The organism is Neorhizobium sp. T7_12 (assembly GCF_002968535.1).
Lineage (GTDB): Bacteria > Pseudomonadota > Alphaproteobacteria > Rhizobiales > Rhizobiaceae > Neorhizobium > Neorhizobium tomejilense.
Genome location: NZ_PVBK01000011.1, coordinates 1 through 115,343 on the forward strand (window position 1 = coordinate 1; position 115,343 = coordinate 115,343).

At 58.9% G+C, this 115,343-nt stretch carries 100 protein-coding genes and 9 pseudogenes (1 of these 109 running past the window's edge); 58 read left to right on the forward strand and 51 right to left on the reverse strand.

Going from position 1 to position 115,343, the window contains the following annotated elements:
- A pseudogene (locus tag C5J26_RS33290) lies at positions 1 to 116 on the forward strand (IS630 family transposase); the annotation flags it as partial.
- A 178-nt stretch (positions 117 to 294) separates the two neighbouring features.
- Here the strand turns inward: C5J26_RS33290 and C5J26_RS21290 are convergent.
- Positions 295 to 1,212 (reverse strand): hypothetical protein, encoded by a 918-nt coding sequence (locus tag C5J26_RS21290; RefSeq protein WP_105403605.1) that lies wholly within the window; start codon positions 1,210 to 1,212, stop codon positions 295 to 297.
- Between the two features lie 829 nt (positions 1,213 to 2,041).
- On the opposite strand from C5J26_RS21290, the gene C5J26_RS21295 reads away from it, so the two are divergent.
- Together C5J26_RS21295 and C5J26_RS21300 are read left to right on the forward strand one after the other, a co-directional pair.
- Entirely contained in the window at positions 2,042 to 2,830 is a 789-nt protein-coding gene (locus C5J26_RS21295) for a DUF2243 domain-containing protein (protein ID WP_172723926.1), read from the forward strand.
- Positions 2,831 to 3,286: 456 nt separating this feature from the next.
- Entirely contained in the window at positions 3,287 to 3,907 is a 621-nt protein-coding gene (locus C5J26_RS21300; protein ID WP_105403607.1) for a cyclodeaminase/cyclohydrolase family protein, read from the forward strand.
- 93 nt (positions 3,908 to 4,000) lie between these two features.
- On the opposite strand, the gene C5J26_RS21305 is transcribed toward C5J26_RS21300, so the two are convergent.
- The 3 genes from C5J26_RS21305 to C5J26_RS21315 are packed head-to-tail and all read right to left on the reverse strand — an operon-like array spanning position 4,001 to position 5,932.
- Positions 4,001 to 4,978: a DUF3618 domain-containing protein gene (locus C5J26_RS21305; protein WP_105403608.1), complete on the reverse strand. Its 978-nt coding sequence runs from the start codon at positions 4,976 to 4,978 to the stop codon at positions 4,001 to 4,003.
- A complete protein-coding gene (locus C5J26_RS21310) occupies positions 4,978 to 5,394 on the reverse strand; it encodes a phage holin family protein (protein WP_105403609.1) in 417 nt (138 codons plus the stop codon). The genes C5J26_RS21305 and C5J26_RS21310 overlap by 1 nt, the downstream gene beginning before the upstream one ends.
- Positions 5,387 to 5,932 carry a nutrient deprivation-induced protein gene (locus tag C5J26_RS21315; RefSeq protein ID WP_172723927.1) on the reverse strand — a complete coding sequence of 182 codons (546 nt, stop codon included), beginning with the start codon at positions 5,930 to 5,932 and terminating at the stop codon, positions 5,387 to 5,389. Before C5J26_RS21315 ends, C5J26_RS21310 begins: the two co-directional genes overlap by 8 nt.
- 537 nt (positions 5,933 to 6,469) lie before the next feature.
- Between C5J26_RS21315 and C5J26_RS21320 the strand changes: the two genes are divergently transcribed.
- A complete protein-coding gene (locus C5J26_RS21320; protein ID WP_105403611.1) occupies positions 6,470 to 7,411 on the forward strand; it encodes an alpha/beta hydrolase in 942 nt (313 codons plus the stop codon).
- A 160-nt stretch (positions 7,412 to 7,571) separates the two neighbouring features.
- Here C5J26_RS21320 and C5J26_RS21325 read toward each other — a convergent pair.
- Positions 7,572 to 7,824 (reverse strand): annotated as a pseudogene (locus C5J26_RS21325) (DNA polymerase ligase N-terminal domain-containing protein); the annotation flags it as partial.
- A 2-nt stretch (positions 7,825 to 7,826) separates the two neighbouring features.
- Entirely contained in the window at positions 7,827 to 8,135 is a 309-nt protein-coding gene (locus C5J26_RS21330) for a hypothetical protein (protein WP_105403612.1), read from the reverse strand.
- A 175-nt stretch (positions 8,136 to 8,310) separates the two neighbouring features.
- On the opposite strand from C5J26_RS21330, the gene dinB reads away from it, so the two are divergent.
- On the forward strand, positions 8,311 to 9,399 hold the full coding sequence (gene dinB / locus C5J26_RS21335; RefSeq protein WP_105403613.1) for a DNA polymerase IV: 1,089 nt from the start codon (positions 8,311 to 8,313) through the stop codon (positions 9,397 to 9,399).
- 282 nt (positions 9,400 to 9,681) lie between these two features.
- Here dinB and C5J26_RS21340 read toward each other — a convergent pair whose 3' ends face one another.
- Entirely contained in the window at positions 9,682 to 10,245 is a 564-nt protein-coding gene (locus C5J26_RS21340; RefSeq protein WP_105403743.1) for an alpha-ketoglutarate-dependent dioxygenase AlkB, read from the reverse strand.
- A gap of 220 nt (positions 10,246 to 10,465) precedes the next feature.
- Complete coding sequence (locus tag C5J26_RS21345; protein ID WP_245437544.1) at positions 10,466 to 10,804, reverse strand: hypothetical protein; 339 nt, start codon at positions 10,802 to 10,804, stop codon at positions 10,466 to 10,468.
- A 296-nt stretch (positions 10,805 to 11,100) separates the two neighbouring features.
- Between C5J26_RS21345 and C5J26_RS21350 the strand changes: the two genes are divergently transcribed.
- Positions 11,101 to 11,442 carry a hypothetical protein gene (locus C5J26_RS21350; RefSeq protein WP_342588859.1) on the forward strand — a complete coding sequence of 114 codons (342 nt, stop codon included), beginning with the start codon at positions 11,101 to 11,103 and terminating at the stop codon, positions 11,440 to 11,442.
- 486 nt (positions 11,443 to 11,928) lie between these two features.
- On the opposite strand, the gene C5J26_RS21355 is transcribed toward C5J26_RS21350, so the two are convergent.
- A complete protein-coding gene (locus C5J26_RS21355) occupies positions 11,929 to 12,864 on the reverse strand; it encodes an AraC family transcriptional regulator (RefSeq protein WP_105403614.1) in 936 nt (311 codons plus the stop codon).
- 138 nt (positions 12,865 to 13,002) lie between these two features.
- On the opposite strand from C5J26_RS21355, the gene C5J26_RS21360 reads away from it, so the two are divergent.
- From C5J26_RS21360 to C5J26_RS21380, 5 genes are all read left to right on the forward strand, one after another.
- On the forward strand, positions 13,003 to 14,253 hold the full coding sequence (locus C5J26_RS21360) for a sugar ABC transporter substrate-binding protein (protein ID WP_105403615.1): 1,251 nt from the start codon (positions 13,003 to 13,005) through the stop codon (positions 14,251 to 14,253).
- 65 nt (positions 14,254 to 14,318) lie between these two features.
- Positions 14,319 to 15,182: a carbohydrate ABC transporter permease gene (locus C5J26_RS21365; RefSeq protein WP_105403616.1), complete on the forward strand. Its 864-nt coding sequence runs from the start codon at positions 14,319 to 14,321 to the stop codon at positions 15,180 to 15,182.
- Positions 15,179 to 15,997: a carbohydrate ABC transporter permease gene (locus C5J26_RS21370; protein ID WP_105403617.1), complete on the forward strand. Its 819-nt coding sequence runs from the start codon at positions 15,179 to 15,181 to the stop codon at positions 15,995 to 15,997. Before C5J26_RS21365 ends, C5J26_RS21370 begins: the two co-directional genes overlap by 4 nt.
- Positions 15,998 to 16,002: 5 nt before the next feature.
- Positions 16,003 to 17,049 carry an NAD(P)-dependent alcohol dehydrogenase gene (locus tag C5J26_RS21375; protein WP_105403746.1) on the forward strand — a complete coding sequence of 349 codons (1,047 nt, stop codon included), beginning with the start codon at positions 16,003 to 16,005 and terminating at the stop codon, positions 17,047 to 17,049.
- Positions 17,049 to 18,098 carry an ABC transporter ATP-binding protein gene (locus C5J26_RS21380; protein ID WP_105403618.1) on the forward strand — a complete coding sequence of 350 codons (1,050 nt, stop codon included), beginning with the start codon at positions 17,049 to 17,051 and terminating at the stop codon, positions 18,096 to 18,098. The genes C5J26_RS21375 and C5J26_RS21380 overlap by 1 nt, the downstream gene beginning before the upstream one ends.
- Before the next feature lie 201 nt (positions 18,099 to 18,299).
- On the opposite strand, the gene C5J26_RS21385 is transcribed toward C5J26_RS21380, so the two are convergent.
- Positions 18,300 to 19,259, reverse strand: a complete 960-nt coding sequence (locus C5J26_RS21385; protein WP_105403619.1) for an MBL fold metallo-hydrolase — start codon at positions 19,257 to 19,259, stop codon at positions 18,300 to 18,302.
- A gap of 93 nt (positions 19,260 to 19,352) precedes the next feature.
- Between C5J26_RS21385 and C5J26_RS21390 the strand changes: the two genes are divergently transcribed.
- Positions 19,353 to 20,306: a LysR family transcriptional regulator gene (locus C5J26_RS21390; protein ID WP_105403620.1), complete on the forward strand. Its 954-nt coding sequence runs from the start codon at positions 19,353 to 19,355 to the stop codon at positions 20,304 to 20,306.
- 370 nt (positions 20,307 to 20,676) lie between these two features.
- Here the strand turns inward: C5J26_RS21390 and C5J26_RS33680 are convergent, their stop codons facing one another.
- From C5J26_RS33680 to C5J26_RS21400, 3 genes and pseudogenes are all read right to left on the reverse strand, one after another.
- Positions 20,677 to 20,895: a hypothetical protein gene (locus C5J26_RS33680; protein ID WP_342588858.1), complete on the reverse strand. Its 219-nt coding sequence runs from the start codon at positions 20,893 to 20,895 to the stop codon at positions 20,677 to 20,679.
- Positions 20,889 to 21,077: an ATP-binding cassette domain-containing protein gene (locus C5J26_RS33685; RefSeq protein WP_371674167.1), complete on the reverse strand. Its 189-nt coding sequence runs from the start codon at positions 21,075 to 21,077 to the stop codon at positions 20,889 to 20,891. Before C5J26_RS33685 ends, C5J26_RS33680 begins: the two co-directional genes overlap by 7 nt.
- Positions 21,078 to 21,187: 110 nt before the next feature.
- Positions 21,188 to 21,483 (reverse strand): annotated as a pseudogene (locus tag C5J26_RS21400) (IS3 family transposase); the annotation flags it as partial.
- Between the two features lie 194 nt (positions 21,484 to 21,677).
- Here C5J26_RS21400 and C5J26_RS21405 point away from each other — a divergent pair.
- Positions 21,678 to 22,705: pseudogene (locus C5J26_RS21405) on the forward strand (IS110 family transposase).
- A 595-nt stretch (positions 22,706 to 23,300) separates the two neighbouring features.
- Here C5J26_RS21405 and C5J26_RS21410 read toward each other — a convergent pair.
- On the reverse strand, positions 23,301 to 24,188 hold the full coding sequence (locus C5J26_RS21410) for an alpha/beta fold hydrolase (protein ID WP_105403621.1): 888 nt from the start codon (positions 24,186 to 24,188) through the stop codon (positions 23,301 to 23,303).
- A 217-nt stretch (positions 24,189 to 24,405) separates the two neighbouring features.
- Between C5J26_RS21410 and C5J26_RS21415 the strand changes: the two genes are divergently transcribed.
- The 7 genes and pseudogenes from C5J26_RS21415 to C5J26_RS21445 all read left to right on the forward strand — a co-directional run.
- Positions 24,406 to 24,960 (forward strand): isoprenylcysteine carboxylmethyltransferase family protein, encoded by a 555-nt coding sequence (locus tag C5J26_RS21415; RefSeq protein ID WP_105403747.1) that lies wholly within the window; start codon positions 24,406 to 24,408, stop codon positions 24,958 to 24,960.
- Between the two features lie 327 nt (positions 24,961 to 25,287).
- Positions 25,288 to 26,385: a LuxR C-terminal-related transcriptional regulator gene (locus C5J26_RS21420; RefSeq protein ID WP_172746009.1), complete on the forward strand. Its 1,098-nt coding sequence runs from the start codon at positions 25,288 to 25,290 to the stop codon at positions 26,383 to 26,385.
- A 132-nt stretch (positions 26,386 to 26,517) separates the two neighbouring features.
- The gene (locus C5J26_RS21425) at positions 26,518 to 27,702 is read left to right on the forward strand and encodes a helix-turn-helix transcriptional regulator (RefSeq protein WP_105403623.1); all 1,185 of its coding nucleotides are present in this window, start codon (positions 26,518 to 26,520) and stop codon (positions 27,700 to 27,702) included.
- Positions 27,703 to 27,815: 113 nt separating this feature from the next.
- Entirely contained in the window at positions 27,816 to 28,433 is a 618-nt protein-coding gene (locus tag C5J26_RS21430; RefSeq protein WP_245437542.1) for a LysE family transporter, read from the forward strand.
- Between the two features lie 182 nt (positions 28,434 to 28,615).
- Positions 28,616 to 28,949 (forward strand): annotated as a pseudogene (locus tag C5J26_RS21435) (transposase); the annotation flags it as partial.
- Positions 28,950 to 29,212: 263 nt separating this feature from the next.
- Positions 29,213 to 29,488 (forward strand): hypothetical protein, encoded by a 276-nt coding sequence (locus C5J26_RS32830; RefSeq protein ID WP_172723929.1) that lies wholly within the window; start codon positions 29,213 to 29,215, stop codon positions 29,486 to 29,488.
- Positions 29,489 to 29,571: 83 nt separating this feature from the next.
- Positions 29,572 to 29,796: pseudogene (locus C5J26_RS21445) on the forward strand (transposase); the annotation flags it as partial.
- 241 nt (positions 29,797 to 30,037) lie between these two features.
- Here C5J26_RS21445 and C5J26_RS21450 read toward each other — a convergent pair.
- Positions 30,038 to 31,047 (reverse strand): annotated as a pseudogene (locus tag C5J26_RS21450) (IS110 family transposase).
- A 463-nt stretch (positions 31,048 to 31,510) separates the two neighbouring features.
- Entirely contained in the window at positions 31,511 to 32,446 is a 936-nt protein-coding gene (locus C5J26_RS21455) for an AP2 domain-containing protein (RefSeq protein ID WP_105403626.1), read from the reverse strand.
- 355 nt (positions 32,447 to 32,801) lie between these two features.
- Here C5J26_RS21455 and tssI point away from each other — a divergent pair, with 355 nt between their 5' ends.
- The 10 genes from tssI (at position 32,802) to C5J26_RS33095 (ending at position 47,637) form a co-directional block, all read left to right on the forward strand.
- Positions 32,802 to 35,213 carry a type VI secretion system tip protein TssI/VgrG gene (gene tssI, locus C5J26_RS21460; RefSeq protein WP_105403749.1) on the forward strand — a complete coding sequence of 804 codons (2,412 nt, stop codon included), beginning with the start codon at positions 32,802 to 32,804 and terminating at the stop codon, positions 35,211 to 35,213.
- 10 nt (positions 35,214 to 35,223) lie between these two features.
- Positions 35,224 to 36,384 (forward strand): DUF2169 domain-containing protein, encoded by a 1,161-nt coding sequence (locus tag C5J26_RS21465; RefSeq protein WP_105403627.1) that lies wholly within the window; start codon positions 35,224 to 35,226, stop codon positions 36,382 to 36,384.
- Positions 36,381 to 36,824 (forward strand): PAAR-like domain-containing protein, encoded by a 444-nt coding sequence (locus tag C5J26_RS21470; RefSeq protein ID WP_105403628.1) that lies wholly within the window; start codon positions 36,381 to 36,383, stop codon positions 36,822 to 36,824. The genes C5J26_RS21465 and C5J26_RS21470 overlap by 4 nt, the downstream gene beginning before the upstream one ends.
- Positions 36,825 to 36,903: 79 nt before the next feature.
- Positions 36,904 to 41,364, forward strand: coding sequence for an RHS repeat protein (locus C5J26_RS21475; protein ID WP_105403629.1), 4,461 nt, complete (start codon positions 36,904 to 36,906; stop codon positions 41,362 to 41,364).
- A 14-nt stretch (positions 41,365 to 41,378) separates the two neighbouring features.
- Positions 41,379 to 41,975, forward strand: a complete 597-nt coding sequence (locus tag C5J26_RS21480; RefSeq protein WP_105403630.1) for a hypothetical protein — start codon at positions 41,379 to 41,381, stop codon at positions 41,973 to 41,975.
- A 75-nt stretch (positions 41,976 to 42,050) separates the two neighbouring features.
- Complete coding sequence (locus C5J26_RS33295) at positions 42,051 to 43,124, forward strand: hypothetical protein (RefSeq protein ID WP_245437541.1); 1,074 nt, start codon at positions 42,051 to 42,053, stop codon at positions 43,122 to 43,124.
- The gene (locus tag C5J26_RS21490; RefSeq protein ID WP_105403631.1) at positions 43,121 to 43,555 is read left to right on the forward strand and encodes a hypothetical protein; all 435 of its coding nucleotides are present in this window, start codon (positions 43,121 to 43,123) and stop codon (positions 43,553 to 43,555) included. Before C5J26_RS33295 ends, C5J26_RS21490 begins: the two co-directional genes overlap by 4 nt.
- A gap of 180 nt (positions 43,556 to 43,735) precedes the next feature.
- Positions 43,736 to 44,338: a hypothetical protein gene (locus tag C5J26_RS21495; protein WP_105403632.1), complete on the forward strand. Its 603-nt coding sequence runs from the start codon at positions 43,736 to 43,738 to the stop codon at positions 44,336 to 44,338.
- Positions 44,339 to 44,499: 161 nt separating this feature from the next.
- On the forward strand, positions 44,500 to 46,668 hold the full coding sequence (locus tag C5J26_RS21500) for a M48 family metallopeptidase (RefSeq protein WP_245437540.1): 2,169 nt from the start codon (positions 44,500 to 44,502) through the stop codon (positions 46,666 to 46,668).
- A 102-nt stretch (positions 46,669 to 46,770) separates the two neighbouring features.
- Positions 46,771 to 47,637, forward strand: a complete 867-nt coding sequence (locus C5J26_RS33095; protein ID WP_205836938.1) for a hypothetical protein — start codon at positions 46,771 to 46,773, stop codon at positions 47,635 to 47,637.
- Positions 47,638 to 48,192: 555 nt separating this feature from the next.
- On the opposite strand, the gene C5J26_RS33300 is transcribed toward C5J26_RS33095, so the two are convergent.
- A complete protein-coding gene (locus C5J26_RS33300; RefSeq protein ID WP_105403633.1) occupies positions 48,193 to 48,468 on the reverse strand; it encodes a hypothetical protein in 276 nt (91 codons plus the stop codon).
- Between the two features lie 370 nt (positions 48,469 to 48,838).
- Here C5J26_RS33300 and C5J26_RS21520 point away from each other — a divergent pair, with 370 nt between their 5' ends.
- From C5J26_RS21520 to C5J26_RS21540, 5 genes are all read left to right on the forward strand, one after another.
- Positions 48,839 to 49,042, forward strand: coding sequence for a hypothetical protein (locus tag C5J26_RS21520; RefSeq protein ID WP_046627768.1), 204 nt, complete (start codon positions 48,839 to 48,841; stop codon positions 49,040 to 49,042).
- A gap of 650 nt (positions 49,043 to 49,692) precedes the next feature.
- On the forward strand, positions 49,693 to 50,529 hold the full coding sequence (locus tag C5J26_RS21525) for an alpha/beta fold hydrolase (RefSeq protein ID WP_105403752.1): 837 nt from the start codon (positions 49,693 to 49,695) through the stop codon (positions 50,527 to 50,529).
- A gap of 275 nt (positions 50,530 to 50,804) precedes the next feature.
- Entirely contained in the window at positions 50,805 to 51,740 is a 936-nt protein-coding gene (locus C5J26_RS21530; protein ID WP_105403634.1) for an AraC family transcriptional regulator, read from the forward strand.
- Between the two features lie 273 nt (positions 51,741 to 52,013).
- Entirely contained in the window at positions 52,014 to 52,229 is a 216-nt protein-coding gene (locus C5J26_RS21535) for a hypothetical protein (protein ID WP_105403635.1), read from the forward strand.
- 89 nt (positions 52,230 to 52,318) lie between these two features.
- Complete coding sequence (locus tag C5J26_RS21540) at positions 52,319 to 52,567, forward strand: hypothetical protein (RefSeq protein WP_105403636.1); 249 nt, start codon at positions 52,319 to 52,321, stop codon at positions 52,565 to 52,567.
- Between the two features lie 52 nt (positions 52,568 to 52,619).
- Here the strand turns inward: C5J26_RS21540 and C5J26_RS21545 are convergent, their stop codons facing one another.
- Positions 52,620 to 53,369: an SDR family NAD(P)-dependent oxidoreductase gene (locus tag C5J26_RS21545; protein WP_105403637.1), complete on the reverse strand. Its 750-nt coding sequence runs from the start codon at positions 53,367 to 53,369 to the stop codon at positions 52,620 to 52,622.
- 97 nt (positions 53,370 to 53,466) lie between these two features.
- On the opposite strand from C5J26_RS21545, the gene C5J26_RS21550 reads away from it, so the two are divergent.
- Entirely contained in the window at positions 53,467 to 54,357 is an 891-nt protein-coding gene (locus C5J26_RS21550; protein WP_105403638.1) for a LysR family transcriptional regulator, read from the forward strand.
- Between the two features lie 93 nt (positions 54,358 to 54,450).
- Here C5J26_RS21550 and C5J26_RS21555 read toward each other — a convergent pair whose 3' ends face one another.
- From C5J26_RS21555 to C5J26_RS21635, 15 genes are all read right to left on the reverse strand, one after another.
- Positions 54,451 to 55,188 carry a hypothetical protein gene (locus C5J26_RS21555; RefSeq protein WP_342588857.1) on the reverse strand — a complete coding sequence of 246 codons (738 nt, stop codon included), beginning with the start codon at positions 55,186 to 55,188 and terminating at the stop codon, positions 54,451 to 54,453.
- Between the two features lie 44 nt (positions 55,189 to 55,232).
- Entirely contained in the window at positions 55,233 to 56,201 is a 969-nt protein-coding gene (locus tag C5J26_RS21560) for an MBL fold metallo-hydrolase (protein ID WP_105403640.1), read from the reverse strand.
- Between the two features lie 343 nt (positions 56,202 to 56,544).
- Positions 56,545 to 56,910 carry a response regulator transcription factor gene (locus C5J26_RS21565; RefSeq protein WP_105403641.1) on the reverse strand — a complete coding sequence of 122 codons (366 nt, stop codon included), beginning with the start codon at positions 56,908 to 56,910 and terminating at the stop codon, positions 56,545 to 56,547.
- A 30-nt stretch (positions 56,911 to 56,940) separates the two neighbouring features.
- Complete coding sequence (locus C5J26_RS21570; RefSeq protein ID WP_105403642.1) at positions 56,941 to 59,580, reverse strand: PAS domain-containing protein; 2,640 nt, start codon at positions 59,578 to 59,580, stop codon at positions 56,941 to 56,943.
- A gap of 251 nt (positions 59,581 to 59,831) precedes the next feature.
- Complete coding sequence (locus C5J26_RS21580; RefSeq protein ID WP_105403644.1) at positions 59,832 to 61,322, reverse strand: mechanosensitive ion channel family protein; 1,491 nt, start codon at positions 61,320 to 61,322, stop codon at positions 59,832 to 59,834.
- A gap of 23 nt (positions 61,323 to 61,345) precedes the next feature.
- Entirely contained in the window at positions 61,346 to 61,777 is a 432-nt protein-coding gene (locus C5J26_RS21585) for a CBS domain-containing protein (protein WP_046627836.1), read from the reverse strand.
- A 132-nt stretch (positions 61,778 to 61,909) separates the two neighbouring features.
- A complete protein-coding gene (locus tag C5J26_RS21590; RefSeq protein ID WP_046627748.1) occupies positions 61,910 to 62,323 on the reverse strand; it encodes a cupin domain-containing protein in 414 nt (137 codons plus the stop codon).
- A 75-nt stretch (positions 62,324 to 62,398) separates the two neighbouring features.
- A complete protein-coding gene (locus C5J26_RS21595; protein ID WP_105403645.1) occupies positions 62,399 to 63,157 on the reverse strand; it encodes an SDR family oxidoreductase in 759 nt (252 codons plus the stop codon).
- 53 nt (positions 63,158 to 63,210) lie between these two features.
- Positions 63,211 to 63,996, reverse strand: a complete 786-nt coding sequence (locus C5J26_RS21600; protein ID WP_105403646.1) for an alpha/beta fold hydrolase — start codon at positions 63,994 to 63,996, stop codon at positions 63,211 to 63,213.
- A gap of 329 nt (positions 63,997 to 64,325) precedes the next feature.
- Complete coding sequence (locus C5J26_RS21605) at positions 64,326 to 64,976, reverse strand: response regulator transcription factor (protein ID WP_046627744.1); 651 nt, start codon at positions 64,974 to 64,976, stop codon at positions 64,326 to 64,328.
- A gap of 209 nt (positions 64,977 to 65,185) precedes the next feature.
- A complete protein-coding gene (locus C5J26_RS21610) occupies positions 65,186 to 65,902 on the reverse strand; it encodes an Rrf2 family transcriptional regulator (protein ID WP_371681938.1) in 717 nt (238 codons plus the stop codon).
- The gene (locus C5J26_RS21615) at positions 65,853 to 66,602 is read right to left on the reverse strand and encodes a sensor histidine kinase (RefSeq protein WP_172724467.1); all 750 of its coding nucleotides are present in this window, start codon (positions 66,600 to 66,602) and stop codon (positions 65,853 to 65,855) included. The genes C5J26_RS21610 and C5J26_RS21615 overlap by 50 nt, the downstream gene beginning before the upstream one ends.
- A 783-nt stretch (positions 66,603 to 67,385) precedes the next feature.
- Entirely contained in the window at positions 67,386 to 67,634 is a 249-nt protein-coding gene (locus C5J26_RS21620) for a hypothetical protein (protein WP_105403649.1), read from the reverse strand.
- 450 nt (positions 67,635 to 68,084) lie between these two features.
- The gene (locus C5J26_RS21630) at positions 68,085 to 68,744 is read right to left on the reverse strand and encodes an RraA family protein (protein WP_105403650.1); all 660 of its coding nucleotides are present in this window, start codon (positions 68,742 to 68,744) and stop codon (positions 68,085 to 68,087) included.
- Complete coding sequence (locus C5J26_RS21635) at positions 68,744 to 69,493, reverse strand: FadR/GntR family transcriptional regulator (protein WP_105403651.1); 750 nt, start codon at positions 69,491 to 69,493, stop codon at positions 68,744 to 68,746. Before C5J26_RS21635 ends, C5J26_RS21630 begins: the two co-directional genes overlap by 1 nt.
- A gap of 173 nt (positions 69,494 to 69,666) precedes the next feature.
- Between C5J26_RS21635 and C5J26_RS21640 the strand changes: the two genes are divergently transcribed.
- The 5 genes and pseudogenes from C5J26_RS21640 to C5J26_RS21660 all read left to right on the forward strand — a co-directional run.
- Complete coding sequence (locus C5J26_RS21640; protein WP_245437539.1) at positions 69,667 to 70,650, forward strand: tripartite tricarboxylate transporter substrate binding protein; 984 nt, start codon at positions 69,667 to 69,669, stop codon at positions 70,648 to 70,650.
- Positions 70,651 to 70,673: 23 nt separating this feature from the next.
- Complete coding sequence (locus tag C5J26_RS21645; RefSeq protein WP_105403653.1) at positions 70,674 to 71,144, forward strand: tripartite tricarboxylate transporter TctB family protein; 471 nt, start codon at positions 70,674 to 70,676, stop codon at positions 71,142 to 71,144.
- Entirely contained in the window at positions 71,141 to 72,703 is a 1,563-nt protein-coding gene (locus C5J26_RS21650; RefSeq protein WP_245437538.1) for a tripartite tricarboxylate transporter permease, read from the forward strand. The genes C5J26_RS21645 and C5J26_RS21650 overlap by 4 nt, the downstream gene beginning before the upstream one ends.
- Positions 72,700 to 73,518 (forward strand): SDR family oxidoreductase, encoded by an 819-nt coding sequence (locus C5J26_RS21655; protein ID WP_105403654.1) that lies wholly within the window; start codon positions 72,700 to 72,702, stop codon positions 73,516 to 73,518. The genes C5J26_RS21650 and C5J26_RS21655 overlap by 4 nt, the downstream gene beginning before the upstream one ends.
- A 590-nt stretch (positions 73,519 to 74,108) precedes the next feature.
- Positions 74,109 to 74,446, forward strand: a pseudogene (locus C5J26_RS21660) (IS1595 family transposase); the annotation flags it as partial.
- A gap of 203 nt (positions 74,447 to 74,649) precedes the next feature.
- Here C5J26_RS21660 and C5J26_RS21665 read toward each other — a convergent pair.
- The 3 genes from C5J26_RS21665 to C5J26_RS21675 form a co-directional block, all read right to left on the reverse strand.
- A complete protein-coding gene (locus tag C5J26_RS21665; protein WP_105403655.1) occupies positions 74,650 to 76,155 on the reverse strand; it encodes a tripartite tricarboxylate transporter permease in 1,506 nt (501 codons plus the stop codon).
- A 3-nt stretch (positions 76,156 to 76,158) separates the two neighbouring features.
- Entirely contained in the window at positions 76,159 to 76,623 is a 465-nt protein-coding gene (locus tag C5J26_RS21670) for a tripartite tricarboxylate transporter TctB family protein (protein WP_105403656.1), read from the reverse strand.
- Positions 76,624 to 76,693: 70 nt separating this feature from the next.
- Positions 76,694 to 77,668: a tripartite tricarboxylate transporter substrate binding protein gene (locus C5J26_RS21675; RefSeq protein WP_172724466.1), complete on the reverse strand. Its 975-nt coding sequence runs from the start codon at positions 77,666 to 77,668 to the stop codon at positions 76,694 to 76,696.
- Between the two features lie 265 nt (positions 77,669 to 77,933).
- Between C5J26_RS21675 and C5J26_RS21680 the strand changes: the two genes are divergently transcribed.
- The 4 genes from C5J26_RS21680 (at position 77,934) to C5J26_RS21695 (ending at position 82,128) form a co-directional block, all read left to right on the forward strand.
- The gene (locus C5J26_RS21680; protein WP_105403658.1) at positions 77,934 to 78,389 is read left to right on the forward strand and encodes a carbon monoxide dehydrogenase subunit G; all 456 of its coding nucleotides are present in this window, start codon (positions 77,934 to 77,936) and stop codon (positions 78,387 to 78,389) included.
- Between the two features lie 17 nt (positions 78,390 to 78,406).
- Positions 78,407 to 78,898 (forward strand): (2Fe-2S)-binding protein, encoded by a 492-nt coding sequence (locus tag C5J26_RS21685; protein WP_105403659.1) that lies wholly within the window; start codon positions 78,407 to 78,409, stop codon positions 78,896 to 78,898.
- A gap of 19 nt (positions 78,899 to 78,917) precedes the next feature.
- A complete protein-coding gene (locus C5J26_RS21690; RefSeq protein WP_105403660.1) occupies positions 78,918 to 79,718 on the forward strand; it encodes a xanthine dehydrogenase family protein subunit M in 801 nt (266 codons plus the stop codon).
- Between the two features lie 67 nt (positions 79,719 to 79,785).
- Positions 79,786 to 82,128 carry a xanthine dehydrogenase family protein molybdopterin-binding subunit gene (locus tag C5J26_RS21695; RefSeq protein ID WP_172746011.1) on the forward strand — a complete coding sequence of 781 codons (2,343 nt, stop codon included), beginning with the start codon at positions 79,786 to 79,788 and terminating at the stop codon, positions 82,126 to 82,128.
- Between the two features lie 47 nt (positions 82,129 to 82,175).
- On the opposite strand, the gene C5J26_RS21700 is transcribed toward C5J26_RS21695, so the two are convergent.
- On the reverse strand, positions 82,176 to 82,928 hold the full coding sequence (locus C5J26_RS21700) for an SDR family NAD(P)-dependent oxidoreductase (RefSeq protein WP_105403662.1): 753 nt from the start codon (positions 82,926 to 82,928) through the stop codon (positions 82,176 to 82,178).
- 38 nt (positions 82,929 to 82,966) lie between these two features.
- Entirely contained in the window at positions 82,967 to 83,962 is a 996-nt protein-coding gene (locus tag C5J26_RS21705; protein ID WP_105403663.1) for an amidohydrolase family protein, read from the reverse strand.
- Between the two features lie 240 nt (positions 83,963 to 84,202).
- Between C5J26_RS21705 and C5J26_RS21710 the strand changes: the two genes are divergently transcribed.
- Both C5J26_RS21710 and C5J26_RS21715 read left to right on the forward strand, forming a co-directional pair.
- A complete protein-coding gene (locus C5J26_RS21710; protein WP_105403664.1) occupies positions 84,203 to 85,096 on the forward strand; it encodes a VOC family protein in 894 nt (297 codons plus the stop codon).
- 92 nt (positions 85,097 to 85,188) lie between these two features.
- Positions 85,189 to 86,124 (forward strand): 3-keto-5-aminohexanoate cleavage protein, encoded by a 936-nt coding sequence (locus tag C5J26_RS21715; RefSeq protein ID WP_105403665.1) that lies wholly within the window; start codon positions 85,189 to 85,191, stop codon positions 86,122 to 86,124.
- Positions 86,125 to 86,166: 42 nt separating this feature from the next.
- Here C5J26_RS21715 and C5J26_RS21720 read toward each other — a convergent pair whose 3' ends face one another.
- On the reverse strand, positions 86,167 to 86,865 hold the full coding sequence (locus C5J26_RS21720; RefSeq protein WP_074063514.1) for a GntR family transcriptional regulator: 699 nt from the start codon (positions 86,863 to 86,865) through the stop codon (positions 86,167 to 86,169).
- Between the two features lie 108 nt (positions 86,866 to 86,973).
- Here C5J26_RS21720 and C5J26_RS21725 point away from each other — a divergent pair, with 108 nt between their 5' ends.
- The 3 genes from C5J26_RS21725 to C5J26_RS21735 all read left to right on the forward strand — a co-directional run bounded on the left by C5J26_RS21725 (position 86,974) and on the right by C5J26_RS21735 (position 90,558).
- Positions 86,974 to 87,825 (forward strand): fumarylacetoacetate hydrolase family protein, encoded by an 852-nt coding sequence (locus C5J26_RS21725; protein ID WP_105403666.1) that lies wholly within the window; start codon positions 86,974 to 86,976, stop codon positions 87,823 to 87,825.
- Between the two features lie 15 nt (positions 87,826 to 87,840).
- Complete coding sequence (locus tag C5J26_RS21730; RefSeq protein ID WP_105403667.1) at positions 87,841 to 89,469, forward strand: FAD-dependent monooxygenase; 1,629 nt, start codon at positions 87,841 to 87,843, stop codon at positions 89,467 to 89,469.
- Positions 89,470 to 89,535: 66 nt separating this feature from the next.
- Positions 89,536 to 90,558 carry an amidohydrolase family protein gene (locus C5J26_RS21735; protein WP_105403668.1) on the forward strand — a complete coding sequence of 341 codons (1,023 nt, stop codon included), beginning with the start codon at positions 89,536 to 89,538 and terminating at the stop codon, positions 90,556 to 90,558.
- 79 nt (positions 90,559 to 90,637) lie between these two features.
- Here the strand turns inward: C5J26_RS21735 and C5J26_RS21740 are convergent, their stop codons facing one another.
- From C5J26_RS21740 to C5J26_RS21760, 5 genes are all read right to left on the reverse strand, one after another.
- Entirely contained in the window at positions 90,638 to 91,918 is a 1,281-nt protein-coding gene (locus C5J26_RS21740) for an amidohydrolase family protein (RefSeq protein WP_105403669.1), read from the reverse strand.
- Positions 91,919 to 92,328: 410 nt separating this feature from the next.
- A complete protein-coding gene (locus C5J26_RS33690) occupies positions 92,329 to 92,697 on the reverse strand; it encodes a hypothetical protein (protein ID WP_105403670.1) in 369 nt (122 codons plus the stop codon).
- Positions 92,660 to 94,234, reverse strand: a complete 1,575-nt coding sequence (locus tag C5J26_RS21750; RefSeq protein ID WP_105403671.1) for a class I SAM-dependent methyltransferase — start codon at positions 94,232 to 94,234, stop codon at positions 92,660 to 92,662. The genes C5J26_RS33690 and C5J26_RS21750 overlap by 38 nt, the downstream gene beginning before the upstream one ends.
- A gap of 362 nt (positions 94,235 to 94,596) precedes the next feature.
- Positions 94,597 to 95,511, reverse strand: coding sequence for an SDR family oxidoreductase (locus C5J26_RS21755; protein ID WP_105403672.1), 915 nt, complete (start codon positions 95,509 to 95,511; stop codon positions 94,597 to 94,599).
- A 951-nt stretch (positions 95,512 to 96,462) separates the two neighbouring features.
- A complete protein-coding gene (locus tag C5J26_RS21760) occupies positions 96,463 to 96,933 on the reverse strand; it encodes a DUF2147 domain-containing protein (RefSeq protein WP_105403673.1) in 471 nt (156 codons plus the stop codon).
- A 488-nt stretch (positions 96,934 to 97,421) separates the two neighbouring features.
- Between C5J26_RS21760 and C5J26_RS21765 the strand changes: the two genes are divergently transcribed.
- Together C5J26_RS21765 and C5J26_RS21770 are read left to right on the forward strand one after the other, a co-directional pair.
- Entirely contained in the window at positions 97,422 to 97,802 is a 381-nt protein-coding gene (locus C5J26_RS21765) for a MarR family winged helix-turn-helix transcriptional regulator (RefSeq protein ID WP_371681939.1), read from the forward strand.
- On the forward strand, positions 97,799 to 98,614 hold the full coding sequence (locus tag C5J26_RS21770) for an NAD(P)-dependent oxidoreductase (protein ID WP_105403675.1): 816 nt from the start codon (positions 97,799 to 97,801) through the stop codon (positions 98,612 to 98,614). The genes C5J26_RS21765 and C5J26_RS21770 overlap by 4 nt, the downstream gene beginning before the upstream one ends.
- Positions 98,615 to 98,739: 125 nt before the next feature.
- Here the strand turns inward: C5J26_RS21770 and C5J26_RS21775 are convergent, their stop codons facing one another.
- Entirely contained in the window at positions 98,740 to 99,663 is a 924-nt protein-coding gene (locus C5J26_RS21775) for an AraC family transcriptional regulator (RefSeq protein WP_205412861.1), read from the reverse strand.
- A 164-nt stretch (positions 99,664 to 99,827) separates the two neighbouring features.
- Here C5J26_RS21775 and C5J26_RS21780 point away from each other — a divergent pair, with 164 nt between their 5' ends.
- The 4 genes from C5J26_RS21780 to C5J26_RS33310 all read left to right on the forward strand — a co-directional run bounded on the left by C5J26_RS21780 (position 99,828) and on the right by C5J26_RS33310 (position 105,074).
- A complete protein-coding gene (locus tag C5J26_RS21780; RefSeq protein WP_105403676.1) occupies positions 99,828 to 101,144 on the forward strand; it encodes an MFS transporter in 1,317 nt (438 codons plus the stop codon).
- Between the two features lie 350 nt (positions 101,145 to 101,494).
- On the forward strand, positions 101,495 to 101,959 hold the full coding sequence (locus tag C5J26_RS21785) for a (2Fe-2S)-binding protein (RefSeq protein ID WP_105403677.1): 465 nt from the start codon (positions 101,495 to 101,497) through the stop codon (positions 101,957 to 101,959).
- A 10-nt stretch (positions 101,960 to 101,969) separates the two neighbouring features.
- Entirely contained in the window at positions 101,970 to 104,285 is a 2,316-nt protein-coding gene (locus C5J26_RS21790) for a molybdopterin cofactor-binding domain-containing protein (RefSeq protein ID WP_105403678.1), read from the forward strand.
- A 147-nt stretch (positions 104,286 to 104,432) separates the two neighbouring features.
- On the forward strand, positions 104,433 to 105,074 hold the full coding sequence (locus C5J26_RS33310) for a DedA family protein (RefSeq protein ID WP_172730166.1): 642 nt from the start codon (positions 104,433 to 104,435) through the stop codon (positions 105,072 to 105,074).
- A gap of 92 nt (positions 105,075 to 105,166) precedes the next feature.
- On the opposite strand, the pseudogene C5J26_RS33315 reads toward C5J26_RS33310, so the two are convergent.
- The 3 genes and pseudogenes from C5J26_RS33315 to C5J26_RS21810 all read right to left on the reverse strand — a co-directional run.
- Positions 105,167 to 105,670 (reverse strand): annotated as a pseudogene (locus C5J26_RS33315) (aldo/keto reductase); the annotation flags it as partial.
- A gap of 250 nt (positions 105,671 to 105,920) precedes the next feature.
- Complete coding sequence (locus C5J26_RS21805; RefSeq protein WP_105403681.1) at positions 105,921 to 106,505, reverse strand: intradiol ring-cleavage dioxygenase; 585 nt, start codon at positions 106,503 to 106,505, stop codon at positions 105,921 to 105,923.
- A gap of 25 nt (positions 106,506 to 106,530) precedes the next feature.
- Positions 106,531 to 107,490, reverse strand: a complete 960-nt coding sequence (locus tag C5J26_RS21810) for an MBL fold metallo-hydrolase (RefSeq protein WP_105403755.1) — start codon at positions 107,488 to 107,490, stop codon at positions 106,531 to 106,533.
- A 132-nt stretch (positions 107,491 to 107,622) separates the two neighbouring features.
- Between C5J26_RS21810 and C5J26_RS21815 the strand changes: the two genes are divergently transcribed.
- A complete protein-coding gene (locus C5J26_RS21815; RefSeq protein ID WP_172724464.1) occupies positions 107,623 to 108,582 on the forward strand; it encodes a LysR family transcriptional regulator in 960 nt (319 codons plus the stop codon).
- A gap of 348 nt (positions 108,583 to 108,930) precedes the next feature.
- Here C5J26_RS21815 and C5J26_RS21820 read toward each other — a convergent pair whose 3' ends face one another.
- Positions 108,931 to 109,857, reverse strand: a complete 927-nt coding sequence (locus C5J26_RS21820) for an AraC family transcriptional regulator (RefSeq protein WP_205412860.1) — start codon at positions 109,855 to 109,857, stop codon at positions 108,931 to 108,933.
- A 403-nt stretch (positions 109,858 to 110,260) separates the two neighbouring features.
- Here C5J26_RS21820 and C5J26_RS21825 point away from each other — a divergent pair, with 403 nt between their 5' ends.
- A complete protein-coding gene (locus C5J26_RS21825; RefSeq protein ID WP_105403683.1) occupies positions 110,261 to 111,112 on the forward strand; it encodes an SDR family oxidoreductase in 852 nt (283 codons plus the stop codon).
- 989 nt (positions 111,113 to 112,101) lie between these two features.
- Here the strand turns inward: C5J26_RS21825 and C5J26_RS21830 are convergent.
- Together C5J26_RS21830 and C5J26_RS21835 are read right to left on the reverse strand one after the other, a co-directional pair.
- On the reverse strand, positions 112,102 to 115,248 hold the full coding sequence (locus C5J26_RS21830) for an efflux RND transporter permease subunit (RefSeq protein WP_105403684.1): 3,147 nt from the start codon (positions 115,246 to 115,248) through the stop codon (positions 112,102 to 112,104).
- A gap of 11 nt (positions 115,249 to 115,259) precedes the next feature.
- Positions 115,260 to 115,343: the end of an efflux RND transporter periplasmic adaptor subunit gene (locus C5J26_RS21835; RefSeq protein ID WP_105403757.1), read on the reverse strand. The gene runs 1,170 nt beyond the window's last position; only the last 84 of its 1,254 coding nucleotides appear in the window; its start codon lies off the right edge, out of view; the stop codon is at positions 115,260 to 115,262.

Here is a 115,343-nt window from a genome sequence, read left to right on the forward strand (position 1 = left end):
AAAGGAGGACCATCGACGAAACCTGGCGGCACATTGGTAACCTGGTCGAGGCGATCCAATCCGATGAATGTGCCAACTATCTCGAAAATGCAGGCTACGTTTCCGTCAAAAGGTGAAACGCTCTAGTTCTTCGGATTTTTCCACCTTGCTTTGGATTGTTCCGCTCTATGCTTTGGCGCTCGACCTTGTCTTAGCCACCGAGTAGGCGCTGCACCAAGGCACCGATTTGGGAATACGTCTCGCCGCTCGCGAGCTATCGACTCGCAATAATTGCACGACCGCAACAGCCCTGCCCTATTTCGCAATGGATGCAGACAACAGTTTTGCCGGTATCGAGTTGTCGTCCGCATCCGTAACAAGGAGAAGTTCCAGCCTGTCGTTTTCAAGCCGTGCGCTGATGCCCTCCACCTTGTATGGCCGGTCAAGTAGGTGAAGGGAGAGCAGATGCCCGTCATTGTCTGCGATCCCAATCGTAGCCCCGACGCAGCGCCCATCGTGATAGGCGTCGTCAGTATCTTCCGCCACGGCGCAGAACACCATTTCTCCACCGGGAAGAACTGCGGCGTCGGTGAAGCAGAGCGGAATTCCCTCGATAAGACCAAGATCCAGCCGATCGATAGCGACTGGCGCGACGGCATCGGCTTGCGAACTTTGTAAGGCATCGAGAACTTGCCGCAGCGGATAGCGGATGATCGCGTTGTCGGCATGTCGCTTGTTGCCGCGCTGGAATAGGCGCAACTCGTTACCAACGACAACCGCACCTTCAATATTGAGTTCATCGAACGCTTGGAGAAGCGGACCGACAATCGGGGACATGTCAAATTCATGGGGTGAACCGCAGACCGCACCATGCGCGTCGAGTGCCAGCAGCGCCCCGCGACCGCGGTTGGGCCTGGATGCCGATCCCATAACCAGGAGCGCGCCATGCGGAAGGTGGTCGAAAGCCGGAACAAAGGTGATCGCCTCAAGGTCCGGCTTCTGCCGTTTTCGCTCAGCCTTGCCGCTGGGCAGCTCACCGGTAAACAGTCGGATCAGATGGCCAGGTTCGGACGTATCCTTTGAAAACACCCCGAGGTGAAGTTCGTCATCAGCAACCACATACATGGTCGACCAGACGCAGACGAGCCCGCTTGCAGCGCTGATATAAGAGGGCCGCGCGGTCGGCACTTTCGGGGAGACGTCGAGCGCTCGTATCTCTGTAGCGTTGATCATTGCGCTTTCTTATCAGTCCCAGCCGTCTCACTCCACCGCTACGCGACAATGATCTCCCTACCTTCGCCTTCCAAACCTGAGCCAAGGCAAAAGCAGAGGTCGGCTCGTGGAATATTCCGCAGCCGGCTGAAAAGCAGTCGCGCGCGATACGGCGGTAAATTTTTTTGCCCCAGGGCAAGGCTTGTCCAAAACAACAGGTCCCAAAATTCGGAAGATCTTGACATCGGTGCCACCGCCGAGCATGCAGCGAGTGTAACATGGTTACCTCGATGGGCTCGGCGGCGCCCGCAAGGTGGCTAGGCGATTTCTGTCGGTAAAACCTTGGCCACGATGGCACCGTCCCGTCTACACTGGGCCGCCGGAACTTTGGATGCGCGGGATGGTTTGATCTGCAGGAGGAGATCAGAATGCACCGCAGCCCGCCCCACCGGCACGAATTCCTGTTCTACATCTTGCAGACCGTTGCGCTCGGCTGCCTTATCGCTGGCGCCGTCTGGCTTGCTTTAAATTGAGGCCAGTCAGATGCGGAAAAATGCAATGATCGGCCTCCTTGGCGTGGTCGTGATAATCTTGCTCGCGGCATTTATGATGCGCGGCCCAAGCCAGCCAAACTCGGGTGCCCCGGCCTCGAACCCTCCACCTGCTGTCGCGCCGCCCGCAAACAACTAGACACCTCCGGCTCTAACTCCTCGGTTGAACAACGTTGTCTCTCGCAAAGATAGAGGATGACCGCACTGGCGCGCGGAGCGCCTCTGCGTCGCAACTGCTCTAAGATGGAACTGTCGCCGATATGGATTGTTCGCGCCTAACATTGTTTTTGGAGCGCGTAGTGCTGAACCACATCTTCCGGTCGTTGCGGCGCGGCTGCGGGCCTGCCGGCTTCTTCATCGGCCTCGCCTTGGCCGGGTTTTTCGATGGGATCCTCCTCCACCAAATCCTGCAGTGGCATAGCCTCTTCAGCTCACTCGATGGCCAGGTTTATCAAGACCTCCGGTTTCGGATGCTGACGGACGGGGCTTTCCACGCCGCAATGTACGGCATTGGACTTGTTGGGCTGTGGTTACTCTGGCGCGGTCGCTATGAATTCGCCTCGGACGGATCCGGAAAGCGGTTCGCTTCAGCGTTGCTGTTCGGATTCGGCGTCTGGCATCTGACCGATGCCGTCCTGAACCATTGGCTCCTGGGTCTGCATCACATCAAGGAGGACAGCCGAAACTGGCTGTTGTGGGACTTGGCGTTCCTTGTCCTCGGTCTGGTGTGCGCGGGCCTCGGCATAACCTTCGACCGATTTGGTGGCCGCCGCCGCCTGAGCAACACGGTAGCCTCGAGCGTCGGGATCATAGCTTTCGCGGCGGGCGCTGTCGCTGCGTCCCCGTGGTCAAATCCGCGGCCGGTGACGGTCGTATTCAAGCAGGGCATCAGCCCGGCCGCTGTTCTCGCCGCCGTGGAAAATGCCAATGGTCAGATTTTGTGGAGCAACGCTGATGGCGACGTGTGGGCGATCGCCTTAAAAAGCGGTTTCGACGGATGGTCCTTCTACCGTTACGGCGCCCTCTACGTCAGTGGTTCGGTGTTCGGCATGGGATGCTTCAGCGCCACTCCCGCGCCCTCCACTTAGCAAGCCATCGGTCGAAGAAGGGCAAAAGGCGACGGTGCGGATTTCGATAGCTGCTTAAGCAAGCGAAATCACCTCAGTGCGAAATCAGCGGCCCCCACAGGAACGAAGCGGCACTTTTGCAGTTCATTTCCTGACGCGCAGGCTGGTTATTCGCCGAGACGCAGAACGGCGTTCGCGAAGCAGCGGTGCCGCACCGAGCGCCACGCCGGCCCAGTATCCAGGGTCAGAAGCGTCAATGCCCCGACCGGGAGCCAAAATGATTGAAAGGGACTTGCTTTGGAAAAAACCGGAAACGAGCAGAGAAACTCCGACGAGGTACCCGCCACAACCCCGTTTTCCGCCGAAAATATATGTCGGAAATGCAGCGGCAAAGGCCAGGTCGGTGGGGCGCGATGTCCCGACTGCAATGGAACGGGCAAGGTCAACACACCTGTTGGAGGGGCAGGCTAGGCTCTGATGAAACAAACAGAGCGCACGCTTGACGATATCCTTGGGTCAATCGGAAAACGCTCCCCCGACATCCCTGGCAGTACTGCGTCAATCCTCGCGGGGTTGATGGGACTGTCGATGGCAAAAATGGCCATCCTTGTCTCCAATCATCCCATAAACGATCCCTGTTTGCGCGCGGCCGTGGAAAAAATCGATCGACTGTCGTGCGATCTCTTGCAAGCAGCAGAACAAGACCGCAGCAACTTCTTGAACTACATGGAGGTTTTGCGGGACCGCTGCGCCGTGGAAGGCAAGCAAGCTGATGTTTCCGCTGTCCGCGAGGCGGAATCCGGCGCAACTGCCCAACCTCTCGATGCAGCCCGTCTGATCGTCGAGGCGCTAGAACACCTGAACGAGATATCCTCCTTGGTGGATCACTCGGTCGCGAGCGATCTCCACGCCGGAGCCGCAATCCTCAATGCCTCCTTTACCGGTATAATCATGGCCGTGAAAATCAACCTGGAGCCCGACCGCATGGCCGATATGCGCCAACATACGGCGGGGAAGCGGGCAGAGCTTGCTGCGCGCCGCGACACCGCATTCGCTGGCCTTAAAAGAGCAGCCGCGCCACAGGGCTTCCAATACTAAGGCAAAAATGAACCGCCGGATCGGCCGACTGAGACCGCCGATCTCATAGGGCGGTTGCCGGGCAGATTGTCCGTGGCCCTTACCTCAGCAAAATCATGTCGCGGATTTGGTCCCCCCGTCGGGCCGACCATTTCCTCCCAGCGACGACGCTTCCTCTACGATCCTGTCGCGAGCCACGTCATGAACCTCGGTGGCGATGGAGACTGCCTTGTGAACGGCGTCCGAGGCCAAGTCTTCAGCTCTATCCAATACCCTCGACGCCCCGGACGACAGCCCGTCCTTTACAGTGTCGGCCGCCGCGCCGACCGCTTCATCCTCCTCGCTGGTGTGTGGCAGGGCCGCTCCAATTGCGGCGCCGACCGCGAAGGCGAGCGCGCCGCCGATCAACGGCTGGTCCTTGAAATGCCTGAGGATTGCCTCGTTGAACTGAGCGCCGGTATCCAGCGAGTTGCGTCCTGCGCCGGAAATCGCGTCGCGCATCTTTCCGGCGGAGCCTGACACGGCCTGCCATGTTTCCGAGGCCCATCCGGATGCCTGGTCGAAAAGCTTACCCGCCTCGTCACGCAGATCGTTAATCTGCCGCCCGGAGGCATCTGCAAAGCCCCGAAACGTTTTCCCACTGTCGTCGATGAAGTGCCCGGCTCGGCGCCCACCTTCGTCCGTCAGCGCCTTGAAGCGCCTTCCGGTACTGTCTGCGAAGTGGCTGTACCGATCGCCGCCGTTGCTCTCGACAGGGCCGATCCGTCGGATCCCGCCTTCGACGACAGCCAACGGATAATCGGGGCCGCTATCGCTGCTCGGGCCGGCCGTGTTTTTTTGACCCGCCATCAGCCATGCAAGGCTAACTCCCATCAACGCGACCGGAATTGGGTTGCTTTTCAGCGCATTCGAAAGATTGCCGACATATTCGCCACCGCCGCTGGACTTCGCATAGGCTAAAACCTCGTCCACCAACTGGCCCGGTGACATGCGCTGCTGAATGGCATCAATCCGTTTCTCGATGCGCTGACGATCTTCCTCTATCTCGCGCTCGATATCGGCCGCGTCTGGTTTTCCCGAAGTGTGGGCCATTATGTTCTCTCCTTGATGATCTGTGCATCCCGCTTCAGCGATGCAGACGTCCGGTCGAGATTGAGATTGTTGCCCCTGAAAGCGGCCAGGCCGCGAGACATCAGGCCCCAGGCAACCAGCGCCACGACGATTCCGACGACGACGGAAGAGATCGCGTCTGCACTCGGTTCCGACATGCCACGAGTGACGAGGAACGCCGTCAACCCCCTGACCAGCGCCGCGAGCAAAACACCGATCGCTGCGATGGCGAACACCAATCCGGCTGCAAACGCTTCCACTCCGGTGACCGCAGAGGACATTTTTTCCGCAGCCTCGGTTTTGGCCAGGTTAATCTCCTTGCGGAACAGGCCAGTTATATCTTCCACCAATCCGCTGATGAGTTGGGGGAGCGACGAATTTTCCGATGAACTAGCCATTGAAATTTCCTTCCGATCTTTGCTCATCTGATGGAGTCCGGTTCGACGCGTTGCCCCCGCCTGTTTCTCCGTAGGCCGCAAAGGACGGAGTTCTCTCCGTCGGGCTGTCGCCGCGGCGAGCCGAAGCAGTCAGAAAGCGGCTTGCGGCCAATCCGGCGATAGCCGCCATGCCAAGGAAGGCGAAAGGCTGTTTGCGCCCGAAGTCTTCTGCCATGCCGGCGACTTCGCTCATCTTTCGGTCTTGGATATCGTTCGCGAACCGCTGGATACTCGAGCCAATGCCTCTGGTCATCCGGCCGATATCCGCCTGATCGCCTGTCTGGAGTTCACCTCCGACCTTTTCAAGGGCAGCGGCGACCCCAGCAAGTTGCTTCGCAAGGAAATTCTTCTGGTCGGCAGCAGCGTCCTTTGCCTTGTCGCTGACGCTTGAAATTTGATCCTGGGCAACTTCCTTGATTGTTTGCACGTCTTCCGAAAGCGTCTGCCGCAAGTCGTCGGCTGCACCCGAGGGCTCAACGGCGGCAGCGTTGCCAGCCAATCGATCTCCCTTAGCCGCGGCGTAACTCGAGGACGAAGCGGCCTGGCCGCCCTGGCCCGTACCAGTCTCAGTCATAGGATCCTCCCGAATTGAAATCGGCTTCACCGCGAACCATCGCAGTCATCGGAGCTCCAACCGGGAACGGGTAATATTGTTCCTGGGGGCGGGGGCGAGGAAGGAACGGGCAGGCTGTTTGCTACGGGCGCACGTCGATCTGACGGCAGCAAGACCGGAACTTCGCTGGCATTTCCCGCTGGATCAAACCTCACCTACACCGGATACGGCTGCTCAGGCTCTGAGGGAAACATCAACGCTCGTTTCTTGGGAGCAGCATGAAGCAGAGGGAAAGGAGCAAGCATCTGAGATGTGAATGGAAGAATGCGCATGGCACGCGGAACTTTGGCGGGCTGAATTGGTTTGCCGGCTCTCTGGGGGAGCCTGCCATGATTGGGCAGTGTCCCTTCCCCAGGCACGTCATCGGTGTTGATCGACAGATGTGTCGCCTGCGGTCTGCGGCGCCGCCGCCCGAGTAATACCATGAAGATCGACCCTGCCGACATTTTCAACCCAGGCGACTTTGCCAGCGCACGGCGTCTCAACCGTGTCCTGTCATGGATGCCGCGTTACCACGCGGGCAGACGGCTGAACGCCAGGCTGATTGACAGCGTTATCGGGATTGGCCAGCGTCTCCTGCCTGGAAGTCGATGGCCGGACATATCGATCGAGACTATCGAGCTGCCGGTCGGTAACCATCAGACGATGATCCGCATTCTCCGACCTCGACCGATAGTCAAAGCTCTTCTCCTGCACTTTCACGGTGGGGCGTGGGTCTTGGGCAATTCCCGGCTCGACGATGGCTGGAACATGCGGATGGCGAAATCGTGCGGCGTCACCGTCGCCAGCGGCGATTTTCATCTTGCGGTGGATGACGATCTTGAGCGGACGATAGAGGACGCCGTCGCCATCACCGGGTGGGCCCTGGATCATGTTGCGGACTTCCAAACGCATCAGCTGATCATCGAAGGCGAATCTTCTGGTGCACACCTTGCCGCGTGTGCGCTGACCCGCCTCGCCAGACATCGCTCGCTCGAAGAGGTAGCCGGATTTGTCTCGTTGTGCGGAGCCTTCGACCTGGGCGGATCGAAAAGCCTCAGGACAGCGAAGGGCAGTCTGATCATCGAGCCCAAATCGGCTGAGAGGAACCTCGACAGATTGACCGCCAATTTAGCGTCCGACGCGGACCTTTCGCCAGTTTTCGCGGATCTGTCAGCAATGCCCCCTGCCCTATTCATTGCGGGAGCGCTTGATCCCATAGTAGAGGATACCATCCGCATGCATGACCGCTGGCAACGCCAAGCCGGCAGGTCGGACCTCCTTGTCGTGCCCGAAGGCCCTCATGGCTTCGAACGGCTACCGACCCGGCTGGCTGCTAAAACCCGGCAATTCATGGCGGACTGGATCAACCGGACATTGTCGTAAACCCAGCCGGTAATATTCCAGTTGAAGTAGCGTTATGGCCTTACCGGTTCACTAGGCTGATCTGAAATGGTTACCGGCCTTCAAGCCTGGAGAATTCTCACGGTTGAGATTTTCAAACGAGTAGAAGCCTACGCGGAAAACTGCAAATGAAACAAGGTTAGTCGAGCGCGTGATCTTCGACCTCGACTGCCAGTCGCTTGTCGTGGGTATCAAGCGACGGCCCTTTGGTTACTGCCCTGGACTTAAACAACTCCGTCAAGTTCGAGCCTCAGATCATAATGGAGCCGTGTGGCGTCGTGCCTCCGGATAACGCACCGCCGGCGGTCCGACGGCTTGACCTGCGCCTCGCTTCTCGGCTCGCTGGTCTTCTTGAAATCACGCTTGGCACGGTATTTTGAGAGATTGTCGCCCATGCTCAGCGGCTCGACACACGGAGCGCACCGGCGTCTCCAAGACTGCGCTCGACGGCGGTGACTTGGCTGGATGCGATATCCACCGAGACCTCGATCTCGCCTTCGAGAGGCACGTCGCGACGGGCGCCCTCTTCATGGGAGACATCGCCGCCCGACGGCGCCGAGCCGACGGAATTGCGGTCGGTTGCCGACTGAATAAAGATGTCCGGCCTCGATATGCCGTGCTGCTGAACCAGATGTTCGACGGCAAGATCGGCTGCTTCGCGTGTTTCGAAAGTGGCCCGGATTGTCGTAGTGCTGTCGTCCGCCATTGGGTGTCTCCCGATGTTGATTTCCACAGGATGTGAATGCCTTCGGTGGCGGCTGGTTTCGATCGCAGTGAGAAGACGCCGTCGAATTCGGTTGATATCGCACGTAAGCCTGCTATGTTCTCTTTTTGTTTCGACTCGAATTCCAGGGCCGATCTATCGTGATCCTAAAGCCGCCATGGACGAGATGAACTCAACCCCGGTCCGGAAAATTATACATGTGGACATGGATGCCTTTTATGCCTCGGTCGAGCAGCGCGATAATCCGGACCTACGTAACAAACCGATTGCCGTCGGTGGCTCGGCCGCCCGCGGTGTAGTGGCAGCGGCAAGCTATGAGGCACGAAAGTTCAGCGTTCACTCGGCAATGCCATCTGTGACTGCCAAGCGCAAATGTCCCGAGCTGATTTTCGTGCCTCCGCGCTTCGACGTCTACAAGGCTGTGTCGCAGCAGATCCGCGAAATCTTCGCCGAATACACGCCCCTCATCGAGCCGCTTTCGCTCGACGAGGCTTATCTCGACGTTACCGAAAACCTCAAGGGCATGGAGATCGCCACCGAGATTGCGTTGGAGATCCGCGCCAGGATCAAGCTGGTCACCGGCCTCAACGCCTCGGCCGGGATTTCCTACAACAAGTTCCTCGCCAAGATGGCGAGCGACCTCAACAAGCCCAATGGACAGGCAGTCATCACGCCGAGGAACGGGCCGGCCTTCGTTGAAGTCCTCCCGGTCAATAAATTCCATGGTGTCGGACCGGCAACGGCCGAAAAGATGCATCGGCTCAGAATCGAAACGGGCGCGGATCTGAAAGAGAAGACGCTTGAGTTCCTGGTGGAGCATTTCGGCAAGTCAGGACCGTATTTCCATGGCATCGCCCGCGGTATCGACAATCGCCAGGTCAAGCCGGATCGGGTGCGCAAATCCGTCGGCGCGGAAGACACATTCTCGCAAGACCTCCACGCCTTTGAGCCTGCCCGCGAAGGGCTTCAGCCGCTGATCGAAAAAGTGTGGGGTTACTGCGAGGCCAATGACATTGGCGCCAAGACGGTGACGCTAAAGGTCAAATATGCCGACTTTACCCAAGTCACCCGCAGCAAGACGGTCCCTGCACCCCTGTCGGCGATCACTGATTTTCAGGATCTGATCGGCCTGCTTCTCACGCCGATTTTCCCACTGAAAAAAGGGATACGTCTGCTCGGCGTCACCCTGTCCTCGCTGGAGCGGCAAGCACCGTCTGCGGAACCGCAGCTAAGGCTGGCGCTTTAGACCGCCAGTCTTGTCCAACCAGGAGGTTGGGCGTTGGACCCGAAAGCGCGCTCCAGCTGAAGCCGACGCTGGATGTGAGGATCGGGAGGGAGGCTGGTCCAGGCATGCCTCGACGCTAGGAGTGATACGTATCGCCTTCAAGAATGCCGGAGTGGAATTCATCTCCGAAGACGACGGGGGGATGGCGTGCGGTTTGCGAAACCGCAAACGAAATTGCGCTGAGAACCCGCTCAGATAGCGGGCGGCAAGTTGTTATGGCACTCCCGCTCGCTGGCAAGGGCGTCACCTGAGCTCACGAAAGGTGATCGAGTAGCGCAGCCGATCGACAGGCGGGATGGAATGCTCCCATTCATTCCTGCTTGGCCCTGACAGCAGATAGGCCGAGCCGGGTTCCGCTGATATAGAAAAACGTTCCCATTTGCTACCAGCTCGCCGTCTCAGCCTGAACCTACAGCTAGATAGAAGCGACAGGCCGACAACACGGGCGAAGGCCGCTTTGTCCCTGTGCCAGCCGATCGGCGCGCCAGGCTCATATTCCGTCACCAATACCTGCTGCAAACTGTCAGGCCGAATGCCGGCGAAATGGGCAGCGATGTCGCGGACTGGCAGCAGATCGTCGGGTATCGCTTCAGTCTGACGAAGGCGCTGCGTATCGAAATCAAACTTCCAACCGAAGGAGGCAACGCGCCGCTTGCCTTCGTAGCCATGGAAATCGAAGGGCTTCAGCGGCATTTCCTTGATAAGGCGCACCAGGTCGGCCTGCATCCCCGCAGGAACCACATCTGGCAAGTAACGGAAGCCGGCGGGAAAAAAGGGCGCCTGCTCCTTAAACAAATCGGCCTGCATGGGCATCACCGCGCTTCTTCGGAGTTTACGTTAGACACGTGCCGACTGAGCCTGAACCACGACGATGATCTCGTCTGTCACGCCGGTGTCGTCTTGGAAGTCATCGGTTTGGTTGCGCACGGATGGATGGGCTGGTGCGGTCGGATCGGTTTCATCGCCTCCAAACCGAGGGAAATGTACTCGGTTCCCGGAGCTCTGCTCGCACAGTTCGCGGATTGACCTAATGAAGCACGGACCGCGCGTTCGACCTGTTCGAATATAAGTGCAGGAGCATGACGCCCTGCCTCAGCAAAAGCTCGGCGGCCGCTAGGTTTTCTCCTTCCGGATCATTAGCGCATCCTACGATCGAACCCGCCAGACATCTCGAATTGGCGGCGAAGCAAGTGTCGCCCTGTTCTTCGGCTTGACCAGCAGCTTGCCTCAGCGCGTCGGTGACGGTGTCAAGCAGTTGGAACCGCTCGACGGGATCCATTTCTACAAGGGTTTTGGCAATTTCTTCCATGCTGTCTCCTTCGCGCACGCCGTCGCTCAGCCACTGGCGGCGACGGAACGGCATCATACTTGAAACTCACCTGGATAGTCTCAGAGTATATGGGGTGCCGAGAGCAAGCGAGCAAATCATGGCCGCCATGTATTCCGTGCATGCATTAGGCTCACCTAAGGCCAGTGGCGAGTTGGCGGGCGTTGGGAGGAAGGCCACCGCCGCCAACCGAACATACGAAAGGCGTTGCCATACTGGTCGTCGACCGGCGAGCCTTGAACGCTAGCGAACACTATCTATTTTAACAACGACCCTTGGTCCGGGCCCCTCTGGCGAAGTCTTCGGCGCTTTCGTGATGTCGGACCGTTTCCGACATGTTTGCCGAACCAGTGATAGGTTTTTTGATGATCTCGGATATCGCAGCCTGGCTGTTCGCTCTTTTTGTCATCGATCCTCTTCAGGCTGAGATAAGCGCGCATCTGGAACGCGCCAATGCTCCCGTAGCCGCAATCCAGCAATCTCGCCAGTGCGTCGAGTCACATGGACCGCGGCTTTTGCAACGCGCCGGCGAAGAACCCGGTTGGGCGGTCGCTACGGCCGTGAGCGTTGCAGTCGGCTGGATCTCGCCGGTACAGCTTCTCGACGAAGGCGACCCGAACTGCTCTACCATCATAAAAGTTTTTCAGATCGAGAATGACCATGTCAATGGAGCTTGATCATGGGGCCAGAGGTAGGCACGGCAGCTAAGCCGCGTGGCATCGCCTCAGCTACGCTTGCAAAGCTTGCCTAGACGGCCCGCGACCGCGGGGGACTTTAACACAGGAAGACACAACCGTCTGTGCTTCTTCTCCGATTCCACTCCCTTGCTGAGGAGGGACAGCTGATGGCGGAATCCCCATGTTACAGATGATTTGTGGACACGATGCCGATCTTCGATGAACAGACGGGACGGCCTGCGGTAGAGGAAAGTGCGCGTTCAGGGAGGGACGTAGGCGTGCGCTCGGCCGGTCGAAGAGCATCATCAGGAATGGCTAACTCGCCAGTGACGATGTGGCCGGCGAGTTAGCCCTGGTTATTTTTCCCTCAGGTTTTCGTTGCCTGATCTCGCGCGTCGAGAAAGTAGCGGTTCTACCGCTCCAAGACACGTCGCGCCATGGCTGCACTTCCTTCAGCTCGTCGGTACATGACTTTCTTCTCACGGCTTAGGCTTGTTTTAGCGAGCCAGCGATAACCGACTTCGCTCTGATGCGCGCGGCCTTGCGATAGGCTCGAGGTGTGAGGCCCGTTTCCATCCGGAAGTAGCGATTGAAGTTGGACAGGTTGTTGAAGCCGGCCTCGAAACAGACGTCGGTGATCGTTGTCTCTGTCTCCGCAAGCAGTGTGCGGGCTCGCCAGACGCGGACCGAACGGCTGTAGTCGGAGAAGTTCATGCCTGTGAGACGCCGAAAGGCGCGCGAGAAGGCAGAGGGCTCGAAACCGACCTGTTCCGCCACCTCGTGCATCTGCGCGCCGGGATTCGATTGCAGGATCTGTATCGCCTGGTCGATCCGACGGTGCCTGCGGTCCGACACCTGATTATAGACTGAGAGAAAGTGTTCGCTCGCAAGCAGGCGCTTCGGCGATGCAGCCTCGATGTCCTGCAGAATTTCCAGAAAGAGCCCTAGTCCGCCCCGGTGGCCGACGGCGTGCAGTTCAAGGATCTTGGCCCCGATGGCGAAGGCCTCTGGACCCAAAACCTCAATCCCGCGCTGAGCGAGTGGCTTCAGTCGATGGAGCACGTCAAACTCGGGACAGATCGCACGGACGCCAATCAGGGCATCCGCGTCGAATTGTAGGACCAGGTCGCGGCCGGGGATCTCCGGTGCGCCGGGTGTAATCCAATTATGCGGCAGATTGGTGCCCGTGAGCATGAGGTGTCCCGGCCGAAAGGGGCCAATATAGTCACCGACGTAGGCGAAGCCACTCGCACCCGGGATGAAATGGATCTCCCATTCCGGATGATAGTTCCAGATGCAGATCGGATTGGGATAGTCGTCCCGCCGGATCAGATAGGAGGCGCCTCCTGGCAGGACGATCTGCTCGCGCGTGGCAGTGAAGGTTTCGGAGATCGACTGCGGAAAATCTGATGCAATAGGCATTCACAGACTCATGTTGTTGCGCACAGATGTCAAAATAATACTAGTTCTGCGACGAAGACAAACTAGTTCGCGCTGATAGCCTGCGCAAAAATGCCCCCTGTCGATGGTAAGGGAGTTTACCATCTGAGGGAGGAAATCATGACACTCAATGCTCTCCGTGCCGGTTGCGCGGTCATCGCCATGCTTGCCGCATCCAATGCTCTTGCCGCCGCACAATGCACCGACGACGTGCGCGTCCTGGCACAGCCGCGTGACGGTCTCACACTTCTCGAGGACTATGTGGACGAGTTCGAAGAGCTCTCGGGCGCGGGCTTCGAGATCAGCTATCTCAACGAAAATGACCGCCGCGCAAAGTCGCAGGCCGACGCCTCGACCGTTGGCAGCTTTGACGTTTACTACGTCGATGAAGCTAACCTCGCACTTTTTGCCTCGTCCGGCTGGATCGTCCCCCTCGGGGGCTTTTACCCGGCCGAATATGACTACAACGACTTCGATGCCGGCATGCGGGCTGCAGCCACCTATAATGGCAAGCAGTGGTTTGCGCCGGTGCAGGGCGGCGGCGACCTGATGGTCTACCGCACCGATCTCCTGAAAAAGGCCGGCATTGCGCCACCAAAGACGTGGGACGAATATCTCGCGGCCGTACAGAAGCTGCATGACCCGGCGAACGGCGTCTACGGAACCGCCCTGCGCGGCCAACGTGGCTCAGGCGCTAACGTGTGGCGCTGGATGCCCTTCTTTAAGGCCAATGGCGGTGAGTGGTTCAAGGACGGCAAGCCGTCCTTCAACTCGGATGCCGCCTTGAAAGCGACCAAGACCTATCTCGAGCTCTTCAAGTATTCGGCACCTGGCACGCAGACCGGTTCCTGGGACGAATCCACCGGCGCTTTCCGCTCCGGCAAGGTGGCAATCATCATCGAATCCGCCCCGCTCGGCGGCATGTCCGTCGACAAGGCGCAGAGCCAGGTCGCCGACAAGGTCGCCTTCTCCGTACCGCCCTCGCCACTGCCGGGTGGCGGCTACGCCCATGGTTTTGCCATCGCGTCCAAGGCAAACGCGACGGATAAGGAAAAGGCCTGCGCCGGTCTCTTTGTCGCCTGGGCCACGTCCAAGGAGCAGGAGGCCCGTCGCCTCGCCGCAGGGCAGCCGGGCGAACTGACGCGCACCAGCACCTATCAGAGCCCGGAATATGCCAAGACCTTCGGCCAGAACCTTGCCGACGCCATGGCTGCGACAGGCGAGAAAACCACTGTCACCTTCTGGCAGGATCCGCGCTGGCAGGAACTGGGTAACCAGTGGGGCATCATGCTGGAAGAACTGATCACCGGCAGCCGCACCGACATCAAGGCGACGCTGACCGAACTTGAAGCCTTCGCCGCCAAGCTCTGACACTTCCTGAGCCCTCTAGCGGGCGCGTCTGTTGACGCGCCCCTTTTCCCATCCGAGGATTTGCCATGCGCCGCGGCCGCTCGCTGCCCTACGTTTTTCTGGGACCCACATTGGGTATCCTGATCGTGCTCGCGCTCGTGCCGACGATCTACGCGATCAACATATCGCTCCAAAATCGCACCCTTTCGGCCCCCAATGCAGACTATGTCTGGTTCGCCAATTACCTCGCGCTGTTTTCGGACGCCCGCTTCCTCAATGCGCTCTGGGTCTCCTTCAAGTGGGAGATCATCAGCGTGACTGCGACCATGGTGACGGGGCTCGCCATTGGGATTGCGATGTTCGAGGCAGCGAGCCCGCGCATGCGCAACATCCTCTGCGTGCTCTTCATCATTCCGGTCCTTCTGCCCCGCGTCTGCGCTGCTTTTGTCTGGAAGTTCGCCTTTCACCCGCTCTATGGCGCGCTGACCTGGCCGGTCAGGGAACTCACCGGTATCACGCCGGACATTCTCTCGACCCCGCTTGGCGCACTTCTCGCCGTCGCCTTCGTCGATGTCTGGCAATGGGGTCTGTTCTTCGCGGTCATCATCCTGAAGCTTCTCGAATCCCTGCCGCCGCAGCCGCTTGAAGCTGCACGGATCGACCGGGCGACCCGCTTCGAGATTCACCGTTTTGTCACCCTGCCGATGCTGAAGGCGCCGCTGATCAGCCTGCTGCTTGTCAAGGCAATCGAAAGCCTGCGCTCCTTTGATCTGGTTTATGTCATGACGCGCGGTGGTCCCGGCATCTCCACCGAGACTCTCGACATGTACGCCTATTCCCAAGGCTTCATCGAAGCGGGCAAGATCTCCTACGCCTCATCCATGGCCGTCATCATGATGGTGCTGACTATCGTCACCTTCACCTTCACCTGGAAGAGGCTCAATCGATGAAGCTCTCGACCCTCCTGCTCAAGCTTTTGCTCCTTTTTGCCGCCGCCTTGGTCGTGCTGCCGCTGCTATGGACCTTGCTCAACGCCTTCAAGACCAATGCAGATCTCCTGGTTTCGACGCCGAAACTGGTCTTCCAACCGGTCTGGGACAATATGAGCTATGTCCTGAACCGCCGCTCGGTTGCACGGGCGCTCACCAATTCTCTGATCATCTGCTCGAGCGCCGTGCTGCTCGGTGCCGTCCTCGGAGTGCCAGCGGCTTATGTGATCGCCCGGTTCAAGAACCGTATCACGGCGGAAGCGCGGTTCTTCGTCCTGTCCCTCCGCTTCCTCCCCCCAGTCGCAATCGCCATCCCCATGCTGGTCATCTGGCTCGGCCTCGATCTCTACGACACCCGCCTGTCGTTGATCGTGACCTATCTCATCGTGACCGCCTCGATCACGATCTGGTTGTCAGTGCCGGCCTTCGAGCGCGTCAGCCTACATGTCGAGGAGGCCGCCCGTGTCGACGGACTTGGCCCATACGCGACCTTCTTCCGCGTCGCGCTGCCGATCGCCCGTTTCCAGGTCTTCGGCGCCATCGCCTTCTCCTTCGTCCTGGTCTGGAACGAGTTTCTGCTTGCCATGATGCTCACGACCTCGAAGGCGAAGACCCTGCCGATCATCGCCTCCGAAATGTCGCAGCTCGGCATGAACGTGCCCTGGGGCATCCTGAACGCTGCCGTCGTCCTTTTGTCTCTGCCACCGCTGATCCTTCTCGGGGTCCTTGCCGGTGGGCTCAACGCCGCATTCTCCAAGAAAACTGATCAAGGTTGACCTTCATGAAAGCACTTGTCCTCGAACGTGTCGGCGAACTTTCCCTGCGCGACATCGAACTGCCACAGCAGATGGGACCGGACGACGTTCGCATCCGCATACACACAGTCGGAGTCTGCGGTAGCGACGTGCATTATTACACCCATGGCCGCATCGGTGACTTCATCGTCAACGAGCCCATGGTTCTCGGCCATGAGGCAGCTGGAACCGTCACGGAAATCGGTGCCAACGTCACCCATCTGAAGCCTGGAGACCGTGTCTGCATGGAGCCTGGCATCCCCGATCCCAAGTCGCGGGCCTCGCGGCTTGGCATTTACAATGTCGATCCCGCCGTCACCTTCTGGGCAACGCCGCCCGTGCATGGCGTGCTCTGCCCCGAGACTGTGCATCCGGCAAGCTTCACCTACAAGCTGCCGGACAATGTCTCGTTTGCCGAAGGCGCCATGGTCGAACCTTTCGCCGTCGGCATGCAGGCGGCTGCCCGGGCGAAAATCACCCCTGGCGACACGGCGGTGGTCACCGGTTGCGGCACGATCGGCATCATGGTGGCGCTGGCGGCGCTTGCCGGCGGCTGCTCGCGCGTCCTGATCTCGGACATTTCCGAGACGAAGCTGAAGCTTGCCGAAAGCTATGGCGGCATCACCGGTGTCAATCTCAGGCAGGTAGATCTCATTGAGACGGTCAACGACGCGACCGAAGGCTGGGGGGCAGACATCGTCTTTGAATGCTCCGGCGCGCCGGCAGCAATCCGCGATCTGTTCAAGGTGGTCAGGCCAGGTGGCACCGTCGTGCTCGTTGGCCTGCCGCCGGAACCCGTCGCAGTCGACCTTGCAGCGGCCTGCTTCCGCGAATGCCGCATCGAAACGGTCTTCCGCTACGCCAACGTCTTTGACCGTGCCCTCGCCCTGATTGCCGCCGGCAAGGTGGATCTCCAGCCCCTGATATCGGGCACCTACGGCTTCGATCAGTCGATCGCTGCCTTCGAACGCGCTGCCGAAGGGCGGCCGGAAGACGTCAAGCTGCAGATCGTCGTGGACAGGGAGGGAAACTGATGGCCATCGTCGAATGCCGGGCCATCCGCAAGGTCTACGGCGCACTTGAAGTCATGCGCGATTTCGACCTGAAGGTCGACGATCATGAATTCGTTGTCTTCCTCGGTCCGTCAGGTTGCGGAAAATCCACCATGCTGCGGATGATCGCGGGGCTCGAGGAGATCTCGGGCGGCGAGCTTCTGATCGGTGGCGCGAGGATGAATGACCGCGATCCCGGGGACCGGGGCATCGCGATGGTCTTCCAGAACTACGCCCTCTATCCGCATATGAGCGTGCGCGAGAACATAACCTTTGGCCTTGAGCGTTCCGGCGTCGGCAAGGCCGCGATCGACGACCGGCTCGTTCCGGTGGTTGAGGCCCTGGGCCTGGGTGTCTACCTCGCCCGTAAGCCGGCAGAACTGTCGGGTGGCCAGCAGCAACGCGTTGCGATCGCACGCGCGATGATCAAGACGCCCGAGGTGTTTCTCTTCGACGAGCCGCTCTCCAACCTCGATGCCAAGCTGCGCGGCAGCCTCCGGGTCGAGATCGCGCGGCTCCATCGTGACCTGAAGACGACGAGCATCTATGTCACCCACGATCAGCTCGAAGCGATGACGCTCGCTGATCGGATCGTGCTGATGAAGGACGGCCGCATCGAGCAGATGGGCACACCCGAGGAGATCTACCAGGCACCGGCGACGGTCTTCGCCGCCGGGTTCATAGGCACGCCGAACATGAACTTTCTGCAATTGCAGTTGACGGAAGAATGGCTCGGCGACAACCTCGTCAAATTCGCAGCACCTGGCGGAATTCGCCAGGGAGAGGTAACCGTTGGGATCCGGCCCGGCTCATTCCGCGTGAGCGAGGAAGCCCAGGCATTTCGCGGTACGGTCGAACGCAACGAGTTTCATGGAGAAACACGCCTCATCAGTCTGAAAAATGAGCGTCACGAGATCAACATCTCAGTTCCGGCGCACATTAGGCCTGCAATCGGTGAGGTGCTTGGTGTTGAAGTGGCTTCCTCCGACATCCACGTATTCGATCCCGGCACCGGACTGAGGTTAAACTAGGATCGTTGTTGTTGGACCGATGATTGCGTCCCGTCGATGGCGGGACGCCTCTGAATATATCGCCCTGAGCGTGCTGAGGGATATCTGAGTTATGCGGCCCCGTTCAACAGAGTTCAGAGCAGGCGACGCGCGACGCGGTTCAGGGGCTCCAGGTGTTCAGCTGCACGTCTGATGAAGCCAACCCAGGCCGGTCGCCAGACCTTAAGTGTAGTTGACCGGCAGCCAGTCGAAATTCGTGCTGTCTTTCCGCACATGCCCGATGCCCGGAAAGGCGATATGCGCACCTGCCACTAGATATTTGCCTTCCGCCGCCCGCTTGAACGCAATGTCGCGTGCAGCCACGGCGGCCTTTTGGTCGATATCGAATTCGATCGCGACGCCGGGTTCGTCGAATTGCAGAATATCGCCATGGGTGATGTCGCCCCAGAATACAATCTTCTGGCCTTCGCTTTCCAGCGTGATGGCGCTGTGACCCGGCGTATGCCCCGCATAAAGAATGGAGCCAAGACCGGGAACGGGCGCTGCGTTATCCGCGAAGGTGCCGAATTTTCCGGCTTCGACGTAGGGCGTCACGCACTGATCCGCCTCGCCAAAATGCTGCTTGACGATGCCGGTCGCCGCCGTGGCGTTCGCCGCACTCAGCCAGAATTTGGCCTCCCGCTCATTGACCCGCAATGTGGCGTTCGGGAAGGTGCGCTTGCCATTGCTCATCAACCCGCCGGAATGATCGGTGTGAATATGGGTGAGGACGACATCATCGATGTCATCCATCTTGTAACCGCACGCCTCGATGTTGGACACGAGTTTGCCGAGCGATGGCCCTAGATAGGTACCGGTGCCCGCGTCGATCAGTACCAGTCTTTCCCCGGTGTTGACGAGGAAGGCGTTGACGGAGGTTGGAACGAGTTCCGGCAGAAAGGCATCGTTCAAGGCGCTCTGCGCATGTTGTTCGCTGGTGTTGGTGTACAGCTTGGCCAGCGGCAGAGCTACAGTGCCGTCCGACAGGGCCGTGACCTCTGCGGAGCCTATTTTAAGCCGGTAGAAACCAGGTGCGTGATCAACGGCATAGGGTGCCTTGGCGAAGGCGATTGACGGTGCGACGAAGGGTGCGGCGATCAAGCCGCTTAGAGCAGTTTTGAGAATAGAACGACGGGATGGCATTGGTTTACTCCATGGGTGATGGTTCGGAACGGCTTGCAAGTTCCTGCCCATCAGCTAAGGATGCCTTGGTCAGCAATCAAATCGATACCATTCATGCAAGTCATCGATCATTTCAATCTACGTTCCTTCGACCTCAATCTCCTCGTTGCCTTCGACGCAATGATGGAAGAGATGAGTGTGACCCGTGCGGCCCAGCGGTTGAAAATCCAGCAGCCTGCCATGAGCCACAATATCTCCACCCTGCGCACGCTGTTTCAGGATGAGCTTTTCATCCGCGTAGGACAGGTGATGAAACCCACGGCACGTGCGCTCAACTTGTCTGGTCCGGTGCGGCAGGCCTTGCGGCAGGCGCAGGCGGCCGTGTTGACGGCGGACGCATTCGATCCGGCCACCGAACAACGCACATTCCGGCTGGGACTTTCCAGCGAGGTGGAACTATTACTGCTGCCCGATCTGACCGCGCGTCTGCGGGATATCGCGCCGGGCATCCGTATTCTGGCCCGCGGTGGTGATGCGCAGGAGGTCGACGCGATGCTCGATGCAGGCGTCGTCGATCTGTCTGTGGGGTGCAGTTATCTGCCGGACTCACGGCACCACTGCGAACCGCTGTATCAGTCCAGCGTATTGTGCTGTTTTAATCCGCAATTGCTGAAGCTCTCCAATCCGGTAGGCCTTGATGCCTATATGGCCGCACAACACGCGGTGATCTCCCAGACCGACAGCCTGCATGGCTGCGTCAAGGATGCTCTGGAGCATGCGGGTGCAGAACTGGAAGTGGTGGCGGCAGCACCCGATTTCATGTCGATTTTGGCCACGGCGCGTTCGTCTGCGGTGATCGCCACCGTATCATCGCGCATCGCGGCCCGTTATGGGCCACTGTTGGGACTAGAGGTCAGCCCGGTGCCACTGGCGCTTTCTTTTCCACCGGTGGCTATGGTCTGGCCGCTTCAGATGGACAGCGATCTTGGCTGCGCATGGTTGCGGCAGCAAATCCGTGACGCGATGCTGAGGACGAACGGGAGCAACGTCGCGGATATTGCAGCGTGACGTGCGGGTGTATTGAAGGCCACGCCGTCAAGGGACACGAACCTGCAGCCCGTCCAAAATTTCCACCAGGCGCTGGTGCGGCACAGGCCCCGACGCCGACCGGCAGAACCACGAGGAAATGGGCTTCCATGACGGCTGGGCACATGCCTCAACCAGCTCCAAGTGCTACCCTGGAGGCCGCATCGACGGCTCGATCGGGATCTTCGGCGGAACCGCTCACGCTGACGGTCCAACCTCGAATTCGACGAAATCGTTGGGTTTGCGGTCTCGCACCACGTAACCGCTGTCCGAAATGCGGAAAATAATGACCTACAAAGCGTGAAGCCGTTACATTTGACGGCCGTGTCACGCTCGATTGACGGCAAGGTTGTTATGTGCCTTGCCAACAGACTGCTTGGTGGCTCGAACGGGAAAAACGGTCGAGCCACCTCTTTTGCGGGCAATAGGCGACCGGTCCCTGCTCGACCACCTTGCCGCGATAGATCACCGCAACATCGTCGCAGATATAGCGGATGACGCCGAGATCGTGGCTGATGAAAAAGTAGGTGAGGCCGAGCTCGACCTGCAGCCGGTGCAGCAGGTTCAGCACATCCGCCTGGACCGAACGTCCACGGCCGAGGTCGGCTCGTCGAGGATCAGGAATTCCGGATTGACCGCCACCGCCCGGCCAATGCCGATGGGCTGCCGATGCCCGCCTGAGAAATCGTACGGTATATGGGTAGCCTTCAAGCTGAAGCCCGACGTGACCCGCAGCGTCCCAATCCGGTTCAAAGTCTTCGCCGATAAGGCTGTCGGCTCCGGGGCGACCTTCAGATAATCCAGATTGTCAATCGGCTCGGCATATTGACCCCTTGGGGCTGCGGATAAAAAGTTGGACTAATTTACACGGTTAAGCCAAGGCTCTCTTGGTACTCGACCGGGTTGCGTGAGCCAGTGGTAATTTGATGCGCTTTTCATTGTGCCATCGGATGTAAGCATTAATCTCGCGGACAAACTGCTCGATTGTGATGGTCTTCCAATCCCGAGGGTAGAAGAGTTCCGGTTTCAACCGGCCGAAGAAGCCTTCGCATGCTGCGTTATCCTGTGAACAGCCTTTGCGGGACATTGAACGTACCAGCTTCGCATCGCTGATCCGAGTGAGCCAGCCGGGCCAGCGATAATGCGCTCCATGGTCGGATGGACGACTGTCCCGCCTTCGGCATCGAGGCTCGCCCGCTGAAATCGTCGCGGCATAGCTGATCCTCGGATGAATCAGCAAAAGCATCATCCTCAACAGCAGCAAATGTGATGGTGTGGAACGGCCCTTCGCGCCGGCATCCAGGATGCCTATCGTGGTGACGCCAATCGCCACAAGACAGAGGGAACCGTTCCATGGAGAAGATTACCACAATTGGACTGGATTTGGCCAAGTCGGTCTTTCAGATCCACGCCATCACTGAAGGCGGGCACGTCGCTGTCCGCCGTGCCTTGCGGCGATCACAGGTGTTGGAGTTCTTTCGTCACATCGAACCATGCCTTGTCGGAATGGAAGCATGCGGGAGTGCCCACTACTGGGCCAATGCGATCGGCGAATTCGGTCATACGGTGCGGTTGATGCCGCCAGCGTACGTGAAGCCCTACGTCAAACGTAACAAGACCGATGCCGCCGATGCGGAGGCGATCTGCGAGGCGGTCACGCGCCCGACAATGCGCTTCGTGCCAGTCAAAACACCGGACGAGCAAGCTGCCGGGATGGTTTTGAAGACCCGAGAGTTACTCGTGCGTCAGCGAAGCCAGACGGTGAATGCGATGCGTGCTCATATGGTCGAGCTCGGGATCGTCGCCGCGACCGGCATGACCAGTATTGCAAAGCTCGTCGCCATTTTGCGCGACGATCGTGACGGTCGTCTACCAAACTCGGCCAGAGCTGCGCTTTTGGAGATGGCCGATCAGATCGAAAGGCTGACAGAAAGGGTTGAGGTGCTCGACAGTAAGATTGTCGCAGCAGTGAAAGCTGATGATGCCACACGTCGTTTAACAACCATCCCCGGCGTCGGTCCTATTATTGCAGCGACTGTTCGTGCCGCGGTTCAGGATCCGGCAGCCTTTCGAACAGGGCGGGATTTGGCGGCCTGGATCGGCATCACGCCAAGAGCGAACTCCAGCGGAGGGAAGGAGCGGCTTGGCAAGATCTCAAAGCGCGGCAATAAGCAGTTACGAACTCTACTGATTGTCGGTGCTACATCGATCCTGAAACAGGCTCGGAGAGGTTCAAAGCTATCTGGCTGGGTCGTTTCAATAATGGACGACGCCCCTACAAGGTGGCAGCCGTGGCGCTGGCTAACAAGATGGCCCGCACGATATGGGCGATTTTGGTCAAGGGCGGCACATACCAAGCGCCAGCGATGGCAGAGGCGTAGGAACAGAATTCCCGGCGTTCCTGCGTCGGGATAAAGCGGCAAGGTACGAAAGGGTGATGAACCCGAGGGGCGATACCTCGATGTCGATCAGACCGTCTGACTCACTGCGCCTTTAAGCGCGCAAAATTGATTAGGCGATCGACATCGCGGATCTCATCGTGGCCAGCGGTCAATGACCGCGCTCACAGGCCGGACATATGACTGCACCGTCCGGAGGTGATTTGCGCTGAAAAACCTTGCCAACCGGGCCGTTCCACATATGAGTCAGAGCCGAATAAGGACCCGCTTTTGGGGTGATCGGCGTCCAAACGGGGCTCAGGCTCGGTTTTGATGCAGTTGTAATGATGATGCCTTGCTGCCTCCATTTCCTCCGAATAGCTCCGGAAGAACAAGTTTGCGGCCCCGAATGCCAAGGGCAACGATGAGGCCGAGGGAGATCAGGCGGCTGAAGACGGGCTGCTCGCTGAGCAACTCCAAGACAGGTCAGTCGATCAGTATAGTGTGAAATTAGACAAGGTCTGGTTAAGGCATCCCAGGCGCGGGCGGATGAGCTGCAGGTCTCAATGAGGAAGCCGAGAGGGCCGCACCGTGCTTTTCAGAAAACTGACTTCTTCGGAAGAGTGTTCCGATCCCTCATGTCCGCTGGCGCGGCTCTGGCTTCATGGGCGACGACGGCCTGCAAGAATCGCTCGAGCAGCGAGTTGAAGCTTTCCGGATTTTCCCAGAAGGGCGCGTGACCAACACCCTCCATCACATGAGCTTTGCCCTCGAAGAGCAACTGGATGTTCAAGCCCGACAGATAACTGAGTTTGACAAAAGGATCCCGCGAGCCGTTTACGAAGGCAATGGGTATGTCCGCCTGTTCGACCGCGCGGCGCTGATCGATCCCCTGCCCCCTCAGCATTGCGCGCGAGAAAATCGCTCGCAACCTTCCGTCAGAGCGTGCGATCGCGTCTCGAAAAGATGAATTGGTCGTGCCTCCGAAGCAGAGAGACTGAAACCGGTCCACGTCGCGGGACGTAAAGTTCTGTTTTGATGCAAGAAGAATGTCGAATGATGGGCTAAAACCCCGCAGCATCCCGACGAGACCATTTGGGACGGGCGGCGTCCCGCATAACAGGAGGCCGGAAATGCCCTTGCCGCTGCCCGCCATCTCAACCGCGACATGGCCGCCAAGTGACCATCCGAATACAGGGAAGCGGTGAAGGCCCAAGCGGGCGGCCACCTCGCCTATGCAGTCCGCAAGACCGGTAACGGTGTAGGTCGATTGCGGATCTCGGGCATCGCTCGATTCGCCGTGCCCAGGAAGATCGATCGCAATCAGCCGCCAGTTCCGGGACAGATGGCTTTGTAATTGTCGTGTAAACACGTGCCTGGAGCTGCCGGAGCCGTGTATCATAACCAGCGGCGCGGCCCCGGTCATGGTGTCGCTGATGCACACGGACCCGTGGCGGGTGTCGATTGTACGGTCAAATACGGCCATAAGCTGCGGATCCCGAAAGCACAGCTTCAAGTCTTGCACAACAATGTCTACGGCAGGTGTATGATCATCCTAAACCGGATATAAACAAGGTTGCATCGGTACGAAGCATTTCGATGCAGTCACGTGCCATACATCGATCATTTGCCTTGGCGATGCATACGGGTTAGGTCTGTCGGCAGCAGCAATTGTAACCAACCTTAAAATGGTGGGCATCAAGATGCACATTCTTCTCGACTTGATCATTTCGATTGCCAGCCTGACTATCGTCGGGTTCTACGCGTGGTCGTTGCGCGGCCATTTCAACTCGCCGAAAATGGAAGCCGGAGCAAAGCTGATCTCGGTGGTGGTCATCGCCACGACAGCGTTTTTTCTGTATCTGGTCTGGTCCGGAGGACAGATGCGATGGGTGCAAATAGTTGGACTGGGATTTGAACTCGGGGCGGCGAGCTTATTCTGGTGGGCGGTGTTGGCGTCGAGAAAGGCCAGGTTGCGCTTTGCGTTCGACCCCGAATACCCAGATAGTCTTGTCACCGACGGCCCCTACCGATACCTGCGGCATCCGTTTTACACGTCCTACCTGTTGTTCTGGTGCGGCTGGGCCCTGGCATCTTGGTCGATATGGTCGATCCTGCCGGTCTTATTTTTTACGATTGTCTATGTGATTGCAGCCCGCAACGAGGAGAGGAAATTCTCTCTATCACCGCTGGCGTCCGAATATGAAGCCTATCGGCGCAAGACGGGCTTCCTGACACCACGATTTGATCAGCGATAGCCTGGCTCCGAGGGAGCGGTAGCGCGTGGCGCGTTCTATGGGACGCTTTGGGTCCAGGACCGGGCCATTCAATGTAACGCTCGTCGCCGGGAAGCACGGCTTTTCGTCGAGGCTCTACGTGCCGAGGATGGCCCGACGGGCGACTCCCGCGCCGCCACGCTAAATTCTTTCATCGACACCCGGCATTTGCCAGGTGCCACAGGTCGGGTTACTTTCGTAAACGTAAGCAAGAAATGCCGCAATAGATCTTAGCATCAATCATCCCAATAGCTTTGAACGCACCATATGTCACAACCAACCCTTAGAGAATTCTCCACGGTGGTCGACTTGTACTACCGTGCGGCCTATGAGGCGGATGGCTGGACCGAGGCCTTAGACGCTACAACGCGTCTTTTCGGGGGCTCCCGTGCTTGCATCATTTTAACGGATCCCATCTCCGGTTTTCGTTCCGTTGCTTCAGTCGAAGACCCCGAGTTTATTGGAACCGAGGCGCTTGAACTTTCCAGGAACGACATGTTGACCAAGGCGTGGCTGCAAGCGCCCCTCAACAGGGCGAAGCGTTATCGCGAGATGGTCGATCTGGACGCGTTTCGACAGGGCGACTATTCGAGGAGGTTCTTCAAACCCCGCGATATGGACAACGGCTTGTTGTGCGTGTTCCGTAACGGACGAACGACACGCTGGTCTGTCGACATATCCCGGAGCAAGGTGCAGCCGGAATTCGAGCGTAGAGACGTTGATCTACTCGAGCAGTTGGCGGGACATATCAGGCGTGCAAAGGAGCTCGAGATTGCCCTCCGTCATGCCGCCTTTCCCGGGATCGCCAATCTGTTGCATGCCTACATGGTGGTTGATGGACGCGGCAAGGTACTGGAACTGAACCAAGCCGCAGAACGGCTTCTGGTTCAAAAGGACGCGGCCGTTCGGGTAAGGTCGGGATACCTTCGCACGACCCGTGACGAAGACGTGCCGAAGCTTGAACGGCTTGTCGCGCAGTCATGTGCCCCCCTGGATGACAAGCGATCCGGTGCCGGAGGCATGGCTATGATCGCCTCCGATGACACCGGCATGTTGACGTCCCGACAAGTGGTTTCCGTCACTCCCTTGCCTATGGCTGGCTCAATAGAAATCTTCCCCGAACGCTGTGCTCTTATCCTGATCAGAAAGGTAGAGGCTACCGCCGACGTAAATCTTGCCGAACTGGTAAGAAAACTGTTTGGCCTCTCTCCGTCGAACGCGCGTCTTGCCGCTATTCTGGCGACCGGTCTATCGCTGCGCAATGCCGCAGAGCAACTAAATTTGAGCTACCGGACTGCCCGCAGCTATCTCGAAGAAATTTTTGAGAAGACAGGAACGCGACGCCAGACGGAGTTGATAGCTCTGCTGAAGGCAGTTGGTTCAGTCACTCTGCCGAGTCTGGACTAGCCCGCGAATGGCCGGCGCAGATCTGACTATCCAGCAACATGGGCATCCGGTCGCCTACCATCGCCTGCCCATAGGCAATCATGAAAGTGCAGCGGTTGGGCAGGTTCCTTTGATTGACTAAGAGGCGTTGATATGGATCATGTGGAGGTCATTGACGGTATCTATCGAGCCGCGGGCGGAACCGACACCTGGTCACACGCGCTTGGTTCGATCATCGACCATGTCGGCGCCGTTGCTGGAAATATCGTCTACCAGGCGCCAGGCGGCCGTGGCAGCTTCCTCATCCCTGGCCGCATGCGCGAGGACTTAAATGCCTTGTATCTCAAGCACTACACCGGCAATCCATACGCACGTGCTTTCGAGAAAATCAGGCCCAACGAAATAGCAGTCGGAAACACACTGATCGATGCAGAGGCCGTTCGACATTCCGCCTTTTATGCCGACATCTGCGAGCCTCAGGACATATTCAACCAACTCTTCATGCCGCATGCCAGCCTACACGAGCGCGGAGGCATTGGAGGGGTCGCCCTCTTTCTGTCCCGCCAACAAGAGGAACAAGTGCTGAATGCCAAGACCCGCCTCAAGCGGATCGAACCGCATATCGCGCGGGCGATCGATCTGTCGCTCCAAATGAACCAGATAGGCCGCGCTCCGGGATTGGCGCAGCGATTGATCGACGTAATGTCGGATGCTGCCGCGTTGATCGACTCGCGCGGCACGATCATACTGCTTAACGCAGCAGCCGAAGCTCTCCTGAAGCGAGCCGACGGCCTGTTTGTAAGCAGATCCGAGCGGCCTGCACTTTCAGCCCATATTCCCGAAACATCGGCCCGGCTGGCAAACGCCATCCGGCAGGCGCTTATCGTCGCCCATGGTGGCGACACGCCTTTCGAAGGAGCGCTGCCGGTCCATAGGCCGTCAGGCCTGCCGCCTTACTTGTTGGTCGTGACTCCACTCGCCCCGGCGCCGTTCTGCGAGTGGGATGCGGTTGATGGGGACGCCCGTGTCCTTGTTCATATAGTGGATCCCGAAAGAAAAACCCGCCGGCAAGCCCGGCAATTGCAGAACATCTTTCAGCTCACCGAAGCCGAGACGAGGGTCGCGGCGATGATCGGCAACGGAATGAACCTCCCTGAAATCGCGCAGGTGCTGGGGATTTCTCCCAACACCGTCAAGACGCACGTCGGCCGCTGTTTTGGCAAAACAGGAACCCAATCGCAGGCTGCACTGGCCAAGCTGATTGCATCGATTCCGATTGTGGAAAAAAGACCCGCGGCCCTTGGCCCAGGCGGTAGCTATACATCGCCCGGGGTTTGATCCACTCCCTAAAACTGAACAATCCTGGCGCAGAGGCCTCGCCCGATCAGGTGACGCGAGGTCATGTGAAAATTGCCAGATTGCCGCGTCCCCGGCAACTGAGTGGCCCGACAATGATCATCATGCCGCTGCTTGCTTCACTGGCATTGCCGTACGCCCTGGTCCTGATATCGCCAGGACCAAATTTATTCATGGTTTTACGAGTTGCTGTCGAGCCGTCCTGGTATCGCTCTCTCAGCGTTGCGGCAGGCATCGCCTCGGGCGCCGCTGCCGCCTGCTACATTGCAGCGATCGGCACGTCGACGCTCGGAAACTTCGACGGTCTAAACCGATGGGCCTCTCTCCTTCTTTCTTCGATTTTACTGCATTCGGCGTGGCGACTGATCAGGCACCCGGCAAGCCGCCGAGCTTCTCGGTCACTCTCGCCGGAGACATTCCATGTCCGGCTTTTCGGCTTGGGCCTGGTGACGGCTCTATGCAATCCCTTGTCTTTCCCGTTTTTCGCCAGTTTCTATCTTGCCGAACCGGGTTTCAGGACAGCTACCGGCAACGCGGTCGCGTGCGGTGTCATCTTCCTGATGGCGATGTTGTGGTTTACCGCCGTCGGTGTGCTGGTTTCCACCCGTTCGACACGAAGCACGGAGGCGAAGTGGTGCAAAAAAGCGAGGTACGTCCTAGCCATCGCAATGGGGGCTTTTGCTCTAAAGCTGCTCTATGAGACTTCGGTGTGAACCAGGTAGCAAGGTTTGGCCCCATTCCTGATAGACGAGATAACTGCATTCCTCGGAGACCCCATCTAGGACGGACGGCTTTCGCCAGGCGGGGCGAGGGCGTTTGGTTTGCACCAGGTATCGAAAGCTGCAATTTTTACGGGGCGTAGCATGGATACCGGCAACTGCCGACTGTTTCTCTGTCGCCGCTCGGCGAGGCTTTGGCCTACATCGCCAAACACTGGGACGGCCTGAAGCTCTTCCTGACCGACGGACGCATAGAGATCGACAACAACACCGTCGAGCGGATCATCCGACCAATAGCTCTCAATCGCAAGAACGCGCTCTTTGCAGGCCATGACGCGGGAGCAGAGAATTGGGCGACAATCGCCTCGCTGATCGAAACCTGCAAATTCAATGCCGTCGATCCGCTGACCTATTTGACTGCGACGCTCACCGCCATCGTCAACGGTCACAGGCAGAGTTGCATCGATGATGCTTTTGCCGTGGAATTATTCGGGACGAACAAACGGCTGAAGTCTGCTGTCGGCCCGAAGCGGTCACTGGGGTTGCTCAAATTTACGCATCCCTTAATCTCTCCAAAGAGTTTGGAGAAGACTGACATGACATGGCTCATCGACTCTTTCTCAGGAATTGGGCCTATAAGATTTGACATGACTCCAGAGGATGTCGCCACACACATTGGGGCACCAGACCGGTCGAGACGCGGCCTTCGGCCTGATACGTTCAGTGAGCATCGCGGTACCAAAGCGCCAGTCGTACGCTATCGAGAAAATCGCGTGAGCGAGATCGAAGCCTTCTACGATATTGGGGTAGTTATGTTTCGAGGGATATCTGTTTTCGGAACGAACGGATTAAAGGTACTCCGCGCATTGGAAGAGCTAAACGGGGGAGCCGCGATTTCTGTTGGGATCATACTGTTCGACGAGCTCGGCTTAACGGTGGGCCGTCTGGATGAAGGTCCGCCCACAGGGCATTCGGTAGCCGCCTTTGCATCCGGCACTTGGAACGGCAAAACCGATGACTTCACTAGCATCAGTTTCAATGACCGCTAATGGCGCATTCTTGCCATCAATGTCGTAGCGGCATTTTTCGGAAAGCCCAATCGAGCTTGGTCAATGTGCGAGGAAAACACCGCTTACGTCTCACCGGAATGACCGCGCCATTTGTCTATGATGGCGCCATGAACGGTAACGTCTTCCTGGCCTACGTCGAGCAGGTGCTGGTCCCGACTCTTCAGGTCGGTGATGTCGTCGTCATGGACAACTTGCCGGCACACAAGACATCCGGTGTGCGGGATGCCATCGAGCGGGCCGGCGCCAAGCTCATGTTCCTGCCGCCCTATAGTCCCGACTTCAATCCCTGTATGGATGGCTCCTGCGTGTCAAGGATACGATTGGTTCCAGTAAACAGGTCGGTTGCGGCCATGTATACGGCGTCTGATGTGCAGCAAGTGCTGCGCGCCCTGATGAATATCCGCTTGGAGAACAGGTCCCACTCAATCGAGCGCGCTCGAAGAACTTCGGATTGATCGGGGTGTCCTGGTTCTTCGTCTCCGCTCGTTCGCCATCACCTCACGTTGCCCTGACCATTCTGAGAGCCCGTCAGGCTACCTGCGGCTCGTATCGAGAGCCGTCCCTCAGGACGGCAAAAATCATTCGCGCCATGCGATGCGCCAAGGCAATCGCGACAACCTTTGCTTTCTTCCGGATCAGCATTCCCGATAGCCAATCCGATCCCGGCTCTCTCTTGAGCCGGCGCCTGAGCATGATTTGTGCCATCGCGCCGAGATACAATAAACGCCGGATGTAGCGATTTCCCATCTTCGAGATGCTGCCCACCTTCTGCTTGCCTCCGGTGGAGTGAGGTTTGGGCGTAAGGCCGAGCCAGGCGGCATAGTCCCTCGCACAGTCAAAGTTGTCGACATCCGGGGTGGTGGCCGCGATAATCGTTGCCGACAGTATTCCCACGCCTGGGATCGTCGCCAAACCCTGGCTTGTTTCGTTTTGCCCGTAGGCTTCTTCGATCTCGTCTGTCAGCCGCTCGATCCGCTTGTTTGTCTCGAACAGTTGGTCGAAGAGTAAGGCCACGGGCAACCGCGCGGCTCCCGGCAACTGATCCAGTTGCTCTTTCAACCGATCGACATTCTGCGCGCCCTTCGCAGTTGTGATGCCGAATTCTGTCATGTGCGCTCGGATCGCATTGCCGATCTGCGTGCGCTGGCGAACCAGGAAGTCTCGCGTGCGGTGACGAACCATGACCGACGAGCAGGCCTCGCTCTTAATGGCGACGAACCGCATCGAGGGACGTGTCACAGCTTCGCAGATGGCGGCCGCGTCTGCGGCGTCGGTCTTTCCGCGCTTTACATACGGCTTCACATAGGACGGCGGCATCAGCCGAACGTCATGCCCCATCTCCTGAAGCCTGCGGCCCCAATCGTGAGCGCCGGCGCAAGCCTCCATGCCAATCAGGCATCGTGGGTGCTTCTGGAAAAATGCAAGTAATTGGCTGCGGCGAAGCTGGCGGCGCACAAGAACCAGACCGTTCTCGTCCACACCGTGGATCTGGAAGACGCTCTTTGCGAGATCGATACCACTGTAGCAAGCTCTGACATGGTCGCTCCTTTGATCTGGATGATGTCATCCAAACTATGCCGGAATACGCCGGCGGGAGCAGGAGCCATCCACAACATCAATCGAAAACGCGGCGACACCTGCCAGTGATGTTATGAACCCGGACCCGCGGATCAGCGTCACATCTGAACCTGGCCTGTTTCCAACAACGATGATGTTGTGAAAACGCCAGCTCCCTCGCTCGCAAGGCAAAGAGGAAAAGGGCAACAACGCTTGACAACGCCGACACGCGTGTCGCGACTTAGCAGTTCCTGTACTCGGAGTGCGCCATGAGGACAAAGCAATTAGGTCGTCAGTCCAGGTGTGGATCCGGCCAAAAAGACACAAAAGTGGTCGATCTGCTCGATTTTAGAGTACTTGGGGATGACGCTGCCAGGATGCGGCAAAACATTGTGCGGAAAGCGCCTGCCCTGTGGCTGGCGGCTGGGGGTGCAGACACCGAGGCTATTTGCCCGTGATCAATTCTCCCGGCACAAAAACAAGCACGTTGAAACCTTCGCAGGGATCGAATCGGCTTGGATCGAGAAGGCTATTGCCATGGCTTTCCCTGAACCAGCCTGCGACACCGGCATTGTAGAAGTGGGTAATGGTTTCTTCGATACGGATATTTGCGGTCGTCAGAACTACCTCCAGCGATTGCTGATTGCGGTTCAGCTGGAACAGTTTACGCCGTGCCGGGTATCCTGCGTCCGAGACGGAAACGGAGAGGCGGTCCTCGGCATAGCTCTTGACCCGCACCCTCAGCCGTTGCGGACGTAGCGCATCAAAGCGTGCGTTGATGTCTTTCAACTGGGCCTTGATCTCATCGTCGGTGATATTGACCACTGGAAAGACGTCGCTCACCGGGACCAGCCTGTCGGCGAAACGCTGCATTGCCACCACTTCCGCGTGATGGGCATAGGCAAGGTATTTTACAGGTAATCCCTTCAGCCACTTACCTCTCTGAACAATGGCAAGTGATTTGGCTGCTTCCTCTCCGTATCTGGCAATGGAAAAGGTCGCCCGCTTCTGCCCATCAATGTCCATCAATGTGGCCTGCCAGGCCTCTCCATCGTCAGTCTCGATGCGCCTGACACCCGAAATGCCGCTGTGGTTGTTTTTCCGCAGCAGCACCGCCTGTTCGTGATTGGTCGCCGGTGGCAGCGCTGAGATCACCGCATCCCGATAAGCCATTGCCTGTTCAAGGCTTGCTTCAGGCGATCCGTAGATGCTGTCCTTGAACAGCCTCACGATCTTATGTCCTTGCCGCCTGAGCCTGACCCACCATCCGGCTCCACGATTGCTGTTGGCTTCCTCGCGTCCGAGCCCATACGTGTCAACATCGTTCTCAGGCTTCGCGCCTGTCAATCGCGATCCGCCGCTTTTGTCTTTCAAGGCCAATCAACTTTTCCCTTCACCAAGGCCGATGACCAACGCTCCAACTCTGATTGTAGCAGGGAGGTCTGCCGCCGGTAGAGGAAATAAGGCGCCGGAATGGAGAGAGAACCGGCTTCCGGCCACCCACCTACCGAGAATATCGTCGCGGCTTCAATCCCTCTTGAGCAGGCTTCATTGCATATTTAGCTGGATGCATCCGCTTCTTTACCTGTATCCGCCTTTTGCGAAGATTCGGCCGCTGGAGCTTGACCTCGCCGTGCGCGGCGTTATGTTTCCTGCAAACATGGCGTGCATTTTTCCGCATCATCCCGTTTCCGGTGGTGCCTTTTTTGTTTTTCGACGTGTTGGGGATCGTTTTATGGATAATGCCGTCTCTTCCGCCGCCGATTTCATCCAGGCGAGCCGTATTCTGAAGATCGTCTCTCCGTTGGGCGAGGACCAGCTTCTTCCCGAACGGCTGACGATCGAGGAAGGGGTGTCATCGCTTTTCGAGATCAAGATTTCGGCGCGTGCCAAGAAGCCGATCGTCAAGCCGGAGGAACTGATCGGTCGGCTGATGGATGTGTCGGTCGAGGTGCAGCAGGGCGATGGGGAAGACGGCAGCGCCGTGCGCCGGCCTCTCAACGGGCTGGTTACCGAGCTCAATGAAGGGCCGCCGATCACCCGCGGCCTGCGGTCCTATTCGATGGTGCTCAGACCCCAGATGTGGCTTTTGTCGCGCCGCTCCGATTGCCGGATCTGGATGGACAAGACCGCGATCGATGTCGTCGAGACGCTGTTTTCCGAACACGGGATTCCGGCGCCGGATACCTCGGTCATCGTGTCGCCCCCGCCCCCACTGCACTATTCGGTGCAGTGGAACGAGACGGATTTGTCCTATTTAACAAGGCGCTTCGAGGAAGATGGGCTTTTCTACTGGTTTAGCCATGAGGACGGCAAGCATAAGCTGCACGTGGCTGATAGTTCGCATGGATGGCTTGGCCCCTCGCCCTCCGCGCAAGGAGAAGGCAAGGTCCGCCTAGCCCAGGGTTCGTCGGACCGCAACCATATCAGCGACTGGAGCCGGCGTTATTCCTATGTGCCCGGCCAGCGCGCCGGCGCCGACTGGAATTTCGAGACGCCGCGCATGGTGCCCGGCACGATGACGCCGTCGCTGGTTCAGATGCCAGAAGCGACCAAGCGCGAGCTTTACGAATATCCGGCCCGTATCTCAACGGTTGCAGAAGCGGAGCGAGCGGAAAAACTCAGGATGCAGGCATCGGAAGCCGATCACGATCGGGTCTTCGGAGCCTCGACCTCGCGTGTCATCGAGGTTGGTCGCCGCTTCACTCCCTATGAAGTGGCCCACCCGGACCATGTCTACGAGGAGCATGTGGTGACCAAGATGACCCAGAAGGTCGTCGATCGCTCCTATGAGACCAATACGAACGAGCCGGAATATACCAACACATTCGAAGCGACCCCATCCCGCGTGCCGATGACGCCGCATCGGGAAACCAGGCGTCCGCGGATCGAAGGAACCCAGGTCGCGATCGTCGCAGGGCCGGCCGGCGAGGAAATCCATCCGGATCAATACGGCCGCATCAAGCTCTGGTTCCCCTGGGACCGCAAGGCGAAGAAGGACGGCTCCGACACCTGCTGGGTCCGTGTGGCGCAGAACTGGGCCGGCTCCGCCTGGGGTGGGCAGGTCATTCCGCGCATCGGCATGGAAGTCATGGTCGCCTTCATTGACGGCGATCCGGACCGGCCGCTGGTCACCGGCGTCGTCCCGAACCCCTCGAACGGGGTGCCGTACGACCTGCCGGCCAACAAGACCCGCATGGTGATGCGTTCCAATACCCATAAGGGCAACGGCTTCAACGAGATGACGTTCGAGGACGATGCCGGCCGGGAGAACATGTTCTTCCATGCCCAGAAGGATCAGACGACGAAGGTTCTCAACAACCAGACGAGTCGCGTGGACGCCAACGCGTTGCACTCCATAGGCGCGAACAAGTCCCTCGAGGTCGGGTCTAATATGAGCCAGCAGGTTGGAGGTGGCTTGAACATGGTCGTGGGCGGTGTCGGAGGGATGGTCAACCCTATCGCAGGTGGGTTGTTGGCCGGTCTGTCTGGGACAAGCGCCGGAATGCTGCAGCAGGCCATGTCGCTGGCATCAGATGCGACTGCCGATAGCCCGTCCGGCGGCGACAGGAATGCTGTCGCGGCGCAGGCAGCTATTGGCGGCTCCGCGCCATCGGGAGCTGGTGGGCCGGATAATCCTATTTCGCACGCCGCAGGCTATATGGGGCTCATGGCCACGGGAGCTCTCGGCGCGATGATCCCGTCCATGGACACGGTGCGTTCCGGCATCAATAACGCGACCGCCGGCGATCTGCGGGTGGATGCGGGTGACGCAATGCGCTCTTCCGGAGCGGGCCTGGGTGCGCAGGTGGCGTCGATGATCGGTCAAGGCGTCTTCAATACCCTCGTCAGCCGGATGCAAAATACCAGCGTCGGTGTAGCCCAGACGGAACAGGTCGGCGTCGCCAAGGTCGTCACCGTCGGCCAGGTCTACAATCAGACTGTCGGCCATACGAAGAACATCTCGATCGGTAAGGAATTGTATATCGGCGTCGGAGGCGGAAAAGATGCCGACGGCAACGACCAGCCGCCCAAGTCGATCTTGATTATGAAGGATGATGGTACCATTCTGCTGAAGGGCGTGCGTATCTATATCGACGCTGAGAGCCATATCCAGCTCACGGCGCCGATGGTCGATAACAACTGAGGCTCGGGCCATGCCAGAGCTTATCAACAACACGCCTTTTCCGAATTTTCGCTACTATAGCAGCGATAGCGAGAACCGCGAATTCGGTATAGTCATCGTCAAAGCGACCTATGAGATTGCGCCTTCTGGGCGCCTTCTCGTCGCTGAAGAACAGGCGCCGATGGTGTTCACCGACCTTTGCTACGGCGCCGTGAACGTTACTTCCCTTTGGCATCCCTCCGACATGGTACCGAACAAGCCGGCGACCGATGTCATTTTCAACGCGGTCGCGCGCGTGGCCGGCGGAGCGCCCAAGCAATCATGGGAATGCGGTGTCGTGATCGAAGACGATGGTGCTCCGAGACTGGAGAAACGGCTGCGGGTGACGGGACCCCGGCAGTGGCAACCGCGCTGGAAGCGTAATCTCAGCGAGGCGGAGAAGGAAAAGTGGCGGAAGCATCTTGGCTACTTCGATCGCTGGCAACTATCCGAGCCAGAGGCGATCAGTGAACTGCCACTGCGCTACGAATACGCCTATGGCGGCGAGATCCCCAAAGGACAGAATGAAAACGGCGACCGCCTTTTCGACACTGATACGCGCAATCCGCTCGGATGCGGTAAACTTGACAAGGAATGGAGCAATCACACCGCTCCGCAGCCGGCTCCTCAGATTGAATCGCTGGCCGAACCGATTTCCGAGCCTTACAAGGACTATACGCCACAGAGTCTTGGCCCGATCCCGCCCGCGTGGGATCCGCGCCTGCCACTTGCCGGGACCTATGATCAGAACTGGACAGACAATATCTGGCCGGCATGGGCGCCCGATTATAGCTTTGCCTATCACAATTCGGCGCATCCCGATCTGATCGTAAAACCTCATCTGAAAGGGCACGAACGGGTTCGTCTCCTTGGGCTTTGCGTCAACGCGGACGAGTTCTCCTTCTTCCTGCCGGATGAAAGCCTGTCCGTCGATTTCGTCACCGAGGACGGGGAAATCGAAACGCGGGATATGATTCTGGACACTGTATTTCTCGATGTCGCGGCTGTTTCGCGCCGCAACTGGCGCATCTTTCTCTCATGGCGGATAAATTTTCCGCCGGGCATCTACGAGCAAGCGTTCCTGAACCACGACCGTAAATTCGGCTTGCGCCGGCCGGAGGCGTCGAAATTAGAAATTGAGGTTACCAATTGAGCACCTCAGCTAACGTATCGGCGCGCAAGTGTGCGTCCAATGTCATTGCTTCCAAGGGGCCTGACGTGTGTTTGACGCCACGTGGTTCCAGTGTTGTCCCAGTCCCCTACTCATCGATGGTGACACTCGACAAAGCAATCCGCTATTCGACAACCGTGCGGGACAACGGCAAGTTCGACCTTCAATTGAACTCCGCTGTTCCAGGCGTCACCGGTCATGAGCCGGGCGTGAAGAAGGGCGTTGTCAGTCCTGGTTATAAAGGTATCGCTCTGGTCAACATAGCCTCGCCCTTCGTTTACTCAGAAGGATTTTCGACATGGGCACATCTACAGGAGGCATGGATCAACCGACCCGATCCCGGCCCACGGGAACCTCAAAAGTCCCTTGATCCGATGATGATCGAGGGCGGCCTGAATACCGGGTTGAAACTCGGCGTTTAGGCCAGCGGCGACGAATGCGAGGATGGCGACTGGCAAAGCAGGGTGAACTGCCTGCGACGAGCGAAAAGTGGGGTGGGCTGTGGCGGGTGAAGCAGTAGAAACGACAGAGCGTGAGCTTCCAGGCGAGAATGTCGCAAAGCGGAACGCCAACGCCAATGCTACTCTTCTGGTTGATGCTACAGCGGCACCAAACCCCTATTATTGCCCTCCATCCCCGTTTGAAGAAAGCGTCAAACGGATCGCGCAATCCTACAAAGATAGCGACAAGGAATTACAGGATCTCCTGGCGAGGCAGCGCAGTGGCGATTTAGACAAGGGATTTACAAGCTATATCGCCCCCAACGCTGAGCAAAAACGCCTTAGCTATCTGCAAAGTCTTCCGCTGTCCGATTGGCTTGCCGGAAAGGGCAAGGCGAATGGAGGCCTGGCCTATCAAGTAACTGGCTGGGATGCGCTGAGCTTCCGAGGTCCGCATGAGCACATGTCTCGCCTGGAGATGATCGAGTCTATAGATCAACAAATGGCGGAAGCGAAAAGTGCCGGCAAGTCGGAGGAGTTTAGGGCTCTTTGCGAACAGAAACATAAAGTAAATGCCCAAACCTCAACCGCGGAAATGGATAACCAAAAGGCCGCAATGGCTGCGTTGGTGATGGCTCTACCTATCCCGGGAGGCGCGGCAAGAATGCCAAGGCCGGGCGCTGGCCGCGGAATTTTCCTTAAGCGCAGCCAGCCGACGCCAGTTGAGCCCCCAAGGACCCCTAGGTCGGGTCCGAACGCCGCGCCAACCGTCGGCGAGCCTGTCTCAGTCTCCAATGGCGAATATCTCGAAACATGGCGCGATTTCCTTGTTCCCGGCACCTTCAGCTTCAACGGTGCGCGTTACATGGGACTCAAGCTCGGCTTGCCGACGCGCTACGTAAGTCCACTGGGCTCGTGCCAGATCTCGATGTTCGACGAGGTCTTCTCAAATCCGGAACGCGGTAAGCTCATCTTTCATAACGCGGATGGCAAGCGCATCTGGTTCGACCGGCCGTTCAACTTCCTTCCTTCTACGAATGCCGGCTTCCCAAATCTGGAACTCAAGGCCCCGTGGCTGAAGCAGCTCACGGTGAAGGACGGCCCCGTGACGCGACATTTTCGCCAATATGACGACGGGATCTATCGCCTTGAGAAAATCGACGATCTGAACGGTTTCGAGCTCGTCCTCATCCGCGGCGAGGACGGTCGGCTAGAGCGTGTCGATGGACCGGACGGGCTGTCCCTCACGTTCGAGAACGACGATGTTGGCCACCGGACCCGCATCACGCTAGTCGGCACGGACGGTTCGAAACTTGAACTCGCCCGCTATGCCTATGACGCCAAGGGCCGCATGACCCGTGCCGATTGTACGTTCGCCATGTCCGCTCGGTATGGCTGGCAGGCGGATCACGATCTGCTTGATAGCTGGCACAACGTGACCCGTGATTCAGTCACCCGATTCACCTATGATGACGCTGGCCGTGTTGTTCATACCGCCACCAACGGTATTTGGAACGGTGATGGGTTCTTATATCAGGAAGGTGAAACGACGTATCTTCCGGGTGGCGGCCAGACCGGCGCGCAGCGCTTCCGTTACGATGAAAACGAGAATGTCACTGCCGAGATCGATGCCCTGGGTGGCACCGTCGTGCACCGTTACGATCAAAATGGCTTCCGCATCTCGACGACAGACCAGAATGGGAACAGCCACCGCACGCGCTACGATATTCGCGGCAATGTACAGGAAGCGTCGGACCCGGAAGGCCGCACGACCACATACATATGGGGTGACGACGGGGAACTGCATCTCGTGATCGACGGTGCCGGAAATCGCAAAACATACGAGCACGACGCGCGCTCAAACGTCATCTCTGAGACCGATGCGGAGGGCAATGTCATCCGGCTCGGACGCGACGAAAAGGGGCGGGTCGTGACGACGCATTTCGCCAACGGGGCGGTCGAGCGTCGAGCTTGGGACGATTTCAATCGTTTGTCTTCTATGACCGATGCCCGAGGCGCTACAACGACTTTTGAATATGATGTTTTCAACCGTCTGCTCGCCACGACCGACGCGCTGGGTCAGACGACGCGTCAGGAATACCACTCAGGGACAGGTGGCTTCGACAAACCTTCACGGCTAACAAGGCCGGATGGGGTCTCTGCCAGTCAAGGGTTCGATGGACAGGGCCTGCTTGCCTTCGCGACCGATGGTGAGGGCCGGACCTGGACTTACAAGAACGCCGCATTTGGCATTCTGGAATCGATCACCGATCCTAAAGGTGGCTTGATTTCCTTCAGTTACGACGTCGAAGGGCGCATCTTGTCCATCACCAATGCGCTCGGGCTCACCTACCACTATGGGCGTGATGCCGCCGGCCGGGTCGTCGAGGAAGAGGATTTCGACGGCCGCCTGACTCAGTATCGTCGTGATGCGGTTGGCCGGGTAGTGGAAACGATCAAACCGGATGGGGCACGACTTGTCTATGGCTATGACAAGGCCGGCCTGATCCGGCGTATCGAAACCTTTGACGCAAAAGGTGCGCCAGATGATCTGACACGATTTTGGTACGATGGGCGGGGACTTCTGGTAAAGGCCGAAAACCACGCGGCGCTCGTCGAATTCGAGCGTGACCGCAACGGCCGCATTGTGAGTGAAACACTAAACGGCAAGCGGATCAAATCGAAGCGTGATTCCATGGGCGATCGCGTGGCGCGGGAGATGATGGGTTTCGGTGGAGGAACAGTCGAATTCGTTCGTGATCCGCTTGGCGCGGTTGAGCAAATGATTGCGGGAGAGACCCAGATTACTTTCCAACGGGATCTACTGGGCCGGGAGATAGGAAGAGAGACCGGCGGCTTCGGCTTGTCACAGCGCTATGACGTTACTGGCCAGTTGGCGGCGCAGGTGGCCGGACCGAAAAGCCCTGCGGATATCGGTATCTCCCGCCTTGGCTGGAGCGTGCCGTCGGGCGAAGGACAGCCAAAACGCCAGGGTACCATCGCTCGGATCTATCAATATGACCGTGCCTTCGCGCCGATGCGCATTGACGACGGCCTGTGGGGAGAGGTTCGTTTCGAGTACGACGACAATGGCCAGGTGATTTCGGCGGAGGGCACTCGAGGCGCGGAGCGCTTCGATTACGACCCGGCACGAAACCTTGCCGGCGCCTCGTCGTCGGCACCCTTCTCGACCCAAAGCGCAGGATATGGTGCCAGTTTTGACGCCGCCTTCGGCTCGGTAACGCCTTCGTCCAGGCCGTCTGCGTGGCATCGTACGCCAGGCGGAGTCGTGCAGATTGCGAGAGGGCCGAGCAACGAGCGCATGCAGCTCACACACGACGACTGCGGGAGGCTGATCGAGCGTCGTGTCGAACGCAACGGTTTTCGGGCGGAGCGCTGGCGATATCGCTGGGATTCATATGACCGCATGACGGCAGTGACCAAGGACGACGGCGAGGAGTGGTTCTTCCGCTACGATCCATTCGGACGAAGAATTTCTAAGGTGAAAAGGTTCTCGGGCGAAGAGAAGGAGCGCGTCGCACGCCTTTGGCCGGCTCTCGTGGGCAGCGATGGCGTTCCCGCATCGGCGATCGGGGCTGGGCAAGATAGTCAGGCAGAGAACGACAATGCCCTGCCAGTTGTTGGCACCACATATCTTTGGGACGGCGATCGTATGATCGCTGAAGCACCTCTTCAGTTGAACGGCAACGTCGCCTGGGAGGCCGCGGTTCATTGGCATTTCGAGGAGGACACACATCGGCTCCTCGCCAAACAGCTTGCCTCAGGAGAAATTTTGGCCGTGGTCTGCGACCATCTCGGCACGCCGAAGGAGATGTTCGACAAAAGAGGAGATCTCGTTTGGGCGGTTGACCACCACGTCTGGGGTGCGATCCGCACCGTTCGCATTCAGGACACGCTTGCGACAACTCCGAAATACAAACTCCCAGCAGACGAGATGCATTGCCCCTGGCGTTTTCCCGGCCAGTACGAAGATGCTGAAACCGGACTCTACTATAATCGCTTTCGATATTACGACCCGCTTACTGGGCAATATGTGTCACCCGATCCGGTCGGACTCACCGGCGGCGACAGACCACAATCTTACGTTGCAAATCCGTTGATCGAAACGGACTATCTAGGGCTACAAGCGAGGGGTCCCGATGGCAAGTTCCTTCCAGCGAATGGGTTACCTGGCCCTGGCAGCACTTTCGCTACTAGCGTGACGCAGGCTTATCGGGACCGAGGTTATCAGGTTTTTGAAAACGTCACTGTCCGCATTAACGGAAAGCTGGTTTCCTACGCGGACCAAGTTGCTGTCAAAGGGCGGCAAATTCTAATTATCGAATCCAAGAGCGGCAGGGTAACCTTGTCGGAGGGGCAGCGGACGGTGCAGAACGCTATCCAGACTGGACAGCCGATCACATTGACAGGCAAAAACGCGCCGAATATTCCAGGCACAATCACGCCGAACAATCCAATCGTTCTTCCTCAAGGGAGCTACGTGCGCGAAACACCCCGATAGTCAATGAGGATAAGATGGCGAAATCTGACAACGTTCTGAAAAAAGAAGTTCGGGCAGAGCTCAACCGGAAAGGTTGCAAGAAGATAGGTTACATAGACTTTCTCTTGGTAGACAAAAAAATCTTCCTAACATTCTTTACAACAGCCCTCGGAAAAGTCGAAACCACTGTTGAGATTCGATATGTCTCACTTAATGAATTCGCTTTCTACCTGGATGAGTACGGCACCTCCTATAGCGGTAGAAATCTCGTTGGAGAATTCCCTGGAGAACTGAAAATACCAAATTCTCTGCACGTATCGGGCGCTGCCTCGTTAGGACTGTTTGGTGGAACGGTGCGCCATGTTCTGGAAAATGAAGACGTGGAGACTTTCGTAGCGACTTGCTTGGACGAAGGAAGTGCTCTCCTGGAAAAGTACCGGGACATGATGCCGTCGCTTCGGGCAAGCCTAGAGCAGAACCCGCCGGCTGACTATGCGATTACGGTTGCCACCTTTGTCGGCGAATTTCAGCGGGCTCGCCAGATAGTCGAAAGCCGCCGCGAGGACGATGGAGGCTTCCTTGGACATGTGCCTAGGCAAGCGGACCGATATTTAAGAGATCTTGGATTCTAACCTTGGCCACGGTCTGGATACGATCCGCGTTCCGGTCAATATGTGTCACCCGTTCCGATTGGGAGAATAATCACGATGCATTTGCGATCGTTCACCGTCCAGCTTGCCGTGTCGCTTGTGTTAGCCGTCGCCGCACACTCTTTCGGACGGGCGCAATCGCCACCGTCCTCACCTGAAACCCGGCAGCTCTCCCCTGCGTCTCTGCCGAAAATCGCAGCGATCCGCCCAGGCTTCGACGCCAAACTGCTCGAACCCGTCCAGGGCGTCGCTTTCCGCACCTACGGGCACGTTACCTATGGGATGTTCCTCGATCCCAACGGGAATCACGAGGCGATATTCCAAACATTCGGTATCGACAGGACCCGCTTCGAGGCGGCCAATGCGACGTTCACCGACCGCATGAAACAGGATCCCACATTCACCATGGTCGAGATGTTCGGCGGCTATTTCGCGGAAACGGCGCAAGGGACCTATGCAGCACTGGGCAGAGATATCGCGCAGTCGGTTCTCAATCAGGCGCCGCTGCAAGAACAGGAGCCAATGGCGGAGGACAAGTTCCGGGAAATTCAGGTGTTTTACGGCCGCAAAGCCTCCGTCGCAGGGACAGAACTCGCCAAGCAGGATGAAGTGCTGAAGCCATACCATATCACCTTTAACGACTTTAACATTATGGGCGCCTGGTTTTCGCGGCGGCTCGCGCTGCAGTCGGCCGGGCTCTCCAATCCGAGCGAGATGCCGCAGGCGCAGGCTGAAGACGCCCCGAAGGAGCGGCCGGAGTGGGGCGGCATGTGGCGGTTTTCCTGGAAGACCCTGCAGCGCACCGAAACGGCAATGAAGATTGTAGAAGCTACAAGCGACATGTGCATCAAACAGGGCATGACGGCAGAAACCCTACCATTGATGCCCAACCCCTCCGGCGTCAAATGCGTGTTGCTCGACACGATCCACTTTTATGACAGCGGTGTGCAAATCGACGCCCAGTGCGACCATGGCGGAATTGGCGCTTCTTGGGGGCTTTACCTGCAGCCGGACGGTGACGGCCAAAATTTCAGCGGCCAGATTTCCTACAACCAGGTCTACGAGGGCGATCAAGACATGCCGCAACCAACCACCGACATCACCGTGAAGCGGATTGGAGATTGCCCATGAGACCGATGGACAAAGCGACGTTCCTTCGAATCGGCCTGCTTGTCGCGCTGGTCCTGGCGCCTGGGCCTGTATCGGCCCAGGAGAGCGGCCTTCCCAAAGGCCTCTGGCAGGTTCGCATATTCGCGCCCGTTCTAACTCCGGAGCTTAAGAACGATGAGCAAATCTTTCAGCTTTGCTACGACGACAGGGCGGTGAAAAGCCACAAGAACCCGGTCTTGCCGAAGGCCGCGGCAAGCCAATGCAAGCTGGACTTTACCGATATGGGTGACGTCGCCTATGATGCAATCTGCGAGGATGGTGATCATCGCTTGCGCATATCCGAAGCCGCCGATGGCCTATGGCGCGGAAGCTACCGGTTCGTCGGCAAGGACGATGATGTGATGCTTGAGCCTGCCGTTGAACTGAAACGGATCGGCGACACCTGCCAGTGATGTTATGAACCCGGACCCGCGGATCAGCGTGACATCTGAACCTGGCCTGTTTCCAACAACGATGATGTTGTGAAATCGCCAGGTCCCTCGGCGGATATCACATACTCTTACCCTTATACCCCCTACGGCAGAGAAATCTCTCCAGGGGGGCGACAACGCATTGAAACGCGGGATAGGCAGATGACATCGACGAAGAGGCTACCCCTACCAGTCGATTGGCTGGACGCGAACTCGGTTCGCCTGTCGGAGAAATCTACCCGAGTGTGGCGCGCTGGTGAATTCAGTCTCGCCGAAATAACCAATAACGGCTTAAATTTCCTTGATGATGTACGGGCGTCTAGGGCGGTTTTCGCCGATTTCGACGACGAGACAGTAGAGATCGTCGTGAATTCTGCTGCCTACCAAGTGTTTGGTGTCGATGCGCAAACTTTGTTCACGCAAAACATCGGAGGTGAAGTCATATGTATAAATTATCTTGATAACATTGATGTCAAGGCAAACCGGAATTTGACTGAGTTTTGCCGGACTTATTGCGCATTCATGTCCGGGGTATATTTAGCGCGCGCCAGAATAATCCCGGTTGGACTGGATGATGAGCGCTGTTTCGCTGTTCTCGCCAGCACTGCCCAGGATATAAGGCACTTGATAGATGGTCTTAGCGAGGAGTACCTCGCAGAAGGCTGCTACTGGCCGATGCAACTAGCGAAGCTTGCCGAAGGAGCGACACCGATATCGGCAGGATTGGAATATTACATCAAAAAACACCGGATTGTCCTTTCGTAGCGGATTTATTCCGCCATTGTCACCGATCGGACCAAGGCGCTTGTCGATGTACTCGGAGCAACTCTATAACTCGCCATCAGTGATGTGAGCAACGCCGCTGGACGCCTCCCAGGCCAACGATGCAACGGGAGGCTTCCGCAAAGCACTTGGATAGGAGAGTCATGACCAACGCGCAGCCGACGACCGGGACTGCCTCCAAGCGCAGGGTACCGCCAGGCCTCGTCCTGGCATTCTGGCTGATCCTGTTGCCACTGGCGCTGGCTGGCTTCGGGATTTGGCAGCTCGATCGGTCTGTCGAGGCTAGCCGGTCCGTCCAAATTGATGCCCAGGACATGGCTCGCGCACTCGATGAAATCCGACCTATCGCGGCCCAGGCGCCGGCGACGATGATCCGCTTCGAAGGCGGGAGCTCCTATCCGGCCTCGATGGCGGTCGCGCTGCTGGAAAATGCAGTTGGCGAGAACGATCTTCTCCAGACGGTGGCCGCGGTCCGCCATCCGTTCGCCTATGTCACCATTGCCGGAGGAGCGCTGGCGTTTCTGGGCGGCACGATCGGCCTTATATCCTCGAGCCTTGCCGGCTTCTCGGCCCGGCGGTCGCGCGACCAGCTGGTGCGCAGCTTCACGTGGCTGAGAATGACGCTGCCATTTTTCCTGGCGGCCGTGATGCTCGGACTAGGCTTTGCGGGCGTCGGCGCTACCGTCTTCGAAACGATGACGCTACCGTTCTGGGGCGATATCTCGGGCAATGCCGTGAAACTGGGTCTGGCTGGCATTATCCTCGCAGGCATCGCACTCTACTGTGCCATCACCGCTGTCCGCGGACTGCGCCGCGTCTTCGCGCTGGTCGAGCCAGAGCCGATCGTCGAACGGGCCCGTGTCGTGAGCGAGCAGGAAGCGCCCGCGCTTTGGACATTCGTCCGCAATCTCGCGACACGCATGCAGGCTGGCGCGCCGGACACCATCGTCGTCGGCCTGATCAGCGGTTTCTACGTGACCGAGAGCCGGCTTCTGCTGCTTCCGGAAGATCGGTTGATCGAAGGCCGGACCCTCCACATGCCGGCGCCCTTCCTTGAGCTTCTGGACACCGTCGAGATCGCCGCAATCGTTGGGCATGAACTTGCGCACTTCGCCGGCGAGGATACGCGATATTCGCAGAGGTTCGTTCCGATCTACTCCAGCCTGCAACGCTCACTGGATGCGCTTTATCGTGCCGACATCAACGGAGATTTCGGCATCGCCGCCGGTCTTCGCCTTGGTTACCACGCGCTGTCACGCTTCGATGCCGCGGTTGCCCACTGGAGCCGGCTGCGGGAGTTCGAAGCCGACCGCCATGGCAGCACCGTCAGCGGCCCGACCGGCGCTGCATCCGCCCTCGTTCGCGTTCACGTCGCCGACCCCGGTGTGCATTTCGTTCTTAGCGATGCCTTCCGGGGAAATGAAGAACTTGGTCCAGATCTTGTTGCCGCCATTGCCAAGATGGCGACCGAGCGGGGTGTCGATGATCCGGCCGCGCATCTGGAAGACCGTCAGTCCCACCCCACAGACAGCCATCCGCCGACGATCCAGCGGATTCAGGCACTCGGTGTCGCAATCGACGACAAGCTACTGGCTCACGCGACGCGCCGACCGGAGGCGAGCGTTGCGTCATTCGGGCGGCGCGCCTTTGCTGACTGGGATCGACTTTGTCACGACCTGTCTGCGGACTTCCTGGTCAACGCCAGCGCCGTTCGGAGCGGGTACCGCGAAGAGCTCAAAACTGCGGCCGCCGGCGTCACCGAGCCGGAACTGGCCGTGCATGAAAATACCGGCCCAATGGCGGGGGTGATGATGTTCATCTTTGTGCTTTTCGGCCTGTTCATCGCGTCCACTTATCTCTTCCCCGACCCGATGGGGTTCGGGGGCAATGAGAACTATAAAGCCATATTGGCGGCAGTGCTTGGCGCCGGCATGCTCCTGTGCCTTGCGGCGTTCGTCTTCTACCGCCGCCGCGCCGCCCGCCCATTGATGGTGTTCACGCCGGAGACGCTCCAATCGCCGTGGCTAAGCGAACCGGTGCGGTGGGACGCCGTCATCGGCTACCAGGTCTACGCCTCCACCCGCTTCGCCCTTCAGTTATATCTGGGGGAAAACGAGCCACTGCCCAACCGCACGCGGTTTTCGTTTTACAACAAGGTCAAGCCGAAGCGCCGGCTGATCGAATTGGATGCCATTGGGATCCGCGGCATGAAGCCCGATGCGTTTTCGGACCTAGTCGGTCGTTATCTCGCCGCCGCGCATGCACGGCGCGCACTCGCGGCGGAAGGGCTTGAAGCGAGCTCTATTGCATGAAGTGTATCTCATCAGGGCCATCGGCTTGAGGGGATCGAAACACATCTGCTGCCAGTGTGAGTCTGATGCGACACCGGGTGACGTCCAGAGGGGTATTGTGTCGTGAGCTACGATTTGATGGTCTTCGAACCAAACGACGCGCCACGAGAAAAAGACGCGTTTCTCGATTGGTACGATGAGCAAATGAGATGGTCCGAAGGGCAGTCCAATGACGACCCATCCAAGTCGACGCCCAATCTAGCGGCCTGGTATGACGACATCCGCCGAGACTTCCCCAACATGAACGGCCACGACGCTTGCGAACCGGCACAGGACGAGGACAATCCGAAGTCAACCGGATACATGATAGGAAAATCGGTAATTTACGCCGATTTCCGATGGTCGGAGGCTGAAGCCGCCTACGCGACCGTACGTGCATTGGCTGTCAAGCATAGTGTCGGCTTCTTCAACGTGAGTGCCAGCGATGGCGAGATCTGGTTTCCGTCAACCGAGCACACGGCAGACAAAACAGCGATTTCGGGGCTGACGCTGACCCTTGAAGGGCAGCAAGCGTTCACGACACCGTCGATCGCCTTGATCGAGGCTGCCGTCGACTGGCTGCGGCCCGCCGGAGGGCCGGGATTTCTTCTGCTCGAAAATGACGCAAGCGAAGATTACGTGCAAGTCGGTGGAGGGCGGGAGGCTTACATCGTCGAGTGGCGAGAATATGCGAACGAAGATTTTCGCCACTGGGTGGTGGGACGTTCAGGTAATGACACCAAACGAGACATCAAAATCGCCGGTAACGGGACGCATTTCTTGGGCAAGGCGAACGAGCGACTTTCGAACGCAAACGTAAACGACATCCTCGGTGCTTTTGCCCGGGGCACATCGAAGCCGCAGGAATTTGTCTGGCGGGACATCACGGCACAATTCGCCGTCGGCTCTTCTCCCGACACTTCAAAGCCATGGTGGCAATTTTGGCGCTAGCGGGTCCTCAAGTTTCGTCGCAGAAATCCTTAATGAGGCACGCAGCCTCGGGTCACATTCAGATCACGATGACTTGCCAGATTGTGTGGAATAGCTGGTCCGGGAGCCGAAGACTTGAAAACACGCCCATTCGCAGCATGGCCGATCCCCGCCCTCTTGCTGATATTGTCGGCGTTCCCGTTCGCCGGCGTGGCCCATGGCCAATCGGCAGAGACGGTCGCCAGGGTCCTGAAGGTACTGGACTTCGACCGAACCTACGTCGCCCGAGTGGATGCGCTGATTGACCAGACGGCCGACAAGCCGAGAATCTGGTCAGGGTCGCAGTCACCGGAGGCGCGACGGCAGCGACAGGCTGAAGTGCGCGAAACGCTTCTTCAAAAGCGCGCCGATGTGAAAGCGCGATTGCACGAAGCTCTTTTAGCCCGGTTCATCGATCAGAATGCGCTCTTGGCCGGCGTCATCACGCATGACCAGCAGGGGCCGCCAGCGCTCAGACCGCGGTGCAGCCATGCGTTTGTTGCAACGCGCCATGAAAATCGCGCTTATTTTCGGCCATTATGGTCGAGGTGCCACCTTCTCTTTGCTGGGCTCGAAACCGAGAACAAATTCGATCACCTTGGCGGAGGACATTTCGCACGGCTTCAATCCGCCAAGCTCCTCGCCATAGAGCCATGTCCGTTTGCCATCCTCCGACCGCTTGACGGTCACGCCCCATGGTCGATTACCAAAATGTCCGTCGACATAACCGTCCGGTATTTTCGCAAGCGCGTCTTCAAACGTCGCTTGGGTTGATGGAGGTGTTTTTCCGCCGCCCTTCATGGTGCCAGGCATTCATCGCAGATCCCGCAGCCATCGTCATCCATGCTCGAGGCCGGACGTAACCTTCGACAGCACGGACACGTCGTTGCATCCGGTGCACACGCTTCACCGCGGTCCGGCGGAAGAATTTCAATATAGAATTCCGACAGCATATCGGCCGCGCTTCGATCCATGGCGATGCTCCAGTTCGGGATTATACCAGAGATAGTGAGCTTCGACGGCTGCACAAGCGCGCCGCTGCTTTGAGGTGGCAATGAACTTTTCGCTGGGTGAGGTGAAGACTCCCGGACGGTAAATTTGTCCGGCATTGGCAGAGTTCGAATTCGGTTAGTCGTGCAGCCGAGCCCGAAACATGAAGCGGGAGAAGATGGGCGCGGCGAGTATGACTTACCCAGATGCGCGTCAGGTGGTGCACCACGAAAAGCTGAGATCCGTGCCGGAAACGAGCGCCAGCATCGACATTCCAGCCCGGCGCCTGAAACATCCCAACGACGTGCTGCAATGCGCGCTTACGACCACCGCGTCGGTGATCTTCTTCACCAGCCTGACTTTAATCCAGCTTCTCGAAGAACCGCCACCGCGTTAGCCGGTTAAAGCAGAGCGACATCCAGCGGCACATGTCCGAGACGACGGGCGGGCTGCCTCTGCTAACTCCTCATCAAGCCAGCCGCATGCCGTCAAAGACAGCCGGCAAAAAGCCGGCTTGCGCGCATCAATCTATAATAACGTCAATACCCTCGGCCAGCCGCGCCAAGTCAGCGCCTTCGCCGTACGACACTTCGGCGCAAAGACCACTTGGATCTCTGGATACTGCTCAGCAATTTGTTTTGCCAGCTCCGCTCCCTTCACTAGGCATGGTTGTGCCGACGAGAGGCATCAGCTGGCCTTGGCTCGGCCGCACCATGTCGCCCGAAGAGAGTTGAAAATCTCCTGGAGCCGTGCCGTGAAAAGGACAGCAATTCCGCAACGCGCAGCGCAATTCCGAAAGGTCCCGGGTTCTCGCGCTTGGGTAAGACATCTCCCGTGGATACATCAAACACGGAGAAAATCATGACCGGAAATTCTTTCTCGGATTCATCGAATACAAGCGAGCATCTTTTCGCGCCACCGCATGCGTTCCGGCGCAGCGTGCTGATTGCAGGTCTTTCCGCCTCGGTTCTAGCGGCTATGCCCGCCGCCGCCGCGGGCCGAACCGCCGCCTCCAAAAGCAATCAACCCAACAAGGAAAGCAGTGACATGAACTACGTAATCACTTCCGATGGCGTTGAGATCTTTTACAAGGACTGGGGCCCGAAGACCGCTCAGCCGCTCGTCTTTCATCATGGCTGGCCGCTTTCCGCCGACGACTGGGACACCCAGATGCTCTTCTTCCTCAGCAAGGGATATCGCGTGATCGCTCACGACCGGCGGGGCCACGGCCGCTCCAGCCAGGTCGGCGACGGCCACGATATGGATCATTATGCGGCAGATTTTGCTGCAGTCGCCAAGCACCTCGATCTTCGAAACGCCATTCATATCGGGCACTCGACCGGCGGCGGCGAGGCGGCACATTATGTCGCCAAGCACGGCCAGCCTGACGGACGCGTCGCAAAGCTGGTGCTAATCGGCGCTGTGCCGCCGGTCATGGTCAAGACCAAGGCGAATCCCGGCGGATTGCCAATCGAAGTCTTCGACGGCCTGCGTGCACAGCTTGCTGCAAACCGCGCCCAATTTTACTATGATCTCGCAAGCGGCCCCTTCTATGGGTTCAATCGGGAAGGCACCAAAAAGATCGAAACGGTCGTCCAGAATTGGTGGCGCCAGTCGATGATGGGTGGCGCCAACGCGCAATATCTCGGCATCAGGGCGTTCTCGGAAACGGACTTCACTGAAGATCTCAAGAAGATCACCGTGCCGACGCTTGTGATGCATGGCGATGACGACCAGATCGTGCCGGTCCCCGACTCCGCGCCGCTCTCGGCCAAGCTTCTAAAGGACTCCACCCTTAAGCTCTATCCCAACCTGCCGCACGGAATGTGCACGACGCATGCCGAAATCATCAACGCCGACCTGCTCGCCTTTATCGAGCGGTAGTCGGTTGGGAAGCGGCGCTATCCGCCGCCAGCGCCGCTTCCCGGCTCTTTTTTTGACATTTCAAAAGTAGCGGCCAGCCACACAATTCGGTTGCGAAAGCTATCCCTGAGCACAGGATGTTTCCTCAGATAGTCGGCGTTGAACACGGCATTTGCCAAGAACGGTCCATTCGCCGGAACAGATCGGCATACTCCAGCGGGCAATATCGTCAGCAGTCACAGCATCCTATCGTCCTTTCACGTTCTCGATGACGAGTTCGCTGGAGGGATTGAAGCATGGCTCCTTTCAAATTTCAGGCGGTTCCTCCTGATGTGATGGCAAATGCCAGGCCGCAGGAGGGACATGTGTCACCGGACCGCGAAATGGAGCGCGTCCTGCGCACCGCCCCGGTGGAATGCTTCCGTATCGACGATCCCTTTGATACCCGGCTCGCCCGATGGAAACACAACCCGTTTCACGACGTCGTGCATCCAATGTCGGATCACGTGATCATGACCTATCTCGGAGCTATGCAGCGGCTGGAGCGCCGCTCCGGAAAGGCATACGCGGCAGGTATGGGACGCCAAGGCAGCATAACCTTCATCCCGGCAGGATCGACCTCACGCTGGGATATTCATGGCCCGATGGACATCGTGCAACTCTATCTCTCGCCGGATCTCCTTGATCGTGTGGCCCGCGAATGCCCTGGGGAAGGTCGATCCTTGATCGAAAGTACGGCGCAGCAGGACAACGTGATGGCGACCCTGCTTAGGATGGCGCACCAGTCGTCTAGCGGCATCACCAGCCTGGACGGGCTCTATCGTCAGCAGCTTGCAAGCCTGATCGCCATCCATCTCGTGAAAACCCATGCAGGCGTTTGCGAGGCGTTAGAAAAAGCCTCGGGCGGCCTTGCGCCGGGGATTTTGCGGATGTCCCTCGAGCGGCTGTCGTCTGAAAATGAGACGGATCTTTCGCTCGGTGCGCTCGCTGAAGCGGCCAACCTTTCCCGCTTTCATTTCTGCCGCGCGTTCAAGAAAAGCACCGGGATGACGCCCTACGAATGGTTGCGCCGTAGGCGGATGGAACAGGCCATGGCCATGCTGCGGGACCCCATGATGCAGATCACGGATATCGCAGGCGTACTCGGTTACGGGACCCTCACCGCCTTCTGTGTGGCCTTCAAGCGCCATACAGGCCTGACCCCCGGCGAATGGCGACGGGCGGCAGGATAGACCGCAATCCCTCAACATTCCGAGCAACTCTGAAATGTCATCGACATCTCCTTTGCCGTATTTTTTGAGTATCAACAACCACACCTAAGGAGATCCGATGATGAATCGACAGTAATTAGCCCTTACCTATCGCCAAGATCCACCGACATTCCATTCGTGATGGTGTTCAGCTCAGGAAGCAGTCCTGTACTACTTTCAGAGCCGATGTGCACGCTATGATAAGCGATGGACTCCATCACTCGAATACGGATGTAAACTCAAAAGGAGAATGACATGCTGAGAGAAACCACTCTCTACGCTCTGTCCGGACTGCTCGTTTCGTCGGTCCTCGTCGGAACGCCCGTCGATTTCGGCAAGGAGCATCGTGAACCGTCTGGCCGGTCGGCGCTCACGACTGCTGCAGTCGCTGCCAACTCAAGAAAACCCGCCGCAGTTCGTCCTCATACGTCTCGCGACAATCGAAAGCCGGGCGACGAAGACATCAACTAACTCCGTATCGCAGCTCATGCAATCCACCGAAACAATCCGCAGGTGAGGTCGCAACCCAGCACCTCGGACGACTCTGAAGGAGATCAACCATGCCAACCCTCAAAACCACTTTCGCTCTCGTACTGATTGCCACAGCAGGCTTCGCCAGTGTTACTTACGCAGAGGGAGATTATTACGAAGGCGCCCAGAAGAATTCCGTCAGGCAACAGCGCCGCCCGCCGGTCGACCGGAACTATACCGGTTCGGTGTCGCACACAGCTCCCGTTTACGGCCGTCTCCCGGACGAGAAGACCATCGATAGCGGCGATTACTATGAAGGAATTCAGCGTCCAAACTGAGGAACTATAGTCGTCCTGAGCAGCCAACCCTGGGGTTGGCTGCTTCAATCCTTCAGGCCACCGTCATGCCGCCATCGACATGCAATTCGACGCCGCTGACGAAACTTCCCGCTGCCGAAGCGAGGAACAGGGCCGCGCGGGCGACTTCTTCCGGACGCCCCATCCGCCCCGCAGGGATATGGGATGCCATGTAGTCCTCGAACGCCGGGCGATCGGCTTTCGAAATGCCCAACTTGCCGAGGATGGCGGTTTCTACCGGTCCCGGACTCAGCACATTCACGCGGATCTTCCGTTGCTTAAGCTCGATCGCCCAGTTCTTCGCGAACGCGAAAACGGCCGCTTTAGAGCCGGCATAAACGATGTGATTTGGCAGGACCTTGGTGGCGGCGAGCGAACTCGTGACGATGATGTTGCCGCCGACCCGGATCAGCGGGGCGATCGCTTGCACGCCAAAGAAAACACCGCGGGTATTGGTGGCAAAGTGCCGGTCGTAGTCGTCCGGTGTAACGGTGTCAGAGGCGGCAAGGTTGATGACGCCGGCATTAGCCACATAGATGTCCAGCCCGCCAAAGCGCGTCTTCACCACGTCTGCAAGCTTTTGATGATGTTCCAGATCGGCGACGTCGCCGACGAGGCCAAGTGCGCCGTGGCCGATCTCGCCGACCGCCTGATCAACGATATCCTGACGTCGGCCGGTGATAATGACCTGAGCGCCTTCCTCTGCAAACAGTCGGGCAGTTGCCTTACCGATACCGCTATTGCCGCCTGTGATTACGGCGACCTTGTCTGCAAGACACTGCATTTTGTTTATCTCCTTTTCTTTCGGGGATGAGATAAATGCTAGCGGTGCGAGCTATTAGCCCCCTGTCGGGCACATGATCTGTGCCACGGAGATGTAAATGCCGAACCTGCTGGATGAGACGTCGGGCCTGATGGCATTCGTGAGGGCCGTGGAAGCAGGTTCGTTTACGGCGGCGGCGCGCGATCTCAGCACAACACCATCGGGGGTTTCGAAAAGCGTGGCACGGCTGGAGAAGAAGATCGGTACGCGGCTTTTCCTGCGCTCCACTCGAGCGCTGACCCTAACGCAGGACGGGCAGGCGTTCCTTGAGCGCGTCGCTCCTCTGCTGCGCGAGCTGGATGCGAGCGATGAAACCATTCGACCGCAAGCGACTCCCTCTGGCAGACTGCGGATCAGCATGCCCGGCGAGCTTGCGCCGCTGCTACTCCCCCGTCTGTTCGGCACGTTTGCGAAAGATTATCCGGACATCCAGCTCGATCTCGGGCTGACCGATCGTTTCGTCAATCTAGTTCGGGAGGACTACGATGTCGTCCTGCGCGCCGGCGCGCCGATGCAGGAGGACCTGATCGTCCGCCGCCTGGTGGATCTACCAATGGCGATCGTCGCCTCCCCGGCTCTTCTTGAAGTGACCAGGCGATCAGTGGAAGACCTCCCCGACCTGCCTTTTGCGCGCTACACCATGAATGGTGCGGTGCAGCCTGTCCGACTTGCGGACGGCACGACTTTCATTCCAAGGGGACGGGTCGATTGCGACACAGGCTCGGCCCTGATCCATGCTGCATTGAGCGGGCTCGGCGCTGCCTATCTTCTGCGATGCCTCGTTGTGGACGAATTGCGAGCCGGCACGCTGGTCGATCTCGCACCGGAAATCGCACTTCCAAAGCTGCCGCTTAGCCTACTGCATGCTTATGGGCGGACTGTTCCGGCGCGTGTAAGACTATTTGGCGATTATATAGCCGGTGAGGCCAGAGCCCTCGCCAACCTGTAATTTGGGCGGGAGATAACCGCTGTCCCGCCCGGTCCTTCGTCGCCGTACTAGATGGGCGTAGTGCCGTTCTGCACCAGGCCGCAAGAATGCCAGTCACTCGTCGAAGGGAGCAGCTGCAACGAGATCGACCGAGGAAGGAACCGTATAGCCCGGAACGAAACGCTCACCGAAGTCCCGCACGAAATTGTCATAGGTGGTTTCCGGCTGCGTTTTCGCGATGTGGCAGAAACAAGAGGTCATTTTTCGCTTCATTCCGAGCCGCGGGAATTCGGCAACGATCGTGCGCACGTCAGATGATGGGATGAAGCTATATTTCAGGCCGACCACATCAAAACAGATGCCGGTAGTACAAAGGCCCACTTCGGCCTCCTTGTAGAGCCCGATCGAAGGCGTCGAGTTGAGCGCAACGCTGTCCCAGATCAACTGGGCGCGCCGTCTGTTGAGCCCCGCGTCCGTCGCAAAATCTCGGGCAAGATCGGCTGCCTCCACTTCGAAGCGGCGAGGCCCCGCAAATCGATCGTTGAGGGTGATGTCATGCAGCAGCGTGCCCACGGCGAGCACTTCGGCGTCATGGGCTACATTCTGCAGTTCAGCGAGCTTTACCGCAAAAAGCCACGAGCGCATGACATGATTGAAGAGATAGGGCTCGTAGGCATGGTGCGCGTGCTCTATCGCGCGCTCTACGAGCCGGCTGTGAGGAACTGAAATACCCGCAACTATGCGCGTTTCCATCGCAGTCATGTCATCACCCTTTCTGCAACTTTTGCGGTAGTATTGATGATCGCGCCGTGCACGCATCCGTTGATGCGATATTGCGACGGAACGCTGCATGCGATCTTCTGAATGTCGGATCGCATGCAGTCGCCGATAGGCCGTTAGTAGTCCCAGAAAACCGGAACCCAACGGAAGGCGTCGCCGTCGACTGCGACATGCCCGACCGACGGGAATGGCATATGGGTGGCTACCAGCAGTTCGCCCGTCTCCGCCAGCTCCCGCAAAAGCCGAACGCGAACGCGAGCAGCTTCCTCGGGGTCATGCTCAAAGCCATTGAACCAGCCGGGGTGTTCGAATCCGACCGCAAAGACGGCATCGCCTGCAAACATCAGCCGGTCTTTCCCGGAAGCGACGCGGACCACGCTATGCCCCGGCGTATGGCCACCGGTGCGGGAGACGACGACGCCCGGAGCCACCTCTTGTTCCTCATCGAAAAGGCGCAGCTGGTTGTGGTATTCCTTGGCGAACCGTTTGGCCGTCGCCCGAAGCGCATCCGGGAAGCCGGGAGGCATGTTTACGCGCGAGAAATCAGGTGCTTCCCAGAATTTAACCTCGGCTGCGGCAACGTGAATCCGCAGGTCGGGACGTAGCCGCTCCTTCACGCCATCGACGAGCAGCCCGCCGACGTGATCCATGTGCATGTGGGTCAACACCACGTCGGTCACCGACCCGAGATCGATGCCGGCGCTTTCCAGTCGCTTGACCAGCTGCCCGGCCCGCGGGAGGTTCAATTCGGGATCCAGCCCCAGGCCGGCGTCGATGAGGATGACCTGTGTGCCGCTGCGCACGACAACCGCATTCAGCGCCCAGTCGAAAGCTTCCTGCGGCAGAAACATACTGTCCAGCCAGACAGCGCGTTCTGCGGCGTCGGCATTGTGGCCCAACATCTTGGTCGGAAGGGGCAGCACGCCATCGCTGAATACCAGCACTTCTATCTCGCCAATGTTCACCGCATAACGCGACGGAACAAGTTCTTCAGTTGCCGGCCTGCCGGAGCGTGAAGTGTTCTCTATATTCATTTTTGTCTCCGGCCGATCCATCATGGGGGGATTTGCTTCTGCCTGCGTCATAGCGCGCTCCTGTTGTGCGGGATTGGAACGTGGGGGGCACGAACCATGCGAAGGAGTGTATTGGGGCGCTTCATGGCGGTCGATTGAGCCTAGGGAGAGGGAGGGCTACACCCAAGAACAGGGCATGCTCTCCCGTTCGTCTATGAGAGCGAGGATTAAGTTATGGCTTCGCCGTCATGAGGATCAAGACGCAGATGTTGTGAGGACAGAAGTTGAACGAGCGGTAATCGCTGATTTAACAAACAGACGCTCCAGGCCGATGCCTGGGCCAATCGGACCGGCCACGTCTACGGTGAGACAGCCGTGATCTCGTGACCAGGAAAAACGATTGAAACCCCAGCCCTCAGCCCTGCCGCTCGCCCAGCGCGTCACGAACGGCCGCAAGCAGAGCATGTCCATCAAAGGGTTTTCGCAGAAAACCGCCAATGCCTCTGGCTCGGTCTCTGTCCGTTATCTCGTGCCGCCCGGTGACCAGGAATACGGGAAGTTGCGGGTTCTCCCGCCTGGCAAGGTCGCGCAGTTCGAACCCATCGGGACCGGGCATGCCGATATCGGTGATCAACACATCCACCCCCTTAAGACCGGAAGCGAGCAATGCCTCTCCCGATATGAAGCTGCGGATTTCATATCCGGCCGACTCCAGGAGTTCCACCAATGAAGCAAGCACCCTTGGGTCGTCGTCGACGATCGCTACCACAGGCTTGTTCATATCGTCTTACCTCCTGCGCCGGCTAATGGATCATGGCATCTTCGCTACGTCGAGCGGCAGTGTGAAAACGATTTTCGCGCCGTGCGGTTCATTCTTTTCCGCCCATAACTGCCCGCCATGCGCTTCGACGATCGAGCGGGAAATTGCGAGGCCCATGCCCATGCCCTGGTCCTTGGTCGTAAAGAAGGGCTCGAAGATCTTGTCAGGGAACTGGATACCCCGGCCCCTGTCGCTGACCTCTATCCGCACCATATCGCCCGCCCGAAAAGCGCGGATCTGAAGGACACGTTCGTTTGGCACGGAAGCCATCGCATCCATGCCGTTGCGCATCAGATTGACCAACACCTGCTGGATCTGCACCCGGTCGAACGGAACGAGCCGAAGACCACTCTCGCCTTCGATATCCATCCGGATGCGCCGCCGCGCTGCCTCCTCCGCAAGCAGGTCACGCGCCTGTCTGACGACGGCGCCGAGCTCAGTGCTATCCCGTTTGTCCGTCGATTGCTTGAAGAGAGCGCGAATGCGGCTGACGACATCGGCCGCGGAATTGGCACTATGGACGATGCGATCCAGCGTTTTCTGGGCACGCTCGATATTCGGCGGCTCGGCCGTGAGCCAGCGCTGGCAGGCGCTGGAATAATTCATGACGGCTGCAAGCGGCTGATTCACCTCATGCGCAATAGACGCCGACAACTCCGCTAAGCTTGCCGCCTGACTGGAGCGGGCGAGATTTTCCTGGGCACGGCTAAGCTCCTCCTGCGCGCGCACCTGATCCTCAATATCGAGGCAAATGCCATTCCATTGCACAATCTCGCCGTCGCCGTTGCGCATGGCTGAGGCCCGGGTCTCCACCCACCGATACACACCGTCGAAGCGCCGCAGCCGATGCCTCAGCAAATACGGATCGCCGGTAGCAAGCGAATGAGCATACTGCTCCTTCACGGACGCAAGGTCATCAGGATGGATAACAGCGTCGAGCGTCCCGTCCAGCCGGGATTTTCCCAGATCATCCGTGTCTTCGAGGTTGAAGCCGAGATATTGGCGAAGACGCTGGCTGCGATAGATCGGCTTGCCATTTGGCAGAGCGCAATAAATCAGCGCAGGCAGCGTTTCGACCAGCTGTTGGAGGTGCTGCTCGCTTTCGCGCAACGCCTCCTGGCTGGTTATGAGATCATGGATATCGGAACTCACGCCATACCATTGGATGATCGTGCCTGCTTCATCGCGCGATGGTTCCGCCCGCGTTTCAGTCCAGCGATAGGTGCCGCCGGCTCGGCGTTGGCGGTATCGCCTAATGTATGGGATGCCTGTTCTCACCGAATGCAGAAAGGCCTCGCGGGCCGCCGCCCTATCATCGGGATGCACAACGCCAAGCGAAGCCGAGCCATCCGGTGCCGTCATGTCTTCAAGCCTAGCCCCTGTCACCTCCGTGAAGCGCTTGTTCACAAAGGCTGGCGTTCCATCCGCCATCGTACTCCAGATCAATGCCGGCACGGTGTCGATGAGCTGCTGCAACTGCCGTTCGCGTTCTCGGAGAGCCGCCTCGGTTTTTTTATACACGTCAATATCCAATGCTGTTCCATACCATCCGGTGATACGCCCTTGCCCGTCGCGCGTCGGGCGGGCCGCGGCCCGATGCCAGACAAAGGCGCCGTTGGCGCGCAGGACCCTATATTCGAAATTCCAGTGCTCGCCCGTCTTGAGCGCGCGGCGCAGCGTTTCTCCTGCCCTTTCGCTGTCGTCGGGATGCGCGCCGCGCTGCCAGCCTTGCCTACCGCCTTCGAGGAAAGGCTTTCCGTCCAGGAGAACGTTGAGGTCCTCAAGCGTCATCGCGATCGAGGTCTGGGCCGTGGGGGTTGCGTAGGTGAATTGCCCGATGGTGTCGATCGCCCACGCACCACCATAGAGTTTCTCGATGGCAAGCGCGGCTTGTACCGCGTCGCCCGTCTCGCCGAACGAGCTTGCCATCGTCCATGGCTCGTCTTGCCGCGCCACTGCCGGGTCGACATCGACGCTGATGCTGTAGTCCGGCTCCACGAGGAATTCGATCCAGCGGTAGCTGCCATCCTCCTGGAGCTGCCGATAACTGCTAACCTGAGGAATGCCGTGAAAGAAGGCTCGCGCCGCTGCCTGCTCCACGGCTGGCCTGTCGTGTGGATGAACCGCGTCCATTGATAGACGTGGATCCTGCGCGGGTTGATCGGCAAGTCGGTCGTCGCAGTCGTTCGGGCGCGACGGGACGGCTATATCGATCACCGTGCCGTACCATCCGGCTACCGAACCATCCCTGTCGCGTACCGGCTGTCCCGTGCTGCGCGCCCAGCCATACACACCAGTCGCCCGCAGCATCCGGTGCTCGACGTTGTAATGCTCCCCCGTCCGCAAGCAACGGCGCCATGTCGCAGCTGCCGCATCGTAGTCTTCAGGATGGATCACATGTTTCCAGCCAAGCGTATGTTCCTCCGGCTGCGCATTGAGGCTTTCCAGGCTCGTGCCGAAAAAGGCGAGTGCCGCCGGCGTCACATAGATAAAATTGCCGCCGGCATCGGTTGCCCAGGCATTGCCGGTGATCCGCTCGACGATCTTTGCCGCCTGTACGGCATCGATATCGGGGGAACTTGCCGATCCCCCACTTCTACCCATCCCCGAAGCTCCGGCGGACTTCGACATGTCTCAACCCGATCCCATTTCATTTGAGATCACCATGGTTCGCTTGACACTATGCCACGGCCTCTCCACCAGGGACGGTATATGGGAGCTTGCAACAAAAACACCTGTTCCGAAGGATAGGGCGAAGATCCGCGGGCCGATTCAGCTTACGACTGTGGCTAAGCATACCGTAACCGCCAGCAGATATCCGATCCAAGTGCGGCGCAAAGAGGCAATGCCGGGGGTCTTGCGGCCCGCCGTGCTCTCCATATTCAGCTGCTGAAGATCGTCCGAATTGACTTCAGAAAAGCGGTGGCAGTCCGCTCGTGTTTCTCTTCTGCAAGCCGTAGATCGCCGACGTCGCCAGAACCCGAGGATAGCATTGCCGCGATCTCCTCGGCTATTGCCGGTCGTTCGGCGATCAGCTGCGCAAAACTCTTCTGGTCGATCTCGTAAGCAGTGACGCGCGTCAGGGCCTGCAGCGTGTAGGCCTCCTCCGTTCCCACCAGAAGGCCGGTTTCCCCAAAGAAATCGCCCGAGGAAAGGCGTCTTTTTTCCTGCTCCTCGTGCTGCATCGATACGACGCCGGTGCGGATGATCATCATCCAAGGTAGCGCCTGTCCCTGGGCGACGATGACGTCACCCTCCCGATATTCGCGCTCGATTCCCGACTGAGCCAATTTCTCTCTTTCGGATCGCGTCAGCCTGGAGAGGATCGGATTTTCATCGACAACCTCCTGCAGTATCGCTTCAGGAGGTGCAGAGATTTCCTGCAAGTAAGTTCCGTCCATGATGGCGATCGCCGAGGGCGGCATCGCAAGATGCAGCCCGGACGATCGGCAATGACGGTAGACTCGATCGATCACCTCGTTTTGAGCCCTTATTCTCAGAAGTGGATTGCTCACGCGGAAAAAAAGACGGATTTCCAGCGCGGTGGCATCGAGGCCGCCGAACGAGACCAGTGGCGGTGGCTCGCGGATGATCGAATTGCAGCCGGCCAGAACCGTCAACATGGCCTCCTCGACAATTGAGGGTGCGTGCGTCGGGACCAGCCGTACTGTCATCTTTAGGAGATGCGTTTCATCGGGCCGGCTGACATTGGTCAGCTTCAGCTTTGCAAGGACACTATTAGGCACCACGACGATGTTGTTGGCGCCCGTCAGAATTTGCGTCGAGCGCCAGGTGCTTGCTGTAACTCGTCCTTCCGTGCCGTCTTCAAGGAGAATCCAGTCGCCTAGCGCAAAGGTACGCCCGAGATTAAGGGCGACACCGGAAAAGACGTCGCCGAGTGTATTCTGAAGGGCAAGACCAAGCGCAATGGCGATGACGCCGGACGTCGCGATCAGCGTTCCAACAGGAGCGCCGAAAACAAAAGCCAGGGCGGCAAGCGTGACACACATGTAGACGACACCGACGACAATGTCCTGCAGCAGGCGGGCCTCGCGGGGCCGACCTTCCAATACAAGATAGATGCGCACGAACCCGATGACGGCCCAGGAGAGATGGAGCCACCACAGCAATTGGCCGAAAACGATGAACACGGCACGCTCGTCGCCGATCCGCAGGCCTTGAGATTCACCGAGCGGAATATCTTCGAGAAAGAGGACGGAGGTCATGGCCGTGAAAAAGACGATCTGCACCACGAGCCGCAGGTTGGAGTGTAACGGACCGATGAGCTTCCAAACGGCCATCCCGGTCAAACCTAGAATGATCAGCCATGCGAGCGGCGCGGCGGCGATTTCACCCACATATGCCTGAAGCATGATGATCGTCCCGTATTCGGAGGTCAGTAGCCGATGCCGGCGATGTAATTCGCCAGCATGTGTTCCTGCAACTGCTCCTGCTCGAAGAGAACCTTCAGGGCGTCGCGGATATCTAGAACGCCGAGCGGCTTTGCGTCTGCGCCAAGGATCGGCATGTTCTGGATGCGGGTTTCCACCATGACCTGCCATGTCGCCTGTAGTTCATCTGCCGGGCTGCAGGAAATGATGTTGCGGCTCATCAGCGCCTCGACGCTTGCATTCGGCTCGCGGTCGGCAAGATGGCGAATAAGATCGGATTTGCTGAGTACCCCAGCTGCCTTTCCGTGTCCCTCGCTGACGACCACAAGTCCAATCCCCGGGTTGGAAAGCGTCAGGGCGGCGGCCTGCAGTGTGGCGGCGACATCGATCACCATCAGGCGGGCCGATGTCATGGGATAGAGCTTTTCGATGCGCATGATTTCCTCCTGACGGCGCTCGCGGGCACAGCCGGACATGTCGGTATCAACTGTAATCGGAACCGGAATGGCGCCGGCTAGGGGCGCCGTTCCGTCATTTATTCAGGCGAGAACCGCCTTTCCCGTTCGAGTTTACTTTTCGTAGGTCGTCAGATTGGTCTCGTTCGTGTCGACGACGAACACGGCAAGGAGGCGAGCACGCTCCGTCTTGCTTGCATTTTCGCTAACGGCGTGATGGTCGCCGGGAAACTCGGAAAAGTTCTCGCCGGCATGGTAGACCGTCACCGGCCCACCATTGACCCTGCTGGTTATCGCTCCTTCCAGAACCGTCGCGTAAATGAAGGCGGACTTGGGATGCGTGTGAGCGGGCGAGGAGCCGCCGGGCGCATATTCGACAAGCACGCCCTTCATGCTCTTACCGGGCACGTTGGGCAGTGGCTGGTCGTAGACCACCGTTACCTTCTCATCGCTGTGGTCATCATCCGCCGAAACCGCAGCCGCGGAGGCAAATACGAGAGCCGTCGCGCAAAGAAATGTCCTGATCATCTTCGTCTCCTGGGAAATGAGGCTTGCCGGCCCTGAGAGACCGGTGAAGCCGGGAGGAATTTGCGAGTGAGCCGCTTACTTTTTCTGGGCGGCAGGGGACTGGAGCCAGTCCTCGAAGCGAATCGCGCCAAGGCGAGCGCCGGCATCCGGAACCAGTGTCCGGTCGTCGATCTCGACCTCGAAATAGCGGGCATGCGGATCGGCGAGGATGGTTCTCGGATCATTGGTGGCCTTGAGGTAGCGCTCAATGAATTCATTCATTGGTGCGCGCTCGGGCCCGGCGATCTCGATCATACCGTTCGCCGGTTTAGCTAGAGCGGCGTCAGCCATGGCGTCGGCGACATTGTCCGCTGCGATCGGCTGAAAAGCGCCCGTCGGCACGCGAACACTCGTTCCTTCGGTTGCCGACTGGGCGATGGCACCCACGAACTCGAAGAACTGGGTGGCATGGACGATTGTGTATGGCACTCCTGAGCTGCGGATATGCTCTTCCTGACGCAGTTTGGCTCGGAAATATCCCATCGCCTGCATACGATCTGTGCCGACCACCGACAGCGCGACATGATGACGAACGCCTGCGGCCTTTTCCGCCGCAAAGAGGTTGCGACCAGCTGCATCGAAGAATTCCATTGCGACGTTCTCGTCGAAGGACGGCGAGTTCGCCAGATCGATAACCACCTCGGCACCGGCCAGAGCTCCGGCAAGACCTTCTCCAGTCACTGTGTTCACGCCCGAATTTGGAGATGCGGCAAGCACCTCATGTCCCTTCTTGCGAAGCCGTTCGACGGTTTTCGAACCAATGAGGCCCGTGCCTCCAATTACGACGATCTTCATGTCCTATCTCCTGGTTTCAAGTTTGATATTGAGTTGCGGGTCTGCTGCCGGCGTTATTCCGCCGAAGCTGCTTCCTCGATTAGAGAGGCTATTTCCTTGGGATGTGACACCGTCAGGGCATGCGAACCGCCCTCGATGACGACGGTCTTCAACGCATGCGCGCGCTTGGCCATGAAGCTCAGCACGGCTGGCGGGATATTGCGATCTGCGGAACCGTAAATGGAGTAGGACGGCAGCGTCTTCCAGGAGGCGGCGCCCGACGGTTCGGCCAACGCGGCCTGAGTGATTGGGCGCTGGGTGGCTGCCATCAACCGCGCCTCGTCTTCGGCCACATCGGCGGCGAACTGATCGTGGAAGCGGTCCCGTCGAATGTAGAGGTCCTGCCCGCCGCCCGGCAGCGCAGTCGTAGTCAAAGCGTCCGCCAGCGTGCTGCCGGGATATTTTCCCGAAAGGCTCGCGCTTGATTCACCGGCCTCCGGAGCGAAAGCGGAGACATAGACCAAAGCCTTTACATTCGAATTTCCGTTCGCCGCTTCGGTGATGACCGGCCCGCCGTATGAATGACCGACCAGCACCACCGGTCCCGAAATCGAGCGGAGGACACTTGCGACAGTCGCGGCATCGCTGGCGACGCTGCGGAGCGGGTTGGCAGCGGCGATCGCCGTATAACCGTCCCTGGCAAGCGCGCTGATAACACCGTTCCAGCTCGACGAGCCGGCGAATGCGCCGTGCACCAGCACGATCGTCGGTTTGGCGGGCGGTTCCGCGGCATGTGCGAATGCTGCAACTGCCGTACCCACCATTGCGGCAAGCGACAGAGTTTTGATGATATCGCGCATCTTACGTCTCCTGTTAAAGCCTCTTCGACTGGTCAGGAGAATGCGCTACGCCGGGCCGCCAGCCTATCGAACAGAGGCATCGACCATCTAGTCCCAGAGTACAGGTAGGATAGATCGGGTGATTAGGTTATCCCGCCTGAACTCAGGGCAACCGCCCCCGTGAAAAGGGAGGGCCTCATGCCTCGCCAATAATCGGCGGCTAAAGCTCGAAGACAATCCCAGCTTTCCGGGTTGTGTCAGATGGCGAAGGAAGGGGCGTACGGCGCTGACGCGCCAAGACCAATGCCTCGGGGAGCAGCTTTTGGTTGTGAGGACAGTATTGCGCAGGCTCAAGCCTGCGGCGTCTCGCGAAGACTGGAAGGCAATGAATCCCAGGCGCGAATGAGTTCGCCGATAGAAATAGTCCGCATCTTACGCATTACATTGCTGCGGTGGAGTTTTACCGTGATCTCGCTGATGCCGAGCTCGAAAGCGATTTGCTTGTTGAGGCGGCCGCGCGCAACTTCACGAAGCACCTGACGTTCGCGCGGCGTCAGCGTCGCGAACCGGCTGGAATGCTGATGGATGTTCTCCGCCTGCGCCCTCTGCTCCACGTCCCGCTGAATGCCCGCAATCACGGCGTCCAACAACGTCTGGTCGCGAACCGGTTTCGTCAGGAAATCGACGGCGCCGGCCTTCATGGCTTGCACCGTCATCGGAATGTCGCCGTATCCTGTGAGAAAGACAATGGGTTTCGTAATTCCGCGCGCCGAGAGTTGATGCTGCAAGTCAAGACCACTCGCGCCGGGCATTCGGACATCTAGCACCAGGCAGCCGGGCCGATCGGGGAGACCGGCGCTCAACAGTTCCCGGGGCGACGGGAAACAGACGACATCAAGCCCGACAGATTCCATAAGTTCCTGAAGGGAGTTGCGAACGTCTTCGTCGTCGTCGACGACGAGGACCAATGGACTATCCGCAGTGACGGTTAAGGTGTCCATCGGATCACCTCTCGAAAAGGCGGGAAACAGGCTTCACGAAGCGTCTCCCGCCAACCGAATCGTCTCCCGGCTGAATGGGCAACAGCGAGTGAGAAGCACCGCTGCCTTCTAGGACGATTGTATCCTTCATTGCTCTACATCCCCATCTACCCGAGCGGCCGCGTTTTCAGCCCGCCAGCCGCAACTTCACGTCCTGCTTCGCCTGCAATTCAGGGCAACGCTCCATCTTCCGCAGCAGGCCCCCGGGTCCTGGTCCTTGCCCTGTCGACAAGCCATTTGCGAACATCGTCGGAGAACGCTGGCGGCGCCTTGCGCGCCAAATCACCGGCAATATCCGCCAACGTCTGGCTCGCGAGCGAATCTCGCATCGCTTTCTCAGCACGCAACATCACCGCATGGATCGCGCATACGCCTTTCGTTGCCCATGACGGTGGCCGCTCCCGATATACAGCGCAGCGGCTACGAATCTCTTGGCAGTCAAACAAGGGCTTTCTGCCTTCGATCGCGTCAACAACCTCCAGAACGGTGATATCTTGGGGCTGCTTTGCAAGCAGATATCCTCCTTTGATGCCCTCGGATGCGGTCACGATCCCCGCCTTCTCCAGCTTCGGAAATACCTTCGCCACAAAGCTAGGCGAAATCCCCTGAAAGTCAGCCAGATCGCGACTGCTGAGCGGCGCTCCCGGCGAGCTTGTCAACCACAGAAGACAATGCAACCCGTATTCAACACCTGCCGTTATGTGAGCCATAACGCGGACTATACTTGTCCGCGTTATGGCTGGCAAGCACTGATTTGAACTGCCCCGAAGCGCAACTGCGGCGGCACGGAAATAAATCACAGCTGAAGAGGGCAACGTCTGGCTTCCGCCTAAGCCATCATCGGCATACGGCAATCGGCAGATACATTGTGACCTGAGTGCCGGCATTGAGTTCACTTTCAACGGCGATATGTCCCCCCACTTCCTCGACGAACCGCTTGACCACGGGCAGGCCGAAGCCGCCAAGCCCCGTCGCTCTTGTTGTGAAGAAGGGCTCGAAGGCGCGCTGCAGCGTATCCGCGCTCATGCCGAGGCCATTGTCCAAGATCTCTATCTCGACAGCCGCCGTAGATCCGCCTTTTGCCGCTCTTCGCGCGGCAAGTGCGATAGTCCCGCCATCCGGCATGGCATCGCGCGCATTCGTCAGCAGGTTCATAATGGCTCCCTGCAGATTGATCCGACTGCAGGTCAGGGGCGGTAGATCCGGCTCCACCTGAACGTCGAGATGAATTTCGGGCTCCCAGATTTTCTCGACCAGCTCCCGAAGCTCGCTCAGGCAGCCACCGATGCTGACGGCTTCCACCGAGGCCGCTCCCTCGCGTGCCCGACGGAGGGTCTGCTCCACAAGCGTTCCGGCGCGTGCAAGAGACATTCTCGCGCTGGAAACGATGGGCGGCAGGCTCGGATCGGCCGCCAAATGAGCGTTGCGGGAGAGGATGTTCAATGCTGATACCGCAACCTGTATGAGATTGCCCAGATCATGAACCGTGCCGGGGATGGAATCGGGCGGGTGACCCTTAGCGGCGGCACCGGCAACAGAAAGTGGAAAGTCGTTCTTGGCTTGCAAGCCTATTTCGCTATGCGACATGAGATCCTCCATGGGCGCAGAACAGGCCCAAATCGGTCAGCAACTCACCGCAAACTAAGGGATGGCAGCGGTGGGATCGATCAAGCTAAGGATGGGACATGGCCATACCGATAGATAGGTTTTCACGGGGGTGGTCTTGTCTCGAGCAGGATGGCTCGGAGCAGTAGGCAAATATGCAGGGTCAATCCGATCGATCTTAGATACGCACCAAAGGATTAGCCGCATCCGCCGCAAGCAAGGTTCAATTGTCCGTATGATTGGGCAGCGGCGCGGTCCGCATGACCTCGCGCTCGTCACAGCGACTACAAACTCTCGCAATCCATGACCTCGAATGACGAGGTCATGTTGCTGTCGGTTGCTATCTAGCCGGCGATATAGGCTGTCAAGACGGGATCGGCGACCGAAAGGATCCCCCGGCCGCCGGCTCGCCAACGCTTTTCGCGGAGTTCAAGTAGCGCGAAACTACGGAGCAGCTACAGCTAGTCAATGCGGAGGCCTTGCCCAATCCGGACCATTCTCACCTGCCGCTTTAAGACGCCGACGCATTCTCTGGCGCAGGAGTCTGCGAATTCGCTGTCAGTCGGACTTCAGGCATGCAATCGTGGTTTCCCCAAATCCAGGCGGAGTTCGCGCGTCAGCGAATTGGAATAAAGAGCCAACATTCCGCGTGCCGCTCCGGTCGCCTTGAACGTATTCGAACCGTCGACACGGTGGAGATGTCGTCCGCTCAGCAATGATTTCCGATTTAACAAGCGGCTGGATATGGTGGGTCAAATGGCGTTGTCACTCGCTGTTTCGTTTGATCGGAATTACTTCTCCTCTTGCCCCTCCGAGGTTGTCCCGCGGCGTCGCGACGGGCTTAAGCTCCACGATTCTCGCAGCCTGCAGGCTTAGCCATCCGGATGGCAGACCTGTCAGACTTTCGACGTCGTGCGGAAACAGTGGTAGATCTTCACGCAAATCTTCTTTTGTGACTTGTCCCGCATCGACCAATGCCTTGAACACGTCCGCGAGCAATGTCGGCTCCTGCATCGGCCAAATGTCGTCAAACGGCTCCCGCCTGGAGTAGCCCTTTGCGCTGTATATTTTGTAGAGACGAGTTGCGGAGCTTAGGCTACCGTGGGGGCGACGCCATCGTACATAAAGCGTCCCGTCGGGTAGATGCGATTTCGGTGTTCTGAGGATGGATATGCGCATGCTTTGGGCCATTGGCGCAAGGCCGTCTGGATCAAGCGCTCGGCTTGCCGTTGGTCTTGGGTGTGTAGGGTTTGGTGCGGATGTGCTTGAGACCGAGGGCCTGCACGCATTCGCGAAGTCCCTGGCCTTGAAGCGCGTCAGAGCCAGTTCTTACTGAAAACTTTGAGGCTGGGCCGGGTCAAGATCTCATTCGAATTCGAAGTGGACCGTTCAATCGAAACTATCGAGCTGTCCCGACAGCGAAGTGGCCGTGCTAACGTCACCGCCACTTCGCATTTGGCCGGATTAGACCGGCCAGACAGACTGCAGCTTCTCGCCCGACAAGATACGATCTCTGGCCACGGTCTCATGCTTTCCAAGCGTGTCGGCCTGGTCGGCGACAGCGGCCAGGTGCTCCTTCGGGATGCAGACGACACCATCTACATCGCCAAAGATCACGTCGCCGGGTTTAATGGTGACGCGGCCGATCTTGATCGGGATCTGCGATTCGATTGGTTCCTTCTTTCCGGTCACGCCGACCGGGCTCGGCTCGGTGCCGAATAACGGGTAGCCGAGTTTTCGGACCTGTGCGAGGTCGCGTACCGTGCCGTTAACGATCGTGGCCGCCGCACCGCGTGTCTTGGCGCCCGAACTCATTAGCTCGCCGGAGCAGGAGCCCGGCGCACAGGAAGCTTCGCAGACGAGGACCCCGCCCTTCGGCGCGTTGTCGACAGCATTGTGATAGACGTCCTGTGGCTCGCCTTTGCGGTCTGACAAACCAAAAAGCACAGTCACGGCCGGTCCGCAGATCACCTCTCCTTCCGCCAAGGCACCCAGCAACTTGATGCCTTCCAGATGTCCCCAGAGGCCGAGCGCCTCCATGCTGTCGTGCACGTCACCCGAATACCAATTCTTCAGGCGCTCGATCGCGCTCCAGTCGACATCGGAATAGTCAAAATCAGGCATTACGTCTTTCCTCCCTTGGATGCTTTTTCAATGGCAATGCGCAGGTAGTTCGCGCTGTTGTCGATCTGGGCGCGGACCAACGCCTTTGCCCCGATTTCGTTGTGGTCGCTGATCATCTGATAGATCGCGGCGTGTTCGTCGTAGGCCTCGTCAAGCGACTTGGTCGGCACACGGCTCGTTACCTGGATGACTTCACTAATGAGGCTGGCGAAATTGTCATAGATGATCGACAGGATGCGATTGCCCGCCGAGTGGACGATGGCCAAATGAAAGGCCGCGTCGGCCTCTACGAAACCGGAGAAGTCCGTTTCATCCCGCGCCCTGCGCATGCGATCCAGATTATCCTTAACCGCAGGAGCGATCGGCGCATCGGACGCGCAGACGATTTCGAGGATCTCCGTCTCGATCATGCGACGCGCCACCATCAGCTGCTGCAGATATTCCGGCTCCGCCGCCAACCGCTGACGGACCGTCACGGCCAGCGTATCGAGAAACTCGTTCACGTCCTCGCGCACCACGGTCGTGCGCTCACCGTGACGACGCAACAGGAGACCCTTGGTTTCGAGCGTGTGGATTGCCTCGCGCACGGCGCGCGTGGAGACACCGAACTCCTTGGCGATTGCGCTTTCGGAATCCAGCTTGTCGCCGATCTTCAACTCGCCGCTCAGAATGCTGGCCTCCAGCGCCGATGCCACCATGATGTGCAGGCGGTCTCGCTTCGGAACTGTGGATGTTTCAGCAGTCATCATGTCGGGCTCCCGCAGTCGTGTTTCGCTTTGACCTTTTGCAGATTGAGCGAAGTGGTTGACGCATCACCAATCATGCGCTTACAGTACTTATGTCATAAGTCATATGTCAAGTGTCGGTTCAGCGGGAGGATAGTCGCAGCGCCGCACGCAACAGGGAAACGGGAGGAGACATCGTGTCTTTAATTAATAAGTTCTGGCGCCATGCCGCAGCCGGAGTGGCTGGCGTGGCAGTGGTTCTGAGTGCTGGCGTCGCCATGGCCGCGTGGCCGGAGAAGGCCGTCACCGTGATCGTACCGTGGGCAGCTGGCGGCGGCACCGATGCCACCGCACGGGCTGTGGCCGAGGGCCTGCAGAAGAAATTCGGTCAGCCCTTCAATGTCGTGAATCGCACCGGCGGTGGCGGCCTCGTTGGCCATTCTGCAATCGTCCAAGGCGCGCCTGACGGTTATACGCTCGGCGTCGTCACCATCGAAAGCGCGATGTATGAAGCGCAGGGCCTCAAGGGCGTGACGCCTGCGGACCTGACCTTCATAGGTCGCTTCAACGCCGACGCCATTGCCGTGAATATCCGCCCCGACGCCCCCTATTCAGATCTCAAGGGCCTGATCGAAGCCGTCAAAGCTGACCCGGGCGGCGTCGCAGCTTCCGGCGCAAACCGTGGCGGTCTCTCGCATCTTGCCTGGGTCGGTCTGCTGCAGAAGGCGGGCATCGATCCCGTTGCCGCAAACTGGGTTGCTTCGGATGGTTCAGCGCCGGCGCTGCAGCAATTGACATCTGGCGCCATTGCCGTGGTTTCCACCTCGCCCGCCGAAGCAAAGGCGCTCGTTGAGGCTAACCAAGCCAAGACCATCGCGATGATCTCGAGCGAGCGCAGCCCGCTTTATCCCGACCTTCCGACCTCGGACGAAGTGCTCGGGATCAAGTGGTCGCCTCTTCCCTTCCGCGGCCTGGCCGGACCCAAGGGCCTGCCCGACGACGTCGTACAGAAGGTCAGCGCCGCATTGAAGGAAATCACAGAGGACGCAGAGTTCAAGAAGTTCATGACCTCGCGCGGCTTCTCCGTTGCCTATCAGGACGCCCCGACCTTTGCCGCGACCGTAAAGGCCGCTCATGACGGACTGAGCGAGACCATGAAAGCGGTTGGTCTGGCCAAGTAGCGGCCACAGCAAGAGACATTGACATGAAACTCAGCGAAAGACTGATCGGCCCCGGGCTGATCTTGTTCGGCGGAGGCGTGATCATCGCCTCCGCCGACCTGCCACAAGTGCCCGGAGTCCGCTTCGGCGCTGACCTCATGCCGTCCATCACAGGTGGAGCGCTGATCCTTTTCGGCGGGCTGCTTGGCTGGAAAGCCTGGTCGAAGCCCCTGACCGAACCGCTGGTCGATACCAGCGAGTGGGAGGTGTCCTTGCGAAAACGGCTCACGGCGATCTGGACCATTGGTGCCCTGCTGGCGGCAACGCTGCTGTTCCAGTCCGTGGGCTTCCCGCTGATCGGCCTGATCTTCATGACCGTGCTGATGGTTCTGATGGGTGCCCGACCACTCACCATCGCCATTGTCGCGCCGCTGTTCGTCCTGGCGCTGCATCTGAGCTTCACCAGGATCATGCATGTGGAACTTCCTGCCGGGCCTCTGGGAGCATTCCTATGATGAGCTTCGAAACTTTCGAGACGGCCTTTTTTATGGTGATGGCGCCAAGCGTGCTGCTCGCTATTCTGATCGGCTCTGTTTACGGCCTGTTCATCGGTGCGCTGCCGGGACTGACTGCCACCATGGCGACAGCTCTGCTGGTGCCGATCACCTTCTACATGGAGCCGTTGGCGGCGATCGCGCTGATCGTGTCCAGCACGGCCATGGCGATCACCGCGGGTGACATTCCCGGAGCCCTGATCCGCATACCCGGCACGCCGGCCTCGGCCGCCTATACCGAGGAGGCCTACGAAATGACCCGGCAGGGCAAGGCCGGAGAGGTCCTGTCGCTCGGTTTCTTCTTCTCCGCCCTCGGCGGCCTGATCGGCGCCACTGTCCTGCTCGTCTCTGGACCGGCATTAGCGCAGGTCTCGCTGAACTTCTCCAGCTTCGAGTTCTTCTGGCTGGCGACGCTCGGCCTCATGACATGCGCACTGGTCAGTTCCGATAATCCGGTCAGGGGTGCTGTCTCGCTTGTCATCGGCCTACTGTTGTCAACAGTCGGACTCGACGTGACCACAGGCCAGCCGCGCTTCACCTTCGACGTACTGGAGCTTTCGGGCGGCATCAGCTTCATCCCGGTCATGATCGGCATGTTCGCCCTGTCGGAAATCATCCGGGGCTTCACCGCTCTGGAGCGTGAGCTGCCGCCAGCGCCGAAGGTGGGCGACATCAAGCCCTATCGCGGTATGTTCGCGCTGCTGCGCAGGTATCCAATGAGCGTCGTGCGCGGCACTTCGCTCGGCTCCGCCGTCGGCGCGTTGCCAGGCGTGGGCGGTGATCTCGCGGCCTGGATAGCCTACGGCATGAGCCGCAAGTTCTCCAAGACGCCGGAGAAATTCGGGACCGGCCACCCGGAAGGACTGGTAGAGGCAACCTCGTCCAACAATGCCGGGCTTTCCTCCGCCTGGATCCCGGCGCTGGTGTTCGGGATCCCAGGTGACGCGGTCACTGCGATTGCGGTCGGCGTTCTGTTCATGAAGGGAGTTTCGCCCGGCCCGCGATTGTTCATCGAAAACCCGACAATGCCGACGGCAATCATCCTGACGTTTTTCGTCGCCAACCTGCTGTTGCTGCCGCTGGGCTGGTTCGCCATCAAAGGTGCGCGGCATGTTCTGTCGGTACCCCGTGCCGTCATCGTGCCGATGATCCTGCTGTGCTGCTTTGTCGGCTCCTATGCGGTCAACAACACGCTGTTCGACGTCTGGACCATGCTGGTCGCGGGTGTCGTTGGCTACCTGCTGGAGCGCAACGGCTTTCCCATCGCCCCGATCATCCTGGGCCTCGTTCTGGGACCCGTACTCGAACGGAACTTCATCATGTCGATGCAGATTGCCCGCGGCGACTTGCTTGGCTTCTTCGAGCGGCCGGTCGCCGGCGGCCTCGGCATCGTGGTTTGCACCATCCTCGTGCTTGCCATCCACCGCGCCTGGACGCGGCGCGGCCAACGGCCGGATGCCAGTGATCCTGCCACAGTCCTGCCCGACGTCCCCAATTCAACAAAAGGAAATTTGCAATGAAAGACGTATTCTCCGTCAAGGATCGCGTCGCCGTAGTGACCGGCGGTCTCGGCCAGCTCGGCACCCAATTTACCAAGACGCTGGCCGGAGCAGGCGCCAAGGTCGCGATCTATAGCCGCCGCCCATTCTCGCGCCAACAGGTCGTCGAGAAATTCGGCGAACTCGCCGACAACGTCCGCGTTTACGAAGCCAGCGTGCGCGACAAGGAGAGCCTGATCAAGGCAACCGACCAGCTGATTGCCGACTGGGGCGTCCCGCACATCCTGATCAACAACGCCGGCATTGACAGTAAGCCAAATGGCGACGCTGACCAGAACGCGCCATTCGAAGACTATCCGCAGAAATATTGGGACGAAGTGATCGACACCAACCTTACGGGCGTGATGCTGACCACCCAGGTGATCGGCACCAAGATGGCCGAAGCCGGCTGCGGATCCATCATCATGGTCGGCTCGATGTATGGTCTCGTGTCACCCAACCAAGCGCTCTATGCCTATCGCGAAGCACGCGACGGAAAGCCGTTCATCAAGGCGATCTCCTACGCCGCATCGAAATCCGGCTTGGTCAACATGACCCGCTATCTTGCCACCTACTGGGCGAAAAAGGGCGTGCGCGTAAACCTGGTTACCTTCGGCGGCGTCAAGACCGGCTCCTTCGACAAGGAATTCATTGATGCCTTCCTCGAGCGCGTCCCCATGGGCCGCCAGGCGGAGATCGACGAGTTCGGTCCGATCGTGCAGTTCCTCGGCTCCGACGCCTCCACATATATGACCGGCGCCAACCTGGTTCTGGACGGTGGCTTCACGGCCTGGTGACCGCAGGCGCTTATCTGACCCCCAACCCGCTCGGCCGGCCGAGCGGGTTTAATTTAGCAAACTCCAAAGGGAGTCCCTTCCGCGCTAGGTCTCAAGGGTGAACCGACGTGTGGACCCGCTTGACAAGCGCTCACTATTATGAGGTTAGCACTTGTATCGGCTAGAACAATCGGTAGGCGTTCACCTACTACCCACTTCGGGCCGCAAAGCTGCCGAACCCTCGCCTTGAACGTATTCGAGCCGACGACAATCGGGATCCTGCGGGAATCATTGTGCAGCGATTTCGAGAAACCTGCGGTTTTACCTGTTGCTTTCCCGTTTCAATGTGAGACGTTTGCCGCGCAATCAAATCGCAAGGCAGCATGCCGGTCAATCTATCGCATAGAACATTGCCGCCAGCCCTTCGTGGTATCGTCAGTGTGAATTCACTGGGGCTACCGCGCTTCTTCGAACGATCTGGTCCGACACGCTCAATTCTTGGGAAGCATCGACTCGTCGGCGGCACCTAGCTGCACTGGACAGACTTTATCGAGCGGTCGAGGAACACGGCGTCGACTGTCTCGACCGCTTGATCGCGGATGCTGACTGCACACGAGACAATCAATCAATCCAGCCGTGAATATGTCCGGGACGCCGTCCACGTCAATGCTCGGGTTCGCAGAACCATCGCAGGTGTTTTTCATCACATCAGCCCAGAACTTGCCGATCTGTATTTCCATGAAATTGGCTTCCGCTAGTCCCAGCGCGTTGTCGCCGGCCACGCCATGCGAAATAGTCGAAATGGCAAGGAAAGCATGAAAAACCTTTGGTCGCGGGTGCCTCCCGCGCTGCAGCTATTGCAAGTGTTCCGTGCTGCTATCGGCCGCAAATGCGCAGAAGCCCGGATGGCGGCATCTCCATCAATTCGGCCGTAGCTGTCTTTGGTTGATAAAGACCTCGTACGATTTCGACCTGCTCTTGTTCTGACCCAGGGGATCGCCCCACTTATCGTTAAGCTACCGGTCAATCCGCCGCTCGTCACATGCGAGATGTCACCAAAGTTGCTCACGCTGCTCTGTTTCGTTAAAGATTTTGACAGCTGCGAGCTTCAATATTCGCCCGGCTCCGGTGTCGTAAGGGTTTTGTCGCCGGTCAGTCTTCTTCTTGGAAGATCTCTTCACGCTTCCTGCGTATGTTCGGAAGGAGCGTGAGCGCCAGAACCATCACCGCGAGCATCATAAGGACAGCGCTGATCGGCCTAACGAAGAAGATCGTGTGATCCCCCCTATACATTGTCATGGCGCGGCGAAGGTTTTCCTCCAGCATCGGCCCGAGAATGAACCCGAGCATCAACGGCGCGGGTTCACATCCGATCTTGCCCAGCAGATATCCTGCGAGACCGAACAGCGATACAACGATAAGATCGTAGGAGTTTGAATGCACGCTGAATACGCCGATCGCACAAAAGACCATGACGGCGGGAAACAGTACGTTGTAGGGAATGGACAGTAACTTGACCCACATGCCAACCAGCGGCAGGTTGAGGACGACCAGCATGAGATTGCCGATCCACATCGAGGCGATAATGCCCCAAAAAAGTGTCGGTTGCTCGACGACCACATTCGGTCCAGGAACGATTCCTTGAATGAACATCGCCCCGATCAACATAGCAAGCACCGGATTCGCGGGAATGCCGAGCGTCAGCAAGGGAATGAAGGAGGTCTGCGCTCCAGCGTTGTTCGCCGCTTCTGGACCGGCGACACCCGCGATGGCTCCCCTACCGAAATCCTCCGGCTTGTTAGAGACGCGCTTCTCGATCGTATAGGAGGCGAAAGCTGCAAGGATTGGCCCGCCTCCGGGAAGTATCCCGAGTACGGATCCGATGCCTGTGCCCCGAAGTATCGGGCCGACTATGGCGCGGAAGTCCTCCCTTGTCGGCACTAGGCTAGAAATTCGACGGGTCACCAGATCTCGGGACGTCGGATTCTCGATATTTCGCAGGATCTCCGCAATGCCAAAGACACCGACTGCGACAGCCACCACCTCAAGTCCGTCAGCAAACCCATCTATGCCCAAGGTGAACCGATATTCGCCGGTATAGAGGTCTGTTCCGACCATGCTGAGCAAAAGACCGAGCAACAGCATTCCGAGCGCCTTGACGATAGAGCCATGAGCCAAGGCGGTAGAAAAGACGAGGCCCAATACCATCAGCGAAAAATACTCTGCGGGCCCGAATTCCAGCGCGACCACTGTCAGGGGTGCGGCAAAGATGGCGACCAGAAAGGTTGCGAACGTCCCCGCCACGAACGAGCCGATTGCGGCAACAGCAAGCGCGACGCCGGCTCGTCCGTTGCGCGCCATCTGATAGCCGTCAATCGCCGTCACTGCGGCCGAGGACTCCCCGGGCATGTTGATGAGTATCGCGGTGGTCGATCCTCCGTACTGTGCCCCGTAGTAAATGCCGGCCAGCATGATGAGCGACGAAATGGGCTCGAGCTGGTAGGTAATCGGCAGCAGCATGGCAATCGTGGCCGTTGCTCCTATACCGGGCAGCACGCCGATCAGGGTGCCGATAATGACCCCCGCCAGACAAAAGAGCAGATTGTAAAGCGTCGTTGCGGCCGCAAAGCCGGTCGCCAGATTGCTGAAGAGTTCCATCGATCAAAGCCTCGGCAGCCAGGAGCCAAAAAGAGCGTACGGCAGGCCCAGGGCATAGCTGAACACGAGCGTCGAGAACACCGTGAGCGCCACCGAAAGAAGAACTGCCGCGGGAAGCCGCATCGTGGTGGAGGCGAACGTGGCAAGGAACGCAGTAATGAAGAGCGCGGGAACGAAGCCCAACCCTCTTACGGTCAGTCCAAATACAAGCGGCGCCGGCAAAATGAACAGCACCCCGCGCCACGCTACCGGCGAGGGGCGAGCGCTGGCGGAGCCGAACGCGCTTCCCAACACCGCGATCCCGATCAAAATCAGGGCAATTGACAGGAAAAGCGGGAAGTAGCCGGGACCCATGCCTACGGAGGTGCCCATGCCAAGTCCCACGGAACCGAACGTGAAAAGCAGTCCGACGATGACAAAAAATCCGCCGCACACAAAGTTGGAAAGGTCTGGACTCCGCACCTTCAAAAGTTCTCTCCTTACCGATTTTAAGGATGATCAAGTCGTACGTTTAGCCGCGCGACCAATCAGCGCTTCGTCAAAGTGAAAGACCCATCTCTTCGATCACGGCTTTCCACACAGGGGCTTCCGAGCGAATGACGTCGCCCATTTCGGCAGAGCCTATGAATTTCGGCTCCAGTTTCGTGGAGATAAGCTTCTGCTTTTCGTCTTCTGTCATGGCGTCCAAGGCAAGCCAGCCGTTCAGACGGTCGATGATGTCCCTGGGTGTTCCGCGCGGCGCGACCAAGCCCCACCACGGGCTACGCAGGTTGAAGCCGGCCACACTGGCTTCCGCTACGGTTGGCACATCCGGTAGGCTCGCGATACGCTCCGGCCCGGCAACGGCGATTGGCCGCAGCGGACCATCGGGCCCGATCGAGCCAGCCACAAGCGGCACTCCCGCCGCGAGAAGGTCCAGCCGTCCGGCAATGAGATCGGTGAGGCTTCCTGCGCCACTCTTGTAGGGGATATGCACGAGCGAAATCCCCGCGGCTTTTGCGAATTGATGGCCCACGAGATGTGGCATCGTTCCCGCTCCAGATGAACCGTAGCTCATGGAACCCGGTTTCGCCTTAGCCATCGATACGAAATCAGCAAGGTTCTTCGCTGGATGATTCTTTGGTACAAGAAGCAGAAGCGGGAGCTCGGCCAGGATGCCCACGGGCTCGAAATCTTCGGCCCTGTAGCGAACATTCTTGTAGAGATGCGGGTTTACCAGGAGCAGCGCTTCTGTCGTCAGGGCAAGCGTGTATCCGTCAGGAACGGCATTGGCGACATCCTGATTGCCCTTCGAACCTCCGACCCCGACCACGTAATCGACGATGAAACTCTGCTTTGATCGTACGGACAGACGCTCGGCGGCCGCCCGCGTAATTATATCGGCCAAACCTCCGGGCGCCACAGGGACGATGATCGTCACCGGTCGGGAAGGGTATGCTTGCTGCGCAAAGCCAAGCCTTGGAGCAAGAGCTCCAGCGGCCGCGGAAACCAACATATGCCTACGGGTAATCATGATCTCTCCTCCCCAGCTGCCTTCAGCGTCGCGGTTAGCCATAAAGATGACGTATCGGCCCACCACCTACGGCAAGGGCCTTTCTCCTCGGATATGTACGGTAATCTAAGAAAACTTGTTTAGCAACAAAAATGTAGATTTTCCCTCTGGTCAGGCAAAAAGCCGACAATTATGCATTTTTATGCTTTTAGAACATTTTATGTTGACTTATTGTCAATGCCATAGAAATTATCGCACCTAATCCCGACAACTATTGGAGCCGTCTATGGAGATGAATGGGTCGCAGCATATTCAGGCTGCGCAAGCCATAGTATGGAAAGCGTTGTTGGATCCTGCCGTGCTGAAGGACTGCGTGCCGGGATGCCATGAACTGACTGGCACTCCCGAAACAGGCTTCGAGGCAACTGTCGTCCAGCGCGTTGGCCCGGTCAAGGCGACCTTCAAGGGCACGGTGACATTGGATCAATTCAATGAGCCGGTCGGCCTTGTGCTTCAAGGCGAAGGGAAGGGCGGCGCGGCCGGCTTCGCCAAGGGCAATGCTAAGGTGACGCTGACACCATCGGAAGAAGGTACCATTTTGGCTTATCAGGTCGAGGCGCAGATCGGTGGCAAGCTGGCCCAACTCGGAAGCCGCCTAATCGACGGGTTTGCGAAAAAGACTGCAGATGACTTTTTCCAGCGGTTCAAGACCGCTGTGGAAAACCGGCCTGCAGAAGCATGACGTGAGAGGTATTTGAAGTGGTGGAAACAAGTCTCGTGGTGAATGGTCAGATCGCGGCGGGCTATGCGGAAGGTCGAACTTTGCTCGTTCACTTTCTGAGGGAGACGCTTGGTCTTACCGGCACGCATGTGGGCTGTGATACCAGCCAATGTGGCTGTTGCGTCGTACATGTCGATGGATGTGCAGTAAAAAGCTGTACCATGTTGGCGCTGGAAGCGGAGGGGTCTGACGTCGTCACGATAGAAGGTGTCGCCCAGCCTGACGGAACGCTATCGCCGGTCCAAAGGGCGTTCGTCGATCACTATGCCTTGCAATGCGGTTTCTGCACGCCTGGGATGGTGATGAGTGCGATGGCACTGCTCAAGGACAACCCCAAGCCCACCGTAGAAGAAATCCGGGTTTATCTGGAGGGCAACCTGTGTCGATGCACAGGGTATCGCAACATCGTAAGGGCTGTTCTGACAGCATCCGGGCAGGCGCTCGGTGAGTTTGAATCCGAACATACATAGACAACTGGCGAGATTTGCTGTGCAGGATTTTGAATTCATCAAGGCCAGAACTATCGGTGAGGCCGTTTCAATAGCTGCCGCAGACGAGGATGCAAAATTTCTCGGCGGTGGGCAGGCCTTCCTGCCTACGTTGAAACAGCGATTGGCGGGACCATCCGTGCTGATAAGCCTGAACGCCGTTAAAGGTATGAGGGGCGTCACCGTCGAAGGTGACACCTTAACCATCGGAGGCGGCACGTCGCACGCTGTCGTCGCGAGGGAGGTCAACGATGTATTTCCGGCGCTAGCGAAGCTGGCAGGCGGAATCGGCGATCCCGCCGTGCGTAACCGCGGCACGATTGGTGGCTCGCTCGCGAACAATGATCCTTCAGCGTGTTACCCGGCGGCGGTTCTGGCGTGCAATGCCACGATCATAACCGATCGCCGTGAGATCGCGGCGACAGATTACTTCCAGGGCATTTTTGCTACGGCTTTGGAGCATGACGAGATTATAGTAGCCGTGCGTTTTAAGGTGCCGAGTTCAGCCAACTATCAAAAGTTTATCCAGCCCGCCTCCCGCTTTGCATTGGTCGGGGTTTTTGTGGCCCAATACTCTGATCGGGTTGGCGCCGCAATCACCGGAGCCTCGGGTGATGGCGTTTTTCGATGGCACGAAGCGGAATCACGCCTAGTGGACACGTTTGATCCGTCCGCAGTCGAGGAAATTTCTGTCTCACCCGATGGGATGATCGAGGACCTTTTCGGTACCAAGGACTATCGCGCTCACCTCATCTCGGTGCTGACAGCCCGGGCCGTCAGAGCAATAGTGTCGGTCTTGTAAAATGTCGTTATGCGCCCCGAAAGGGCGAGATTCTAGAAATGCATGGTAGGATGTGGAGACTATGAACATGGCTGGCAGATCCGGACATGCACAGGCGCCTATCGATCTGGAGGGTGAAACCCTCGTGTCAGGCCGGGGCCAATTCACGGACGACATCATCATCCAGGACGCTCTGGTGGGTGTGTTCGTACGATCTTCTATCGCCCACGGCATTATTCGCGGCATTGATACAGAAGCTGCAAAGGCCGCTCCCGGCGTGGTCGGAGTATTCACGGGCGAGGATCTGGCCGCCGCCGGGTGCAACCCCATCACCTTCATGGTGCCTCTTTTCGAAGTGGACGGCCAGACTGAAGTCCCTTACGTCCGGACGCCACGCCCGGCCATCGTCCGTGACAGGATCCGCCACATCGGCGAGTGCGTCGCGCTGATCGTGGCGGAAACAGCCGGCGCCGCGCAGGACGCCGCGGACCTCGTCGATCTTGATATCGAAGATTTGAAACCGTTCATGGTCCCCAAGTTAGCGACTGAGGCGCTGGATACGCCGATCTGGGAGACAGCACCAGCGAACCAAAGCTACACATGGCTTGCCGGAAACCAGGAGGCAGTCGATTCAGCTCTCTCACATGCCGCCCACACGGTGTCCGTCAGCCTACGGAACCAGCGGCTGGCAGGCAGCCCGTTGGAGCCTCGCGCGGCGGTCGCAAGCTACGATCGTGAAACAGAACGCTATACGCTATACGCCGGCAGCCAAGGGACGACGTTCCTACGCAAGGGATTAGCTGACGCGCTTGGCGTGCCGCCGGAAAGCGTGCGCGTCGTGAGCAAGCATGTCGGAGGTGGGTTTGGTCTCAAGGTCTACGTTTATCCTGAATATGTTGCAGTTGCGGTGGCGAGCCGGGTTCTTGGCCGGACGGTACGCTGGACGTCCACTCGATCCGAGGCATTGATGGCCGATCAGGGAGCGCGTGACAGCGCGCTCAAGATCACCGGCGCATTCGATGATGACGGCCGTGTGACCGGAATTTCCTGCGACATCGTCTCCAACATCGGCGCCTATGCCATCGGCATCGGAACGCGCGTCCAGTCCTCCGTCATAGCGGAAAACATCGCAGGCCCCTATCTGACTCCCGAAATCGCGATCCGCAGCATCGGGGTCCACACCAATTCGATTCCGACATCGCCTTACCGGGGCGCAGGACGTCCAGAAACCACCTACATGCTGGAACGTCTCATGGACAAGGCCGCCCGGGCAATCGGGATCGATCCCATCGAGATTCGGCGTCGCAATCTCATTCCACGCGACCGGATCCCCTACACGGGGCCCATGAACCAGGTCTATGACAGCGGCGACTTCTCCGCCGTCCTGGAAGAGGCCGTCCGTCGTTCAGATTGGGAAGGATTTGAAAGGCGACGTGAGGCCGCCCGCAAAAATGGCGTTGTCCGCGGTATCGGCTGCTCGCTTTTTGCTGAAACCGCAGGCGCCAATTTCATAGAACCGCTCGACTTTCGCGTGACGGAGGACGGCTTGGTGGAACTGCGTATCACAGGTGTGTCGACGGGCCAGCGGCACCTCTCGACCATAACGCACATCGTCAGCGAACGTCTCGGCATCAGTCACGAGCATATCCGCTTCATCGCCGGAGATTCTGACCAGGTTCCGATGGGGTCGCCGGCGGTCGGCTCACGGGTCGGGCAGATGACCGGCTCCGCGGCATTTCAGGCGGCGGACAGCGCGATTGCCCGCGGGCGCATGATGGTCGGCGCGATCACCGATCGCCGGTATAACGACATCGACTATGCAGACGGTTACTACACGATCGGCAGCACTGGTGAACGGATAGCGTTTCTCGACATTCCCAAGCGGGTTTCGGCGCTAAAAAGACAAGGCAAGCAAATCGAAGAGACGCTGGATGCCGTCGAAGTCTTCAGGTCGCCAGGCTTTTCGTTCCCCAACGGCTGCCATGTTTGCGAAGTCGAGATCGATCCCCAGACCGGCAAGCTCGAGATTGTTCAATATACCGCGGTCGATGACTGCGGCAACGTCATCAACCACGCCGTCGTCGACGGTCAACTCGTCGGCGGCATTGCCCAAGGGCTTGGGCAGGCTTTGATGGAGGAAGTCGTCTATGATGAAACGGGGCAGCTTTTGACCGGCTCGTTCATGGACTACGCAATGCCGCGTGCCGAGGATATGCCCCGCTCCTTGACAATCATCGATCTGCCGGATCCGACGCCATCCAATCCCCTGGGAGCAAAAGGTGTGGGCGAGTCGGGAACGACCGGGTCGTTGGCTGCCATTGTCAGCGCCGTTGAAGACGCGTTGCGGCCGCTGGGCGTGACCGATGTGCAGATGCCCTTGACACCCTGCCGTCTCTGGCAAGCGATCCGCGCCGCGAAATCTTCAATGTAACTTCATTAGAACTGCGCGGATCCGCATCCGGGTCCCCGCAGTTCGTGTCAGTGGATCACCGAGCCGCCATCGACCGCCAGCGTCTGGCCGCTGATGAAGTCACTCTCGGCAGACAACAGAAAGACAATCGCGCCATTGAGGTCTTCGGGCTGTTGGTCGCGTGCTATACAACGAGAAGCGACGGAAGGTGCACTATGCGCGGCGACCTCCTCGCCCCATTCGAGTACACCCTCACTTAGCGTAAACCCGGGCGCAACACAGTTGGCGCGTACGCCATGGCGACCCGCTTCACGCGCGATAACCCGGGTAAGAGCCACGACGGCACCTTTCGAAGCAACATAATGCGCTTTGCCCGGCGTTCCTTTGAAAACCGTGCCGGAGGAGATATTGACGATCTTGCCGTAGCCTTGCTTACGCATGGTCGGCATGACCGCTTTGCAGCATTCGAAAACGCCACCGACGTTGATCCGCATGACCCGGTCGAATTCCTCGGTGTCGATTTCGTCGAACGGTTTGTTCTTGCCAAGCGAGGCGAAAAGAGCGGCGTTGTTGACCAGACCGTCGATGCGACCAAAGCGATCGAGCACGCAGTCTACGAATGTCCTCACTGAATTGGCGTCCGCCACGTCAGAGATGCTACCCCAGGCTCGATCTCCTATCTCCGATACGATGTCGCTCGTATCGAGGATATCGCAGATCGCAACATTTGCTCCTTCTGCCGCCACTGCCCTCGCATATGATGCGCCTATGCCCCGGGCTCCCCCAGTCACGATGACCGTCCTACCACTCAATCTGCTCATCTACTCGGCCTCCACTGGTGATGCTTGATTTGAGTGACTTAGACAGAAGAAAGCTTGAGGAGCTTCCTGGCATTGCCTTCGAGGATTTTCTGTCTGTCCTGCGCTGTAAGATCGAGTTCGTTCAGCGCGTCGAAGGTCTCGCGGATAGGTGCGAAAGGCGCGTCGGTCGCGAACACGATCCGGTCAGTGCCAAAGAAGGTCAGACCGGTTGGCAAGCCGGCAGTGCCACCGAACATCGCGGTGTCGGCGTAGAACATGCGGAAGTAGTCAATGTGCGGCTTCTTCAGCGAAGTCAGCACCGTGCTGTAATCTTCGTCAGGCGTCCTGTTGCCCAGAAATTTCATGCCTGGACCCAGGCGCCCTTCGTAGAAGGGCACCATCCCGCCGAGATGGTGGGTGATGATCTTGAGATCGGGATGCCTGTCGAAGATGCCGGAAAAGGCAAGGCGCGCCATTGCCACGGAAGTCTCGTAAGGCCAACCGAAGCACCACCACATTTCGTAGCGGGATTTCGCTTCCGACCTGTAATCCGACATGGCGGCGGTACGCGTGGGGTGCAGCCAGATTGGGAGATCGTAATCCGCCATCAGCCGGAAGATCGGCAGGAACTCCGGAAGATCCAGCGGTTTTCCTGCGATGTTGCTATAGATCTGGATGCCCTTAGCGCCAAGCTGCTCAATAGCACGCCGAATTTCCGTCAATGCAACATCGATATCGAGCAGGGATACTGACGCGACGAAGGCGGGGAAACGATCGGCATGACGATCGACGATTAGGGCTAGATCGTCATTACCGATCCGGGCAAGATCCGCAGCCACGGTGGGTGATGCAACGTCCTCCACGGCGGGGTTCGGCAGCGCGACGATCTGCTTGTAATCGTCCAGAACGTCCATCGCACGGAAACGGGCTTCGAGATCGAGTATGGCCGGCAGACCTTTCATCCTTCCGGCGATCGCACCGAGGCCCGCTCCTCGATCGCTGAGTTCTTGAAGGTACCTCTTTGGAAAGAAGTGGGTGAAAATATCGATAGTCACTGAGTGTCCTTTCCGAGCACATTCTGCCGTTGGCGTGGACGCAATGGCAGGGAGATGGGGAGACAGATTTCGGTTGAGTTTACAGCCCACGCGCCTCCGACGCTGTTTAACATGTGAAACAATTCACCTTCTCCCATGCGCACTCTAAAGCGCCAAACGCAGCACATCAACAGAAAAAACATTTTCTATTGAAATGAAGATTTTTTCAAGATAGATAGGCCTGGCGCAGAGGAGGAGCAGATGAACGAAGTTTTCAACCCGCGGGTTTTTCAGCTTGGCTATGTTGCACTAGGTGTTCGTGATCTGCGGCGATCTGAAGCGCACTACTGCGAAGTTATGGGGCTGACGGAGGCCGCCCGGGATAAATCCTCAGTCTATCTTTCGGTTGGAGCAGAGCACCACAACCTGGTCCTGCGCGAGGCTGATGACAAAGCGTTTCTGCATCTCGGCTATCAGCTGAAGCCCGAAACAGATATCGGCGGGTTCATCCGCGATCTCGAAGCTTTCGGCCTGTCGGCGAAGAGAAAGACCGACAGCCAGCCTGGAATCCCGGAACTTGTCGAAGTGATGGCTCCAGGAGGCAACGTTTTCCAGTTTTATGCCGATATCGGAGTCGGGCCGGGCTTTCGCCGTATTGGCATTGCCCCAATGCGGCTTGGTCACGTCGCCGTCATCACGCCGGACGCTGGGAAACTTCGCGCTTTTTACGAGGAGTTCCTGGGCTTCCATTATGCCGACGACATAGGTGGCGTTGCCACCTTCATGACATGCAATCGGGATCATCACGTCGTCAATCTCGTCGGCCTTCCGGAAGCGCGTGTTCATCACATAGCCTTCGAGCTGTCGGACAATGCGGATCATTCGAAAGCGTGCGACACGCTGGCCGCTGCAAACCTTCCTACGCTCTGGGGCCCTGCGCGCCACCATGCCGGCCACAATCTGGCGGGCTATCATTACGATCCCGATCGGGTGATGGTCGAGCTTTACACGCAGATGGACGTCTACCTGCCGGCGACTGGGACGTTTGAACCGCGTCCGTGGCATCGTCAGAATCCGCTCCGGCCGCAAAGCTGGCGTCCTGAACAGATGACAAATTGGGAAACCAGTTTCGGTTTCGATCTGGTAACGGCGTGACATGACCGGTTCAGAGTGAACAGATCTGGCAACCTTCATTCGACGCTCGGTCTCCAGCAATCTGGAAGCAATTTCATCAGAGAGGCGCCTGCATGGCTGCGCGACACAAGAAAACGATTATCACCTGCGCTATCACGGGCGCAATCCATACCCCGACGATGTCGGATGCCCTCCCCTACACCCCGGACGAGATAGCGGCACAGGCTATAGAGGCGGCAGAGGCCGGCGCAGCCATACTGCATCTGCATGCCCGCCGACCCCATGACGGGGGCGTTTCCATAGACACCGACCACTTCGCAGCCTTCCTGCCGCGCATCAAGCAAGCGACTGGGGCGGTCGTAAACATCTCCACCGGCGGCAGCCTGACGCATACCGTCGCCGAACGGCTCCGGCCAGCCCTGACCTTCTCACCTGAAATGTGCTCGCTCAACATGGGTTCGATAAACTTCTCCTTTCATCCCCTGACGGATCGCTACGAGAAGTGGAAGTTTGACTGGGAAAAGGACTATGTCGCCGGCTCCGAGGGCAACATCTTCCGGAACACGTTCAAGGATATTCGAGAGGCGGCCGCCGCCCTGGAGCCGCACGCCATCAAGTTCGAGCACGAATGCTATGACGTCGGGCATCTCTATAACCTGAAATTTGGGCTTGCTGAGGGATGGTTCGAGCCGCCGATCTTCGTGCAGTTCGTGCTCGGCATTCTTGGTGGGATCGGCGCAGAGATCGATAACCTTGTCTTCATGAAACGGACGGCCGACCGACTATTCGGTGACTCTTATAACTGGTCCGTGCTGGGGGCCGGCGCTGCCCAGATGCCGTTGGCCGCGGCGGCGGCACAGCTTGGCGGAAATGTGCGGGTCGGCCTTGAGGATTCGCTTCAAATCAGCCGCGGTCGATTGGCTTCATCCAATGCCGAGCAGGTTCGAAAGGTGCGGCGAATCCTTGAAGAGCTTGGACATGAGATCGCGACACCAGAGGAAGCGCGCGAGATTCTCGCACTCAAGGGGGCAGACCGCACCGCGTTCTAACGCCGCACGTCCGCCCTATTGGGGGGTACGGGCGATCCAGCTCTAACGCTTCTTGGGTGGGCTGTCAGTAGAAGGAATTGCTGACTTCAAAAGTATCTCTGTCGTCATTCGCAGATGTTCAGCCATCAGCCGGCTGGCCGTTTCACTGTCACGAGCGATCGCAGCGTTAGCGATTGCGTCATGCTCGGCCGAAATGTTGCGCCTTGTCCCCTCGTACGGTCCCGATAGCCGGCGATACCTTTCCGATTGTAGGTAAAGCTGCTCGCGCAGCCGCTGCCACCACGTGTTCGTGCAGGCGGAGGTCAGTTCGCGATGAAAGGCTTCGTGCAACCTGTGCCAAAGCTGGGTTTCCGGCGATCCCGGCGCATATGGCCCTTGCTGAAGGGACCGAAGCTGATGCTGGAGGGAAAGCACCCTTCCCTCCCAGGCGATGTCTCCGTTTGCGATGGATTCGGCAAGGCAGCGGCACTCGATTTCGACCCGGACATCCGTGAGATCCTCGAGATCGCGGCGGGAAATTGGAGCAATCGCGAAGCCGCGTTGCGGTTCTGCTAGTACGAGCCCCTCGGCTGTAAGGCGCGAAAGAGCTTCTCGCACCGCGCCGGAGCTTGCGTCCAGCACCTTGCAAAGCTGCTCGATACGAAGCTTTTCTCCCGGCGGATACTTCGCATCTATAATTGCATCGCGCAGGTCCTCGTAGGTCCGTGCCGTATTGCTCTTGTGATTCGCATAGGTTTCCATGCTGCTAGATATGGCACCAAATTACAAAATAAGCAAATATATATATTTTTCGTTGCAATATGAAGTTTTTTGCGAAATGGTCAGATTATTAAAAATCGGGAGGCCCAGATGCGTTTCGTGAGTTACTTGAAGGGAGGCCAGCAGGGATTGGCGGTAAAGACCGTTTCCGGGTGGTTTGGCCTGACTGCGGATGACCCCGCATGGCCGGGAGATCTCGACGAGATCGTACGGAACGGCCAGTACTCCGAAGCGGCGGAGACACTGTCGCGCGGCATGCCGGTGAACTTGGCTGATGTAACACACCTGCTTCCGTTTAGGCGCGCCAGCAAGGTCTTGTGCATCGGGCTAAATTATGCCGACCATGTATCCGAAAGCAAAATGGAACCGCCGAGTTTTCCTACCGTCTTCGTCCGTTTCAATAGCAATTTGGTCCCACATGGTGCCGAGCTAATACGTCCTAAGGTATCCGAAATGTTCGACTATGAGGGCGAATTGGTTGCCGTGATCGGCAAGGCAGGACGCGCCATACCGCTCCACACCGCCTTGGATCACATTGCGGGTTATACGATCTTCAACGACGGATCGATCCGGGATTTTCAATTGAGAACGAACCAGTGGACCATCGGCAAGAATTTCGACAACACTGGTGCAATGGGACCAGAATTCGTCACAGCGGACGAACTGCCTGCTGGTGCCACCGGATTGCGACTGCAGACAAGGCTGAACGGAGAAGTTCTGCAGGATGCCAATACGGATCAACTTATCTTTTCCATTGCCGACCTCGTGTCCAAGCTGAGTATCGGCATGACCCTTGAACCCGGAGACTTGATCGTCAGCGGGACCCCTTCTGGCGTCGGCTTCGCACGCGATCCGAAAATTCTCATGAAGCCCGGCGACATCTGCGAAGTTGAGATCGAAAAGATCGGCCTGCTTCGGAACGTCGTCTCCGCTGAAGCCTGAATATCGGAGCCTTGGATGGAGCATCACCAAACGGAAGTCCTGATAGTCGGCGCAGGGCCATGCGGGCTTGCCCTGGCAACCGAGCTGACAATGCGCGGGCGTAGGGTACATATAGTCGAAAAGAACGACAGGACCGGGGTTCAGCCTCGTGCGAAGACGACGAACGTCCGAACGATGAGCCACATGCGCCGATGGGGTTTGGCAAGGGAGGTCCGCAAACGCTCGCCTTTGTCCGCGGATTTCCCGCGCCGCACGCTCTTCCAGACATCGCTTTTTGCGAAACCGATCTTCAGTTTCGAGGACTCTTTCTGCGCAAGTCCGACACGCCGAAACGAGTTCCCCGAACATGCGGAATTCATTCCTCAGTATGTTATCGAAGGAATACTCGCCGAGCATGTGGCCGCTCACCCGTTCGCGACGCTTAAGTTCGGAAACGAACTGATGGAATTCGCGCAGGACGATAACGGAGTCACGGCTACCGTACGGGACGCTTCTGGAGTGAGCCGCCAGATCGAGTCACGCTACATCGTCGGTGCCGACGGCGGACGAAGCTCGGTGCGGCGGCAACTGGGCATTCGAATGCAGGGCCGCAGCGATCTGGTGACATTTTCGACGCTTATACTTCGGTTACCTGGCCTGAAAAACGATCCGGCGCTGCCGAGGGCACTCTTCCACTGGATCGTCGATCCCGAGGCCACTTGCATTATCGGCCCGATGGATCACGGCGACCTTTGGTATTACGCCCGGGTTGCGGACAGGGAAACGCCGACCGCCGAACTGGTCGCGACAGTCGAACGAGCAATTGGTCGCGCCATTCCGCTCGAAGTGGCGATGCGGGACGACTGGGTGGTTCACAGTCTAATCGCGGAACGCTATCGTGAGCGTCATGCGTTCCTCGCCGGCGATGCCTGTCATCTCCACTCGCCCTTCGGCGGCCACGGAATGAATCTAGGCATCGGCGATGCCGTCGATCTCGGTTGGAAGCTTGCCGCTGCTTTGGAAGGCTGGGGGGGCGAGGGTCTTCTCGAAAGCTATGAGGTCGAGAGACGGCAGATGCACATGCAGGTGATCGAGAGCGCTACCAAAAACGTCTCGCATCTGTCGGATCGGTTCGCGGATACGCTTTTGCGACAGACCGGTCCGGAAGCCGATGCGGCTCGGGCGCGGGCGGCGGAAGAAATTGAGCGGCTCAAGGCACCTGAATTCCGTTCTCTCGGCCTCGTGCTCGGCAATCGCTATGAGAACTCGCCGGCTTTGGCGCAAAGGGAAGCAGCGTCGAAGCCGCTGGACGTCACGGTTTATACGCCAACCGCAGCCCCTGGACATCTGGCCCCACACGGCTGGCTCGACGACGAGACATCGCTGTACGATCTCTTTGGCAGTGGATTTACACTACTGGTTCTTTCGGGACATAGTTCCGGCATCGAAGAGTTCCTGACCGAGGCAAAGGCAGTTGCCCTCCCACTAGACCATGTGAAACTCGACCGGCCGGAACTTCGGAACCTGTATGGTGCTGATCTCGTCCTTGTGCGGCCCGACCAGCATGTCGCGTGGCGCGGCAACAGTATTCCGCCGTCCGGGCTTCTGATCAGCATCATGCGCGGCGATGCCGTAAACCAAAAGCCGTTGCATCACAGCGCGTAAGACCACGTTTTCGATTGTTCAAGAACCTGTCGGCGTGATTAAGCATCGCCGCAAAGGGAGGATGGTATGGCCAAAAAGTATCCTGTCGTTATAGACGTGCATTCCCATATTCGGGTTCCGGAAGTGGTGGAGTTCATGAAGGACTATCCCATCACCGCAACCGGCCCCGGAACCGACGACTGGTATGTGGAGAATTCGCGAAGCAATTCCAGCGCCAACATGATCCAGCTGGAGGAGAAACGGAAAGTGGTATCGACGCAGCCCGCAGTCCGCATCGGTCAGATGGATGACCGTGGGGTGGACATCCAGATCATCAGCGTCAACTTTCCCAACACCTGCCTCTGGATGGAACCTGAAATCGGCCTGACCGCAGCAAGATTGGCCAACTCAGGTATCGCCGAGTTTTGTGCCCATAAACCTGACCGCCTTCTCGGTATGGCGGCCGTACCCCTCCAGGATCCCGATCTCGCGGCGGCCGAACTGGAACGCTGCGTCACGGAACTGGGCTTCCGCGGCGCATGGATCAACTCTCACGTGCGGGCCAGGGACATCGGCGAAGCTCAGTTCCGGCCGTTCTGGAAGAAGGCCGAGGAGCTTGACGTTCCCGTCTTCGTCCATCCACTTAACGCTGTCGATTTCGACCGGATGAGGAAGTACTTCCTGTTCAACGCCATTGGAAATACGCATGAGGAGACCTTGGCGATGGCATCCCTGATTTACGAGGGGATTATGGATGATTTTCCAAAGCTCAAAGCCGGTATCTGCCATGGCGGCGGCTATCTTCCATATTATCCTGGCCGCGTCGATTATTGCTGGGAAACGAACCGGGGCGGCGCGCGCGACGCTGCGAAGGAAAAGCCGAGCAGCTATTTCAAGCGCTTCTATTACGACAGCAACACGTTCGACCTTGAAGCACTGGGCGTATTGATCAGGAACGCGGGCGTCTCTCAGGTCATGTATGGATCTGATTGGCCGGCTATACCGGAAAACTACTTCGAGCACATCGAAGCGCTGCGAGAACTGTCCGACGAAGACCGGCAGCGTATCGTCTGGAAGAACGCTGCAGAGCTTTTCAAAATTCCGGTCTAAAGCGACATGACAAAAGCGCGGCGATTTGATCGCCGCGCTTTTGCAAGATACTCCTTTCGTAGCGCCCGAGCGTCGGCCTTCATAACGAACTCCCATCCAACCTGTGAAAGTTCGAGACGGTATCGCGCATGACCATCTGGATACAGGTTTCAGCCTCGTTCGCCGTGATGATGCGATCTGAAAGCATCCCGCTCAAGGCTAGACCGAGCGCCTGACGTCCGGTGCGGTCGATGATCCAGGCCTTCTCTTCCCATCCGTGCAGCGGATTGGCTTTCGGTGGCGTCCCGGACAACATACCGAATACGCGGTCGGAGTATGCGTCGGTCCCATACATCAGCTTTTCCGGAAACCATTCCAACGCTTGTCGGATCTGATGCGCCAGGGAACGGGGATATTGGTAGATGTCGGCGCAGGAGAAGTCGTTGTAGACGTTCGTGAAGCCCATCAGCGCAACGGTTTCCGTCACAAATGGCCAGCCTCCATGAAGGATCATGAAACGCGTACCTTCGGCTTCGCGAAAAACGGACTCCATCAACAGCGGATTGCTGCCGGATATACCGAACTGCCGGCGAACACCATAACCCGTATGCATCTGGACGCCGAGATCGAGCCTTCCCGCCTCGATGACAAGTGCACGGAAAACATAGTCCTGAACCACCTTATGCTCCTGGGGAGGTAGGCTTCCGTCGCGGACGCCCCTGAGATATAGCGCAGAAACGTCGGATTTTTCATGCTTGCCGAAGGCGAGATCGCGGTAATACGGCGTGTTAAATTTTATACCCACGCCACCTGTATCCTTTATCAGCTTCAGTCCTTTAAAGACCACGTCATCCATGTAGCCGTCGAATGCAGGCGGGGCAGTTTCTAAACCCAGCGCCTTTCGCTTGCGCTCCATGGTCTCCGAGAGCAGCTTGGAGGGTCCACCGGGCATAGGTTCGCAGGCAAGCGGCCACAGCATCCACTCCACATGAGCGCACCATGGAAAGCGTGCGGTCGGCAAGGAGTTATGCATATCGCTGTTGATGTTGACCATGCGATCGATGTTGATGCGGTCGAGCACCCACGAATTATAGCCGGCACCCTTCTGTGCCATGAGGGCGGCCTTCCGCTCCATCAGGTCGGCGAGATGGGCTACGTCGAGATCGCGAAATTCGTAGTCCCAAAGGGCAGCCCAGGCATCCAGATATTCCGGGTTCTCTTGCCGCATGCGCTTCGGCAGCTCGTAATCGTATCGGTTGATGGGATGCTCCGGATCGCCCGGCGATTCCATTCCGAGCGGCAAAGGATGAGCATGATCGTCGATAGCTCCGATCGCCTCTATCGCCCGCATCAGGCCAGTGTCCATACCTTGTAGATGCATAACTTTTCCTCCCTATGCACTCAGCGCGGCTCACCCAAATGGGGGCGAGCCTTAATCAGTGCGACAATACGGGCGCAAGCCGGATGCAACAAGATAAAATATATTTTATTAGGTAATATTTTTAAAATTTCTGAATAGATACTTTCTTGAGGGCGTTGCGGGACATTTCAATAGGTACGTTGTCGCTCCGCGGCTTGGAGGAGGGATGGCCGTCAACATCGTAGCGGCTCATCAATTCCGTCCGGCGCATGAGCGACTACTCGGGCTGGTCGAGCAGGTACAGGTATGGATAGATGGCCTTCTCGATGCAAAGCGTTTCTGACGGTGAACTACCTCGCGACCTCTGGCGGTGACCGTTGGATGCCTCCAATCGGTAGTACGGCCGAGCATCGGCGCGTTATGCATCTAACTCACAAGGACGCGATGCCCGGCGCCAAGGTCCCGGTATTCCGGGAGCGGCATGGTGAATCCGACCGGGTGAACCGGCGATGACAGCTGCGCCAGCGACATTGTCGCCGACCGCTTCTTTTGCGGATCGGATTGGGCACCGCCGAAAGCAGCGCCTGCGTGTAGGCGTGGCGGGGATTACCGAAGACCTCGGCGCCTGGGCCGATCTCGACGATGCGGCCGAGCTGCATGCGCTGTCGATCCAAGTACCGACGCCGGCCTCCCGCTACCCCTCGATATTCGCCAATTCCATCTCTCTCCTTTAAGCCATAAGGCGGGTGTGCCCCGTCGGAGCTATGACTCATTCGACCATCCGGCGCCCTCAGGGGCATCAATGATCTGCAAGGCTTGCAGAAGCGGTCGGCCAAACTTGACAAATTTTCTTGCCAAAACCCTGATTTCCTTCAAATTTTCGTCCTTGGATTCAAGCTTGTTGCCGTCCCTCATGAGGCGTTCGCCAGTGCTGTCCAGGAAGTCCCACACATAGCTGGCCAAGGCCTCGGCGCCGTCTTTGCCGTCACTGGTAGCGAGCACGAATAGCTGTGTTATGTGGTTGAGCCCGATCCCGCCACCGGTCACCGGCGATACCATGTGATGCAGATCCATGCTGACAAGCGCCCGTTGCATGATGTGTCGGTTCAACGCCCTGCACTGCTCCTTGACCTTCTCCGAAGGGGTTTGGGCCGGGGCGGCAAAACCAGCTCCTGTGAGGACCGTCAGGAGATCAACGATGTCCTGAGGTTTGAGCTTTCGCAGCCTGGCGTGTTTGAAAAGTTCCTCGACACGTTTTGGTCTGTAGCCATCCTCGGCCAGGACCTCCAGGATCAAGTCGTATTTGCCGGCGGGCAGCGCCACTTCGCCTCTTGCACACAAGATCTTTTTCGGGACATCAATCTCTGGGACTACAAGCACGAATGCCAGCGCGTACCAGGCGTCGCGATGTTCCCGGCCCGGCAGTGATCTTGCTCCCTTTACGAAGATATCGGTGCGGAAGCGCCGGTTCACCAGATAGTCGCGGACCGTCTCACGCATGATCGGATGGCCGATCTGCGACACGAATTTAATGCCGTCCTCGTTGAGCTGGAACGCATCGATCCCGTCAAGCAGCCGTGCAGAGCCGACATATGTAAGCTTGGCCTCATCCAAGCTCCGGGCCATGTCGGAAAAATGCTCGAGATGCCAATCCGCATTCATATACTCGTGTCCGAGATAGTTGCGTCCCTGTTTACCCATTTGCTCCAGATGATGCTTGGCGAAAGGGTTGTCCCGAAAATAGAACGAGCCGGCCTTTGCGATCTCTTCCGCGAACTGCACCGCGCCTTCGATCATCTCGATCGGTCTCGACATCTTCCCGCCCCCATAGTCCTGGTAGAGGGACATCAGCTGCCGGATCGGTACGACTGGAGCCCAGCCGGGCAGGCAGTTATAGCTTATATATGCGAGACCGCCGGGCCGAAGTTTCCGCCGGATGATGTCGGTGATGATCTTGCGGTTCTTTTCCGAGATCCAGCTCCAGATGCCGTGAAGCGCTATTACATCAAAGTCCGGAAGATCCCTCCGGTTGGCAAACTCCTCGAAGGAATTGTCGTACAGGTGAATGTCGGCTCGGGACGCATCGGCCAGTTTGCGAGCTTCGACTGTTTGCGCTGGATTGAAGTCAGTACCCCAGTAGGTTCCGGAAGACGCCGCGGCGAGCATATTGATCGTAACCCCCTGCCCGAAGCCTAGCTCCAGATAGGACGGCGCATCGGGCAGTTGCGGCTCTACGGCATTGCATAGGCATGCCAGGCGCAACATGGCCGGGTTCATTTCCGGATAGTATCCATGCGTATAATTGAGGTCAGTGAAGTAGCCGTATGACCACGCCATCAGCGAGTCTCCAGGACACATTCAAGGCTCGTACCCGTCGTCCTTTGTTGTTGGTTTTGAAAAGAAGCAAGCGACATTGGCCGGCACCACGCGTTACAGGGGAAACCGACGTTGACGCATTCCCTTCCCGTCAAGGAAACCGTCATGGCCTCGACGCCTTGGAGCGAACCGGGGACCCGAGAATAATGGTCGATCGTCAATGGCTAAACCCCTTCTATCTATTTCTGCGGCTGCACCGATTATATTGATGGACGAGTCCCCTCAGCCAAACGGCTCGTCGGCGGATCCTGTGACCCGGCAGTCATCGCTCACCGACGCAGCTAGGTAGGGGCACGGCACAAGGACAAGGAGACGCGCGGCGTTTATGCGAAATTCGCGCCGGTCATCTGCAAGGATATATCCCAGAGCCGCGCCGCCGCGCCGCTATCCAGCGCCTGCCTCGGGGGTGTCTCCTCGACGGGATATCCGCGCATTCCGCCCATTCCGTCAGGTCCATAGTACGCGGCGTCCCGTGCCATCGGATCGGTCCCAGCATAGAGCGTTGGCAAGGCGCCTTGCCAAGCGGGTTGGAACAGGAAAGGCAGGAAACGGCGCAGCATTCCGGGCAGGCTCGACCGCCCCGAGCCGTTCACAATTAGGTCGGTGCGTGTGATGCCCGGATGGGCCGCCATGCTTTCAACGCCCCATCCCGCCGCCTTGCTGCGCCGGCTCAACTCCATGGCGAACATGATGCAGGCAAGCTTGGACTGGCCATAGACCCGCATCGGCTTGTAGCTGCGCTCGGCCTGCAGGTCATCGAAGTCGATCTCGGCGCCGCGCGCCGCCACGCTGCCGAGGGTGACGACGCGCGGCCTATGCCCACGCTTCAAGAGCGACAGCAGATGAGCCGTGAGGGCGAAATGGCCGAGATAGTTCGTTCCAAACTGGAGTTCGAAGCCATCGCTGGTCTCGCGTCGCACCGGCGGTCTCATGACTCCGGCATTGTTGATCAGAAGGTCGAGCCTGTCTTGCTCCTGCGCGAGCTGCGCCGCGAAGCTGGCGATCGACGCAAGGTCTGCGAGATCCACTTGTCCGAACCGCACCTGCGCGCCAGGCACGGTATGGCGGATCGCGGCCACGGCTTCAGCACCCTTTTGAGCATTGCGCCCGGCGATCACGACGCGGGCGCCGGCGCTGGCCAGAGCTAGCGCGTCCTCATAGCCCAGCCCCCCAGTGCCGGTCACCACGACCGCGCGGTCCTGTTGAGATGCAATATTACTGGCCGTCCACTTGGTCATTTACGATCCTTTCTTCTTGTAAGGCGGAGGAGGGCGAGCGAATCTTGCCTCGACGCACTATGTTCGTCTTCATCCTCAACATGCCAGTTGCGGCGCAAACCGCCATGCCTGAAGGCGCGAAAAACATGCCTGATTCTACGACCGTGTCTGCGAAGCAGCCATCGCTTGCAACCGATCCAGGTCAATCGTCCGACGGCTTCGGGCCGCATGAAAAACGGTGAGCCCGACAGCCGCCGAACCGTTCAGCCCGACGAAGGCACCCTTGTCAGCGTTCACATTGCGGCGCCGACAATCCACGGCCACCACAGGCCGGCCGTGAACATCGAGGTCGCAACGCGATGAAGGCGCTGAGGCAAGCAAGCAGCAGCACAGATGCCCCGCTATCGACCAGCACACTTCGGTTTCTTCGACTGACGCGGATGACCAATTCAGCAATGGCGAGATTGGGAACCTCGAAAAAGAACACAATGATCGCGTCGAACCAGCCGCTAAAGTCCGGCTCGCGACCGAACCCTCCGACCAGCGCGGACCAGAGCCATCTTCCACTCGATAAAGCCACGGCCCGATCGTCAGCGCGAACAGCTTGACCGCCCAGGCGCGATGCTCATCGCAATTGCCGGCCGGGCTCGGGCATAGTCCATGGCGGCGCACCATCCACCCGCCGTAGAAGCCAAAGCCCGTATCCATCAGCGGGCGCCGATCATACCTCTTCTCAATATGAAGCGAAGGCCATCAAGCCCGGCCAAGCCGGCCGAAGGGACCTCGGTTCGATCGAACCAACGATTGAGGGCGGGAACGCTGAGTGCCACCGCTTGGCCTGGCGAGTTCCCAACCAACGGGGGAGGAACTTCCCGCTATGGCGCTTGCGTGAAATCACACATCCATTGTGCGCTCCTCTTTCGAAGGCATGGCTGCTGCCCAGGGGTGGGTCGCGGATGCTTCTTTATGGCTTCATTGCGCGCGGCGAAGCACCATGGTCCGACCGAGAAGGGTGGTGCCCCTATAGGCGCGGAGTTCCAGTTTTCCGGTCACAAGCGTTGCTTGGGCGGAATGGGTCTGGCCTGTCGCTCCGCTGTAAAAATTCCCGCCTTCCCAGCGACGGTCAGCGGCATCCCACTTGAGGTTGGTCACGAGAACAGCTCGCTCCAGAGAACGGCTTCGGAGGTTCGGATCCGGATTGAGGGTGTCCTTCTTGAAGGTCTTGCCGTCAGCCTCGAGCAGAAGCTTTCCGTAGAGGACGCGGGCCGCATAGGTTTCTCCGGCGTCGAACATCTCAAGTTTGAGGTTGCCGTCCTCGGATTGCCATACGCCGACAATCTGATCCGGCGAGGAGGCCTGTGCGAAAGCCTCTCCAACCTGGAGACCTGTCATTCCTGCCGATAGCACTGCGGCCAGCAACGGGCCCATTAGTGATTTCACCATTCTATGCTTCCTTTTTTACGGTTTGGGGCGGACATCGACAAGAGAGTCGTGACGCGCAGACGCTGTGGATGCCGATGAGCCAGCGGCTCTCCTGGAAAGGAGCGCGGTCATGGAACCGGCCGGACACCTACCGGACCTTACGCCCGCAAAGCTACACGCTCGCTGCGCGGCGCCGAATGCCGAGAAGCTCAAATTTCCTGCCCGATCCTACAGTTGAGCAAGGTGAGGACGGCTCATCCCGGCTCGCGCAGCAGTTCGTGAAGAGGCGAAAAACCGGCCTTCGTTCGATCCGCCAATGCTGCCTCCTCTCCCTCCCGCCAGTGATCTGAGCAAAGCGGATCCCACTTGACATTTGTTTGGTACCTCACATATTTGCTAGGTAGCTAGCAAACTTGGAGCATGCGTTGGTGGATCGGGAGCGGAAAGATACAGATCGCGACCTTATCGGAGCCTGGACAAAGCGATGCTACTTCGCCGGACGGGCGGTCATGGACTCTGCCCTGCGTCCTTACGATCTCGGATCCGTGCAGTGGTACGTGCTCTACCAGCTCGCAACTGCCGGGCCGACCATGCAGCGTGATCTCGTGCGGTTGCTTACGATCGAACGCGCCACAATGACTGGCATCGTCGCGACCCTCGTGCGCAAGGGTCTCGTCGAGCAAGAGCCCGACAGGGTTGATCAGCGCCAGAAGCTTCTACGCATTACCGCCACCGGCGCGAAGTTGTGGGGCGAGCTGCCCGATCTCTCTTTCATCCGCTCGGTGGCGTTCGACGGCATCGACGAGGCCGACATCGCGGTCGCGGTCCGGGTTCTTCAGACCGCAACGGAGCGTCTCGAAAACCTGCTACAGAAAGGAACAGCGACATGACAGTCTTGGTAACCGGCGCAACAGGGCTCGTCGGAGCCCGCCTTCTTCCGCGCCTTGTCGAAGCAGCGGCGAATTGCCGTGTCCTGATGCGCGGCGGGAAGCAGGCGCCCCCCGGCGTCAGCGCGGCAAAAGCGGACCTCCTCGATCCCGCGTCCCTCATGCGGGCGGTGGAGGGCGTTTCGGCGATCATCCATCTTGCTGCGGTTTTCCGCACCCCCGACACCGATCTTATCTGGAAGAGCAACCTAGAAGGCACGCGCAACCTCATCGCCGCGGCAAAGGCGCGTGCGCCCGAGGCACGTTTTATCATGGCAAGCACGTCCAATATCTATGACGCGGACAGCCCGTGCCCAGGCCGTGAGGACAATGCGGCCAACCCGCAACAAGCCTATCCGGCCAGCAAGCTCGCCGCCGAGAACGCGCTGCGTGAAAGCGAGCTAAACTGGGCGATCCAGCGGTTCGGCTTCGTCTATGGCGACAAGGACGGACATCTCGAAGAGTTGCCGCGATTGGTCACAAACTTCAAAATGCAGCCGGCCCAAAGGATGAGCATGGTTCATCATCGCGACATCGCAACCGCCATGAACCTCGCCCTGGCCGGCGCTATGGATGGGCGCATCGTCAATATCGCCGATGAGGCGCCCACTTCGATCTACGAGCTTGTTGCGCTGGTCGGCGGAACAATGGAACCGTCTTCGGCACCGCTCGACAATCCTTGGCGCCTCCACATGGATGTCTCACTCGCTCGCAGTATTGGTTTTCGGCCAATCGTGAGGACCGTTTATCAGGCAATGCAGGAAAACCTGATGTGACGCCGCCCGCCGGCAGCTGACGGCCGGAGGCATATCCGCGCCACTCACAATGGCATTTCTTCGCAGCATATCAGGAGGGCCGCTCCGAACCGAAGCGGCAAGGAGCGACCTGCTGCAAACGGTGCCTAGGCTGTTCGCGCCTTGCGGCTGGCGTACTGGCTATACATGCGCTGGTGGTTCAGCGCGTCCTGCTTTGGGGCAACGCCGAACATCCGGGAATATTCGCGGCTGAACTGCGAAGCGCTTTCGTAGCCGACCTTGTAGGCGGCTTCCTCGACGCTTGCAGCGTCCGCGACCATCAGGCGTCTTGACTCAAGGAGGCGCAGCTGCTTCTGGAATTGAAGCGGCGTCACCGAGGTGAGCTGCTTGAAGTGCTGATGAAACGATGACGGGCTCATGCGGGCCACCTCGGCCATTTGTTCTACGCGCAGCGTCTGGGCGAAATTTGCGCGCAGGAAATAGATGGCCTTGGCAACCCGCATGAAATTCGATTCCGGCACGGCCAGGCTGCAGAGCTCGGCGCCGTGCGGGCCGGTCAGAAGCCAATAGCAAATCTCCCGCATGACAGATGGGTAGAGGATCGGAATTGCCTTCGGTGTCTGGGACATCCGGATCAGGCGCAGCACGCATTCCGCCAAAGGTTCGTCAACCTTTCCGACGAACACGGATGGACCGGGCGTGGCAGGCGAAACCGGCGGCGTCTCCAACTGCTCCAACACCTCGCGCAGCATGTTCACGTCGAGATCGATGGTAACACCGATATAGGGTGTCTGCTCACTTGCCTCGACAACCCGCCCGCTGGCCGGCATTTCCATGCTGACGACCAGGCATTCCATGGCGCCATAGCGGAGCGTCTCTCCGCCGAAGAGAATTTCCTTTGCGCCCTGAGCCACCACGCAGAGCGACGGGCGATAGATCTGCCGCATAGGCATCCGCTGCTGGTAGGAACGGATGATGTTGACGTTCTCGATCTGCGTCGGAAACAGGCCTTCACCGCCGCCCTGGTTTTCGATGTATGCGGTGATCCCGTCAAGCAGCGATGACGACACGCGAACCTCCGGTTGGTTTCGAGGCCAGCGCAGCACTCGCCCTTCAGCCGGCAACATATCGCCGCCTGTAGGAATAGGCAAGTTTATTGAGGTATTCGGCATTCTGGTCATGGAAGACTTCCTCTAGCTTGATGACGTCACTCACAGCCAGGGAAGCACCAAGCATGACAGAAACGGCCGCTTCGTCAATAGATAAGCACGCTGATCTGCCCACCATATCTACTGCGAGCGGCGATGAATACGTTGAGGGTCGGCGGGCCACAATGCTGCTTATTACGCTATTTCTTGTCAGCGCCACGTCCCAGATCGACCGGATGCTTCCCTTCGTCCTGGCCGAGTCAATCAAGGAAGAACTCGATCTGAGCGACACCGAGATTGGCTTGCTCACGGGCCTCGCCTTTGCGGTCTGCTACACGCTGCTGTCGATGCCCCTCGCCCGTGCCGCCGACCGAGGATCGCCCCGTTCCGCCCTCGTTTCATGCATCTTGCTCTGGAGCGCGATGACATTGCTCGGCGGCCTCGCCATGAGCTTCCTGTTCCTCGCCTTTACCCGCTTCGGTGTCGCTTTCGGTGAGGCCGGCGGAACGCCCTGCAGCCACGCGATCATCGCCCGGAAGATCCCACCCGCGCACCGCGGGCTGGCGCTCGGCATTTTCTCGATGGGCATTCCACTCGGCACTATGGTGGGTTTCGGTGCCGGCGGCGCTATCGGAGATACGCTCGGCTGGCGTACAGCGCTGGTAGGCGCAGGCGCCATGGGCATACTGATCGGTTTGCTGGCGCTCCTCGTCGTCGGTCCGACCCCACCGCTCAAGCGCTCGGCGGCCACTGGCGAACCTTTCCTGCGGTCGAGCTTGCAACTGCTTTCGTCCCCTTCATTTCGTTGGCTGTTCATCGGCTCGGTCGCACTCGGCTTCGCCGCAGCGCCGTTCTACGCCTTTGCAGTTCCCTTCCTGATCCGCACCCACGGCTTGAGCGCCAGCGAGGCTGGTTTGGCGTTCGGCCTGCTGCAAGGCCTGATGGGAATTTTCGGAACGCTACTGGGCGGGCGCCTGTTCGACCGTGCCGTTCGCTCCGGCACCGGGCGGGTACTCGGTCCGCCCGCTATCCTGTTCATGATCGCAAGCCTGACGACGACTGCAGCGTTGTTCGCGCCGGCCGGGTGGCTTTCCATTCTCCTTTTCGTGCCGGGAATGCTGTCCTTCGCCTTTCTGCTGCCGTGGTGCTTCGGTGCCGCCCACCTGATGGCCGGCAAGGGGAAAGAGGCTATGGCGACGAGCCTCGCGATGATCGGCTCCGGGCTTCTGGGGCCAGCGCTCGGCCCGCTTATCGTCGGCATGATCAGCGACGCGGCGACGGCGGCGCAGGTTCCAAACGGCCTTGGGTTCGGTCTGCTCACCGTCCCAGTCGCAAGCATCCTGACCGGCATCGCCATGCTGATCGCAAACCAGCGCATTGCTGCCTCGCTCCGGCGGCCGTGACTGCCTAACGCGGCCGTGGTCGTAACCCCAAGCTTTCACAAATTTCTGCGAAAGAGAGGCTCTTTGCATGTCCGACCCAGTAACGCCCGTCGCATCTTCCTGGCAGTCGCCGCCCCAGCGTCAGCAGGCCCGCGGCAATACCCCCCTGTGGACGCATCGACGAACCGGGGGATGTCGCCGACGCCATCGCTCTCCTGTGCGCGGGCGACAGCAAGTGGATCAACAGCCACCTCGTCTTCGCCAACGGAGGCTTCTTGTGATCCGTCGGGGCTGGTTTTGCGCCGCCGTGTGGCGCCGCAACGGGACGGACGATCAGCAACGCAACGCGGGCAATAACCAGGAGAAACTACATGGTTGAGTTGGTCGTGAATGGAAAGCCATTGAGCGTCGACGCCGAGGTCGACAAGCCCCTCCTCTGGGTGCTCCGTGAGGATCTCGGGCTGCTCGGCCCTAAATACGGATGCGGCATTGCCCAATGCGGGGCTTGCCGGGTCCTCATCGACGGAAAGTCCACTCCCTCCTGCATGACGCCAGTCGGTTCCATCGCGGGCGCTTCGGTGGTGACTGTTGAGGGGCTGGCTCAATCGGGCGGCATGCTCTCCGTCGTTCAGCAGGCTTGGATCGACGAGCAGGTGCCACAATGCGGATTTTGCCAACCCGGCTTCATCGTCGCCACCACGGCGCTGTTGGAAGCGACCCCGCGACCGACCGACGCCGAGATCGATGATGCGATCACCAATATCTGCCGCTGTGGGACCTACCCGCGCATCCGCCGCGCGATCCATCGCGCCGCCGACATGTTGGCCGAGCGCTGAGGAGACAGTCATGGCCCGTTTTCTCTCCCGTCGCGGCTTCCTGATCACCGGCGCGGCCCTTTGCGGCACCGCCCTTGTCGCCGCTGTCGGCGGCGTCGGCTATCTCGCCACCGTCGATGTCGACGGCCTTCATGGCCATCTCGACGGCGAGCGGGCCGCTCTCAATGCATTCCTCGTCATCCAGAGCGACGGCCGGGTGGTCGTCAATGTTCCGCGCACCGAGATGGGCCAGGGCATCCATACCGGCCTTGCCATGGTGGTGGCCGAGGAACTGGATATCCCTTTCGACGACCGCATCACTGTCGAATTCCCGACGGAGGCGCATCCGGCCTATTCCGTGTGGTTCAACATGCTGCAGATCCGCCCGGAAGAGGCATCCGGACCGGTTGTTTGGGTAGGTCGGCGCGTGCTGGGGCAACTGGGCTTCATTGCCACCGGAGCGTCAGGCTCGACGATGGGTATGTGGCACCCGATGCGCGTGGCCGGCGCTTCGGCCCGCCACATGCTGCTGGCAGCGGCGGCGGCGCGGCTGGATGTGCCGGCCGCGGAGCTTGCCACCGCCGACGGATTTGTTCGCCACGTGTCGTCCGGCCAGCGGCTGTCCTACGGCGAGCTTGCCCGCGAGGCCGCCCTCCTGCCACCACCGGATCGCCCAGCGCTGAAACCCGCCTCTGAATGGCGGATCATCGGCCGGTCGCAGCCGCGGGTCGATCTCCCTGCCAAAGTGCGGGGTGAGCCGGTGTTCGGCATGGACATCGCTCTGCCTGACATGGTCCATGCCGCCATTCGGCATGCGCCGGTCTTCGGAGCCAAGGTGGGCCGCGTCGGTAATGAGGCCGAGGTTCGTGCTGCGCCCGGCGTGCGTGACGTCGCCGTCATCGAGGGGCAGAAGGTGGCTGTGGTCGCGGCTTCCTGGTGGCACGCCGAGCAGGCCGCCTGGCTTCTCGATATCGAGTGGACCAAGACCGATGCGGACGGTGTCAGCAGCACCGAGATGTCAGCGCGACTTGGATCCGCGCTCGCAAGCAAGACCCCGTACGAGCATGTCAACGAAGGCGACACCGGTTCCGTAATCACAAATGCTTCGACGGTGGTCGAGGCGGATTACACGGTGCCATTCCTTCCCCATGCCTGCATGGAGCCGATCAATGCGACTGTTTTCGTCCGCGACGACTTGACCGCAGAGGCCTGGGTCTCCTCGCAATCGCCGATGGCCGTCCGGCAGGGCGTTGCCCGTGGCGCGGGGTTGGCAGGAGTCGAGCCAACCTCGGTGACCTGCAACATCACGATGAACGGCGGCGCCTTCGGCCGGCGCAGCGATCAGGACGTGGTGGCCGAGGCAGCTTTCCTCGCGGCGCGGCACCGTGGGCGGCCGGTCAAACTGATCTGGTCGCGCGAGGAGGACATCGCACGCGGACTATTCCGCAGCCATGCAGCCGCCCGACTGCGCGCTGCCCTCGGGCCGGACGGCCTGCCGGTTGCCTATGACGCGCTTGTCGCGACGCAATCAGTCATCGAATCGGTCGCCAGCCGCAACCTCCCCGTCAACCCCGGTCCCGATGGGGATCGCATTTCGGTCGAGGGGTTGGACAAGTTGCACTACGCCGTCCCCAACCGGCGGATCCGCAGCCAGCATGTGCCGAGCCACATGCCGATCCACTTCTGGCGGTCGAACGGCTTCTCGTTCAACACCTTCTTCACTGAAAGCTTCATCGATGAATGCGCCCTGGCTGCTAAGGCGGATCCTTTGGCCTATCGCAGGGCACTTCTTCGGGACAGCCCGCGCCACCTCGCCGTGCTCAACCGCGTGGCCGCGTTGGCCAAATGGGGCACCCCCATGGCGCCAGGTCGCGGGCGCGGCATCGCCATCGAGGAGTGCTATCGCAGCGTCGTGGCGCAGGTGGCCGAGGTGACGGTGGCCGCAGACGGTGAAGTCAGAGTGGACCGCGTATTCTGTGCAATCGATGCGGGGCTCGTAATCAACCCCGACGCTGTGATCGCCCAGATGGAGGGCGGCATCAGCTTCGGCGTGACGACCGCGCTGATGAGTGCCATTTCGCTCGATGCCGGCGCCGTCGTCGAATCGAACTTTCACGATTTCCCTATGCAGCGTCTGGCCAACGCGCCGGCGATAGAGGTCGCGATCGTCGACAGCGGCCTGCCGCCGGGCGGGGCGGGCGAGCCGGGAATCGTACCGGTTGCCGGCGCGATCGCCAACGCCATCCACGCAGCCACGGGCCGGCGGATACGATCGTTACCGCTGGCCGTCACCGAGACCGTCGACGAACGCCGAACCCGGACCGTTTTGCCCCCCGTCGCGACGTGAGGCGTGTGTGCTCGCCTCGGATCAGGAAAGCTCATGCTCGACGAGCCGCGGCCTCAGAATCATCGGAGGCGGCCCACCTCCCTTCAGGTCGCGCGGTCCACATCCGGCGAAAGCTGCCCCAGTCATCGATCGAAGAGGAATGGAATTATGGATTTTGATCCGGTAGCAGCCATCATGGCGTGGATCGGCGCGTATGGGCTTGTTGGTCTTTTCGCCATCGCGCTGGCCGAGCGCTTCGTGCCGGTCATCCCATCCTACGGGCTGCTGCTTGCGATCGGAATCGGCGCAGCGGACGAGGCCTGGTCGCTGCCCGCTGCATTCCTTTCAACGGTCGCTGGCGGTATGTTCGGCTGCGCAGCCTTGTTCTACACCCTGCGTGGGTTGGGCACCACGCGGTCCGTGCGCCTCCTGAACAGAGCTGGGCGGATCTTCGGAATGTCAGTCGATCGCATTCAGCGCGGGACTTCGTCATTCCGCCGGAACCAGGCAACGCTTGCGTTCGCTCTCCAGCTCGTCCCCACCGTCCGGCTGTTCGCTCCGGCCTTCGCCTCCATTCTGCGCGGAAGAGCACGAAGCGTCCTCGTGGCATCGGCCGCCGGCATCGCCGTCTGGAACGGGCTGTTCATCGGCATCGGCTTCTACGCCTCCCACACGATCGAGACGGGGAACATGACGGTCCTCGCTTTGGCAGCCCTGGGCTGCCTGCTCGTTACGGAAGTAGCCCTATTCTGGCTCGCACGATGGGTTCGCGCCCGTAGCAGACGGGTGCGCGCGCTATGCCAAACCTGATGACATCTGGCGGGGGCGCGCAATCGACAATGCCACAAGCCCAAGAACATGTTCAGGGTGATATCCAATGAAACAGCAGCGTTGACGATGCTGTGGCACTGCATGAGGTCGATCGTGTCGCGCCAGATACGCAGCCTCGACTGCTCGAAACTTGCCACAGCATGACTCTCGTCGCCGAGATATTCGCCGGTCGACCAGATTTTGTTGGCGACGAAGATCTCGGATGCCTCCGGGGTGCCCGCAAGAAACGCGCCAACAGAAACTTCCGCCGATCCGTAGAGGGGCGACGTGTCGATGACCCGACCACCGCCCGCGACGTAGCGCCGAAAGACCTCGCCAAGGCGCCTGCGGTCGTCACCCGGGCGGGCGTCAAAGGTCAAGAAGGTGCCAAGACCGAGTGTGGTGAGGGTCTGCTGCGTTCTCGGAATCGTTCGCGTTCGTGCGGATTTCGGGGCAGCCGTCGCCGGCACGCCCGTCTGGCTCTGGGCGTTGGCACCACCGGGAATGAAGGGTGTTGCAGCCAGTATGGTGGCCCCTGTGCCTAGAGCACCGACGAAGCCGCGCCGGCTTACACCGGAATTCTGCTGTCCGCTCATGCAATAGTCTCCTTTATTGAAAGCTTACCCTAGGCACGGACCTCTGCGCATCGCGGGCTGGGTGGCCGAACCACCTAGAACAGACCTTCGATGCGGATCGGCGGCTCTCGAAGACGCCGCCCAGTGGCATGAGAGATCGCGTTTGCGCGCACGACGGCTAGGTCACTGCCGCTAAGCGACGTGCGATGACCGCTCCGACCCGCGAGGAGCCGATGGCGCGGCGAGTTTGGATGGCTGACATACCCGTGGTTCAGACCACAAAGTCGAATCGTGCGAACTGACCGTCGCCTGCGGGGCTAATGGTCATGAGCAGCGTTTCGTCGAAGATCCGGTCGCGCGCATTGCCCGGCTCGCCTGGGAAAAACAGCTGCGTCGTCAGGACAACTCCGCCCGGACGCTGAACCCGGAAATGAAAGTGGCGCGTGCGTCCCGGATACAACGCCGGCACCACGGTGTTGAACCACCAGCGTCCCTGCTCGTCGGCGAACTGATGCCCGCGCAGGCGGAAGCCCGAACGATCGTACTCGCCGTTTTCGTCCGCCTGCCAGATCTCGACGAGGCTACGCGGCATGAGGCGACAGCGATCATCGAGGACGTAGCCGGCCACGGTGATGCGGTCGCCGCGGGGCGCCTCCAGATATAGATCCTGTTTCAGAGGTGAGTTCGGCTTGAAGAACGGGCCGGCCTCGCGGGCAGGCGTCGGTTCGTCTCCATCGGTGCAAGCGCGCGTCAGCGGCAGCGACGGCGCCTCCTGTCCGAAAGCGACCGCTCCGGAAAGCGGCACGAGCGGCATGGCGAGAAAACCCGAAAGAAGTGCGCGCCTTGATGTCGTCATTGCGGGGCCCCCGTTGCTCACCGAATTAGAACTGCCAATTGACCGGGACCCAGGCATAGGCCGTGTCGGTCTTGAGTATGCGACCGAGACCCGGGAATGGATAGTGGAAGCCGAGAACGAGAAGCCGGTCTGCCGCCGCCATGTCGAAGATGCGGCCGCGGGATGCAAGTGCGGTGTCCTTGTCGCGATCCGGCCCAGGCGTCCATGGCCGATCGACGTTGACGATCGGGTGGTAGGCGAGATCGGCGGTCAGCAGGAGCTGATCGCCCCCCGATTGAACAAGGAAGTTTGCCATGCCGGGGGTGTGGCCGAATGCTGGAAGCGTGGTCAGCCCGGGTACGATCTCCGCGCCGGCTTCATACAACTCGATCCCGTTGGTGACCGGTTCGACGCTCCGCTTAATGGCGGCTGCGAAATTGCGACGGAAATCCTCGGGCACCGGCATATAGGAAAGGTCGGGATCGTTGCGGACGAAGAAGTCCCAGTCTGCCCGTGGGGCAAAGATTGCCGCGCGTGGGAAAGCCTTGCCGCCGTCCGCGGTTCGAAGGTTGCCCACATGATCCGGATGCGTGTGGGAGACCACTACGACGTCGATGTCCTCGGGCCGCAAGCCGATAGCCGCCAGGTTCTCGAATATGCGGCCACCTTGTGGTCCCATGGTCTGCCCGGCTCCGGCTTCGAGCAGAATTCTGCGGCGGTTCGTCTCGATGAGCAGCGTGTTGAGGTTCAGCGTCAGGCGATCAAGCGGCAGGAAGGCGCGCTTCAGAACCTCCTGCAATTCTGCTTCCGGCGCATTGCTGGCATAGACGCGCGGAGGGCCGCCGATCAGTCCGTCGCTCAACACAGTTGCTGAGATGTCGCCGACGCGAAAGCGGTAATGGCCGGCATTGCGTTGTTTTGCCTGTTGTGTGTCAGGTGCTATTTGCGAGAGGACCGCAGCGGTCGGCAAAAAGAAAGCCGAGGCGCCGGTCGCGGCTGTCAGCATGATCTTGCGGCGATTGAGTGTGAGTTCGCTCATAGTTTTGATCCCGTTGATATATCTGCTGGCAGTTCCGCTCGATTTGAGCGTCGGCAGCAAGCGCCGCGATTATCGCCGCCTCGCTTATGTTCTCCAAGGATGACACAGCTGGGGCGTGCGGATAAGCTAACGAAAACGGATCAACCTATTAAGCAGGACTTAGCAATGCGACCGCTACGGCTAGACAGCTTAGAGATCTTCGAGGACGTCGTGCGCTGCGGCGGGTTTAGAGCCGCTGCACTCGGCAGGGGCGTTTCGTCATCCGCCATCAGTCAATCGATCAGCGTCCTCGAGGAAGCGCTGGGCATTCGCCTGCTGAATCGAACGACACGCAGCGTCGCGCCGACGGAAGCAGGCGAGCAGCTTTTCGAACGGCTAAGGCCGGCGCTTCACGACATCAGAACAGCGATCGACGATCTAAATCAGCTTCGCGAGCGCCCATCCGGCACCGTACGGATCAATGCACCAGGTCCGGCCGCCGACCATATTCTCTGCCCCCTGGCCTTCGAGTTCATGGAAATTTATCCCGACATCCATGTCGAGATCGTCAGCGATGCTGCGATCATCGATATCGTGGAGCAGGGTTTCGACGCCGGTGTGCGCTTCGGGAACCAACTCGCCCAGGACATGATCGCAATGCCCCTCGGTCCCGCCCTTCAATATGCCATCGTGGCCTCGCCCGATTATCTTCGCAGGCGCGGTCGCCCTGACTCGCCGCTCGATCTCCTGCAGCACGACTGCATTCGTCGCCGTTTCCCCGGCGGAACCATGGCGATGTGGAATTTTGAAAGAGACGGCGAAGAGATGGAAATCGCGCCGAACGGTCGGTTGACGCTGAGTTCAGCGCAACAAGAACGGCAAGCCGCGCTAGCGGGATCGGGAATTGCTCACCTGTTCGAAGATTACGTCCGTGACGATATCCAACAAGGCAGATCTATCGAGCTGCTCAGCGACTGGAAAAAGAAATTGCCGAGTTGGTATCTGTATTATCCGAGCCGGCGGCATACGAGCGCAGCCGTGCGGGCTTTCCTCGAATACGTCCGTAACCAGAGATGGTAGTCAGAGAAGCCGGGCGGGCGGAAGAAGCCGATAAATCCGTAGATGCGGGCGAGTTCGCATCCGCCTGCATCTACCACCTTCGCCACTGTCGGGAAAACAGCTGAAGTAGCGAGTTTTGGCGCCGTGGCGTTTCAGCAGATCAAGTAGCTTAGGATTGACATCTGGGGCCATCATCGAACTGGCCGGCAACCGCTCGCCTCGCCGCTTCGGACACTTAGAGGCTTCATTAAGTCATAGCTACGGGACGTTATCTTTACAGGGATCTCTGCACGGCGTCACAACACTATTTCTTTTCGAGAGGGCCGCTCTTATCAAAGACTATAAGGAGCGCCTCCTCCGACGCGCGCCTTACGCGCAACGTACTGTGCGGCTGGCATATTCGCTATACAGGCGCTGTTGGTTTATCGCATCACGCTTCGGCGCAACGCCAAACATCCGGCCATATTCGCGGCTGAACTGCGAAGCGCTATCGTAGCCGACCTGATAGGCAGCCTCTGCTACGCTTGCAGCTTCAGCCACCATCAGTCGCCTTGCCTCGAGAAGGCGAAGCTGCTTTTGGAACTGGAGCGGCGTCATCGAGGTGAGCGCCTTGAAGTGCTGATGGAACGACGACGGGCTCATTCGCGCGACCTCGGCCAGATGCTCCACATGCAGCGTCTGGGCGAAGTTCGTGTGCAGCATGGAGATGGCTTTCACGACCCGCTCAATATTCGATTCGGGTAACGCCAACCTATAGAGTTCGCCTCCATGCGGGCTGCTCAGAAGCCAGAAGAAGATCTCGCGTATGATGGAGGGGTAGAGGATCGGAATCGCTTTCGGCGTCTCCGACATCCTGACAAGACGCTGGATGCAATCCGCCAGATGTACATCGACCTGGCTCACGAACATGCAGGGACCGGGGCTGTCAGGTGGAACAGGCGGCTCATCCAATTGTTCAACCACCTCGCGCATCACCGTCACGTCCAGATCTATTGTGACGCCGATATAGGGCGAGCTGGGGCTGGCTTTGATGATCCGCCCGCTGGCCGGCAGTTCCACGCTTACGACAAGACACTCCATACCGCCGTAGGACAGCATGTCATCGCCAAAGAGGATCTCTTTTCCTCCCTGGATCACGACACACAGCGATGGCCTGTAGATCGCCCGCATCGGCATCATCATTGCTTGACAGGAACGGACGATGTTGAAGCCGTCGATCGGCGTCGGAAACAGGCCCTCACCGCCACCCTGACCCTCGATGTAGGCGATAACCGCCGCAAGAAGCGATGACGACACGCAAGCCTCCGGTTGGCTGCGATGCCAACGAAACACACAATCCATATCCGGCAAGGGATCACCCTTTGCGGCAATAGGCAAGTTTCTTGAGAGTTCTGGCATTCTGTTCACGGTGCACTCCATCTAGCCTGAAGGTGCCAAACAAGCGAGGAGTTCGCCGAGCATGACAGAAACTGTTTTCAGGTCAATAGATGTTCAACCGGGTAAACTACCGGGCGTCTAGGGAAGGGGGCCAGTCTCGACTGGCCCGCTGACCGCAGACCGAAGCGCCGCTGCTTTCCTCCGCCAACACAAACGGCATTGCCGCACACGCCGAACATATCGGGCGCGGCGCGCCCCCGTGCTGCCTGCGCAACCTTACCGAACAAGTCTTGAAACAGCCTCAAGAAAGGAGACTTTTGAAATGTCCGATACTGATAGCTCCCGCCGCACTTTCATGGCCCTTGCGGCCGCTGCGCCTGCTGCTCTCGCGCTGACGAGCGTGGCTTCGGCCCAGACGTCCGCAGTCGGCACAGGCCCGCTGCCCGGCCCCGGTCGGGCCGCGGTCGTTACCGGCTCATCGAGAGGCATCGGCGCCGCCACCGCGAAGCGTCTGGCCCGCGACGGCTATGCCGTGACCGTGAACTACCTCACCAACCGCGACCTGGCCGCTCAGGTCGTGGCCGATATTCAGGCGGCTGGTGGTCGCGCTATCGTTCGCCAAGCGGACGTGGCAGATCCCGCAGCGGTCAAGGCGCTTTTCGACGCCAATGACGAGGCTTTCGGTGGCGTCGATGTGGTGGTCAACAATGCCGGGATCATGAATGTCGGCCCCTTTGCTCAAATGACCGACGCGGCGTTCGATCGAATGATGGCCACCAATGTGAAGGGAAGCTTCAATGTATTGCGCGAAGCGGCTCGACGGACGCGTGACGGGGGCCGGATCATCAGCCTCAGTTCTAGCATCATAAAGACGCCTCCCCCGGCAACTGGCGCATATGCGGCCACAAAAAGCAGCCAGATGCTCTTTTCCAGCGTCCTCGCGAAGGAACTGGCCGGCCGCAACATCTCAGTCAATTCTGTAGCGCCCGGCGCAGTCGACACGCAACTCCTCCGTCAGCACGGTGAAGAAGCACTCCAAGGAATCCCCGAGCAGACTCCGCTCGGTCGCCTGGGACTGCCGGAAGACATCGCCGGCGTTATCGCTCTTCTTTGCTCTCAGGACGGTGCCTGGATCGATGGTCAAAATCTATTCGCGAACGGCGGCCTAGGCTAAGGGAGAGCAACCGGCTTGCCCGTGCCAACGAAGCCGCTAAGCGCCGTCCCCGATGGCACAAGCTGAATGCAATCAAAATCGGATCGGAGGGCCACTGCACCCGGTCTCGAAGATCCGCAAAGGAGATCGCTGGATACCCCCATCAGCTGGCGATCTCCAAAGCCACCGAAGACCGTTTCCCGATACCGAGCTTCGGTGGCTCCATCCCGTCGCAACGAGTAGAGACGAAGCTTGTGGGCTTCGACCGGCGACTGCATTCGGGCCTTGATCAACGCCTATGGCTCCATAAGTCGCCTTGCCGTTTCACCCCGGAGTGCTTCATGCTGATGCTACCGTAAAGGCCAATGTCTTGACCTTCCGTACGGGCTCGCCGAGCGCATAGAGGCGTATAAATCAATCTATATCCTTAATATGGTATACGCCTGCGGGGGCCTAAGCGCGCAGCCCTGGAAACTTGTCAATCTTGATAGGACTTGAAACAAACCCCTTTGTTTCGCCAGGCACCTGATAATTCATCTATCGTTGATGTCCGAAACGGAACGAATTCCCATGATCAGATCGCCGCGGGCCGCGGGGATCACTTCCAATGGGTGGCTCTCGGTAGCAGCCTGTTTCTACGTGAGGGCGCAATTATCCGCTGGTTGGTACAATCCGACTCCCATTACTTCCAGAACCGCCGATCTAATTGTTGGCCTCGTTAGCGGCCCGTGCCTCTTCGGCTACAAGCCCTGTGAACACGCCGAGATCGAGAGGAGCTCTGCGTGCCCGCGTTCTTCAGAGTGAACTGTCCGAAATGCGGCCCGTTTGATATCGTCTCGATTTCAATCGTCCCTGTGCAACATAAGGATGACGGCGTCGCTGCTCGAGTTTTCCTGGAAGTGGCCGACCTAGCTTGGCGAGACCCGCGAGCCTGATCGCCGGTCTACACGGTTGACACGATCTACGACATTACGGCCCTGCCAGAAAGAACCCGTTCGCGTGCTTGATCTCTACTCCGCAGGCACGTCCGCGGTCGAGTGAGAGCGAGGTGATCTCGAGGTTCTGATGCTCGCCAGAGTTCGCATTGAAACGTACAACATCGGGATGAAGAATATGCCGAGAAATGTCGCGGAGATCATGCCACCCATCACCCCGATACCAATCGCATTCTGACTACCAGCGCCGGCGCCTGAGGCGGTTGCCAGTGGCAAGACCCCCAAGATGAACGCGAAGGAGGTCATAAGGATGGGTCGGAGGCGTTGACGCGAAGCCTCGATTGTCGCTTCCAGAAGACTCCTCCCCTTCGACTCCTCTGATGTCGCAAATTCAACGATCAGGATCGCGTTTTTTGCTGTAAGACCGATCGTCGTAAGTAGCCCGACTTTGAAGTAAACGTCGTTCAGCTGGCCGAATTGCGTCGCTGCTATCAGTGCCCCTAAAATGCCCACCGGAACTGAGAGCATGACGGAGAATGGAATTGTCCAGCTCTCATAAAGCGCAGCGAGTGCCAGGAAAACGACAACCACCGAGATGATGTAAAGCTGAAGAGCCTGATTGCCTGCAAGCCGCTCCTCCGCTGAAAGGCCAGTCCACTGATGGGAAAAACCCTCCGGCAGATCGTCAACCATGCGATCGACTTCCTGCATCGCTTGACCGGAGCTCACTCCGGGAGAGGGAGAACCCTGCAGCTGCACCGCTGAGACACCATTATATCGCTCCAGCCTCGGCGAACCAAAGCTCCATTGTCCGGTCGAGAAGGACGACAGGGGAACCATTTCACCTAGGTTATTGCGGATATGCCACCGCTCGAAATCCGCCGGCTGCATGCGAAATTCCGCGTCGGACTGCACATAGACGCGCTTCACGCGGCCACGGTCCAGGAAATCGTTGATGTACGTGCCTCCCCACGCCGTAGTCAGCGTCGTGTCGATATCTGAGAGTTGGATGCCCAACGCGCTCGCCCGGTCACGATCAATGGACACGGAGTATTGGGGAGTATCCTCCTGCCCGTTTGGACGAGTCCCCGTCAGTCCTGGATTTTGCGAGGCGGCACCCAACAGTTGGTTGCGAGCAGCCATGAGCGCTTCGTGGCCGGCATTGCCAGTGTCGCGGAGAAAGAAATCAAAGCCGCTATTGTTACCGAAACCTGGGATCGCAGGGGGAGCAAGCGCGACCACACGTCCATCGGATATCTTCGCAAAAGCGACCATGGCCCGTTGCGCAATCGCCGCCGCGCTGGATTCCGGGGTCTGCCGTTGCTCAAAATCCTTAAGGGCCACGAATACGGTTGCGACGTTCTGGCCTTGCCCGCCAAAACTGAAACCCACCGAACCAAATATCCCGTCAACGTAATCACGTTCATTCGTTAAGTAGTGTTCGATCACCTGATCAAGAACCCGCCGGGTTCGGTCAGCCGTTGCGCCCGGTGGCAGCTGAACCGCGGTCACGAGGCGTCCTTGATCCTCTTCCGGAAGAAACGCGGACGGCAGCCTCGCGACCAGAACGCCAACGCCAGCCGCGACGGCGATAAACATGACGAGGCCAGTAACAATGCGGCGAAGCAGGGCTGCGGTGGCACGTTGATAGACACTGGTGAAGCCAGCAAATCCTGCATTGAACAATCGAAAAGGCAAAGCCTTCGCCACTCCATGCTTTGGTTTGCTGAGCAGCGAGGAGCAAAGAGCTGGTGTCAGCACCAGCGCGACAAGAACAGAAAGGACCATTGCCGTGACAATCGTCACTGAAAACTGCCGGTAGATGATGCCGACGGAGCCCGAGAAGAACGCCATCGGAATAAACACCGCGGCAAGAACGGTTGTGATCCCTATGAGAGCGCTGCTGATCTCGCCCATCGACTTGATTGTTGCCTCGCGCGGGCCGAGATCCTCTTCCTCCATCACGCGCTCAACATTCTCGACAACGACGATGGCGTCATCCACCAGCAGGCCGATCGCAAGCACCATTCCGAACATCGTCAGGGTGTTGATGGAATAGCCGAATAGCCCCAAGACGGCGAATGTCCCCAGCAGCACGACTGGAATGGCAAGCGTGGGAACGATGGTGGCTCGGATATTCTGCAGGAACATGTACATGACAACGAAGACGAGCACGACGGCTTCGATAAGGGTGACCACCACACCTTCGATTGACAATCGCACGAATGGCGATGTGTCGAATGGGTAATGTACATCGACGTTCACCGGGAAAATCACACGTTGCCGCTCGATCTCGGCACGTATTCCTTCGGCCGTCTCCAACGCGTTCGCCCCGGACGTGAGTCTGAAACCGATCCCTGCAGCAGGCATGCCGCTGTACGTGCTTGAATTGGTGTAGCTCTCGGCTCCCAGCTCAACCGTCGCAACATCGTTCAGGCGGATCACGGAACCGTCAGCAGCGCTATCCAGGATGATCGCCTCGAACTGCTCTACGGTTTGCAGACGGCTACCGGCCGTCACCGTCGCGTTGAGTTGCTGGCCACGTCTTTGCGGTAGGGCTCCCAGTTGCCCCGCGGAGACCTGAGTATTTTGTGCGCGCACCGCCTGCGTCACGTCGCTCACCATCAACCTGTGCTGAGCCAACTTGTCGGGGTCAAGCCAGATGCGCATTGCGTAACGATCCGAGCCTAGAAGCCGTGCCTCACCAACGCCTGGTACACGTCGCAACGTGTCCATAAGGGAAGTATCAATGAAGTCGGCGATATCGTTCCCGTTTAAACTTCCGTCCGAAGACGCGAAAGCTGCAATCAGGAAAAAGCTTGCGGTCGATTTCGAGACAGTCAATCCGCTATCCAGGACCGCCTGCGGCAACCGCGCCTCAACGAGCTGAAGATTGTTTTGCACCTGCATTTGCGCAACGTCGGGATCGGCCTCGCTGGTAAATGTCAGCGTGATCGAAACCTCTCCGGTCGCCGCGGAGCTCGACGAGATGTAGTCGACGCTGTCGATCCCGGTCATGCCTTGTTCGATTACCTTTGTAACCGAATCCTCAACCGTCTTAGCGTCAGCTCCGGGATAGTTTGCGGTAATTCGAACAGCCGTCGGCGCGATCTGCGGATATTGGGATATCGATAACGTCGGGATCGACAGAGCCCCCGCCATCATGATTGCCATGGCAAGGACGAATGCAAAGATAGGCCGTTCGATGAAGAAGCGGGACATAGAGGTATCTCCTACTGAACAGCCGAGGACGGCGAGCTTGCTGGAGCGCGGGCGTCACGCATTGGCTCGCGCGGCGATGCGGGTGCTTCCGAAAC

Bases quoted from the DNA above. Each gene is read 5' to 3' on its own strand.
- C5J26_RS21290 (WP_105403605.1), bottom strand. From the start codon at position 1,212: ATGATCAACGCTACAGAGATACGAGCGCTCGACGTCTCCCCGAAAGTG.
- C5J26_RS21300 (WP_105403607.1), top strand. From the start codon at position 3,287: ATGAAACAAACAGAGCGCACGCTTGACGATATCCTTGGGTCAATCGGA.
- C5J26_RS21305 (WP_105403608.1), bottom strand. From the start codon at position 4,978: ATGGCCCACACTTCGGGAAAACCAGACGCGGCCGATATCGAGCGCGAG.
- C5J26_RS21310 (WP_105403609.1), bottom strand. From the start codon at position 5,394: ATGGCTAGTTCATCGGAAAATTCGTCGCTCCCCCAACTCATCAGCGGA.
- C5J26_RS21320 (WP_105403611.1), top strand. From the start codon at position 6,470: ATGAAGATCGACCCTGCCGACATTTTCAACCCAGGCGACTTTGCCAGC.
- C5J26_RS21330 (WP_105403612.1), bottom strand. From the start codon at position 8,135: ATGGCGGACGACAGCACTACGACAATCCGGGCCACTTTCGAAACACGC.
- dinB (WP_105403613.1), top strand. From the start codon at position 8,311: ATGGACGAGATGAACTCAACCCCGGTCCGGAAAATTATACATGTGGAC.
- C5J26_RS21340 (WP_105403743.1), bottom strand. From the start codon at position 10,245: ATGCAGGCCGATTTGTTTAAGGAGCAGGCGCCCTTTTTTCCCGCCGGC.
- C5J26_RS21345 (WP_245437544.1), bottom strand. From the start codon at position 10,804: ATGATGCCGTTCCGTCGCCGCCAGTGGCTGAGCGACGGCGTGCGCGAA.
- C5J26_RS21350 (WP_342588859.1), top strand. From the start codon at position 11,101: ATGTTTGCCGAACCAGTGATAGGTTTTTTGATGATCTCGGATATCGCA.
- C5J26_RS21355 (WP_105403614.1), bottom strand. From the start codon at position 12,864: ATGCCTATTGCATCAGATTTTCCGCAGTCGATCTCCGAAACCTTCACT.
- C5J26_RS21360 (WP_105403615.1), top strand. From the start codon at position 13,003: ATGACACTCAATGCTCTCCGTGCCGGTTGCGCGGTCATCGCCATGCTT.
- C5J26_RS21365 (WP_105403616.1), top strand. From the start codon at position 14,319: ATGCGCCGCGGCCGCTCGCTGCCCTACGTTTTTCTGGGACCCACATTG.
- C5J26_RS21370 (WP_105403617.1), top strand. From the start codon at position 15,179: ATGAAGCTCTCGACCCTCCTGCTCAAGCTTTTGCTCCTTTTTGCCGCC.
- C5J26_RS21375 (WP_105403746.1), top strand. From the start codon at position 16,003: ATGAAAGCACTTGTCCTCGAACGTGTCGGCGAACTTTCCCTGCGCGAC.
- C5J26_RS21380 (WP_105403618.1), top strand. From the start codon at position 17,049: ATGGCCATCGTCGAATGCCGGGCCATCCGCAAGGTCTACGGCGCACTT.
- C5J26_RS21385 (WP_105403619.1), bottom strand. From the start codon at position 19,259: ATGCCATCCCGTCGTTCTATTCTCAAAACTGCTCTAAGCGGCTTGATC.
- C5J26_RS21390 (WP_105403620.1), top strand. From the start codon at position 19,353: ATGCAAGTCATCGATCATTTCAATCTACGTTCCTTCGACCTCAATCTC.
- C5J26_RS21410 (WP_105403621.1), bottom strand. From the start codon at position 24,188: ATGGCCGTATTTGACCGTACAATCGACACCCGCCACGGGTCCGTGTGC.
- C5J26_RS21415 (WP_105403747.1), top strand. From the start codon at position 24,406: ATGCACATTCTTCTCGACTTGATCATTTCGATTGCCAGCCTGACTATC.
- C5J26_RS21425 (WP_105403623.1), top strand. From the start codon at position 26,518: ATGGATCATGTGGAGGTCATTGACGGTATCTATCGAGCCGCGGGCGGA.
- C5J26_RS21430 (WP_245437542.1), top strand. From the start codon at position 27,816: ATGATCATCATGCCGCTGCTTGCTTCACTGGCATTGCCGTACGCCCTG.
- tssI (WP_105403749.1), top strand. From the start codon at position 32,802: ATGGATAATGCCGTCTCTTCCGCCGCCGATTTCATCCAGGCGAGCCGT.
- C5J26_RS21465 (WP_105403627.1), top strand. From the start codon at position 35,224: ATGCCAGAGCTTATCAACAACACGCCTTTTCCGAATTTTCGCTACTAT.
- C5J26_RS21480 (WP_105403630.1), top strand. From the start codon at position 41,379: ATGGCGAAATCTGACAACGTTCTGAAAAAAGAAGTTCGGGCAGAGCTC.
- C5J26_RS33295 (WP_245437541.1), top strand. From the start codon at position 42,051: ATGCATTTGCGATCGTTCACCGTCCAGCTTGCCGTGTCGCTTGTGTTA.
- C5J26_RS21490 (WP_105403631.1), top strand. From the start codon at position 43,121: ATGAGACCGATGGACAAAGCGACGTTCCTTCGAATCGGCCTGCTTGTC.
- C5J26_RS21495 (WP_105403632.1), top strand. From the start codon at position 43,736: ATGACATCGACGAAGAGGCTACCCCTACCAGTCGATTGGCTGGACGCG.
- C5J26_RS21500 (WP_245437540.1), top strand. From the start codon at position 44,500: ATGACCAACGCGCAGCCGACGACCGGGACTGCCTCCAAGCGCAGGGTA.
- C5J26_RS33300 (WP_105403633.1), bottom strand. From the start codon at position 48,468: ATGCCTGGCACCATGAAGGGCGGCGGAAAAACACCTCCATCAACCCAA.
- C5J26_RS21520 (WP_046627768.1), top strand. From the start codon at position 48,839: ATGACTTACCCAGATGCGCGTCAGGTGGTGCACCACGAAAAGCTGAGA.
- C5J26_RS21525 (WP_105403752.1), top strand. From the start codon at position 49,693: ATGAACTACGTAATCACTTCCGATGGCGTTGAGATCTTTTACAAGGAC.
- C5J26_RS21530 (WP_105403634.1), top strand. From the start codon at position 50,805: ATGGCTCCTTTCAAATTTCAGGCGGTTCCTCCTGATGTGATGGCAAAT.
- C5J26_RS21535 (WP_105403635.1), top strand. From the start codon at position 52,014: ATGCTGAGAGAAACCACTCTCTACGCTCTGTCCGGACTGCTCGTTTCG.
- C5J26_RS21540 (WP_105403636.1), top strand. From the start codon at position 52,319: ATGCCAACCCTCAAAACCACTTTCGCTCTCGTACTGATTGCCACAGCA.
- C5J26_RS21545 (WP_105403637.1), bottom strand. From the start codon at position 53,369: ATGCAGTGTCTTGCAGACAAGGTCGCCGTAATCACAGGCGGCAATAGC.
- C5J26_RS21550 (WP_105403638.1), top strand. From the start codon at position 53,467: ATGCCGAACCTGCTGGATGAGACGTCGGGCCTGATGGCATTCGTGAGG.
- C5J26_RS21555 (WP_342588857.1), bottom strand. From the start codon at position 55,188: ATGCAGCGTTCCGTCGCAATATCGCATCAACGGATGCGTGCACGGCGC.
- C5J26_RS21560 (WP_105403640.1), bottom strand. From the start codon at position 56,201: ATGACGCAGGCAGAAGCAAATCCCCCCATGATGGATCGGCCGGAGACA.
- C5J26_RS21565 (WP_105403641.1), bottom strand. From the start codon at position 56,910: ATGAACAAGCCTGTGGTAGCGATCGTCGACGACGACCCAAGGGTGCTT.
- C5J26_RS21570 (WP_105403642.1), bottom strand. From the start codon at position 59,580: ATGTCGAAGTCCGCCGGAGCTTCGGGGATGGGTAGAAGTGGGGGATCG.
- C5J26_RS21580 (WP_105403644.1), bottom strand. From the start codon at position 61,322: ATGCTTCAGGCATATGTGGGTGAAATCGCCGCCGCGCCGCTCGCATGG.
- C5J26_RS21585 (WP_046627836.1), bottom strand. From the start codon at position 61,777: ATGCGCATCGAAAAGCTCTATCCCATGACATCGGCCCGCCTGATGGTG.
- C5J26_RS21590 (WP_046627748.1), bottom strand. From the start codon at position 62,323: ATGATCAGGACATTTCTTTGCGCGACGGCTCTCGTATTTGCCTCCGCG.
- C5J26_RS21595 (WP_105403645.1), bottom strand. From the start codon at position 63,157: ATGAAGATCGTCGTAATTGGAGGCACGGGCCTCATTGGTTCGAAAACC.
- C5J26_RS21600 (WP_105403646.1), bottom strand. From the start codon at position 63,996: ATGCGCGATATCATCAAAACTCTGTCGCTTGCCGCAATGGTGGGTACG.
- C5J26_RS21605 (WP_046627744.1), bottom strand. From the start codon at position 64,976: ATGGACACCTTAACCGTCACTGCGGATAGTCCATTGGTCCTCGTCGTC.
- C5J26_RS21610 (WP_371681938.1), bottom strand. From the start codon at position 65,902: ATGCCGGCACTCAGGTCACAATGTATCTGCCGATTGCCGTATGCCGAT.
- C5J26_RS21615 (WP_172724467.1), bottom strand. From the start codon at position 66,602: ATGTCGCATAGCGAAATAGGCTTGCAAGCCAAGAACGACTTTCCACTT.
- C5J26_RS21620 (WP_105403649.1), bottom strand. From the start codon at position 67,634: ATGCAGGAGCCGACATTGCTCGCGGACGTGTTCAAGGCATTGGTCGAT.
- C5J26_RS21630 (WP_105403650.1), bottom strand. From the start codon at position 68,744: ATGCCTGATTTTGACTATTCCGATGTCGACTGGAGCGCGATCGAGCGC.
- C5J26_RS21635 (WP_105403651.1), bottom strand. From the start codon at position 69,493: ATGATGACTGCTGAAACATCCACAGTTCCGAAGCGAGACCGCCTGCAC.
- C5J26_RS21645 (WP_105403653.1), top strand. From the start codon at position 70,674: ATGAAACTCAGCGAAAGACTGATCGGCCCCGGGCTGATCTTGTTCGGC.
- C5J26_RS21650 (WP_245437538.1), top strand. From the start codon at position 71,141: ATGATGAGCTTCGAAACTTTCGAGACGGCCTTTTTTATGGTGATGGCG.
- C5J26_RS21655 (WP_105403654.1), top strand. From the start codon at position 72,700: ATGAAAGACGTATTCTCCGTCAAGGATCGCGTCGCCGTAGTGACCGGC.
- C5J26_RS21665 (WP_105403655.1), bottom strand. From the start codon at position 76,155: ATGGAACTCTTCAGCAATCTGGCGACCGGCTTTGCGGCCGCAACGACG.
- C5J26_RS21675 (WP_172724466.1), bottom strand. From the start codon at position 77,668: ATGATTACCCGTAGGCATATGTTGGTTTCCGCGGCCGCTGGAGCTCTT.
- C5J26_RS21680 (WP_105403658.1), top strand. From the start codon at position 77,934: ATGGAGATGAATGGGTCGCAGCATATTCAGGCTGCGCAAGCCATAGTA.
- C5J26_RS21695 (WP_172746011.1), top strand. From the start codon at position 79,786: ATGGCTGGCAGATCCGGACATGCACAGGCGCCTATCGATCTGGAGGGT.
- C5J26_RS21700 (WP_105403662.1), bottom strand. From the start codon at position 82,928: ATGAGCAGATTGAGTGGTAGGACGGTCATCGTGACTGGGGGAGCCCGG.
- C5J26_RS21710 (WP_105403664.1), top strand. From the start codon at position 84,203: ATGAACGAAGTTTTCAACCCGCGGGTTTTTCAGCTTGGCTATGTTGCA.
- C5J26_RS21715 (WP_105403665.1), top strand. From the start codon at position 85,189: ATGGCTGCGCGACACAAGAAAACGATTATCACCTGCGCTATCACGGGC.
- C5J26_RS21720 (WP_074063514.1), bottom strand. From the start codon at position 86,865: ATGGAAACCTATGCGAATCACAAGAGCAATACGGCACGGACCTACGAG.
- C5J26_RS21725 (WP_105403666.1), top strand. From the start codon at position 86,974: ATGCGTTTCGTGAGTTACTTGAAGGGAGGCCAGCAGGGATTGGCGGTA.
- C5J26_RS21730 (WP_105403667.1), top strand. From the start codon at position 87,841: ATGGAGCATCACCAAACGGAAGTCCTGATAGTCGGCGCAGGGCCATGC.
- C5J26_RS21735 (WP_105403668.1), top strand. From the start codon at position 89,536: ATGGCCAAAAAGTATCCTGTCGTTATAGACGTGCATTCCCATATTCGG.
- C5J26_RS21740 (WP_105403669.1), bottom strand. From the start codon at position 91,918: ATGCATCTACAAGGTATGGACACTGGCCTGATGCGGGCGATAGAGGCG.
- C5J26_RS33690 (WP_105403670.1), bottom strand. From the start codon at position 92,697: ATGCCCCTGAGGGCGCCGGATGGTCGAATGAGTCATAGCTCCGACGGG.
- C5J26_RS21750 (WP_105403671.1), bottom strand. From the start codon at position 94,234: ATGGCGTGGTCATACGGCTACTTCACTGACCTCAATTATACGCATGGA.
- C5J26_RS21755 (WP_105403672.1), bottom strand. From the start codon at position 95,511: ATGACCAAGTGGACGGCCAGTAATATTGCATCTCAACAGGACCGCGCG.
- C5J26_RS21760 (WP_105403673.1), bottom strand. From the start codon at position 96,933: ATGGTGAAATCACTAATGGGCCCGTTGCTGGCCGCAGTGCTATCGGCA.
- C5J26_RS21765 (WP_371681939.1), top strand. From the start codon at position 97,422: ATGGACTCTGCCCTGCGTCCTTACGATCTCGGATCCGTGCAGTGGTAC.
- C5J26_RS21770 (WP_105403675.1), top strand. From the start codon at position 97,799: ATGACAGTCTTGGTAACCGGCGCAACAGGGCTCGTCGGAGCCCGCCTT.
- C5J26_RS21780 (WP_105403676.1), top strand. From the start codon at position 99,828: ATGACAGAAACGGCCGCTTCGTCAATAGATAAGCACGCTGATCTGCCC.
- C5J26_RS21785 (WP_105403677.1), top strand. From the start codon at position 101,495: ATGGTTGAGTTGGTCGTGAATGGAAAGCCATTGAGCGTCGACGCCGAG.
- C5J26_RS21790 (WP_105403678.1), top strand. From the start codon at position 101,970: ATGGCCCGTTTTCTCTCCCGTCGCGGCTTCCTGATCACCGGCGCGGCC.
- C5J26_RS33310 (WP_172730166.1), top strand. From the start codon at position 104,433: ATGGATTTTGATCCGGTAGCAGCCATCATGGCGTGGATCGGCGCGTAT.
- C5J26_RS21805 (WP_105403681.1), bottom strand. From the start codon at position 106,505: ATGACGACATCAAGGCGCGCACTTCTTTCGGGTTTTCTCGCCATGCCG.
- C5J26_RS21810 (WP_105403755.1), bottom strand. From the start codon at position 107,490: ATGCTGACAGCCGCGACCGGCGCCTCGGCTTTCTTTTTGCCGACCGCT.
- C5J26_RS21815 (WP_172724464.1), top strand. From the start codon at position 107,623: ATGACACAGCTGGGGCGTGCGGATAAGCTAACGAAAACGGATCAACCT.
- C5J26_RS21825 (WP_105403683.1), top strand. From the start codon at position 110,261: ATGTCCGATACTGATAGCTCCCGCCGCACTTTCATGGCCCTTGCGGCC.
- C5J26_RS21830 (WP_105403684.1), bottom strand. From the start codon at position 115,248: ATGTCCCGCTTCTTCATCGAACGGCCTATCTTTGCATTCGTCCTTGCC.